Annotated in this window: 98 protein-coding genes, 1 other RNA gene and 1 pseudogene (2 of these 100 only partly in view); 32 read left to right on the forward strand and 68 right to left on the reverse strand. The window is 60.0% G+C overall.

Annotated elements, in window-relative coordinates; translation table 11 throughout:
- The 12 genes from AC6I7Z_RS14660 to AC6I7Z_RS14715 all read right to left on the reverse strand — a co-directional run.
- Window positions 1-1,519: the 5' portion of a glucose/quinate/shikimate family membrane-bound PQQ-dependent dehydrogenase gene (locus AC6I7Z_RS14660; protein ID WP_497814756.1), read on the reverse strand. It extends 914 nt beyond the left edge of the window; 1,519 of the gene's 2,433 nt are visible here — the first part of the coding sequence; the start codon lies at window positions 1,517-1,519; the stop codon falls past the left edge of the window.
- Between the two features lie 396 nt (window positions 1,520-1,915).
- On the reverse strand, window positions 1,916-3,406 hold the full coding sequence (der, locus tag AC6I7Z_RS14665; RefSeq protein ID WP_497814757.1) for a ribosome biogenesis GTPase Der: 1,491 nt from the start codon (window positions 3,404-3,406) through the stop codon (window positions 1,916-1,918).
- Window positions 3,407-3,570: 164 nt separating this feature from the next.
- Complete coding sequence (bamB, locus tag AC6I7Z_RS14670) at window positions 3,571-4,752, reverse strand: outer membrane protein assembly factor BamB (protein WP_497814758.1); 1,182 nt, start codon at window positions 4,750-4,752, stop codon at window positions 3,571-3,573.
- A gap of 19 nt (window positions 4,753-4,771) precedes the next feature.
- Entirely contained in the window at window positions 4,772-5,389 is a 618-nt protein-coding gene (locus AC6I7Z_RS14675; RefSeq protein ID WP_033753904.1) for a YfgM family protein, read from the reverse strand.
- A 39-nt stretch (window positions 5,390-5,428) separates the two neighbouring features.
- The gene (hisS, locus tag AC6I7Z_RS14680; RefSeq protein ID WP_497814759.1) at window positions 5,429-6,703 is read right to left on the reverse strand and encodes a histidine--tRNA ligase; all 1,275 of its coding nucleotides are present in this window, start codon (window positions 6,701-6,703) and stop codon (window positions 5,429-5,431) included.
- Between the two features lie 101 nt (window positions 6,704-6,804).
- Complete coding sequence (gene ispG, locus AC6I7Z_RS14685) at window positions 6,805-7,926, reverse strand: flavodoxin-dependent (E)-4-hydroxy-3-methylbut-2-enyl-diphosphate synthase (RefSeq protein ID WP_033753912.1); 1,122 nt, start codon at window positions 7,924-7,926, stop codon at window positions 6,805-6,807.
- 37 nt (window positions 7,927-7,963) lie between these two features.
- Window positions 7,964-8,968 carry a cytoskeleton protein RodZ gene (gene rodZ / locus AC6I7Z_RS14690; protein WP_497814760.1) on the reverse strand — a complete coding sequence of 335 codons (1,005 nt, stop codon included), beginning with the start codon at window positions 8,966-8,968 and terminating at the stop codon, window positions 7,964-7,966.
- Window positions 8,958-9,692, reverse strand: a complete 735-nt coding sequence (gene pilW, locus AC6I7Z_RS14695; RefSeq protein WP_497814761.1) for a type IV pilus biogenesis/stability protein PilW — start codon at window positions 9,690-9,692, stop codon at window positions 8,958-8,960. The genes rodZ and pilW overlap by 11 nt, the downstream gene beginning before the upstream one ends.
- A gap of 83 nt (window positions 9,693-9,775) precedes the next feature.
- Entirely contained in the window at window positions 9,776-10,945 is a 1,170-nt protein-coding gene (rlmN, locus tag AC6I7Z_RS14700; RefSeq protein ID WP_033753922.1) for a dual-specificity RNA methyltransferase RlmN, read from the reverse strand.
- A gap of 186 nt (window positions 10,946-11,131) precedes the next feature.
- On the reverse strand, window positions 11,132-11,563 hold the full coding sequence (ndk, locus tag AC6I7Z_RS14705) for a nucleoside-diphosphate kinase (protein ID WP_003848684.1): 432 nt from the start codon (window positions 11,561-11,563) through the stop codon (window positions 11,132-11,134).
- A gap of 170 nt (window positions 11,564-11,733) precedes the next feature.
- Window positions 11,734-14,052 carry a peptidoglycan glycosyltransferase PbpC gene (gene pbpC, locus AC6I7Z_RS14710; RefSeq protein WP_497814762.1) on the reverse strand — a complete coding sequence of 773 codons (2,319 nt, stop codon included), beginning with the start codon at window positions 14,050-14,052 and terminating at the stop codon, window positions 11,734-11,736.
- A gap of 3 nt (window positions 14,053-14,055) precedes the next feature.
- The gene (locus AC6I7Z_RS14715) at window positions 14,056-18,942 is read right to left on the reverse strand and encodes an alpha-2-macroglobulin family protein (RefSeq protein ID WP_497814763.1); all 4,887 of its coding nucleotides are present in this window, start codon (window positions 18,940-18,942) and stop codon (window positions 14,056-14,058) included.
- A gap of 141 nt (window positions 18,943-19,083) precedes the next feature.
- Between AC6I7Z_RS14715 and sseA the strand changes: the two genes are divergently transcribed.
- Window positions 19,084-19,923: a 3-mercaptopyruvate sulfurtransferase gene (sseA, locus tag AC6I7Z_RS14720; protein WP_497814764.1), complete on the forward strand. Its 840-nt coding sequence runs from the start codon at window positions 19,084-19,086 to the stop codon at window positions 19,921-19,923.
- Window positions 19,924-19,951: 28 nt separating this feature from the next.
- On the opposite strand, the gene sseB is transcribed toward sseA, so the two are convergent.
- The 5 genes from sseB to trmJ all read right to left on the reverse strand — a co-directional run bounded on the left by sseB (window position 19,952) and on the right by trmJ (window position 24,806).
- Window positions 19,952-20,716, reverse strand: a complete 765-nt coding sequence (gene sseB / locus AC6I7Z_RS14725) for an enhanced serine sensitivity protein SseB (RefSeq protein WP_497814765.1) — start codon at window positions 20,714-20,716, stop codon at window positions 19,952-19,954.
- A 48-nt stretch (window positions 20,717-20,764) separates the two neighbouring features.
- Window positions 20,765-22,051, reverse strand: coding sequence for an aminopeptidase PepB (gene pepB / locus AC6I7Z_RS14730; protein WP_497814766.1), 1,287 nt, complete (start codon window positions 22,049-22,051; stop codon window positions 20,765-20,767).
- Window positions 22,052-22,206: 155 nt separating this feature from the next.
- Complete coding sequence (locus tag AC6I7Z_RS14735) at window positions 22,207-23,373, reverse strand: IscS subfamily cysteine desulfurase (RefSeq protein ID WP_497814767.1); 1,167 nt, start codon at window positions 23,371-23,373, stop codon at window positions 22,207-22,209.
- Window positions 23,374-23,462: 89 nt separating this feature from the next.
- The gene (gene iscR / locus AC6I7Z_RS14740) at window positions 23,463-23,960 is read right to left on the reverse strand and encodes a Fe-S cluster assembly transcriptional regulator IscR (RefSeq protein WP_033753949.1); all 498 of its coding nucleotides are present in this window, start codon (window positions 23,958-23,960) and stop codon (window positions 23,463-23,465) included.
- A 108-nt stretch (window positions 23,961-24,068) separates the two neighbouring features.
- Entirely contained in the window at window positions 24,069-24,806 is a 738-nt protein-coding gene (gene trmJ / locus AC6I7Z_RS14745) for a tRNA (cytosine(32)/uridine(32)-2'-O)-methyltransferase TrmJ (RefSeq protein WP_497814768.1), read from the reverse strand.
- Between the two features lie 122 nt (window positions 24,807-24,928).
- Here trmJ and suhB point away from each other — a divergent pair, with 122 nt between their 5' ends.
- Window positions 24,929-25,732: an inositol-1-monophosphatase gene (gene suhB / locus AC6I7Z_RS14750; RefSeq protein WP_497814769.1), complete on the forward strand. Its 804-nt coding sequence runs from the start codon at window positions 24,929-24,931 to the stop codon at window positions 25,730-25,732.
- Window positions 25,733-25,963: 231 nt separating this feature from the next.
- On the opposite strand, the gene AC6I7Z_RS14755 is transcribed toward suhB, so the two are convergent.
- The 3 genes from AC6I7Z_RS14755 to AC6I7Z_RS14765 form a co-directional block, all read right to left on the reverse strand.
- Window positions 25,964-26,977: a hypothetical protein gene (locus AC6I7Z_RS14755; RefSeq protein WP_497814770.1), complete on the reverse strand. Its 1,014-nt coding sequence runs from the start codon at window positions 26,975-26,977 to the stop codon at window positions 25,964-25,966.
- A 213-nt stretch (window positions 26,978-27,190) separates the two neighbouring features.
- Window positions 27,191-28,174 (reverse strand): nickel/cobalt transporter, encoded by a 984-nt coding sequence (locus tag AC6I7Z_RS14760; RefSeq protein WP_497814771.1) that lies wholly within the window; start codon window positions 28,172-28,174, stop codon window positions 27,191-27,193.
- Window positions 28,165-28,764 carry a DUF1007 family protein gene (locus AC6I7Z_RS14765; RefSeq protein WP_497815456.1) on the reverse strand — a complete coding sequence of 200 codons (600 nt, stop codon included), beginning with the start codon at window positions 28,762-28,764 and terminating at the stop codon, window positions 28,165-28,167. Before AC6I7Z_RS14765 ends, AC6I7Z_RS14760 begins: the two co-directional genes overlap by 10 nt.
- 184 nt (window positions 28,765-28,948) lie before the next feature.
- Between AC6I7Z_RS14765 and csiE the strand changes: the two genes are divergently transcribed.
- Window positions 28,949-30,217, forward strand: coding sequence for a stationary phase inducible protein CsiE (gene csiE, locus AC6I7Z_RS14770; RefSeq protein WP_497814772.1), 1,269 nt, complete (start codon window positions 28,949-28,951; stop codon window positions 30,215-30,217).
- Here csiE and AC6I7Z_RS14775 read toward each other — a convergent pair.
- Window positions 30,214-31,353, reverse strand: a complete 1,140-nt coding sequence (locus AC6I7Z_RS14775) for a 3-phenylpropionate MFS transporter (RefSeq protein ID WP_497814773.1) — start codon at window positions 31,351-31,353, stop codon at window positions 30,214-30,216. The genes csiE and AC6I7Z_RS14775 overlap by 4 nt on opposite strands.
- A 116-nt stretch (window positions 31,354-31,469) precedes the next feature.
- Window positions 31,470-32,723, reverse strand: a complete 1,254-nt coding sequence (gene glyA, locus AC6I7Z_RS14780) for a serine hydroxymethyltransferase (RefSeq protein ID WP_033753967.1) — start codon at window positions 32,721-32,723, stop codon at window positions 31,470-31,472.
- 331 nt (window positions 32,724-33,054) lie between these two features.
- Here glyA and hmpA point away from each other — a divergent pair, with 331 nt between their 5' ends.
- On the forward strand, window positions 33,055-34,239 hold the full coding sequence (gene hmpA / locus AC6I7Z_RS14785; RefSeq protein ID WP_497814774.1) for an NO-inducible flavohemoprotein: 1,185 nt from the start codon (window positions 33,055-33,057) through the stop codon (window positions 34,237-34,239).
- A 56-nt stretch (window positions 34,240-34,295) separates the two neighbouring features.
- Here hmpA and glnB read toward each other — a convergent pair whose 3' ends face one another.
- From glnB to purL, 6 genes are all read right to left on the reverse strand, one after another.
- Window positions 34,296-34,634, reverse strand: coding sequence for a nitrogen regulatory protein P-II (glnB, locus tag AC6I7Z_RS14790; protein ID WP_033753971.1), 339 nt, complete (start codon window positions 34,632-34,634; stop codon window positions 34,296-34,298).
- A 148-nt stretch (window positions 34,635-34,782) separates the two neighbouring features.
- A complete protein-coding gene (glrR, locus tag AC6I7Z_RS14795) occupies window positions 34,783-36,117 on the reverse strand; it encodes a two-component system response regulator GlrR (protein WP_497814775.1) in 1,335 nt (444 codons plus the stop codon).
- Window positions 36,117-36,785: a two-component system QseEF-associated lipoprotein QseG gene (gene qseG / locus AC6I7Z_RS14800; RefSeq protein ID WP_497814776.1), complete on the reverse strand. Its 669-nt coding sequence runs from the start codon at window positions 36,783-36,785 to the stop codon at window positions 36,117-36,119. Before qseG ends, glrR begins: the two co-directional genes overlap by 1 nt.
- A 3-nt stretch (window positions 36,786-36,788) precedes the next feature.
- Window positions 36,789-38,216 carry a sensor histidine kinase gene (locus AC6I7Z_RS14805; RefSeq protein WP_497814777.1) on the reverse strand — a complete coding sequence of 476 codons (1,428 nt, stop codon included), beginning with the start codon at window positions 38,214-38,216 and terminating at the stop codon, window positions 36,789-36,791.
- Between the two features lie 304 nt (window positions 38,217-38,520).
- Window positions 38,521-38,745: a hypothetical protein gene (locus tag AC6I7Z_RS14810; RefSeq protein WP_497814778.1), complete on the reverse strand. Its 225-nt coding sequence runs from the start codon at window positions 38,743-38,745 to the stop codon at window positions 38,521-38,523.
- Between the two features lie 30 nt (window positions 38,746-38,775).
- Entirely contained in the window at window positions 38,776-42,666 is a 3,891-nt protein-coding gene (gene purL / locus AC6I7Z_RS14815) for a phosphoribosylformylglycinamidine synthase (protein ID WP_497814779.1), read from the reverse strand.
- A gap of 265 nt (window positions 42,667-42,931) precedes the next feature.
- Between purL and mltF the strand changes: the two genes are divergently transcribed.
- Window positions 42,932-44,389: a membrane-bound lytic murein transglycosylase MltF gene (gene mltF, locus AC6I7Z_RS14820; protein WP_497814780.1), complete on the forward strand. Its 1,458-nt coding sequence runs from the start codon at window positions 42,932-42,934 to the stop codon at window positions 44,387-44,389.
- Window positions 44,390-44,420: 31 nt separating this feature from the next.
- Here mltF and tadA read toward each other — a convergent pair whose 3' ends face one another.
- Window positions 44,421-44,918 (reverse strand): tRNA adenosine(34) deaminase TadA, encoded by a 498-nt coding sequence (tadA, locus tag AC6I7Z_RS14825; protein ID WP_084885909.1) that lies wholly within the window; start codon window positions 44,916-44,918, stop codon window positions 44,421-44,423.
- A 71-nt stretch (window positions 44,919-44,989) separates the two neighbouring features.
- A complete protein-coding gene (gene yfhb, locus AC6I7Z_RS14830; protein ID WP_033753991.1) occupies window positions 44,990-45,628 on the reverse strand; it encodes a phosphatidylglycerophosphatase C in 639 nt (212 codons plus the stop codon).
- Window positions 45,629-45,798: 170 nt separating this feature from the next.
- Between yfhb and AC6I7Z_RS14835 the strand changes: the two genes are divergently transcribed.
- On the forward strand, window positions 45,799-46,638 hold the full coding sequence (locus tag AC6I7Z_RS14835) for a MurR/RpiR family transcriptional regulator (protein ID WP_497814781.1): 840 nt from the start codon (window positions 45,799-45,801) through the stop codon (window positions 46,636-46,638).
- 50 nt (window positions 46,639-46,688) lie between these two features.
- Window positions 46,689-46,937, forward strand: coding sequence for a YfhL family 4Fe-4S dicluster ferredoxin (locus tag AC6I7Z_RS14840; RefSeq protein WP_497814782.1), 249 nt, complete (start codon window positions 46,689-46,691; stop codon window positions 46,935-46,937).
- Here the strand turns inward: AC6I7Z_RS14840 and acpS are convergent.
- The 11 genes from acpS to rpoE form a co-directional block, all read right to left on the reverse strand.
- Window positions 46,934-47,314 carry a holo-ACP synthase gene (gene acpS, locus AC6I7Z_RS14845; protein WP_033754000.1) on the reverse strand — a complete coding sequence of 127 codons (381 nt, stop codon included), beginning with the start codon at window positions 47,312-47,314 and terminating at the stop codon, window positions 46,934-46,936. The genes AC6I7Z_RS14840 and acpS overlap by 4 nt on opposite strands.
- Window positions 47,314-48,045 carry a pyridoxine 5'-phosphate synthase gene (gene pdxJ, locus AC6I7Z_RS14850; protein WP_497814783.1) on the reverse strand — a complete coding sequence of 244 codons (732 nt, stop codon included), beginning with the start codon at window positions 48,043-48,045 and terminating at the stop codon, window positions 47,314-47,316. The genes acpS and pdxJ overlap by 1 nt, the downstream gene beginning before the upstream one ends.
- A 68-nt stretch (window positions 48,046-48,113) precedes the next feature.
- Window positions 48,114-48,842 carry a DNA repair protein RecO gene (gene recO / locus AC6I7Z_RS14855; protein ID WP_497814784.1) on the reverse strand — a complete coding sequence of 243 codons (729 nt, stop codon included), beginning with the start codon at window positions 48,840-48,842 and terminating at the stop codon, window positions 48,114-48,116.
- A 4-nt stretch (window positions 48,843-48,846) separates the two neighbouring features.
- Window positions 48,847-49,752 (reverse strand): GTPase Era, encoded by a 906-nt coding sequence (era, locus tag AC6I7Z_RS14860; protein WP_033791871.1) that lies wholly within the window; start codon window positions 49,750-49,752, stop codon window positions 48,847-48,849.
- Between the two features lie 45 nt (window positions 49,753-49,797).
- Window positions 49,798-50,478, reverse strand: a complete 681-nt coding sequence (rnc, locus tag AC6I7Z_RS14865; protein ID WP_033754012.1) for a ribonuclease III — start codon at window positions 50,476-50,478, stop codon at window positions 49,798-49,800.
- 133 nt (window positions 50,479-50,611) lie between these two features.
- Window positions 50,612-51,586: a signal peptidase I gene (gene lepB, locus AC6I7Z_RS14870; RefSeq protein ID WP_497814785.1), complete on the reverse strand. Its 975-nt coding sequence runs from the start codon at window positions 51,584-51,586 to the stop codon at window positions 50,612-50,614.
- A gap of 9 nt (window positions 51,587-51,595) precedes the next feature.
- The gene (gene lepA / locus AC6I7Z_RS14875) at window positions 51,596-53,395 is read right to left on the reverse strand and encodes a translation elongation factor 4 (protein WP_497814786.1); all 1,800 of its coding nucleotides are present in this window, start codon (window positions 53,393-53,395) and stop codon (window positions 51,596-51,598) included.
- Between the two features lie 217 nt (window positions 53,396-53,612).
- On the reverse strand, window positions 53,613-54,077 hold the full coding sequence (gene rseC, locus AC6I7Z_RS14880) for a SoxR-reducing system protein RseC (RefSeq protein WP_497814787.1): 465 nt from the start codon (window positions 54,075-54,077) through the stop codon (window positions 53,613-53,615).
- The gene (rseB, locus tag AC6I7Z_RS14885) at window positions 54,074-55,030 is read right to left on the reverse strand and encodes a sigma-E factor regulatory protein RseB (RefSeq protein WP_497814788.1); all 957 of its coding nucleotides are present in this window, start codon (window positions 55,028-55,030) and stop codon (window positions 54,074-54,076) included. Before rseB ends, rseC begins: the two co-directional genes overlap by 4 nt.
- The gene (gene rseA / locus AC6I7Z_RS14890; protein WP_048786755.1) at window positions 55,030-55,683 is read right to left on the reverse strand and encodes an anti-sigma-E factor RseA; all 654 of its coding nucleotides are present in this window, start codon (window positions 55,681-55,683) and stop codon (window positions 55,030-55,032) included. Before rseA ends, rseB begins: the two co-directional genes overlap by 1 nt.
- 27 nt (window positions 55,684-55,710) lie before the next feature.
- On the reverse strand, window positions 55,711-56,289 hold the full coding sequence (gene rpoE / locus AC6I7Z_RS14895) for an RNA polymerase sigma factor RpoE (RefSeq protein WP_010617748.1): 579 nt from the start codon (window positions 56,287-56,289) through the stop codon (window positions 55,711-55,713).
- Between the two features lie 430 nt (window positions 56,290-56,719).
- On the opposite strand from rpoE, the gene nadB reads away from it, so the two are divergent.
- A complete protein-coding gene (nadB, locus tag AC6I7Z_RS14900; RefSeq protein ID WP_497814789.1) occupies window positions 56,720-58,342 on the forward strand; it encodes an L-aspartate oxidase in 1,623 nt (540 codons plus the stop codon).
- Here the strand turns inward: nadB and trmN are convergent.
- Window positions 58,327-59,076 carry a tRNA(1)(Val) (adenine(37)-N(6))-methyltransferase TrmN gene (gene trmN, locus AC6I7Z_RS14905; protein ID WP_497814790.1) on the reverse strand — a complete coding sequence of 250 codons (750 nt, stop codon included), beginning with the start codon at window positions 59,074-59,076 and terminating at the stop codon, window positions 58,327-58,329. The genes nadB and trmN overlap by 16 nt on opposite strands.
- Window positions 59,077-59,231: 155 nt before the next feature.
- Here trmN and srmB point away from each other — a divergent pair, with 155 nt between their 5' ends.
- A complete protein-coding gene (srmB, locus tag AC6I7Z_RS14910) occupies window positions 59,232-60,560 on the forward strand; it encodes an ATP-dependent RNA helicase SrmB (RefSeq protein WP_497814791.1) in 1,329 nt (442 codons plus the stop codon).
- A gap of 217 nt (window positions 60,561-60,777) precedes the next feature.
- On the opposite strand, the gene grcA is transcribed toward srmB, so the two are convergent.
- The gene (gene grcA, locus AC6I7Z_RS14915; RefSeq protein WP_497814792.1) at window positions 60,778-61,161 is read right to left on the reverse strand and encodes an autonomous glycyl radical cofactor GrcA; all 384 of its coding nucleotides are present in this window, start codon (window positions 61,159-61,161) and stop codon (window positions 60,778-60,780) included.
- 260 nt (window positions 61,162-61,421) lie between these two features.
- On the opposite strand from grcA, the gene ung reads away from it, so the two are divergent.
- Window positions 61,422-62,105, forward strand: a complete 684-nt coding sequence (gene ung / locus AC6I7Z_RS14920) for a uracil-DNA glycosylase (protein ID WP_096073642.1) — start codon at window positions 61,422-61,424, stop codon at window positions 62,103-62,105.
- A 55-nt stretch (window positions 62,106-62,160) separates the two neighbouring features.
- On the opposite strand, the gene grpE is transcribed toward ung, so the two are convergent.
- Window positions 62,161-62,742, reverse strand: coding sequence for a nucleotide exchange factor GrpE (gene grpE, locus AC6I7Z_RS14925; RefSeq protein ID WP_033754166.1), 582 nt, complete (start codon window positions 62,740-62,742; stop codon window positions 62,161-62,163).
- Between the two features lie 123 nt (window positions 62,743-62,865).
- On the opposite strand from grpE, the gene nadK reads away from it, so the two are divergent.
- From nadK to bamE, 3 genes are all read left to right on the forward strand, one after another.
- Complete coding sequence (gene nadK / locus AC6I7Z_RS14930) at window positions 62,866-63,744, forward strand: NAD(+) kinase (RefSeq protein WP_048786765.1); 879 nt, start codon at window positions 62,866-62,868, stop codon at window positions 63,742-63,744.
- An 83-nt stretch (window positions 63,745-63,827) separates the two neighbouring features.
- Window positions 63,828-65,489 carry a DNA repair protein RecN gene (recN, locus tag AC6I7Z_RS14935; protein ID WP_497814793.1) on the forward strand — a complete coding sequence of 554 codons (1,662 nt, stop codon included), beginning with the start codon at window positions 63,828-63,830 and terminating at the stop codon, window positions 65,487-65,489.
- Between the two features lie 196 nt (window positions 65,490-65,685).
- Window positions 65,686-66,033 (forward strand): outer membrane protein assembly factor BamE, encoded by a 348-nt coding sequence (gene bamE / locus AC6I7Z_RS14940; RefSeq protein ID WP_033754048.1) that lies wholly within the window; start codon window positions 65,686-65,688, stop codon window positions 66,031-66,033.
- A gap of 68 nt (window positions 66,034-66,101) precedes the next feature.
- Here bamE and AC6I7Z_RS14945 read toward each other — a convergent pair whose 3' ends face one another.
- Both AC6I7Z_RS14945 and AC6I7Z_RS14950 read right to left on the reverse strand, forming a co-directional pair.
- Entirely contained in the window at window positions 66,102-66,395 is a 294-nt protein-coding gene (locus AC6I7Z_RS14945; RefSeq protein WP_033754051.1) for an RnfH family protein, read from the reverse strand.
- On the reverse strand, window positions 66,388-66,822 hold the full coding sequence (locus AC6I7Z_RS14950; protein WP_033754055.1) for a type II toxin-antitoxin system RatA family toxin: 435 nt from the start codon (window positions 66,820-66,822) through the stop codon (window positions 66,388-66,390). Before AC6I7Z_RS14950 ends, AC6I7Z_RS14945 begins: the two co-directional genes overlap by 8 nt.
- 159 nt (window positions 66,823-66,981) lie before the next feature.
- On the opposite strand from AC6I7Z_RS14950, the gene smpB reads away from it, so the two are divergent.
- From smpB to AC6I7Z_RS14970, 4 genes are all read left to right on the forward strand, one after another.
- Window positions 66,982-67,464, forward strand: a complete 483-nt coding sequence (smpB, locus tag AC6I7Z_RS14955) for an SsrA-binding protein SmpB (protein ID WP_033754058.1) — start codon at window positions 66,982-66,984, stop codon at window positions 67,462-67,464.
- A gap of 44 nt (window positions 67,465-67,508) precedes the next feature.
- Window positions 67,509-67,872, forward strand: a transfer-messenger RNA (tmRNA) gene (ssrA, locus tag AC6I7Z_RS14960).
- Between the two features lie 330 nt (window positions 67,873-68,202).
- Window positions 68,203-68,763 (forward strand): serine acetyltransferase, encoded by a 561-nt coding sequence (locus AC6I7Z_RS14965; protein WP_497814794.1) that lies wholly within the window; start codon window positions 68,203-68,205, stop codon window positions 68,761-68,763.
- A gap of 250 nt (window positions 68,764-69,013) precedes the next feature.
- Window positions 69,014-70,054, forward strand: a complete 1,041-nt coding sequence (locus AC6I7Z_RS14970) for a LacI family DNA-binding transcriptional regulator (RefSeq protein ID WP_497814795.1) — start codon at window positions 69,014-69,016, stop codon at window positions 70,052-70,054.
- 25 nt (window positions 70,055-70,079) lie between these two features.
- Here the strand turns inward: AC6I7Z_RS14970 and AC6I7Z_RS14975 are convergent, their stop codons facing one another.
- From AC6I7Z_RS14975 to mgtA, 18 genes and pseudogenes are all read right to left on the reverse strand, one after another.
- Window positions 70,080-71,426, reverse strand: coding sequence for an MFS transporter (locus AC6I7Z_RS14975; RefSeq protein WP_497814796.1), 1,347 nt, complete (start codon window positions 71,424-71,426; stop codon window positions 70,080-70,082).
- A 36-nt stretch (window positions 71,427-71,462) separates the two neighbouring features.
- On the reverse strand, window positions 71,463-73,946 hold the full coding sequence (locus AC6I7Z_RS14980) for a hypothetical protein (protein ID WP_497814797.1): 2,484 nt from the start codon (window positions 73,944-73,946) through the stop codon (window positions 71,463-71,465).
- Between the two features lie 31 nt (window positions 73,947-73,977).
- Window positions 73,978-75,060, reverse strand: coding sequence for a beta-galactosidase BglB (gene bglB / locus AC6I7Z_RS14985; RefSeq protein ID WP_497814798.1), 1,083 nt, complete (start codon window positions 75,058-75,060; stop codon window positions 73,978-73,980).
- 201 nt (window positions 75,061-75,261) lie between these two features.
- Window positions 75,262-75,996, reverse strand: coding sequence for a hypothetical protein (locus AC6I7Z_RS14990; RefSeq protein ID WP_497814799.1), 735 nt, complete (start codon window positions 75,994-75,996; stop codon window positions 75,262-75,264).
- The gene (locus tag AC6I7Z_RS14995; RefSeq protein WP_497814800.1) at window positions 75,993-76,256 is read right to left on the reverse strand and encodes a hypothetical protein; all 264 of its coding nucleotides are present in this window, start codon (window positions 76,254-76,256) and stop codon (window positions 75,993-75,995) included. Before AC6I7Z_RS14995 ends, AC6I7Z_RS14990 begins: the two co-directional genes overlap by 4 nt.
- A 96-nt stretch (window positions 76,257-76,352) precedes the next feature.
- Window positions 76,353-76,907: a hypothetical protein gene (locus AC6I7Z_RS15000; protein ID WP_497814801.1), complete on the reverse strand. Its 555-nt coding sequence runs from the start codon at window positions 76,905-76,907 to the stop codon at window positions 76,353-76,355.
- Window positions 76,894-77,799, reverse strand: coding sequence for a DUF6862 domain-containing protein (locus AC6I7Z_RS15005; RefSeq protein WP_497814802.1), 906 nt, complete (start codon window positions 77,797-77,799; stop codon window positions 76,894-76,896). The genes AC6I7Z_RS15000 and AC6I7Z_RS15005 overlap by 14 nt, the downstream gene beginning before the upstream one ends.
- A gap of 91 nt (window positions 77,800-77,890) precedes the next feature.
- On the reverse strand, window positions 77,891-78,133 hold the full coding sequence (locus AC6I7Z_RS15010; protein WP_497814803.1) for a hypothetical protein: 243 nt from the start codon (window positions 78,131-78,133) through the stop codon (window positions 77,891-77,893).
- Window positions 78,134-78,282: 149 nt separating this feature from the next.
- Window positions 78,283-78,558, reverse strand: a complete 276-nt coding sequence (locus AC6I7Z_RS15015) for a hypothetical protein (RefSeq protein WP_497814804.1) — start codon at window positions 78,556-78,558, stop codon at window positions 78,283-78,285.
- A gap of 135 nt (window positions 78,559-78,693) precedes the next feature.
- Complete coding sequence (locus tag AC6I7Z_RS15020) at window positions 78,694-78,948, reverse strand: MafI family immunity protein (protein WP_497814805.1); 255 nt, start codon at window positions 78,946-78,948, stop codon at window positions 78,694-78,696.
- A gap of 14 nt (window positions 78,949-78,962) precedes the next feature.
- Entirely contained in the window at window positions 78,963-79,829 is an 867-nt protein-coding gene (locus AC6I7Z_RS15025) for an EndoU domain-containing protein (protein ID WP_497815457.1), read from the reverse strand.
- A 111-nt stretch (window positions 79,830-79,940) separates the two neighbouring features.
- Window positions 79,941-81,193, reverse strand: a pseudogene (locus tag AC6I7Z_RS15030) (VENN motif pre-toxin domain-containing protein); the annotation flags it as partial.
- A gap of 79 nt (window positions 81,194-81,272) precedes the next feature.
- The gene (locus AC6I7Z_RS15035) at window positions 81,273-81,569 is read right to left on the reverse strand and encodes a contact-dependent growth inhibition system immunity protein (protein ID WP_497814806.1); all 297 of its coding nucleotides are present in this window, start codon (window positions 81,567-81,569) and stop codon (window positions 81,273-81,275) included.
- Complete coding sequence (locus AC6I7Z_RS15040) at window positions 81,566-91,453, reverse strand: two-partner secretion domain-containing protein (RefSeq protein WP_497814807.1); 9,888 nt, start codon at window positions 91,451-91,453, stop codon at window positions 81,566-81,568. The genes AC6I7Z_RS15035 and AC6I7Z_RS15040 overlap by 4 nt, the downstream gene beginning before the upstream one ends.
- A 12-nt stretch (window positions 91,454-91,465) precedes the next feature.
- Window positions 91,466-91,993 carry a toxin-activating lysine-acyltransferase gene (locus AC6I7Z_RS15045; RefSeq protein WP_497814808.1) on the reverse strand — a complete coding sequence of 176 codons (528 nt, stop codon included), beginning with the start codon at window positions 91,991-91,993 and terminating at the stop codon, window positions 91,466-91,468.
- Window positions 91,994-91,995: 2 nt separating this feature from the next.
- Window positions 91,996-93,690, reverse strand: a complete 1,695-nt coding sequence (locus AC6I7Z_RS15050) for a ShlB/FhaC/HecB family hemolysin secretion/activation protein (protein ID WP_497814809.1) — start codon at window positions 93,688-93,690, stop codon at window positions 91,996-91,998.
- Window positions 93,691-93,961: 271 nt separating this feature from the next.
- Window positions 93,962-94,048, reverse strand: coding sequence for a magnesium transporter protection protein MgtU (gene mgtU, locus AC6I7Z_RS15055; protein ID WP_497815458.1), 87 nt, complete (start codon window positions 94,046-94,048; stop codon window positions 93,962-93,964).
- A 10-nt stretch (window positions 94,049-94,058) separates the two neighbouring features.
- The gene (gene mgtA, locus AC6I7Z_RS15060) at window positions 94,059-96,755 is read right to left on the reverse strand and encodes a magnesium-translocating P-type ATPase (protein ID WP_497814810.1); all 2,697 of its coding nucleotides are present in this window, start codon (window positions 96,753-96,755) and stop codon (window positions 94,059-94,061) included.
- 608 nt (window positions 96,756-97,363) lie between these two features.
- On the opposite strand from mgtA, the gene AC6I7Z_RS15065 reads away from it, so the two are divergent.
- From AC6I7Z_RS15065 to speG, 6 genes are all read left to right on the forward strand, one after another.
- On the forward strand, window positions 97,364-98,932 hold the full coding sequence (locus tag AC6I7Z_RS15065; protein ID WP_286871817.1) for an ABC transporter substrate-binding protein: 1,569 nt from the start codon (window positions 97,364-97,366) through the stop codon (window positions 98,930-98,932).
- Window positions 98,932-99,984 (forward strand): ABC transporter permease, encoded by a 1,053-nt coding sequence (locus AC6I7Z_RS15070; protein ID WP_497814811.1) that lies wholly within the window; start codon window positions 98,932-98,934, stop codon window positions 99,982-99,984. The genes AC6I7Z_RS15065 and AC6I7Z_RS15070 overlap by 1 nt, the downstream gene beginning before the upstream one ends.
- Window positions 99,981-100,838, forward strand: a complete 858-nt coding sequence (locus AC6I7Z_RS15075) for an ABC transporter permease (protein ID WP_048786819.1) — start codon at window positions 99,981-99,983, stop codon at window positions 100,836-100,838. Before AC6I7Z_RS15070 ends, AC6I7Z_RS15075 begins: the two co-directional genes overlap by 4 nt.
- Complete coding sequence (locus AC6I7Z_RS15080) at window positions 100,828-101,661, forward strand: ABC transporter ATP-binding protein (protein WP_497814812.1); 834 nt, start codon at window positions 100,828-100,830, stop codon at window positions 101,659-101,661. Before AC6I7Z_RS15075 ends, AC6I7Z_RS15080 begins: the two co-directional genes overlap by 11 nt.
- The gene (locus AC6I7Z_RS15085) at window positions 101,654-102,331 is read left to right on the forward strand and encodes an ABC transporter ATP-binding protein (protein WP_048786815.1); all 678 of its coding nucleotides are present in this window, start codon (window positions 101,654-101,656) and stop codon (window positions 102,329-102,331) included. Before AC6I7Z_RS15080 ends, AC6I7Z_RS15085 begins: the two co-directional genes overlap by 8 nt.
- A gap of 67 nt (window positions 102,332-102,398) precedes the next feature.
- Window positions 102,399-102,944 (forward strand): spermidine N1-acetyltransferase, encoded by a 546-nt coding sequence (gene speG, locus AC6I7Z_RS15090; RefSeq protein ID WP_497814813.1) that lies wholly within the window; start codon window positions 102,399-102,401, stop codon window positions 102,942-102,944.
- Window positions 102,945-102,950: 6 nt separating this feature from the next.
- Here the strand turns inward: speG and AC6I7Z_RS15095 are convergent, their stop codons facing one another.
- From AC6I7Z_RS15095 to AC6I7Z_RS15110, 4 genes are all read right to left on the reverse strand, one after another.
- Entirely contained in the window at window positions 102,951-103,370 is a 420-nt protein-coding gene (locus tag AC6I7Z_RS15095) for a hypothetical protein (protein ID WP_497814814.1), read from the reverse strand.
- A gap of 85 nt (window positions 103,371-103,455) precedes the next feature.
- The gene (gene mmuM, locus AC6I7Z_RS15100) at window positions 103,456-104,391 is read right to left on the reverse strand and encodes a homocysteine S-methyltransferase (RefSeq protein WP_497814815.1); all 936 of its coding nucleotides are present in this window, start codon (window positions 104,389-104,391) and stop codon (window positions 103,456-103,458) included.
- A complete protein-coding gene (gene mmuP, locus AC6I7Z_RS15105) occupies window positions 104,381-105,787 on the reverse strand; it encodes an S-methylmethionine permease (RefSeq protein ID WP_497814816.1) in 1,407 nt (468 codons plus the stop codon). Before mmuP ends, mmuM begins: the two co-directional genes overlap by 11 nt.
- Window positions 105,788-105,920: 133 nt before the next feature.
- Window positions 105,921-106,256, reverse strand: a complete 336-nt coding sequence (locus tag AC6I7Z_RS15110; protein WP_048786806.1) for a DUF2002 family protein — start codon at window positions 106,254-106,256, stop codon at window positions 105,921-105,923.
- A 152-nt stretch (window positions 106,257-106,408) separates the two neighbouring features.
- Here AC6I7Z_RS15110 and AC6I7Z_RS15115 point away from each other — a divergent pair, with 152 nt between their 5' ends.
- From AC6I7Z_RS15115 to AC6I7Z_RS15155, 9 genes are all read left to right on the forward strand, one after another.
- Window positions 106,409-106,726, forward strand: a complete 318-nt coding sequence (locus AC6I7Z_RS15115; protein WP_434126991.1) for a DUF883 family protein — start codon at window positions 106,409-106,411, stop codon at window positions 106,724-106,726.
- A 297-nt stretch (window positions 106,727-107,023) separates the two neighbouring features.
- Window positions 107,024-107,266: a redoxin NrdH gene (locus AC6I7Z_RS15120; protein ID WP_497814817.1), complete on the forward strand. Its 243-nt coding sequence runs from the start codon at window positions 107,024-107,026 to the stop codon at window positions 107,264-107,266.
- A 4-nt stretch (window positions 107,267-107,270) separates the two neighbouring features.
- Window positions 107,271-107,684, forward strand: a complete 414-nt coding sequence (gene nrdI, locus AC6I7Z_RS15125; protein WP_497814818.1) for a class Ib ribonucleoside-diphosphate reductase assembly flavoprotein NrdI — start codon at window positions 107,271-107,273, stop codon at window positions 107,682-107,684.
- Window positions 107,654-109,792, forward strand: coding sequence for a class 1b ribonucleoside-diphosphate reductase subunit alpha (gene nrdE / locus AC6I7Z_RS15130; RefSeq protein ID WP_497814819.1), 2,139 nt, complete (start codon window positions 107,654-107,656; stop codon window positions 109,790-109,792). Before nrdI ends, nrdE begins: the two co-directional genes overlap by 31 nt.
- Window positions 109,793-109,800: 8 nt before the next feature.
- The gene (nrdF, locus tag AC6I7Z_RS15135) at window positions 109,801-110,760 is read left to right on the forward strand and encodes a class 1b ribonucleoside-diphosphate reductase subunit beta (RefSeq protein WP_497814820.1); all 960 of its coding nucleotides are present in this window, start codon (window positions 109,801-109,803) and stop codon (window positions 110,758-110,760) included.
- Window positions 110,761-111,144: 384 nt separating this feature from the next.
- Complete coding sequence (proV, locus tag AC6I7Z_RS15140) at window positions 111,145-112,341, forward strand: glycine betaine/L-proline ABC transporter ATP-binding protein ProV (protein ID WP_497814821.1); 1,197 nt, start codon at window positions 111,145-111,147, stop codon at window positions 112,339-112,341.
- A complete protein-coding gene (gene proW / locus AC6I7Z_RS15145; protein ID WP_497814822.1) occupies window positions 112,338-113,489 on the forward strand; it encodes a glycine betaine/L-proline ABC transporter permease ProW in 1,152 nt (383 codons plus the stop codon). Before proV ends, proW begins: the two co-directional genes overlap by 4 nt.
- Before the next feature lie 60 nt (window positions 113,490-113,549).
- Window positions 113,550-114,548 carry a glycine betaine/L-proline ABC transporter substrate-binding protein ProX gene (gene proX / locus AC6I7Z_RS15150; RefSeq protein WP_497814823.1) on the forward strand — a complete coding sequence of 333 codons (999 nt, stop codon included), beginning with the start codon at window positions 113,550-113,552 and terminating at the stop codon, window positions 114,546-114,548.
- 156 nt (window positions 114,549-114,704) lie between these two features.
- Window positions 114,705-115,343, forward strand: the 5' portion of a protein-coding gene (locus tag AC6I7Z_RS15155; RefSeq protein ID WP_497814824.1) for an MFS transporter. Its footprint extends 549 nt past the window's final position; 639 of the gene's 1,188 nt are visible here — the first part of the coding sequence; the start codon lies at window positions 114,705-114,707; the stop codon falls past the right edge of the window.

Raw genomic sequence — 115,343 nt, forward strand, 5'->3', positions numbered from 1 at the left:
CGATCACCACCGCAGGTTTGGTGGTGCCGTCTTTCATTGGAAAATCGACCAGGCTCGGCTGCATCGGCAGATCGAAATCCCACAGATCGTTATGAACGGTCTGATAGACCCACTTCTCTTTGCCCGTGGTCGCATCCAGCGCCAGAACGGAGGCGCCATATTTATGGTCCAGTTCGGTGCGGTTCGCGCCCCACAGATCCACAGAGGAGCTGCCCATCGGGATGAATACCGTGTTCATTGCCGGATCGTATGACATCGGCGCCCACGAGTTCGGGGTGCTGCGTTTATAATTCTGGCCCGGCATCAGCACGGCGTTCGGATCGACATTGCCTGGGTCAAACGCCCAGCGCTGCTTGCCGGTGATCACATCGAAACCGCGCAGCACGCCGCCCGGCATATCCGTCTGGACGTTATCCGCAACGCGGCCGCCCACCACCACCGTGGTGCCTGCCAGCGTCGGCGCTGACGTCAGCTGATATTTCGGATCCTGCGCTTCGCCCAGACCCTCTTTCAGGTTGACCACGCCGTGGTCGCCGAAGTTTTCGCAGAACTCGCCATTGTCGGCGTTAATCGCGATCAGACGCGCATCGATGGTGTTCATCAGAATACGACGCTGGCAGGTATCGCCTGCCGCCAGGCTAACTGCCGGTACCGGCGTCGAGCCAGGCTTGCTCGGCTGAGTCAGCGGTTTGGTGGCGTCAAAGTAGGCCAGACCGCGGCAGCGCGGCCAGACTTCCGCTTTCGCGTTGATTTCGCGCTTCCAAATCTGCTTGCCGCTGTCCGCTTCCACCGCAATCACGTTGTTGTGCGGCGTACAGAGATAGAGCGTGTTGCCAATCTGCAGCGGCGTTTGCTGATCTTCCGCCCCGTTGCCGGTCGGGCTGATGGGCGTATCGCCGGTGTGGAAGGTCCAGGCGACTTTGAGATCTTTCACGTTATCGCGCGTGATCTGATCGATGGCGGCAAATCGGTCGCCGCCCGGCGTGCGGCCATAGTTATTCCAGTCCTGCTGCGGTTTGCTCTTATCGACCGGGATCAGCGGCAGCGCTTTGCCGGTGAAGGCCACGGTGGGATGCGGCTGGAACATCTGCACCAGCGTGCCGACCATGCCGACGGCAATAACGGCCGAAAGCACGTAAGAGACTTTCGCCAGCGACGATTTGCCTTCGCGCTTGCGCAGCGCAGGCCAGGTCAGAAATGCCAGCAGCATCAGACCCGACGGCACCATCAGGCGCGATACCAGCGGCCAGAATGACCAGCCTGCGTCCGCCAGCGCCCAGATCAGCGTGCCGACGAAGACCAGAATAAACAGCACAACGGCTGAGGACTTGCGGCGGAAGAACTGGATCGCCGACAGCAGGGTCACAATGCCCGCAATCAGGAAATACCAGCTGCCGCCCAGCGAGACCAGCTTGCCGCCGCCAATTGCAAAGAACAGGCCGATTGCCAGCAGCACCAGCCCCAGCAAAATCGACCAGATACCCAACCCTTTGCCGGATCGGGAGGATGTTTCAGCCATAAAACTTACTCTCCTGGAAAAATAAAGCCACCGCGCCTCAGCCTTCTGAAGCGTGACGACGTCTGATGCGTCGGATATCGCTTTATTTTAATTTGTAATGGTACGGACCTGTGTCCGGGATGCAGGCATTGTGAGCAAGGAGACACTGAGATGTGGTCGCTCCCGTCGCAATACGGGGCGTGATTGTACCACCTGGTACATTATGAGGTGAACATCTATAACGGGAAGTACACGTGACAATAGCATTTTTGCTACAAATTCAGCGCTAAGCGGCTCAATTTCCACGCGCTCTGCCGCAGTCCTGACGTTAAGCGCAAAAGTAACTAAATGTGTTAGCCGCGCGCCGCCTGGTTGCGGGCCCCGAAAACAACAAAGGGACCTTTCGGTCCCTTGGGTTTAACGCTTGTTCTTCTTCAGATGCGAAAGCAGACGCTTACGCTTGCGCTGCTGCGTCGGCGTCAGCAAATTGCGCTTGCCTGCAAAGGGGTTATCGCCCTCTTTAAACTGAATGCGGATCGGCGTGCCCATCACGTTAAGCGAACGACGGAAGTAGTTCATCAGATAGCGCTTGTAGGAGTCAGGCAAATCTTTCACCTGGTTGCCGTGGATCACCACGATCGGCGGGTTGTAACCGCCGGCATGCGCATACTTCAGCTTCACGCGGCGACCGCGCACCAGCGGCGGCTGATGATCTTCGGCGGCCATATTCATGATGCGCGTCAGCATAGAGGTGTTAACGCGTTTGGTCGAGCAGTCGTAGGCTTCGGTCACCGATTCAAACAGGTTGCCAACGCCGCTGCCGTGCAGCGCAGAGATAAAGTGGACGCGAGCAAAGTCGATAAAGCCGAGACGATAGTCCAGCGTCTCTTTGACCTCGTCCTTGATCTCCTGTGTCAGCCCATCCCACTTGTTCACCACGATCACCAGCGAACGACCACTGTTGAGGATAAAGCCGAGCAGCGACAGATCCTGATCGGAGATGCCTTCGCGCGCGTCGATCACCAGCAATACGACGTTGGCGTCTTCAATCGCCTGCAGGGTTTTAATGACCGAGAATTTTTCCACCGTATCGGTGATTTTGCCGCGCTTACGCACGCCCGCGGTATCAATCAGGATATATTCGCGGTCGTCGCGCTGCATCGGAATGTAGATGCTGTCGCGCGTGGTGCCCGGCATATCGTAAACCACAACGCGATCTTCGCCGAGGATACGGTTGGTCAGCGTGGATTTGCCGACGTTAGGACGGCCGACGATAGCCAGCTTAATCGGCAGGCCAGCCGGATCGAACGCCTCTTCTTCCTCTTCTTCCGGCGCTTCGCCGCTCTCTTTTGCCGCCAGCGCCGCCCAGTAGGCTTCGTTCTCGTCCTCTTCCGTTACTTCGCGCGGATCGACTTCGTCCATCCACGGCAGCAACGCGGTTTCCAGCAGGCTGGTGACGCCGCGACCGTGCGATGCCGCGATAGCGTGGATCTCACCCAGACCCAGCGAGTAGAAGTCGACAACCGCTGAATCGGGATCGAGGCCATCGGTTTTGTTCGCCACCAGGAACGTTGGCTTCTGGCGCGAACGAATATGGTTAGCGATCTGCTTGTCCGCCGGCATGACGCCCGCGCGCGCGTCCACCATGAACAGCACGACATCCGCCTCTTCAATCGCCAGCAGCGACTGTTCAGCCATACGCGTTTCGACGCCCTCTTCAGTGCCGTCGATACCGCCGGTATCAATAACAATAAATTCGCGCCCTTCCACTTCGGCGCGACCATATTTGCGATCGCGTGTCAGTCCAGGAAAATCCGCCACCAGCGCATCACGAGTGCGCGTTAAGCGGTTAAACAGCGTGGATTTCCCCACATTGGGACGCCCAACCAGCGCGACCACAGGTATCATAACAGTGCCTCAATAAAAAAATTAATCGCCCGAATGGCGTGATTATAACGGTTTTAACCGCCGGGTTCAGGCTGAAGGCGCTAAGAATATCATGCCTGACTAAAAACGAAACGGCTCCTGACGCGTCAGGAGCCGTGATACGGAAGGCAAATTCCGGTGGCGCGTTAACGCGTAATCGCGTAAACCTCGCCGCCTTTAGCCTGAATGATCAGCTTATCGCTGGCGACGACCGGCTCGGTCTGGAAGCCATCGCTGTCGACTTTCTGCTGCGCCACGAAACGACCGTCCGAGGTATTGAGCCAGTGCAGATAGCCTTCGCTGTCGCCTACCACCAGATAGCCGTTATAGAGCACCGGCGCCGTCAGGTTGCGGTGCAGCAGATCGCTCTGACGCCAGATGGCGACGCCGCCGTCGGCATTCAGCGCGATCACGCGGTCATCCTGATCCACCAGATAGATGCGGCCGGCATCGACGATCAAATCTTTCACGCCGCCGATTTCACGCTTCCACAGGATCTGGCCGGAGCGCAGATCGAGCGCGGTCAGGTTGCCGTTATACGCCAGCGCGTAAACCACGCCATTAACGATAACCGGCGTCGTATCGACGTCGTTCAGGCGATCGATTTCGGTCGCGCCGCTCGGCTGAGAAATACGCTGCTGCCAGATAAGCTGGCCTTGATTCATGATCACCGCGCTGACGCGGCCGTTATCGCCGCCGACAATCGCGCCGCCGAACGCGGTGGCTGGCGCAGATTCGCCGCGCAGCGACAGCGCAGGCATGTCGAGGTTAACGCTCCACTTCACTGCGCCGCTGGTTTGATCCAGGCCCTGCAGCATGCCGTTGCTGGTATGCACCAGCACCAGGCCGTCGCTCACCACCGGACGCGACAGCGCTTCGCCGGCGACTTTGGTCTGCCAGGCAATGCTGCCGTCGCTGCTGTTCAGGGCGAACAGCTGACCGCGCTCGCTGCCGATATAGAGGCGATCGCCCGCAGCGGTCACGCCGCCGGAGAGCAGAGCCGAGATGTTTTTCGAGAAGAAGCCGGTTTTCTCAGAGAGATCGACTTTCCATTTTTCTTTGCCGTTGGAGGCGTCCAGCGCTTTTACTACGCCAAAACGATCCGCCGCAAATACGGTATTGTCCTGCCATGCCGGATGCAGGTTAGAGTAGAAATCGCCAATGCCGTCACCGACCGACGTGCTCCACACTTCCTGGGGATTAAACTGGTTTTCCACCTTTGGCAGCGGGGCCATTTTCACTACATCTTCTTCGCCGCTGAACAGCGAACAACCGCTGAGCAAAGTGACTGAAATCAGTCCTGGCAGCAGGTATTTACGTAATTCCATGCGCTCTCTCTTGACTGGCTTAGCTTAAGTTATTCATCTTCATCTGCATCATTTGCTTCAGCGCCGGAGAAGCGTCTGATTCGACGCCTTTGCTCCACGCATCGCGCGCGCCCTGCTTGTCGCCTTTGCTCAGCAGCGCTTCGCCGCGGATATCCGCCACAATGGCTGTCCAGCCATCGCCCTTGACAGCGTCGAGGGTTTTAAGGGCGGCGTCCGCCTGATTCTGTTGCAGTTGAATGCGCGCCAGTCGCAGGTTGATGACCGCCTGCAGATTGGCATCTTTGGTATTCTTCAGACCGTTTTCCAGCAGGGAAGAGGCCTTATCCAGCTGGTTGGCGTCGACATACTGCTTCGCCGCGTCCATTGCCGCCAGCGCGCCGTAGGTATTGCTGTTTTCGCTAACGAATTTCGCTACCGCATCCAGCGTGGCCGGCTGATCGGCTTTCATCGCGGTCGTCACTTGCTGATACTGAGCCGAAAGCGCTTTCGACGAGCCCTCTTCGTGACTGGCCCAGTAGCGCCAGCCGCCGAGCGCGGCAATACCGATAATCACGCCGACCGCCAGCGCCTTGCCGTTACTGGCAAAAAAGCGACGTACCGCGTCAACCTGCTCGTTTTCGTTGCTATAAACTTCCACGCGATCCCTCTCCTTTCTCTGGTTGGTGCCGTGCCACGCTTACTTTAACAGCGTGCGCAATGCAGCAGCAGCCTCTGTCTGCGCCAGCGTTTGCTGATCGCCGCTGCGCAGATCTTTAATCACAACCTGACCGGCTTTGACTTCGTCTTCGCCGACCACCAGCGCGACGCGAGCGCCCCACTTGTCGGCGCGAGCAAACTGCTTCTTGAAGTTGCCGCCGCCAAAGTTGGTCATCAGCTTCAGTTCCGGCGCTTCGTCGCGCAGTTTTTCCGCCAGCTGCATCGCAGCGGACTGAACGCCCTGGCCCGAAGCGATAACATAGACATCAACAACGCGCGTCGGTTCAAATTCAGGATTCACCGCCTGAACCAGCAGCACCAGACGCTCCAGCCCCATGGCGAAACCGACTGCCGGCGTAGCGCGGCCGCCCAGCTGCTCGACCAGGCCGTCGTAACGGCCGCCGCCGCATACCGTGCCCTGCGCGCCGAGGCTTTCGGTCACCCATTCGAAAACGGTGCGGTTATAGTAGTCGAGGCCGCGCACCAGACGCTGATTGACGCGATAGGCGATGCCGGCGTCGTCCAGCAGAGCGCACAGGCCCTGGAAATGTTCGCGCGATTCGTCGTCGAGATGATCCATCAGCTGCGGCGCGTCGTTAAGCAGCGTCTGCACGTCGGGATTTTTGCTGTCGAGCACGCGCAGCGGGTTGGTGTACATGCGGCGCTTACTGTCTTCGTCCAGCGTCTCTTTATGCTGCTCGAGGAATGCCACCAGCGCTTCGCGATAGTTGGCGCGCGCCTCCAGCGAACCGATAGAGTTAAGCTCCAGGCGCACGTGATCGGCGATGCCCAGCGCTTTCCACCAGCGAGCGGTCAGCATAATCAGCTCTGCGTCTACGTCCGGCCCCTGCAGGCCGAACACCTCGGCGCCCATCTGGTGGAACTGACGATAGCGCCCTTTCTGCGGACGCTCGTAGCGGAACATCGGTCCCATATACCACAGACGCTGTTCCTGATTGTAGAGCAGGCCATGTTCGATGCCCGCGCGCACGCAGCCTGCGGTGCCTTCGGGACGCAGCGTCAGGCTTTCGCCGTTGCGGTCGTCAAAGGTGTACATCTCTTTTTCGACCACATCGGTTACTTCGCCGATGGCGCGTTTAAACAGCGGAGTCTGCTCGACGATCGGCATGCGAATTTCGCTATAGCCGTAGCTGGCCAGCACCTGCTTGAGCGTACCTTCAATGCGTTGCCAGATAGCCGTATCCGCCGGCAGGTAATCGTTCATGCCGCGGATAGCTTGAATATTCTTCGCCACGTTAAAATCTCTTAATGCAAAAAAACCTGTCCGGCATCATACCTTATGAGGATGAAACCGCACAGGTTCATTGAACAAAGTCGCGCTGGGCGCGCCGACGCTTAGTTTTCCAGCTGCTGAACGTTGATGCGACGATTTTCGTCCAGCATGGTCGCTTTGGCGCGGATGCGCGCTTCCAGCTGATCGATCATATCGTCGTTGTCGAGACGATCGCGCTGGCGCACGCCATCTTCGTAGAAGCCGCTTTTTTTGTTGCCGCCGGTGACGCCCAGCGTCGATACCGTCGCTTCGCCAGGACCGTTCACTACGCAGCCGATAATCGAGACGTCCATCGGCGTGATGATATCTTCCAGCCGCTGTTCAAGCGCGTTGACCGTGCCGATAACGTCGAACTCCTGACGCGAACAGGTCGGGCAGGCGATGAAGTTGATGCCGCGCGCGCGAATGCGCAGCGACTTCAGGATGTCGAAGCCGACCTTCACCTCTTCGATTGGATCCGCCGCCAGCGAAATACGCAGCGTATCGCCGATTCCCTCTGAGAGCAGCAGCCCCAGGCCGATGGCCGATTTCACCGCGCCGGCGCGCGCGCCGCCCGCCTCGGTAATGCCGAGGTGCAGCGGCTGGTCGATCTGCTTCGCCAGCAGGCGATAAGATTCGACGGCCAGGAAGACGTCCGACGCTTTTACGCTCACCTTGAACTGATCGAAGTTGAGACGATCGAGATGATCGACGTGGCGCATCGCCGACTCCAGCAGCGCCTGCGGCGTCGGCTCGCCGTACTTTTCCTGCAGATCTTTTTCCAGCGAACCGGCGTTCACGCCGATACGGATCGGAATATTGTGGTCACGCGCGCAGTCCACCACCTGGCGGATACGTTCGTTATTGCCGATGTTGCCTGGGTTGATACGCAGGCAGTCGACGCCGTATTCAGCGACTTTCAGCGCGATGCGGTAGTCAAAATGGATATCCGCCACCAGCGGCACGTTGACGCGCTGCTTGATCAGTTTGAACGCTTCGGCGGCATCCATGGTCGGCACCGAGACGCGGACGATATCGACGCCGACGCGCTCAAGCGCTTTGATCTGATTGACCGTCGCGTCTACGTCGGTTGTACGGGTATTGGTCATCGACTGGACGGCGATAGGCGCGCCGTCGCCGACAGGCACCTTGCCGACATAAATCCGGGTCGATTTACGACGGATAATGGGTGCTTCGTTATGCATATTCTTTCTCCACAATTGCCCCGGGCGCGATGCAGCGTTATTGCGCACCCAACGTCAGGCGAGCAACCTGGTTATTACGGATAAAACGACTTAAATCAACCGGCTGGTTCTGATATTGCACCTGCACCGCCGAGGGCGCGCCGATTTTCAGGCGATAGGGCGCAGTGCCGGAAAGGCTGAGTTTACCACCGCTGCGTTGCATTCCGCTGAAGAGTTTTTTACCGGTGGCGTCGCTCACTTCCAGCCAGCAGTCGGCGTTGAAGTTCATGACCACGGTATTAGGATCGGCGGCGGCTTCGCCAACGGCAGCGCCGCCGGTCGGCAGCTGACCGGCAGTGGCCGAGGGGCTGGCCGCATTATCGACCGGCGCCTGGCTCGGCGACACCACGGCGCTGTTGGCCGAAGTGGCGGCAGGCGCGGCGCTGTTAGCGGCGCTCTGCGCGGGCGCGGTGCTGGACGGCTGGCTGGCGGCAGGCGCCGCCGCGCTGGCGTCCGCGCTATTGGTTTCGTCCGGCGCGGCAGGCGCCGCCGTCTCGTCGCTGGCGCCGCCGTCGAGCGGAATAGACTGGCTCGCGTCGCCGCTGCTGCTGCCGTTTTGATCGGCCATCGAGACCAGATCCTCCTGCGACGCCTTATGGTTTTGCCACCACCAGGCGCCGGTCAGGCCCACCACCACGAAGAGCACCAGCCAGGTGAAGATCATCAGCCAGCCGTCGCGTTTTTTGCGGCGTTTGCCCAGCGAGAAGTGCTGCATCGGCTCGATTTTGGCCGCACGCACCGGGGTCTGCTTCGCCATCATCGGCAGCAGTTCCTCTTCAGGAATGTGCACCAGACGCGCATAGGAGCGAATGTATCCACGCAAAAAGGTCGACGCCAGATCGGCAGGCGCTTTGTCCTCTTCGATATCGCGTACGGTCGTAAGTTTCAGGCACAGGCGTTCAGCCACGTTTTGCTGAGTCAGCCCCATTTGCTCACGGGCCAGACGCAGGCGTTCGCCTGTGGAATGTACTGCAGAGTTGTCTTGAGTGGCTTCAGTATTCATTAGCTAAATAACGCTGGTACTGTATCGATTGTGGAAAACTTCGCGCCAACCGGTCGCCATAACGTGTAACGTCAGCAGCGTTTCCCTGTTGCGCGGCGAAACGTATCTGTAACTCTAAGCTGCGCGCCGTAGCAGGCAGATATTGCTGATAAAGCTCTATTAACAGTAGAGCACGCGCCGGAGAGAGGAGGCGTTGTTTTTCCGCCTCATCCAGCAGAGCGTCGCCTTTCGCGCGATCCGCCTCCAGCGCCCGACTCAGCGCCGCTCGCGCGGCCAGCGTCTCGTCTGCCTGAAGATAGCAATATCCCGACAGTTCCCACGCATCGATGCGCGCTTCATTATTTTCCGATGCGCTCATCGCCTGCTTAAACTGTTGATGCGCTTCGTCATACTGCCCTAAAGCGCAGAGAAACGCACCGTAATTGTTAGCGACAAAGCCATTTGACGGCGCCAGTCGCTGCGCCTGTTGGTAGCTGCGCGCCGCCTCATCGCGACGGCCCTGTTTCTCCGCCAGGCGCGCCAGCGCCAGGGCCATTCGATAGTCGCGGGGCGCGGCGGCCTGCGCACGCTGGAAGTTGCGGCGCGCGCTGGCGTAATCCTCCGCCGCCAGATAGTGCATTCCCAGCGCCAGACGCGTTTCCGCCGCGCCAGAATGCGGCGGCTGGCTGACACACCCGGTTACAACAATCAGGGCCAGCAGGCTACCCGGTAATCCTTTACCCATTTCGTTCTCCTGGTCGCAAGAGAGAGTGCGTAGCAGCAGCCTGCCACGCGTCACGACCCGGTCAAAACGATCTCTTCCCGGTTTCAGAGCGCCTTCACAGATATGGCTTCGCCCGCCATTTTTTTACGCATGGTGCGCTTGGTGCGGTCAATCACATCGCCCGCCAGCTGTCCGCAGGCCGCGTCGATATCGTCGCCGCGCGTTTTACGCACGATAGTGGTAAATCCGTATTCCATCAATACTTTAGCGAAGCGGTCAACGCGGCTGTTGGAGCTACGGCCGTAAGGCGCGCCCGGGAAGGGGTTCCAGGGGATCAGATTGATCTTGCTCGGCGTATCTTTCAACAGCGCGGCCAGTTCGTGCGCATCGTCGGTGCTGTCGTTCACATGGTCCAGCATCACGTATTCGATGGTCACGCGCCCCTGATTGGCGTTCGACTTCGCCAGATAGCGCTTCACCGCGCCGAGGAACATCTCGATATTGTACTTTTTGTTGATCGGCACGATATCGTCGCGCAGCTTGTCGTTCGGCGCATGCAGCGAAATCGCCAGCGCCACGTCGATCATATCGCCGAGCTTATCCAGCGCCGGCACCACGCCTGAGGTCGACAGGGTAACGCGACGCTTCGAGAGGCCAAAGCCGAAATCGTCCAGCATGATCTCCATCGCCGGCACGACATTGTTGAGATTCAGCAGCGGCTCGCCCATGCCCATCATCACCACGTTGGTGATAGGACGCTGGCCGGTCACCTTCGCGGCGCCGATGATTTTCGCCGCGCGCCATACCTGGCCGATAATCTCAGAGACGCGCAGGTTGCGGTTGAAGCCCTGCTGCGCCGTCGAGCAGAATTTGCACTCCAGCGCGCAGCCCACCTGCGAAGAGACGCAGAGCGTGGCGCGATCGTCTTCCGGGATATAGACGGTTTCCACCAGCTGATCGCCGACGCGTATCGCCCATTTAATGGTGCCGTCGCTGGAGCGCATCTCTTCCGCCACTTCCGGCGCGCGGATTTCCGCGATCTGGCTCAGCTTGCCGCGCAGCACCTTATTGATGTCGGTCATCTGCTCGAAATCGTCGCAGCAGTAGTGGTACATCCACTTCATCACCTGATCGGCGCGGAACGGCTTTTCGCCCATCGAGAGAAAAAGCTCGCGCATCTGCTGGCGGTTAAGATCGAGCAGGTTAATTTTTTCGCTTTTGGGGGCAACAGCAACGGGGGAAGCGGACGACGGCGTCACAATCAGTTCGGACATAATGTTCTCTGGCCTCGTTATTACACGTTATGGCTCTGGTTAAGGATAGAAAAAAAAGACGCCCTTGCTGAGACTAGCTCAACAAGGGCGCGATATTGTACAACATCTGCGGTGTGATGCCAGGGTAGAGGGCGACGCGTTAGCGAGAAATTTGTAAAGCGCGCGCTCCGGCTGGCCTCGACGCGATTAACGCGTGCGCGGGCAGATCTCGTTTTCGCCGAAGAAGTAGGCGATTTCACGCGCGGCAGACTCAGCGGAGTCAGAACCGTGGGTGGCGTTTTCGGTGAAGCTGTCGGCGTAGTCAGCGCGCAGCGTGCCAGCCAGCGCGTTCGCCGGGTTGGTCGCGCCCATCAGATCGCGGTGACGCTGAACGGCGTTTTCGCCTTCCAGCACAGATACCACAACCGGACCAGAAGTCATGAACTCTACCAGACCGTCGAAGAACGGCTTGCCCTGGTGCTCAGCGTAGAAACCTTCAGCCTGCTCTTTGCTCAGCTGCAGCATTTTAGCGCCAACGATTTTGAAGCCTGCGCTTTCAAAACGGTTGTAGATGGCGCCAATCACGTTTTTAGCAACGGCGTTTGGTTTAATGATGGAGAAGGTACGTTCGATTGCCATGTTGACCTCTGTCTTTAGCATCCTGAAGAAACCGGGAACCCGCTCCCGGTAAGAAAACGCGCCGATTATAGGGAGATCAACGGGCGTTGCCTATTAGCTATCGTATGATTTATTGAAAATTATTGATATTTGTCGATGCAGGCAGGCAAATAATGTGCATTGCGCCGCTTTTAGTCGCGGATAAAGGAAACGGCGGCCAGCTCTCCCGCCTCATCCATCACCACCAGCTGACAGGGGCCGGCATCGCGCAACGCCAGCTGTACGCGGCTGTTCGCTTCGCCCTGCTCTACCGGCTCGCCGTTTAAAAACCACCAGCGGCGCTCGCCCTGACCGCCCTGCACCGCCACCGGCGCGATCAGCACGGCTTTGCCGGGCAGCGGCTGCAGGTGCTGGCCGTTGATGACGCCGGTTATCACCATCGGCGCCGCATTGCCCTGACGCAGCGGCGGACAGGCGGCGTCGACCGGCGGCAAACGCTGTGCGCGCTGCTCGCCCCTGGGCAGCCAGGGCTCCAGCGGCAGCGGCCACAGCAGCCGTTCGCGGCTCTGCGCGCCGGGACAGTCCGCCGCCACCCGCCTTCCCTGCGCGTTTTGCCAGTAGCGCAGCCGCAGGCCGTTGACGCCTTCCTGCCCCGGCGCCAGCAGCGTCGGCGGCAGGGTCTGATTCAGCACCCAGCTCTGTCGGCGCTGGCGGCAGTTCTCATCTCCTGCGGGCAGCGGCTGGCCGCCGGGCCAGCAGATGCTCTGCGCGCTGACCGAGGCGGGACGCGGGTCGCGCGGCGTGCCGCTAATCGGCATATGGCCAGCCAGCAGGTTCGCCACCTGATGCATCACCGGCACCGCCGAGGCGAAGCCGACCTGCCCTGCGACCGGCGTGGCGTCCGGTCTGCCGACCCAGACGCCGATGAGATAGCGCGGCGTGACGCCGATGGTCCAGGCGTCGCGGTAGCCATAGCTGGTGCCGGTTTTCCACGCCAGCGGCACGATGTCGCTCGTCGCGCCGCTGGCGACAGGCTGCGCATCGCCTGCCAGCATGCGCCGCACGATCCAGGCCGCGCCCGGCGACAGCAGGCGACGCTGCCGCAGCGGCTGATCTGCGAGGTAGCGCAGCTGCGCGGCGTTGCCCTGGCGCGCGAAGGCGCTATAGGCCGCCACCAGCTCATCCAGCCGCGCGCCGGTTCCGCCTAACGCCAGCGACAGGTTAGGCTCCGCGCCTGCCGGGAAGCGCAAATTCAGGCCCACGTTGCGCAGCCGCGCCGTCACGCTTTTTGGGCCAAGCGCGTCCAGCAGCTGGACGGCCGGCAGATTGAGCGATCGCTTCAGCGCTTCGCTGGCGCTGACCGGTCCGTGAAAGCCGCTGTCAAAATTGCCGGGCCGGTAGTCGCCAAAGCGGCGCGGCACATCCTGCAGCAGCGATTCGCCATGGATCAGCCCGTCGTCCAGCGCCATGCCGTAGATAAATGGTTTCAGCACCGAGCCGGGCGATCGCACGCTGGCGACCATATCCACATGACCGAAGCGCCTGTCGTCGCGAAAATCCACCGAGCCGACGTAGCCGCGTACTTTCATATCGGTGTGATCCGCCACCAGGATCGCCAGCGAGGTGCGCGGCGGCAGCTGCGGCTTAAGGGCGGCGGCGAGATTTTCCAGCTCGCGCTGCAGCGAGAGATCCAGCGTCGAGACGATTTTAACGTCGGCCGAGAGCGACAGCAGACGGCGCGCCAGCAGCGGCGCGGTCTGCGGCATCTGAAGCGGCGGCAGCCAGACCGGCTCCTGCAGGATTTCGTCGACCTCTTGCTGCGGCCAGACGCGGTGTTGCGCCAGCCGCTGCAGCACCTTATTGCGCGCCGCCTCGGCGCGCTGCGGCCAGCGATCCGGGCGCAGGCGGCCGGGCGCCTGCGGCAGCACCGCCAGCAGCGCGGCTTCGCCTTTCGTCAGCTGCGAGGGCGGCTTGCCGAGCCAGATCCAGCTTGCCGCGCCCACGCCCTCGACCGTGCCGCCAAAAGGGGCGCGATTGAGATAGAGCGTCAGAATCTCGCGCTTCGACAGGTGCCACTCCAGCTGCAACGCCCGCCACGCCTGCACCGCCTTGCCGGAGAAGCTGCGCGGCTGCGGATCGATCAGGCGCGCCACCTGCATGGTCAGCGTGCTGCCGCCAGAAACGATGGCGCCTGCGCGCAGGTTCTGCCCCGCCGCGCGCAGGACAGCGATCGGATTGATGCCGGGATGGCGCCAGAACCAGCGATCTTCGTAGTTGAGCAGCGCCTCAAGGTAGGCGGGCGCGACTTCCTCTATCGTGACCGGATAGCGCCAGACGCCCTGCTTATCGGCGAAGCGCCAGAGCGGCGTGCCATCTTCCGCGACCACCACGCGCGCCGGCTGCACCTCGCGCAGCGGCAGCGGAAACAGCCGATCGAGTCCGAAAAGCGCCAGCGCGAAAAAAACAAGCGGCGGCCAGAGCCACCGCTTTTGTCCGCCTTTCAGCTTCATGCCTTAACGTACACTGATTTTCTCCGGCGTCGCGCCCACGGCGCGCCACTCCGGCACGTACATCGACTCGACCTGCGGCGGCGGCAGGCGATAGCTGCCCGGCGTCACCGCGCGCGCCAGATAGAGCAGCGTCTCGGTTTTATAGCCGCTCAGCGCCAGCGCCGCGACAAAGCGATCGTCGCGGAACTCAATATGGCGGATATCCGCCTGCTGCATATCCATCATGCTCTCCTTCAGGGCATCCGCGCCATCGCCGAGGCTGGCGCTGCTGTCGCTGAGGTTCTGGTTTTCCAGCTCCAGACCAGCAGGCAGCAGATCCACCACCAGCGCGTCGCTGACGCGCTTGCTGGAGGAGATCTTGAGCCGCACCACCAGCAGCTGGCCGCTGCTGAGGTTATCCAGATCCGCCGGTTTGCCGTCGAGCGTGAAGTATTCGCGCGTCACGTTGAGCACGTTGTGCATCGGCTTCGGCGCGTCAAGCGGATAGCCCGTGACGTTGAGCGCGCCGTAGAGCGGCACCTGGCCGCTGTTGATCAGCGTGACGCCATGCTGCAGATGGCTTTGGTTCATGCCCTGCGTCAGCGGGCCGCTGCCCTCCAGCGGCTGGGCGTCGCCCGCCAGCGTCGCCTGCCAGGCTTCGCCTTTATACTGCTGCAGCGTGCGCGCCGCCAGGAACAGGGCGTTATTTTCCTGAGTAGAGAACCAGGCCTGGCCATACGCCGCTTTTGCCAGCTCCTGCAGCAGCGCCGGCTGCATCTCAGGCAGCAGCTGGTTTTCCGCCAGCAGCGCCACCGTCAGCGCGCGATCGCGCAGCGCGCTGCCGTAATCGCCCAGCCAGCCGTCCACTTCGCGCGTCAGGCTGACGCCCTGCGCCAGCGCCAGCTGCGCGCGCTGCGGATCGCCCATCAGCTGCAGCGCCACGCCGAGCTGCACCAGCGCCAGTCCCGATTTGGCCTTGTCGCGCTTTTCATAGAGCGCGCGCAGCGCGCCGAGCGGCGCCTGCTGCTGACGCGCCAGCACCATGCCCGCATAGGCCTGCACGCTAAAGCGCATCGCCTCCTCGTTGCTGCTCCAGCGGGTTTCGATCTGCGCCGGATCCTGCAGATAGCGCAGCAGGCGCTCGTCGGCGCGCGCGATCGTCTCCGTCGGCACGCTATAGCCCGCCTCGCTGGCGCGCAGCAGGAAATCGGTGACGTAGGCGGTCAGCCAGAACTCCTCTTCACTCTCTTTGCTCCAGAGGCCAAAGCTGCCGTTGCCGCGCTGCATGCCCGCCAGGCGCGCGATGCCGGTATCGACGGCGGCGCGCCGCGCCTCGTCGCTGCTGGTTTTGATGCCCATCGCGGCGAGCTGCGCCTGACTGGTGAAAATCGACGGCCAGATGCCGCTGGCGGTCTGCTCAAGGCAGCCGTACGGATAGGCGTAAAGCGCGCTGATATAGTGGCCGATATTGAGCGGCGGCTGATTACTGAGCGAGAGCTGTCCGCTCAGCGTTTCAGGCTGCAGTCCGCTAAGGGCGGCGGCCTGAACCTGCCAGCTCTGCCCGGCCTGCATCACACCGTCAAAGCTCAGCGTTTGCGCCGGATAAGCCGGACGCACGCCAATTTTCCAGCTGCGCTGGCTGTCGGGCAGCGCTTCGCCCGCGATCGCCAGGCCGGAGACCCGCACCTGCACCGCGCCTTCGCCGAAACCGCCCTGCGCCTTCACCGGGATATGCAGCGTGGTGCGCGCTCCTTTCGCCAGCTGAACGCGGTGCGAGGCGCCGCCGCTCAGCGCGATCTGGCCCTGGGTCTGCACATCGACCTTCAGCGCCTGAGGCTGTTCCGTGAGATTAGTAAGATCGAGCGCCAGCATCGCCTGATCGCCGCTCGCCATAAAGCGCGGCGTCGCCAGCTCGCTGATCAGCGGCGCAGCCACCACCACTTTTCGATCCGTCGAACCGAAGCTGTCGGCGCTCCACGCCTGCGCCATCAGGCGCAGTTCGCCGTTGAACTGCGGGATCGGCAGCGCCAGCGTACCCTCGCCGTTTTTATCCAGCGTGACCGGCTGAAGCTGCTGCGCCACGATATTGACCTCGGTGAGCGGTTTTTTGCCGCCGCGCGACGACGCGTCATCGTCGCCGTCGCCGCCGAAACGCAGCGTCGCCAATCGCCCGCCGCCCTCGATAAGCTGACCGAAAACGTCATACTGATCGGCGTTGTAGCGCTTGCGGCCAAAGAACCCTTCCCAGGGATCGGGGGTTTTGTAGTCGTTGATATTCAGTACGCCGCTGTCCACCGCCGACAGCAGCAGCTGGATATTCTGCGGCAGCTCGCCGCCGACGCGGCTGGCTTTGACCTTGACCTTCAGCGTCTGCTCAGGGCGAATTTTCAGCGGCGCGTCCAGCGTCAGATCGAGGCGACGCGCGTCGGTCGCCATCGGCAGCGGCAGCAGACCGACGGCGCGCTTCGGCGTGGCGCCGCTCGCCTTATCGCCGTCGCGCACCACGATGGCGCTGAGGTAGAGGTCGTGGCGCTTCCAGCTGGCGTCAAGCGGCACATCGATAGTCGCGCCGCCCGCAGGCACGGCGATCGGCTGCCGCCACAGGGTGCCGCTGCTCGACTCCACCATCAGATAGCCTTTGCCCGCCGCTGGCGACTCCACCTGAACATGGGCGGTCTCGCCGGGCCGCAGCGCGGTTTTATCCAGTTTGAGCTTCACCTGATCGGGCCGCAGCGCGCCGGTGCCGTTGGTGTTGTCCTCCCACCAGTAGCCCGCGCGGAACTGCACGCTGGAGATAATCTTCTCGCCGGCCTGCACTTCGAGGCGATAGGCGCCCCACTCTACCGGGAAACTCACCTTTCGACTGCTGCCGGCGGCCAGCGAAATACGCTGCGCGTCCTCCTGCAGATCCTTCTCGTCGTGGCGCATCTGCCAGCCTTCGCTGTCGGAGAAACTCCAGTAGTAGTCGCGCCGCTCGTGGATCAGGCGCACCTCAAGATCCTTCGCCGCCAGCTTCTCCCCTTTGCTGTTGGCGTAGACGATATCGAAGTCGGCGATGCTGTTTTCCGGCACCGTCGGCTGCTGGGTGTAGCGATCGTAGCGGTAGTCATAGACCGATTCGCTGTTGAACAGCGGCCGGATGCCGGGCAGCGCGGGCGCAGGCCAGATCGCCTGCGTGACACGACGCGTGACCGGTCGGCCGCCCATCTCCAGCAGGCTCGCCTGTAGGATCAGGTTAAGCGGCGAGTGGATCTGCGCCCACTCGCTCTCTACCGTCAGCTGCAGTTTGCCCTCGTCGTCCAGCGTGTCGTCGATATCGTCCAGGTTGCGTTTGCTCTCCTGCTCCATCACGTCGCCAAACAGATAGCCCGGCAGCGCGGCGACCGCTTCGCGCGCCGGCCGCAGCATCAGCTGCGCCTGCAGTTCGTTGCCTGCTGCGGGCGCGCCGTAGAGGTAGCGGCCCTCGATACCGAAAACGACGTCGTCGTCAGGCGACAGCGGGCTGTCGCTGTTTTGCAACGTCAGCGCCATGCGCTCCGGCAGGAAATCTTCGACGTGAAAGCTCCAGCTGCGCGGCTGGCTGTCGCCGCTGTTCAGGCGCAGCCTCCAGTCGCCGGTCATCGCGGAGGAAGGCAGCGCAAAGCGCTGCTGATAGAAGCCGTTCTCCGGCTGCCAGAGAAAGGTTTGCGCCACTTCGCCGTCAGGCTTCACCACTTCCGCCTTCAGCGGCTGCGCGGGCAGCGGCTTGCCGTCGGCGTCGCGCAGCAGCGCGTTAACAATGACCGTCTCGCCGGGGCGATAGAGATCGCGCGGGCCGAAAACGAACAGCTGCTTGTCGTAGCCCTGAGGGCCGCCGACGGGAAACTCCGCCAGATCCAGCGCCGGCAGGTTGAGATCGATAAGCGAAGTCTCTTCTTTTTGCGTGGCGATTAACACCTTGCCTTTCGCCTGCGTCGGCAGACGCAGATAGCCGCTGTCGTCGCTGACGCCGCTGGCGAGCTGTTTTCCCTTTTCATCCAGCAGCTGCACGCTGACGCCAGCCAGCGGCGCGCCGCTCGCCAGACTCTGGGTAAAAAGCGCCATTTCGCCGGGGAAACGATGCAGCGACAGCCCGATATCGCTCAGGGTAAACAGCGTGGCGGGCAGCGTATAATTGTAGGAACCCGCCTGTTTCATCACCGCCAGATAGACGCCCGGCTGTTTCAGCGGCGCCACATCATTCAGCGGCAGCTGCAGTTTCTCTCGCGTATTGCGCGCCGGATTCAGGTCAAAGCGCCCGGTGTAGACGAGGTCGGCGTGATTAAGCAGTTCGCGCGACGACCAGTAAGAGAGATTGTTGCCGTAGTTCCACTGGGCGAGAAAATCGTTTATTGAGGCGGCTTTCACGCGGAAGAAATCGACGTCGACGCGCGCGACGTTGAGCGCCAGCACCGGCAGACCCTGGGTCAGACGCAGCGGCAGCAGCGAGCCGCGGCTGGCGAAACCGACCATCGGCTGAATATCGCGCGTGGTCAGCGACTGGCTAAAGGGCGTGGCTAAGGTGGTGCCGTTGGCGGCGCGCAGCCCGGCCTCTACGCTGACCGTCAGCTTGCGCGAGGGTTCCGGATGGCGAAAGCGCAGCGACTTGCCGTTCTGCGCCAGCTCCCAGCCGCCGTCGACCTTGCCGCTTTTGTCGTCGACCAGCTGCACGCGCGCGGCAATATCCTGTTTGTCGTCGAGCGGCGTATTAAAGGTCAGCACCAGCGCGGCCGCGCCGTCCAGCTGAAGCTCGGAGAAGTCGATAACCGAGAGCGCTTTTGCCGCCGGCTGCGTCGCGGCAGGCTCTGCGGCGGCCAGCATAAAGGTGCCGCCGCCCAGCAGCGCCGCGCACAGCGCGACGCCAGCGAGCAGACGCTTGATAACTCTTTCCATGGTAAATCCCTCGCCCGTCCCGGATGGGTTAATTTCGCCGCGCAATTTCACCGCAAACCCGCGATTTTAGCAATGCCGCCCTTGAGATAGCCTTCACATTCCCCGACACTGGGCTTTTCCTGATGATAAGAAGAGGTTGCAATGACAGCCATATTTGTCTCCGCTGACTGGTTAAATGAACACTACGCCGACGAGAACGTGCAGATGCTAGACGCCCGCATGCTGCCGCCGGGCCAGGAGGCCGTGCGCAATATCACGGCGGAGTATCTGGCGGGCCACCTGCCGGGCGCGCCTTTCTTCGATATTGAAGCGCTTTCCGACCACACCAGCCCTTATCCGCATATGATGCCGCGCGCCGAGCGTTTCGCCGTGGCGATGCGCGAACTGGGCGTTCACAGCGACAAACATCTGGTGGTCTACGACGAGGGCAACCTTTTCTCCGCGCCGCGCGCCTGGTGGATGCTGCGCGCGTTCGGCGTGGCGCAGGTGTCGATCCTGGCGGGCGGCCTGCAGGGCTGGAAAGCGGCGGGTCTGCCGCTGGCGACCGGCCAGGTCGCGCTGCCGGAAGGAGAGTTCGAGGCGACATTCGATGAGGCGCAGGTCCGGCGCCTGACCGATGTGCTGCTGATCAGCCATGAGGGCGGCGCGCAGATCGTCGACGCGCGCGCGGCGAACCGCTTTAACGCCGAAGTCGATGAGCCGCGTCCGGGCCTGCATCGCGGCCATATTCCCCGCAGCCTGAACGTTCCCTGGAACGATCTGGTGGCGAACGGCGCCCTGAAGCCGGAAGCGGAGCTGCGCGCGGTTTTTGCCAGAGCGGGCGTGAAGCTGGATGAGCCGGTGGTGGCGAGCTGCGGCTCAGGCGTGACCGCCGTGGTGGTGATCCTGGCGCTGACCGTGCTGGGCGCGCGCGATGTCACGCTCTATGACGGCTCCTGGGGCGAATGGGGCAGCCGGGACGATCTGCCGATCGAGAAGTAATCAGGGCGCGGCATCGCGCCGCACCCGATTAGATAATGCGCGGGCTGCCTTTGAAGTCGCGCAGAAAACTGCCCCAGCGACGCTCGTAAAATGGCGTAATGTGGGCGGTGAAAAAGTGGCTGATGCCCTTCTCGTCCGCCACGACTTCGCAGATATCGATCGGCGCGTCGTCCGGCAGCGTATCGGTCGCCACGCTGCCCGCCGCCTGAATAATCGCTTCAATATCGCTTTCCGCCTCGATGCCGATCAGCAGATTGGGCTGCTGGTCCGCGCTTTCACGAATGCTGGCGATAAAGGCGCGGCGCACCTGTTTGTATTTGCTGAATAGCTGCGTCAGCGAGTCGATCATCTGCGCGGGCGGCGTCTCCACCTCCGACAGCAGCAGCGCGTGGCCGCCTTCCAGCACGGTTTGCTGGCTTAGCGCGTTGCCCTCTTCGCCCAGCAGATGGGCGATCTCCGCCGGAGAAAACTCTTTGCCGGTAGGCAGTTTGGGATTCAGGAACAGCGTTTCGCCGCGCGTCATCTCAAACAGCGTGCGCACCGGCAGGCGCAGATAAGCCTGTTCGCCCGCGATCGCTTCGCTCATCGCCTGCTGCGAGGTAAAAAATGGAATGACGCTGCGGCCATCCTCTTTTTCCCAGTGTTGCAGATCGACCGGCGTATCCGCCGCGAACTGCGTCTCGGTGCTTTCGCCCGGCACCCAGACGTCGGCAGCCAGCAACAGCTGAAAAAACTCCGGACGGTGCGCCGGCTCGGTTGCCGCCAGCTTCAGCACCTCTTCAAGACGGTTCATGTTTTGCCTTTCTCACTAAGGCGACGGTCAACGCCGTCGCCGGATCCTTTACTTGAGCAGCAGATTCGCCAGGGTACGCACGCCAATGCCGGTTGCCCCTGCCGACCACTGATCCACCGCGCCTTTGCGGTAGGTCGCCGAACAGTCGATGTGCAGCCAGCCCTCCTGATAGCGGGTGACGAAGTGCGACAGAAACGCCGCGGCGCTGCTTGCGCCCGCCGAATGCGCCGCGCTGGCGATATTATTGAGGTCGGCAAAATTCGACGGCAGGTGGTTGCGGTGGAACTCGGCCAGCGGCAGGCGCCAGAACGGCTCGTTCTCGCTGGTGGCGCTGCCCATCAGCGACTGCGCCAGCACGTCGTCAAAGGTGAAGAGCGCGTGATAGTCGTTGCCCAGCGCGGTTTTCGCCGCGCCGGTCAGCGTCGCGGCGTCAATCAGCAGCGTCGGCTGCTGTTCGCTGGCGTCGATCAGGCCGTCAGCCAGCACCAGGCGCCCTTCCGCATCGGTGTTCATTACTTCGACCGATTTGCCGTTGCGGTAGCGGATGATGTCGCCGAGACGGAAAGCGTTGCCGCTGACCATATTGTCGGCGCAGCAGAGGAACAGCTTGACGCGCTGCTTCAGGCCGCGCGAAATCGCCAGCGCCAGCGCGCCGGTCAGGGTCGCCGCGCCGCCCATATCGGACTTCATCGAGTCCATAAAGGCGCTCTGCTTCAGGCTGTAGCCGCCGGTATCGAAGGTGATGCCTTTGCCGACCAGGCAGGCGTACACCGGCGCGCTGTCATCGCCGCTCGGGTTGTAGTCCAGCGCCAGCAGTACCGGCGGACGGCTGGAGCCGCGTCCAACGGTATGCAGGCCGAGATAGCCCTGCGTGCGCAGATCGTCGCCGCGCGTAACGCGATAGCTGACCGCCTCGCCGCCGACTTCCCTGATGAGATCGATAGCGCCGTGCGCCAGATCTTCCGGACCCAGCTCTTCCGCCGGCAGGTTAATGGTGTCGCGCACCCAGTCGATAATGCGCAGACGGCGGGAAAACTCCGCCTGATCCTGTTCGTTCAGGGTCGGCCAGACGACGTTGCGTTCCCCTTTCGGGCTGCGATAGCCCTGCCAGAACGCCCAGCACGGCTCCAGATCCCAGCCTTCGCCGCTCAGCGCGACGTGGCGGATGCCCTGCCCGTCGATCTTGCGCGCCGCGCGCTGAATGGTAGTGAGCTGATCCGCGCCGTGCAGGTGAATGGTCATGCCGCCGTCGTTGCTGGTCAGAATCGCTTTTTCGCCCCAGCGCGCATCAGCGGGCTGGTGGCTCAGCGTAATGTTCATCGGTTGTGTTGTCATCGCGAAACTCCATATGCGTTATAAGTATTATCCAGCCAGAAGCGCAGGCTTTAGCCGTTAAACGTCAGACCTGATAACAGATATTGCCGGGTGACGCCAGCGGATCCAACTGGAGGCGCTCTGTTTCCGGATTTCCCCGGAACAGAGCGCAATTGTTAACGTGAGGCGGACACCGGCGCGCGCAGGCGAGAGACCACCTTTTGCACCAGCGCGATGGCGTAGTCGATCTCTTCTTCGGTGGTGAAGCGGCCGAGCGAAAAGCGCAGCGAACTGTGCGCCAGCGCCTCATCAAGGCCGATGGCGCGCAGCACGTAGGAGGGTTCCATGCTGGCGGAGGTGCAGGCCGAACCCGACGAGAGCGCCAGGTCTTTCAGCGCCATAATCAGCGACTCGCCGTCGACGCCAGCAAAGCTGATATTGAGAATATTGGGCGCGCTCTGCGCCAGATCGCCGTTAAGCTGCACGCCGTCCAGCGCGCTCAGCCCCTGCCACAGTCGCGCGCGCAGCGCCGCCAGGCGTGCCATCTCGCTTTCGCGCGCCTCGCGCGCGAGGTGGAAAGCTTCGCCCATGCCGACGATTTGATGCACCGGCAGCGTGCCGGAGCGCATGCCGCGCTCGTGTCCGCCGCCGTGCATCTGCGCGTCGATAGTGACTTTGGGTTTGCGACGCACATAAAGCGCGCCGATGCCTTTCGGGCCGTAGAGTTTATGGGCGGAGAACGACATCAGATCGACCTTAAGCTCGCTCAGGTCAATCGGCAGCTTGCCCACGCTCTGGGTGGCGTCGACATGGAAAAGAATATCGCGCGCGCGGCACAGTTCGCCGATGGCGGCGATATCCTGAATCACGCCGATTTCGTTATTCACATGCATCAGCGACACCAGCACGGTGTCGTCGCGCAGCGCGGCGCGCACGGCGTCCGGCGTGATAATGCCGTTGGCGGGCGGCGTCAGATAAGTCACCGTAAAGCCTTCGCTTTCCAGCTGTTTGCAGCTGTCGAGCACCGCTTTGTGTTCGGTCTGGCTGGTGATGATATGTTGGCCGCGCGCGCGCTGGGCATGCGCGGCGCCTTTCAGGGCGAGGTTGTCCGATTCGGTCGCGCCGGAGGTGAAAATGATTTCACGCGGGTCAGCGTTGACCAGCTCGGCCACCTGATTACGCGCCACGTCGACCGCCTCTTCCGCCTGCCAGCCGAAACGGTGCGAGCGCGAAGCCGGATTACCAAAGGTGCCGTCCAGCGTCAGGAACTGCATCATTTTGCTGGCCACACGCGGATCGGCCGGCGTGGTCGCGGCGTAATCCAGGTAAATCGGTAATTTCATTGCGCTAAAGCTCCGTATCAAAAATCATACGTCTTTATAGCAGATTCGGCCCCCACCGCGTTAGCAGTAAGGGCCGCACAGAAAGGGGATCAGGAGGCGCGCAGATTGACGTTAATTTCCTGAACGCGGTTGTTCTGGAAACGACGATTGTCTTGTGAATTCTGACGGTCCGCCACGTCAAGGATTTCCTGATTGTTCACCAGCTCGGCCAGCGTAATGTTGTTCAGGAAATCGCTGATGCGCACGCTAAGATCGCGCCACAGCACGTGGGTCAGGCAGCGTTCGCCGCCCTGGCAGCCCTCTTTGCCCTGACACTTGGTGGCGTCGACGGACTCATCCACGGCGGTAATGACTTCGCCTACCGCAATCGCGCTGGATTCTTTGCCCAGCAGATAACCGCCGCCTGGACCACGCACGCTGGCGACCAGGCCATGTTTACGCAGACGCGAGAACAACTGCTCCAGATAGGAGAGCGAAATGCCCTGACGCTCGGAAATATCAGCCAGCGGAACCGGCCCCTGATGGGAATGCAGGGCAACGTCCAGCATCGCGGTAACGGCATAACGTCCTTTGGATGTCAGTCTCATAGCGTACTACCTCAATAGCGTCCGGTTATCGGAGGATTAGCAAAAGATAGCCGAAGTCTGACATTCCCGAGTATTTTGGTCAACTATTTAACCGAGTAATTTACTCAACTACTCTTTTTCGCCTTTGCGCTTCTCAAACGAGGCCAGCATGCCGCGCAGAATATTCAGCTCGTCGCGCTCTGGACGGGCGCGCGTGTAGAGGCGGCGCAGCTTACTCATTACCTGTCCCGGATTGCCTTCGCGGATAAAGCCGCTGGTCAGCATCATCTGTTCCATGTGCTGATAGAAGCGTTCCAGATCGTCCACCAGCGGGTACAGCGATTCGGCGTATACCGGCGCGGGCTGCGCCTTTTCCTGCGCCGCCAGCCACGCCATACGCACCTCGTAGGCGATGATCTGCACCGCCATCGCCAGGTTGAGCGAGCTGTATTCCGGGTTCGCCTGAATGGCGACATGGTAGTGGCATTTCTGCAGCTCTTCGTTGGTCAGCCCGACGCGTTCGCGCCCGAAGACCAGCGCCACCGGCGCCTGCTGTCCCTCTTCCACGCTTTTTACGCCGCATTCGCGCGCGTCGAGCATCGGCCAGGGCAGCGAGCGCGAGCGGGCGCTGGTGCCGACCACCAGGCTACAGCCGGCGATGGCCTCGTCGAGCGTATCGACAATCTGCGCGTCGCCAATTACGTCGCTGGCGCCCGCCGCCAGCGAGATCGCCTGCGAGTCAGGCTTGACCAGCGGATTGACCAGATAGAGATTGCTTAAGCCCATGGTTTTCATCGCGCGGGCCACGGAGCCCATATTGCCGGTGTGAGAGGTTTCCACCAGTACGATTCGAATATTTTGCAGCATTAGGTTGGCGTCAGTGAGGAAATGATGGGCAGCATGCTAACATAAGTCGAGACATTTAAAGAATGCGCTGCTATACTCCGCGCCGTTTTTCCTCGTTCTTTAACATCCAGTGAGAGATACCGATGCATCCGATGCTCAACATCGCCGTGCGCGCTGCGCGCAAGGCCGGCAACCTGATTGCCAAGAATTATGAAACCCCGGACGCGGTCGAAGCGAGCCAGAAAGGCAGCAACGACTTTGTTACCAATGTTGACCGTGATGCAGAACGACTGATTATCGAAGTGATTCGCAAATCCTACCCGCAGCACTCCATCATTACTGAAGAGAGTGGCGAACTGGCGGGCGACGATCAGGACATTCAATGGGTTATCGATCCGCTGGATGGCACTACCAACTTTATCAAACGCCTGCCGCACTTCTCTGTTTCTATCGCCGTACGCATTAAAGGCCGTACCGAAGTGGCGGTGGTTTACGATCCGATGCGCAACGAACTCTTCACCGCCGTACGCGGTCAGGGCGCGCAGCTTAACGGTTACCGTCTGCGCGGCAGCACCGCTCGCGATCTCGACGGCACGATTCTCGCCACTGGCTTCCCGTTCAAAACCAAGCAGCACGCCCCGGCCTTTATGAATGTGGTCACGAAGCTGTTTACCCAGTGCGCCGACTTCCGCCGCACCGGCTCCGCTGCGCTGGACCTGGCCTACGTTGCCACCGGCCGCGTGGATGGCTATTTTGAAATCGGCCTGAAGCCGTGGGATTTCGCTGCCGGCGAACTGCTGGTGCGCGAAGCGGGCGGTCTGGTCACCGACTTTACCGGCGGCCACGGTTATATGCACTCAGGCAACATCGTGGCGGGCAATCCGCGCGTGGTGAAATCGCTGCTCTCCAGCATGCGTGACGAGCTGAGCGAAGCGCTGAAGCGCTGATATGAAAAAGGCGGCTGTTAGCCGCCTTTTTCTCAGGTAGATTTCGTGCCTACGGGGTTGGCATAAACCGATCGCAAAGTCGCTTGAGTCATCCCTGACCGCTCGGCCCGCGCCGTCCATGGCGCGGGACGCTTTGCTCTTCGTTTTATGCCAACCCCGTTTCAGAATCGGTGCGTATTTGCATAAAAAAGGCGGCTTTTCAGCCGCCTTTTTATTAACTCAATCTTAATCTTAACGACGTTCGTGGCTCAGCACCTGACGCGGCTGAGTGCGACGACCGATGCGTCCCATCACGCCAGCCAGCACCGCTTCAATCAGCAGCATAAAGAAGGCGTACCAGCTCGCTTTCGCGGTTGCCGCAGCAGCCTGCTCAGCCGCCTCGCGCGCTTTCTGTTCTGCCTCCTGTTTCAGCTGCTGATACTGCTGCATCGCTTTCTGATAGCTCTGTTCAGTCTGGCTAACGATCTGCTCAACTTCCTGATCGCTCTTGCCGGTACGCGCCTTAATGATATTTTTCAGGGCGTCGCGGTCAGCCGCCTGCAGGGTATCGGCGTGACGATTCATTACGCCGCGGATCCAGTTAGTAATATCGGTATCGGCGTTCTGCGGATTTTGCGCAGTATTTTTCGCCTGATTTTCGGCGTTATTCGCTTCGCTATTCGCATCCTGCTGTAAATTTTCCGGCTGCAATTCCGGCTTGCCGGTCTGGCGCAGCGTAGTGGTCAATTCATTCTGCAAATCATCAAGGTTGATATTATTTTCCTGCAGCTTCTGTTTGGCAAAGTCGGTCACTGCCGGCGCCGCTGCGGAAATACCGCTGCCTGCCGCCTGGAAGCCTGCGCCAATAATATTAAATGCGCCGCCAATCAGGCTGCTGGCAAGAGAAACGGCCAGCCAGATAGTAAATAATGTGCTCAGGCCAAACATCAGCAGACCATGCAGCGCGCCTTCACGCTGCGCCAGACGGCCAGCCAGATAGCTACCCACCGCCATGGCGATCAACATGCTCAGACCGGTCCAGATCAGGGCGCCGGTGCCAAGATGCTGCAGCGGATTTTGCTCCTGCTGCGGATCGACGGTAGTGGCGCCAATCGCAGTTCCAAGCAGCGTCAGTAAAATATGCACAATCAGCGCGCCAATTACGCCCGCGAATACGGCGCTCCATGAAATACGCTTTAACGGTAATCCCGCGTGCGTTTCAGTAATGGTTTCTGTTGTGCCATTATTAATCCGGGTTTCGTGCATGGTGGTTCTCCTCGCAACAGACAACGTTAAATAATCAATATTAATAAAGGGACAATACATGTGGTTGTTGTTATTTAGCGTAGACGAGAAAACTATTTTCACCAGAGTAAGCGGCAATATATTGCGATTAACGCAGCGTGATTAATTGAGATAAGCAAAGCGGAATAAAGCAAGGACGCAAGATACTATTTTTTGCGTCCCCTTTTACGGTTGTTAGCCGAACGGACGCAGACCGCCGCCGACGCCGGGCGCAGCGCTTTGCCACAGCGCCAGCCCCGCCGCGATCAGCAGCGCGCTGCCGATCAGCGCCAGCAAAGGCATCGCCAGCGCCGCCGTCGAGGCCGTACGGCTTTCGCTGCCCAGCCGCTGCGCCAGCGTCCGAGCGCGCTGCACCAGCAGGCCGATGGCGGAAATGGTTAACGCGGTGCCCAGCGCCATCACCACGGCCGACAGCACGCCCCAGAGATAAACGCCGATAACGCGCGAAAAGAGCAGCATCATGATCGCGCCGGAACAGGGACGCAGCCCCATCGACGCCACCAGCAGCAGCTGGGTTTTCACGCTGACCGCCTCAGCGACCTGCTGCGCATCCGGCAGATGCGCATGACCGCAGCCGCAGTGCGCGTGGTGCTGATGAGCGGCGCGCAGCGCGCGGATCCTTATCGGCGAGCGCGGGCGTAGCTGACGAAACAGCGTCTTCAGTGCCCGCACGCCGATCCAGATCCCCAACCCGATCACCAGCAGATAGCTGCCCTTCTCCAGCCAGTAGCTGCTGAGATGCAGCTGGCGCGATGAGGTTTGCAACACTACCAGCATCAGCGTCACCAGAACAATGGCTACGCTGCCCTGCAGCAGCGACGCCAGCAGCGTCAGCCTGAGGGTGATATTGAGGCGCGCCGGATGAGTAGCGAGAAAGGTGGTGATGACCACTTTGCCATGGCCGGGCCCCAGCGCATGCAGCACGCCGTAGGCCAGGCTGAACAGCACCAGCAGGCCGCCAGCCTGCCCGGGCGCGGTTTTTACCTGTTGCAGCAGCTGGGTCATCTGCTGATGCAACCCTTTCTGCCAGATGGCGCTTTGCAGCAGAATTTGCGGCCAGTATTGCCAGAGTGACAGCGCGCCCGCCGCCAGCGCAAGGGCCAGCAGCCACAGCGGCCAGACGCGACGCGCGCGGCGTTGAGAAAGCATCAATGACATGTCAGCGTTACCTTTTGCGCAAACTGACGCCCCAGGTCCATCTGCTCAGGCGGCGCGTCGGCTTTATCGAGCGACAGCGCGTACTGCTGCAGTGAGCTGTCGGGTTTCGGCGTCTGCAGCGCCACCTGACAGCGGCCCTGCAGCGCGGCGGGCAGGCTAAGCGCGCGGGCGTCGCTATAGGTCATATCGACGAAATAGGTGGGATCGAACGTCAGGATGTCGAAACGCTGTCCGGCCAGCTGCGGCGGCTCTGCCAGCGGCAGCACAAACTCCAGCACCGCTTTATTGCCGCTGCGCGACAGCGCGTAGGACTTTGGCAGGTTAAAGAATTTCACGCGCTGGCCATTGTGCCACACCTCGGAAAAGTAGTGCTGCCCCAGCACGTTCGCCATCACCTCCGCCGCCAGCTTTTTCCAGCTCTCACTGCCGGGCTTTGCATCGCCAGCATCGTAAAGCAGATCGGCCGAGGTAATCTCGTCCATGGTCCAGCGCATTTTCAGGCCGGTCAGCGCATCGCCGTCGGCGAGCAGTTCGGTTTGCATGTCGATAAAGCTGTGCGGATGCGCATAGCTGCCGGCGCTCAGCGCCATCAGTAAGGTAAAAAGCGCGCTTCTTGTGAGGTTAAAAAAGGACATACCAGGTTAAACGCTCCGGTGAATGACAAAAAAATTGTGACCCGTGCTGAAGCATTGCACAAAAAACCAGCCGAAAGCCGCGGCCTTATTCGCCATTGGCTATTCTTAGCGCAATACCGGACCGCTGGAATCTAGACTGATGAGTTCTGCTCCCTCTTCGGCACCACTCTTCACCCGTTCACAGCGTCGTTGTCATCTGCTGCTGCTACTGTATCTGCCCACTCCCGCGCTTACGCTCGAAAAACTCTGTCAGCTGAACGGGGTCGAGGCCGCTGTCGCCCGACAGGATATCGAAGATGTCAGGGATGAGATACAGCGTTATCACCAGCTGGAACTGCATCATATGGTGGACGGCAGCTTTCGCATTCACGGCACCGAGCTGGATCGGCGACTTTGCCTGCTGCACTGGCTGCGGCGCGGGCTGCGTTTGTCGGAAAACTTCGTGCGCGATCACTTCGCCGCGCCGCTGCGCCAGCGGCTGAAAGCGATGAAAATAGAAAAAGCGCTCTATGATGAAACCAATCTGCAGGCGCTGATCCAGCACTGCAGCCTGAAGCTCTGCCGCGACTTTAGCGCGCGCGATCGTCTGTTTCTGCAAATCTTTATGAAATATGGCCTGATGCAGCGTCAGCCCGCGCTGTTTAACGAGCGTCAGCTCGCCTGGCTGCAGCAAAAGTATGAGCGCGAGGCGGCGATGGACGTCATTCTGCACTGGCAAAAGCGCTGCCACCTCGCGCCGCATATCAGCGAAGCGGAATTCTGGACGCTGCTGTTTAGCCTGATCCACGCGCCCACGCCTGACGCGCTCGACCATCCCTGCAGCCAGCGGCTGATGCAGGCCACCAGGCAACTGGTGGCCGCCTTTGAGCAGCTGGCCGAACTGCGCTTCGAGGAGCCCGAGGAACTGACGGAGCAGCTTTATACCCATCTGGCGCAGGCGCTGGATCGCGCTCATTTCGGCATCGGTATCGATAACAGCGTGGCGCTGGACGTCACTAAGCTCTATCCGCGCCTGCTGCGCACCACGCAGCAGGCGCTGAGCGAATTCGAAACCGCCTACGATTTGCGCTTTAGCCAGGAGGAAGTGAGCCTGATTGCGGTGATCTTCGGCGCCTGGCTGATGCAGGAGAACGCGCTACAGGAAAAGCAGGTGCTGCTGCTGACGGGCGATAACGCCCGGCTTGAGCAGCAGATTGAGCAGCAGATCCGCGAAATCTCGCTGCTGCCGATCAATATCAAATATCAGGAGATGAGCGACTTTCAGCGCGAGGGCGCGCCGCGCGAGATTGCGCTGGTGATCTCGCCTTACGCCACTTCGCTGCCGCTCTATTCGCCGCCGCTGATCCACGCCGAGCTGCCGCTGAGCGAACATCAGCAGCAGCGTATCCGGGCGCTGCTGGAGGCTTAAACCGCGCGCGGCCGCAAGAAGAGTGCCGGCAGCGCCACCAGCGCCATTACCCAGAAGAGATGGCCCTGCAGATGCGCGAACAGCACGCCGCAAATCATGGTCATGACCGCGATGCCGCCGCCCATCGCCAGCGCTGAATAGATCGACTGCAGCCGAATCACGTCCGGGCCGCGGCGCGCGGCGATAAAGCGCATCGCCGCCAGATGGCAGACGGTAAAGCTGCCGCAGTGCAGGATCTGCCCCACAATCAGCCAGGGCAGCTCAACGGTCGCGCCCAGCAGCGTCCAGCGCGCCAGCGCGCAAAGGCCGGAGAGCAGCAGCAGATCGCGCGCGCGCCAGCGGCGAAACAGGCGATTGCTCAGGGCGAAAACCACAATCTCCGCCACCACGCCGAGCGACCACAGATAGCCCACCACCGAAGCGGAATAGCCGCTCTGCTGCCACCAGATGGCGCTAAAGCCGTAATAGGCGGCGTGCGCGCCCTGCATCAGCGTGACGCACAGCATAAAGCGCCACACGCTGTTCTCGCGCAGCAGATCGCGCCACGCCTGCCAGCCGCCGCCTGCCGCGCTGTGCCGCTCTTCGCCCTGCGGTCGGGTATGCGGCGGCAACAGCATGCCGCCCAGCATCGCCAGCACGCCGACGGAGAGCAGCGCCAGGATCGCCTGCGACGACCAGTGGTTCACCAGCAGCCCGGTCAGCGCGGAGCTGATCACGAACGCCAGCGATCCCCACAGCCGCACCGGCCCATATTTCAGTCCGATCTGCTGCGTCCAGGTGGCGGCCAGCGCATCGCTGAGCGGCACCAGCGGCGAGAAAAAGAGGTTAAAGCCCACCATAACAAAGAGCAGCCACAGCCACTGCTGCCCTATCCAGTAGCCGGCGGCGAACAGGCAGGTCATCAGCGCCAGCAGCCGCAGCGCGGTAATCAGCTGCGCCGGATGTTTGACCTGTGAAGCGATCAGCAGGCTGCCCATGAAGCGCGCCACCATGCCGCAGCCCAACAGCAGGCCGATTTTTTCCGCGTCGAGGCCGGTCTCTTTTAACCAGACGCCCCAGAAAGGCAGATAGATGCCGTAGCAAAAAAAGTAAGTGAAATAGCCAAGACCGAGCCATTTCGCCGAGCCGATAGTCATTCTGCCTCCCGCAGCAAAGCGTCCATGATAGGTAAGTGCGCGCGATTTTAGCCTAAAAACGGCAATAAAAAAGGATGGCCGAAGCCATCCTCAATCACCATCGCGCAGGCGTATGCTTACGCGTAAACCGGCAGACGCGAGCAGACTTCCAGCACTTTCTGTTTGGTGCGTTCGATAGTCGCTTCGTCGTTAACGTTATCCAGCACGTCAGCAATCCAGCCGGCCAGCTCGCGGACTTCCGCCTCTTTAAAACCGCGACGGGTCACGGCAGGCGTACCGATACGCACGCCGGAGGTGACGAACGGGCTTTTCGGATCGTTCGGCACGCTGTTTTTGTTAACGGTGATGTTGGCGCGGCCCAGGGCGGCGTCCGCCTCTTTGCCGGTCATGTTCTTGCTCACCAGATCGATCAGGAACAGGTGGTTATGGGTGCCGCCGGAGACGATGTCGTAGCCGCGCGCAATCAGCACTTCCACCATCGCTTTGGCGTTTTTCGCGACCTGCTGCTGGTATGCTTTGAATTCCGGCTCCATCGCCTCTTTAAACGCCACCGCTTTACCGGCGATAACGTGCATCAGCGGACCGCCCTGCCCGCCAGGGAAGACGGCGGAGTTAAGTTTCTTATAGAGGTCTTCGTCGCCGCCTTTCGCCAGGATCAGGCCGCCGCGCGGACCCGCCAGGGTTTTATGGGTGGTCGAGGTGACGATATGCGCATGCGGCACCGGGTTCGGATAGACGTCAGCGGCGATCAGGCCAGCCACGTGCGCCATATCAACAAACAGGTAAGCGCCGACGCTGTCAGCGATTTCACGCATTTTTGCCCAGTCGCAGACGCCGGAATAGGCGGAGAAGCCGCCGACGATCATTTTCGGCTGATGAGTTTTCGCCAGCTCCGCCAGCTCGTTGTAGTCAATTTTGCCGCTCTCATCGATGCCGTAAGGCACGACGTTGTAGAGTTTGCCGGAAAGGTTGACCGGCGAACCGTGAGTCAGGTGGCCGCCGTGCGCCAGGTTCATGCCCAGAATGGTGTCGCCCGGCTGCAGCAGCGCGGTATAGACAGCGAAGTTAGCCTGAGAGCCGGAATGCGGCTGCACGTTGGCGAAGTCGGCGCCAAACAGCGCTTTAGCGCGATCGATCGCCAGCTGCTCAACGATGTCGACATATTCACAACCGCCGTAGTAGCGTTTTCCCGGATACCCTTCCGCGTATTTATTGGTGAGCTGCGAACCTTGCGCCTGCATTACACGTGGGCTGGTGTAATTTTCAGAAGCAATCAGTTCAATGTGCTCTTCCTGACGCACTTTCTCTTGCTCCATCGCCTGCCACAACTCGGCATCATAATCGGCAATGTTCATTTCACGCTTTAACATCCGCATCTCCTGACTCAGCTAACTTTTTAACGGCGGTTTAGGCTCCCTTAGGGAGCAAAGGCCAACAGTGTAAACCGTTTTGCCAGGTGACGGTAGCGCCAATTCCGCTTTACACGCAAACGATTGGCTCGGCGCTGGCAAAGGTTTTTTACGCTTTTCCGGGCGGCATCGTCTTCACGATTTTTCATCAGGTTGTGACGTAGATTTTTTCAATTTGTACCCAAACCTTGCCAGCATAATAGCCCAATTTCGCAGCGGGTTATTTACAACCCTAAGGGCGCGAGCATAACATGCATTTAAAATGCAACTTTACGCAGCCTGAGGTATACCCATGCTTGACGCACAAACTATTGCTACCGTGAAATCCACGCTTCCCGCCGTCGCCGCCATAGGGCCGAAGCTTACCGCCCACTTCTACGACCGCATGCTGTCGCAGCACCCCGAACTCAAAAACGTCTTCAATATGAATAACCAGCGCAACGGCAACCAGCGCGAAGCGCTGTTTAACGCCATCTGCGCCTATGGCGCGAATCTCGATGACCTGACAGCGCTGCTGCCCGCCGTTGAAAAAATCGCTCAGAAGCACGCCAGCCTGGCGATCAAGCCGGAACAGTACGCGATTGTCGGCGAGAACCTGCTGGCAACGATCAAAGAGCTGCTAAATCCAGACGATGAGGTGCTGGCGGCGTGGGGCCGCGCTTATGGCGTGCTGGCCAATGTCTTTATCCAGCGTGAAGAGGCGATTTATCAGGAAACCGAGCAGCAGGAAGGCGGCTGGCGCGGCACCCGCCCCTTCCGCATTGCCGCTATCGACGCGCAAAGTTCCGTTATCAAGAGCTTTACTCTGGTGCCGACAGACGGCGGCGCAGTAGCGGCGTTTAAACCTGGCCAGTATCTCACCGTGCATCTGCATCCCGCCGAATTTGCGTATCAGCAGAACCGCCAGTATTCGCTGACCCACGCCAGCAATGGCAAAAGCTACCGCATTGCGGTGAAACGCGACGCGCAGGGCAGCGTCTCCGGCTGGCTGCATGAAAAAGCGCAGGTCGGTGATGTGCTGGATCTGACCGCGCCGCACGGCGACGTATTTATGGAAGCAGGCACGGAGACGCCGGTGGCGCTGATCTCAGCAGGCGTCGGCGTAACGCCGATGCTGGCGATGCTGCATGCGCTGGCCGAACAGCAGCATGCCGCGCCGGTGACCTGGCTGCATGCAGCGGAAAACGGCGCCCAGCACGCTTTTGCGGATGAAGTGGCCGAGACGGGCGCCCGCCTGCGCGACTTTGAGAAATGCGTCTGGTATCGCGTGCCGGAGGCGGCCGACGCCGGCCGTTTCGATGCCGAGGGCGTGATGGATTTGGCTGCCGAATCCGTGCGACTGCAGGATGCGCGCACGCAGTTCTGGCTGTGCGGTCCGATCGGCTTTATGCAGTTTATCGCCGATCAGCTGCGCGACGCGGGCGTCGACGCCTCACGCATCCACTATGAAGTATTCGGCCCGCATAAGGGGCTGTAACAGAAAGTGAGTAAAAGGCCGCTTATAAAGCGGCCTTTTATCTGTTAAAGCCGGCATTAAATCGCCTCTTCGTCCTCTTCGCCGGTACGAATACGCACCACGCGCGACACGTCGAAAACAAAAATCTTACCGTCGCCGATTTTACCGGTCTGCGCGGTTTTCATAATGGTTTCCACGCAGGTGTCGACGATATCGTCGCCGACCACCATTTCGATTTTCACCTTCGGCAGAAAATCGACCATATATTCCGCGCCGCGATAGAGCTCGGTGTGGCCTTTCTGACGACCAAAGCCTTTCACTTCAGAGACCGTCATCCCGGTGATGCCGACTTCGGCTAAGGCTTCGCGTACATCGTCGAGTTTGAATGGTTTGATAATCGCATCAATCTTTTTCATGTCAGACCCTTTTATCGCTCCCTCCGTGGCCGGATGGGGTGCTGTAAGTATAGACCCGCAGCCGCAGGCTACAGGCGCGTTGCCCGTAACGCACCCCGGCCGCCGGGGCATTCATCAACGCTCTCAGGCGCTTCATCGCGCCAGAAAGCTACTCTTTAAAATCGCTGGCGTCCAGTTCATGTCGGGACAGCAGCTTATAAAACTCGGTGCGATTGCGCCCGGCCAGCCGGGCGGCATTGGTGACATTGCCTTTGGTCATCTGCAACAGCTTACGCAGATAGTTCAGCTCAAACTGGTTTCGCGCCTCGACAAAGGTCGGCAATACGCTGTTTTCGCCGCTCAGCGCCTGCTCGACCAGCGCATCGCTGATCACCGGCGACGAGGTAAGCGCCACGCACTGCTCGATGACATTTACCAGCTGGCGCACGTTGCCCGGCCAGCTCGCCGTCATCAGCCGCTTCATCGCATCCACAGAAAAGCTGCGCACAAAGGGTTTATGCCGATCCGCCGCCTGACGCAGCAGATGACCGGCGAGCAGCGGAATATCTTCGGTGCGCTCGTGCAGCGCCGGCAGCTTAAGATTGACCACGTTGAGGCGGTAAAAGAGATCCTCGCGGAACTCTTTCTTCTCCATAGCCTTCGGCAGGTCGCGATGAGTGGCGGAGATAATGCGCACGTTAATGTCGATATCGTGATTGCTGCCGAGCGGACGGATTTTGCGCTCCTGCAGCACGCGCAGCAGCTTCACCTGCAGCGACGGCGGCATATCGCCGATTTCGTCCAGAAACAGCGTGCCCCCTTCCGCCGCCTGAAACAGCCCTTCGCGCGCGCTTACCGCGCCGGTAAAGGCGCCGCGCGCGTGACCGAACAGCTCCGATTCCAGCAGCTGCTCCGGCAGCGCGCCGCAGTTAATGGCGACAAAAGGTTTGCCCGCGCGCGGGCTGGCGGCGTGGATCGCCTGCGCCAGCACCTCTTTGCCGCTGCCGCTCTGGCCGTTGATCAAGACGCTAACGTCGGACTGCGCCACCATGTGCGCCTGCTCCAGCAGACGCAGCATAATCGGGCTGCGGGTGACGATCGCTTCGCGCCAGCGGTCGCCGCTGGCCGGCGCGCGCTGCGCCAGTGCGTCGTCGATCGCTTTATAGAGCGCGTCGCGATCTACCGGCTTGGTCAGGAAGCTGAATACCCCCTGCTGCGTGGCGGAGACGGCGTCGGGGATCGAGCCGTGCGCGGTGAGAATAATCACCGGCAGGCTGGGGTTACGCTTCTGGATTTCGCCGAACAGCGCCAGCCCGTCCATCTCATCCATACGCAAATCGCTGATGACGAGATCGATCTGCTCTTTCTGCAGCAGGCGTAGCGCTTCCGGCCCGCTGGCGGCGGTTGTGACCTGGTAACCCTCGCTGCTGAGGCGCATCCCCAGCAGCTTTAACAGGCTGGGATCGTCATCCACCAACAGCAGACGTGCGGATTGTCTGGCCATCAGGGCTCCTCATGTGGCGAGGTTTCCGGCGCATGGCCGCTTTCGGTGACGTCCGGCGCTTTACGCGAAGAGAGCTGACGTTCAATATCCGTCAGGCGCTCCAGCTTATGCTGGGTGTCGTTGAGGGTCTGGCGCATCTGCGTCTGCTGCTGACGCAGCGCGTCGAGCTGCGCATCGCTGCTCTGCTGCAAATGCGCGAAGCGCGAGCGCGTTTCGCTGAGATCGAGCTGCGCGACCTGATTGCCGCGCCACAGCTGAATCAGCGGACGCACCGCGCCGGGAAAGCGGCTGCTGTACGCATCCAGCGCGTCGACGTAATCGCGGCGCTCCAGCGGCGTGACGTTGCCGTTCGCCATCAGGATGCCGTTTTTAAAGGCGCGCGCCCAGCCTTCCACCGGCCAGCGATGCGCTTCGGCGCGCGCCTCTGCGGGTGAGAGGCGCTCGGCGCAGTCGATGGCGCGCAGCCAGTAGAGCGGATTCCCCGTTGCCGTCGCGCTTTCGTTGCGCCAGATGCTGGCGCAGTCGGTCGCCAGATAATCGGGAAGCCTGACATCCGGCTCGGCGACGACGGCGTCGCGATGCGCGGATGAAGCGGCCGGGGAGGCGCTGCAGCCGCTGAGCGAAAAGCTCAGCAGCGCAGTAAAAAGTGAGGCGAAGACGATATTCATCTGTCAGTGATTCCCGGCTGTGTGATTCAGTTCGATACGAAAACAAACGTCGGCATCTTTGCTGTCGATCAGCAGCAGATCCCCCTGCATGCGGCGCAGACAGTCTTTGGCGATGCTCAGTCCCAGCCCGCTGCCTTTAACCGGCCCTTTGCGCTGCAGACTCCCCTGGAAAAAGGGCTCGAATATCATTTCCCGTTCTTTAGCGGGAATCGGCGTGCCGCTGTTCGCGACTTCTATCCACACCTTGTTGCCGTGCAGCTCGCTGCGCAGCCAGATGCTACCGGATTCGACGCCATAGTTCACGGCGTTAGAGTATAAGTTGTCGATAACGCGCATCAGCAGCACAGGCTCCGCCAGACAGCTTTTCACCTGAAGATCGCACTGCACATGCATCTGCTTCGCGCGCGCCGGCAGCGCATGGGCGCTGACCACCATATCCACCAGCTCGCCGATATCCACCGTCTCCAGCGTCGTTGGCCCCTCCACCAGCTTGCGGTTGTAGTCAAGCAGTTGCTCAATCAGGCGCTGCAGGTGGCGGCTGCTGGCATCCAGGATCGCCACGACCTCTTTCTGGTCGCCGTTCAGCGCGCCCACCACCTCGTCCGCCAGCAGCTCCGTTCCCTCGCGCAGGCTGGCGAGCGGCGTCTTCAGCTCGTGGGAGAGATGGCGCAGGAATTCATGGCGCTGCGTTTCCAGCCATGCCAGCCGCTCGCTGAGCCAGACGATGCGCTGTCCCAAAGAGCGCAGCTCGCGCGGGCCGCGAAACGCCACGGTCGCGCCCAGCTCGCGTCCTTCGCCGAGCCGGTTGATCATGCGTTCGACGCTTTTCACCGGCCCGATAATCATGCGGGTGAACAGCAGCACCAGCGCCAGGCTGACGATAAACAGGATAAGCGCCTGCCAGCCGAAAAACTGGCCGCGATCGGCGATTTCGCGCTGCAGCTGCAGCCCGCGCGCGAATACCACTTCGCGCGTCTCCTGCACCAGCTGCGCGTTAACGGCGGAAAAGCGCTCCAGCGCCTGCGAGGCGGCGGCGACCGGGTTGCCGTTATCGCAATGGAGTTCGGCGAGCTGCGGCAGCATCGCGCGCAGCGTCTGAAACGCCGCCAGTGCAGGCAGGCTGGAGGCGTGAGAGTCGAGGATTTGGCTATAGCGCGCGCGCTGAGTCTCATAGAGGCGCGCCAGGGTGGCGTCGCCCAGCACGCAATATTGCCGGTAGCTGCGCTCCAGCTCCAGCGCGGTGCGCGCCATCGCTTCGCTGCGCCGCACGTCGGTGAAGGTATTGCGGTTGGTATCGGCGGCCTGATCGCTTAACGCCGATAAACTTTCCCAGGCCTGCCAGGCCAGCACCAGCAGCGGCAGCAGCACCAGCAAAAATGCCATCAGCACCAGCTGGCGCAACGATCGGGGAAATAAACGCCATCTTCTCACGCGGTCGCTTCCTGTTATAAACGCTGGGAGAATGCTAGCGAAGTCCGGCGGTGGAAGATAGAGCGGAAATGAAAACGGCAGGCCTTTCGGCCTGCCGTGAGAGCGACGCCGCAGCATCGCCTGAAAATAAGGTGGAGCCTAACTCAACGTTGCGCCCGATGCTTGATAACGTTGCAGAGCAAACGATTATCGGTTGGTGGACGGCAGGCTCCGTTTGGTGCGTCATTCAGTTTTTATGAGCTCTGCCGCCGTAGCGGGGCAATCATAAACAGGAGAATGAGCCACGTAGTAATATTAGCAAACTTCATGCCAGAAAAGAAATAACTTTCTTTTTCAGAGAGTTGCCAGACTGATGCTCGCTACCTGTCGCCTGAGGCACCGCCGCGCACGCCCTTCTGTCGCTAAAAACCAACACATCTATGCGCGGAATATTAATCGCTGATTTATCATCAGGATAAATGTCTCCTTTTAGAGACAGCAGAGAGGAGTAACTGTCGCCATTTGCCAACAGAAGTAAAAAAGGAGACATCGCTGTCTCCTTTTATTCTGTCGCGCGGGGTTAGCCCAGCTGTTTACGCGCGTTGCGGAAGATGCGCATCCATGGGCTATCTTCGCCCCACTCCGCCGGATGCCATGAGTTGCTTACCGTACGGAAAACGCGCTCCGGGTGCGGCATCATGATGGTCACGCGGCCGCTTTCATTGGTCACCGCCGTAATGCCGTTAGGCGAGCCGTTCGGGTTAGCCGGGTAGGTTTCGGTCACCTTGCCGTAGTTATCGACAAAGCGCAGCGCAACCAGTCCTTTGGACTCCAGCGCCGCCAGATGCGCACCGTCGCGTACTTCCACAAAGCCTTCGCCGTGAGAAACCGCAATCGGCATATGCGAACCAGCCATACCGTCCAGCAGTAGCGACGGGCTGGCGGCCACTTCCACCAGGCTGAAGCGCGCTTCGAAACGCTCCGACTGGTTGCGCACGAAGCGCGGCCAGAGTTCGCTGCCTGGGATCAGCTCGCGCAGGTTCGACATCATCTGACAGCCGTTGCACACGCCCAGCGCCAGCGTCTGCGGACGATGGAAGAAGTTCTCGAACGTATCGCGCACGCGGTTGTTGAACAGAATCGATTTTGCCCAGCCTTCGCCTGCGCCCAGCACGTCGCCGTAAGAGAAACCGCCGCACGCCACCAGCGCCTGGAACTCATCCAGACCGCGACGTCCCGCCAGCAGATCGCTCATATGCACGTCAACCGCCGTAAAGCCTGCGCGATGGAACGCCGCCGCCATTTCGACGTGGGAGTTGACGCCCTGCTCGCGCAGCACCGCGACGCGCGGACGCGCGCCGGTGGCGATCATCGGCGCGGCGACATCCTCTTCCGGATTGAACGTCAGATGGACGTTGAGGCCAGGATCGTTGTCATCCTTACGCGCTTCATGCTCCTGATCGGCGCAGATCGGGTTATCGCGCAGGCGCTGCATCTGCCAGCTGGTTTCGCCCCACCAGGTACGCAGCGTGGTGCGGCTTTCACTGAAGATCGCGCTGTCGCCGGAGCGAATCACAAAGCGGTCACCGCGCTGCGCGCTGCCGATAACATGACTGCACGCTGCGAGGCCCTGTTCCGCCAGCACCTTTTCCACCGCCGCGCGATCTTCGGCCTTGATCTGAATCACCGCGCCCAGCTCTTCGGTAAAGAGCGCGGCCAGCGCGTCGCTGCCCAGCGCGGCGATATCGACCTCGACGCCGCAGTGGCCGGTAAAGGCCATTTCCGCCAGCGTGACCAGCAGGCCGCCGTCTGAACGGTCGTGGTAAGCCAGCAGCTTCTGCTGCGCCACCAGCGTCTGAATCGCGTTAAAGAAGCCTGCCAGCTGCTGCGCATCGCGCACGTCGGCCGGCTTGTCGCCCAGCTGACGATAGACCTGCGAGAGCGCGGTGGCGCCCAGCGTGTTCGCGCCGTTGCCGAGATCGATCAGCAGCAGCAGGTTTTCGCCGTCCGCCTGCAGCTCAGGCGTGACGGTGCGGCGCACATCTTCCACGCGGGCGAAGGCGGTGATCACCAGCGACAGCGGCGACGTCATTTCGCGCTGTTCAATGCCTTCCTGCCAGCGGGTTTTCATCGACATCGAGTCTTTGCCGACCGGAATGGTGATGCCGAGCGCAGGACAGAGGGCTTCGCCTACCGCCTTGACCGCTTCGTAGAGGCCGGCATCTTCGCCAGGATGGCCTGCCGCCGCCATCCAGTTAGCGGAGAGCTTCACGCGCTTGAGATCGCCGATCTGCGTCGCCGCCAGGTTGGTCAGCGCTTCGCCCACGGCCAGACGGCCGGAGGCGGCGAAATCGAGCAGCGCAACCGGCGCGCGCTCGCCCAGCGCGAAGGCCTCGCCGTGATAGCTGTCGAGGCTGGCGGTGGTGACCGCGCAGTTCGCCACCGGAATCTGCCACGGACCGACCATCTGGTCGCGCGCCACCATGCCGGTGACGGTGCGGTCGCCGATGGTGACGAGGAAGGTTTTCTCCGCCACGGTCGGCAGATGCAGCACGCGGTTAACCGCGTCGCTAAGAGTAATACCGTCGCGCAGCAGCGGCTCACCTTTGGCCTGCTGCGTGACCACGTCGCGCGTCATCTTCGGCGTTTTGCCCAGCAGCACGTCCAGCGGCATATCGATCGGCGTGTTGTCGAAGTGGCTGTCGCTCAGGCTCAGGTGCTGCTCTTCGGTCGCTTCGCCGATCACCGCGTAAGGCGCGCGCTCGCGCTGGCAGAGCGCGTCGAACTGCGCCAGCTTCTCCGGCGCCACCGCCAGTACGTAACGCTCCTGCGACTCGTTGCACCACACTTCCAGCGGGCTCATGCCCGGCTCATCGTTCAGGATGTCGCGCAGGTTGAAACGGCCGCCGCGGCCGCCGTCGCTCACCAGCTCCGGCATGGCGTTGGAGAGACCGCCCGCGCCCACGTCGTGGATAAACAGAATCGGGTTCTCTTCGCCCATCTGCCAGCAGCGGTCGATCACCTCCTGACAGCGGCGCTCCATTTCCGGGTTGTCACGCTGTACGGAAGCGAAATCGAGATCGGCGTCGGACTGGCCTGACGCCATGGACGAGGCCGCGCCGCCGCCCAGGCCGATATTCATCGCCGGGCCGCCCAGCACGATCAGTTTCGCGCCCAGGGTAATTTCGCCTTTCTGCACGTGATCGGCGCGGATGTTGCCGATGCCGCCCGCCAGCATGATTGGCTTGTGGTAGCCGCGCAGCTCGACGCCGTTATGGCTGTTGACCCGCTCTTCATAGGTGCGGAAATAGCCGTTCAGCGCCGGACGTCCGAATTCGTTATTGAACGCCGCGCCGCCCAGCGGGCCTTCTGTCATGATGTCCAGCGCGCTGACGATGCGATCCGGCTTGCCGAAATTCTCTTCCCAGGGCTGCTCAAAGCCGGGAATGCGCAGGTTCGATACCGAGAAACCGACCAGGCCAGCTTTCGGCTTCGCGCCGCGTCCGGTGGCGCCTTCGTCGCGGATCTCGCCGCCGGAGCCGGTTGCGGCGCCGGGCCACGGCGAGATCGCCGTAGGATGGTTATGGGTTTCTACCTTCATCAGGATATGCGCCGCCTCCTGATGGTACTCATACTCGCCTTTTTGCGCGTCGGCGTAAAAGCGTCCCACTTCCGAGCCTTCCATGACCGCCGCGTTGTCTTTATAGGCTGACAGCACGTGGTCCGGCGTGGTCTCAAAGGTGTTTTTAATCATTTTGAACAGCGATTTCGGCTGTTTTTCGCCGTCGATAATCCAGTCGGCGTTGAAAATTTTATGACGGCAGTGCTCGGAGTTGGCCTGCGCGAACATATAGAGTTCGATGTCGTTCGGGTTGCGCCCCAGGCGCTGGAAAGCCGTCAGCAGATAGTCGATCTCGTCGTCCGCCAGCGCCAGCCCCAGCGTGCGGTTCGCCTCTTCCAGCGCCTGACGGCCGTTATTCAGCACGTCGACGCTTTTCAACGGCTGCGGCTCGTGATGCGCGAACAGCGCTTCCGCCTGCGACAGGTCGCTGAAAACCGTCTCCATCATGCGATCGTGCAGCAGCGCCTGAAGCGTCTGCCACTGCGCATCGGTGAGCTGCGGCGCCTGCACATAGAAGGCCAGACCGCGCTCCAGGCGGCGCACCTGCGGCAGATCGCAGTTGTGCGCGATATCGGTCGCTTTGGAAGACCAGGGCGAAATGGTGCCGGGACGCGGCGTCACCAGCAGCAGGCGGCCTTGCGGCGCATGTTCGGCGAGAGAAGGACCGTATTTCAGCAGGCGCTGCAGGCGCGCTTTTTCATCAGCGTTCAGCGGTGCGCTGACATCGGCAAAATGGACGTACTCGGCGTAAATGTCACTCACCGGCAGGTGAGCGTCCTGAAAGCGGGTCAGCAGTTTGTTTACACGAAATGCCGACAGGGCGGGCGAACCACGCAGAATTTCCATCATTTAATCTCTCGTCAGAGCGCCGTGCGACGCTTCAAGGGGCACAACAGCAGAAAACGGGCGGTATTATAGAGAAACACCCCGCTCGACGAAACCGTTTGCGCATAATTTCTCTGCCTGCGGAATTGCCTGAATTATGCACAAAACCTGCTTTATAAGTTGCTCTACGCTGCCGAGTTGCGCAAAATGCCCCTCGCTCTGGGAGTTCAAAAAAGATCAATACTGCCTTTAAAAGACAGAGGCCTTAGAGCCAGCGAGAGACAACTATTTGAAACGCCTAAAATTAAACTATCTGCTGATCGGTCTCGTCACCCTGCTGCTGGCGATGGCGTTATGGCCATCGATCCCGTGGTACGGTAACGGACAGGATGCGATTTCGCAGATAAAATCACGGGGAGTGCTGCGTATCAGTACCATCAATTCCCCGCTGACTTACTACACCATCAATAAAGCCCCGGCCGGCATGGATTACGAGCTGGCGAAGCGCTTTGCCGACTATTTGGGCGTTAAGCTCAAGGTCACGGTGCGCCCAAACCTCAGCGATCTGTTTGACGATCTCGACGACGGCAAGGCGGACCTGCTGGCAGCGGGCCTGATTTACAACGATGAAAGGCTGGCGCGCTATAAAACCGGGCCGAGCTACTACTCGGTCTCCCAGCAGCTGGTCTATCGCGTCGATAAGCCGCGCCCGAAGAATCTCGGCGATCTCAAAGGCGAGCTCAGGGTCGCTTCCGGCTCCGCCTATCTGTCGTCGCTGAAAACGGCGCGCGATAAGCAGTTTCCCGATCTCAACTGGGTGATCTCGACCGATCAGGGGCCGAAATCGCTGCTGGAGGCGGTCGCTGACGGCAAGCTCGATTACACCATCGGCGATTCCGTCACCATCGCCCTGCTGCAGCGCGTCCACCCGCAGCTGGCGGTGGCGTTCGACGTCACGGATGAAGAGCCGGTCACCTGGTATGTGCCGCACAGCGACGACAGCAGCCTGAACGCCGCGATGCTCGACTTCTTTAACTCAATGGGTGAAGAAGGCGTAATGGCGCGCCTGGAAGAGAAGTATCTCGGCCACGTCGGCACCTTCGACTATGTCGATACCCGCACCTTCCTGCGCGCCATCGACGTGACGCTGCCGGAGATCAAACCGCTGTTTGAGAAGTATGCGGCCAGTATCGACTGGCGGCTGCTGGCGGCGATCTCCTATCAGGAGTCGCACTGGAATCCGCTGGCGACCTCTCCGACCGGCGTGCGCGGCATGATGATGCTGACGCGCAACACCGCCGACAGCCTGAACGTCGAGGATCGCACCGACACCGAGCAGAGCATTCGCGGCGGCAGCCTCTATCTACAGCGCATGATGGAAAAGGTGCCCGCCACTATTCCTGAAGATGAGCGCATCTGGTTCGCGCTGGCGGCCTACAACATGGGCTACGCCCATATGCTGGATGCGCGCAAGCTCACGGCGAAACAGGGCGGCAATCCCGACAGCTGGGCCGACGTCAAGCTGCGGCTTCCGATGCTGAGCCAGAAACGCTACTATGCGCAGACGACCTACGGCTACGCGCGCGGACACGAAGCCTATAACTACGTCGAGAACATCCGTAAGTATCAACTGAGCCTGGTGGGATATTTGCAGGAGCAGGAGAAACGCCTGGCCCAGCAGGCGGCGCAAGAGGCGGAGCTGGGCAGAGGCTATCCGGCGGTGGCGCCGGAAATCGCCATGAATTAGGCAGCGTATGAAGCGCGGCGTCGACGCCGCGTTAGTCCGTTCCGCGCTGCGCCTGACGCAGCGCTTTTTTTTGCTCGCGCCGCATGCGGAAAAAGTCGCTCAGCATCGCCGCGCACTCCTCCGCCAGCACACCGCTCTGCAGCACCACCTGATGATTCATGCCGGGATGACCGAGCACGTCCATCAGCGAACCCGCCGCGCCGGTTTTCTCATCGCTGGCGCCATAGACCAGTCGCGCGATGCGGCTATGCACCATCGCGCCGGCGCACATCACGCAGGGCTCCAGCGTCACGTAGAGCGTGGTATCCAGCAGGCGATAGTTCTCCAGCACCTTGCCGCCCTGACGCAGCGCCATCATTTCGGCGTGCGCGGTCGGGTCGTGCTGGCCGATGGGCCGGTTCCACCCTTCACCGATAACGCGATCGCCCTGCACCAGCACCGCGCCGACCGGCACTTCGCCCTGTTCCCAGGCGATGCGCGCCAGCCGCAGCGCATGGCGCATCCAGTATTCGTCTTGAGATTGATTCACGCAGGCTCACTCCCGGCAGCAGCAAAGCGGCGCATTATAGCGATCCCGCGCGCAGAATCGAAGATGCAACCCTACTCCAGCTGCTGAAGTTCGCCGCGCGGCGTGACGCGCCAGCGGTGCTGGCAGAAAAAGAGCAGCGGGTTATCCTGCTTGCTGTCGCTGTAGCCGCTATAGAGCTGCAGCGGCGTGCCGATCTGCTCTTCGAGCTGAACCACTTTCTCATGGCCGAGGCAGCGCATGGCCAGCACGCGCCCGCCGAAGCCCCGCCGCATCTGGCTGGCGATCAGTTTGACGCGCGGCAAGAACGCCGAGTCGAAGTAGACCTGCTCCACCAGCGGCTGCGGCGAGCCGGTAATCAGCCAGACGTCGGCATCGTCGCTGCCCAGATAGTCGGTCAGGCGCTGCTGCACCACCGGAAAGGCGGTCACCCGCTGGCGAAACCACTGCGCAAAGGCCGCTTCGCGCCGCAGCAGCGTGCGCTCCGAGCGGCCAAAGGTGATCGACCAGAGCAGCAGGCTCATCGGCCAGCGCGCCGCGCGTCCTTTAATAAGCAGCCCCAGCCCGACCACCGGCAGCAGCGGCACCACCAGCAGCAAATTGAGCGGCTGACGCCAGAGCAAATAGCGCATAAAGGTGCCGAACATATCCTGCTGATGCAATGTGCCGTCCAGATCGAAAAACACCACGCGACGTTGTGTACCCTTGGTCAAAAAACGCTCCTTTCTGTTTTGTTCGCCCTGTGTTTCCTTATTGTAGCCATCAACCGCGGCAGCGGCGAAGAGGGCTATTTTTAATTCCCGTAGCTACAATGCCAGATGAATAGTTTATTCTTCAGCAGAGACAACCATCTTACGGCAGGCTACTTAAACGAGGACCAGGCATGAGCTCATTGCTGCGCATTCGTCAGCTCTATCCGCGTCTGGCGCTAAACGAGCGTCGGCTTGCGGACTTTCTGTTGTCACAGCCGGATCGGGCGCGCCATCTCAGCTCGCAGAAGCTGGCTGAAGAGTCGGGCGTTAGCCAGTCGAGCGTGGTGAAATTCGCGCAGAAGCTGGGCTACAAGGGCTTTCCGGCGCTTAAGCTGGCGCTGAGCGAGTCGCTGGCGGATCGCGACGCCATTACCGTGCATAACCACATTCTCAGCGACGACTCGCTGAAAACCGTGGGTGAGAAGCTGCTTACCGAGAAGCTCTCCGCGATTCGCGCCACGCTCGATATCAACAGCGAAGAGAAGCTGAACGCGACGCTGCACTTGCTGAAAAACGCCCAGCGCATCGTGCTGGTAGGCATCGGCGCCTCGGGACTGGTGGCGAAAGACTTTTCCTGGAAACTGATGAAGATCGGCATCAATGCGGTGGCGGAGCAGGATATGCACGCGCTGCTGGCCAGCGTGCAGGCGATGCGTCCCGGCGACGTGCTGCTGGCGATCTCCTATACCGGCGAGCGTAAAGAGATCAACCTGGCGGCGCAGGAAGCCGCGCAGATCGGCGCGTACGTGCTGGCCTTTACCGGCTTTACGCCCAACAGCCTGCAGCAGACCGCGACCCACTGTCTCTATACCGTAGCGGAAGAACAGAGCACGCGCAGCGCCGCCATCTCCTCGACCACGGCGCAGCTGGCGCTGACCGACCTGCTGTTTATGGCGCTGGTGCAGAACGATCCAGAGCGCGCCGCCAGCCATATCCGTCACAGCGAAGCGCTGGTGAAAAAGCTGAACTAGGCGGCGAACGCGAGTATAATGGCGCCGTTTTTAGCTGATCAGGTGAAATCATGGCGCTGCTGATTACCGCCAAATGCATTAATTGCGATATGTGCGAACCCGAATGCCCTAACCAGGCGATTAGCCTCGGCGCGGAGATCTACCAGATCGACGCCAGCCGCTGCACCGAGTGCGTCGGGCACTACGATGCGCCGACCTGCCAGAGCGTCTGCCCTATCGATAACACGATTGTTATCGATCCACAGCACATCGAATCGCGCGATGCGCTGTGGGAAAAGTTCGTGGTGCTACACCACTAATTTTCGATAATCACCGTTGCGCAGGCGTAGTGACGCTCATCCGCCAGCGTGACGTGGACCTGTCTGACGCCCAGCTTTTCCGCCACTTCGCTGGCGTGGTTGAAAAAGCGCAGTCCAGGCTTGCCCAGCTCATCGTTGTAAACTTCAAACTGATTGAACGCCAGCCCGCCGCGAATGCCGGTGCCGAAGGCCTTGGCCGCCGCTTCCTTGACGGCGAAGCGCTTAGCCAGAAAGCGCACCGGCTGCTGATGCCGCTGATATTGCTGCCACTCGGCTTCGCTCAGCACGCGCCGCGCCAGGCGGTCGCCGGAGCGCTCAATCACGCCGGCGATACGCTCGATTTCGACGATGTCGGTGCCCAGTCCGAGAATAGCCATCAGCGACGCGCTTCCCGCATCAGCAGCTTCATCTCTTTTACCGCGTCGGCCAGGCCGCTGAAGAGCGCGCGGCCGATAATGGCGTGGCCGATATTCAGCTCGTGCATCTCCGGCAGCGCGGCGATCGGCTGGACGTTATGGTAGGTCAGGCCGTGGCCGGCGTTGACCTTGAGGCCCAGGCTGGCGGCAAAGGTGGCGGCGTGACGGATGCGCGCCAGCTCAACCTCGCGCGGCAATCCTTCCGGCGCCTCGGCGTAGGCGCCGGTATGAATTTCGATATAGGGCGCGCCGCTGGCGACCGCCGCCTCAATCTGGCGATGGTCGGGGTCGATAAACAGCGAAACCTGGATGCCCGCGTCGCTCAGCTGCTTTACCGCGGCGTTGATTTTTTCCTGCTGGCCCGCCACGTCGAGGCCGCCTTCGGTGGTGACCTCTTCGCGCTTCTCCGGCACCAGACAAACGAAGTGCGGCTGGATATCGCAGGCGATGCCCACCATCTCGTCGGTAACCGCCATCTCCAGGTTCATGCGCGTCTGAATGGTGTCGCGCAGAATACGCACGTCGCGATCGGTGATATGGCGGCGATCTTCGCGCAGATGCACGGTGATGCCTTCCGCGCCCGCCTGCTCGGCGACGAAAGCCGCCTGCACCGGATCGGGATAGTGGGTGCCGCGCGCGTTGCGTACCGTGGCGATATGATCGATGTTGACCCCTAACAGCAACTCAGCCATGACAATCCTCAGCTTAACTATGTCGAAAAATCAGAGTGTACCGCGACGCGCGGCGCAGGCACAGCGCTCTACGAGCTGGCGGCATCGGGCCGCTTTTTCGGCACGAACTGGCGAAACAGCTCGGTGCTCTTTAAGGGTTTGCCGCCCAGGTAGGGTTTTAGCGCGATGCGGGTAAAGCGCTTGGCGGCGCGCAGCGTATCGGCATCGGGAAAATCGCGTTCCCACAGCGCGCGCAGCTGACGGCCGGTAAAGCTGCGCTGTCCGGCGACCAGACTGGCGATAAAGCCCTTCTCTTCACGATAGCTGTAGGTCATGTTGTCGGCGACCGGCTCGCCGCTGCCGGCGCAGTGCAGAAAGTCGACGCCGTAGCCGAGATGGCCGAGCAGCGCCAGCTCGAAACGACGCAGCGCCGGCTCAGGCGAGCTGTTGGCCGCCGCCAGCGTCTGCAGACAGTTCAGGTAGTCGAAGAAGAGTTCTGAGAAGGGAAATTCCTGCTCCAGCACGCGCGACACCAGCTCGTTGACGTAGAGGCCGCAGTAGAGCGTAATGCCGCTGAGCGGCAGCGCCAGCGACACCGCTTCGGCTTTGGTCAGGGTTTTGACCTCGCCGCGCCCGGTCCAGCGCACCAGCAGCGGCGTGAAGGGCTGCAGCGTGCCTTTCAGCTGCGAGCGGCGCGCGCGCGCGCCTTTCGCCAGCACCCTGACTCGCCCGTGGCTTTCGCTGAAGAGATCGAGCAGCAGGCTGGTTTCGCTGTAGGGGCGACTATGCAGCACAAAGGCGCGTTGCCAGCCTTCCATAGGGTCAGAGGTCGTCTACGTAGCCCAGGCTGCGCAGCGCACGTTCGTCGTCGGCCCAGCCCGATTTCACTTTGACCCAGAGTTCGAGATGCACTTTGGCTTCAAACATCTCTTCCATATCTTTACGCGCTTCAATGCCGATGGTTTTGATTTTGGCGCCTTTGTTGCCGATCACCATCTTCTTCTGCCCTTCGCGCTCGACGAGGATCAGGCCGTTGATATCGTAGCCGCCGCGATCGTTCGCCACGAACTGCTCGATTTCCACCGTTACGGAGTACGGCAGCTCGGCGCCGAGGAAGCGCATCAGCTTCTCGCGGATGATCTCCGACGCCATAAAGCGCTGCGAGCGGTCGGTGATGTAATCTTCCGGGAAGTGGTGGTCCGCCTGCGGCAGGCGCTTGCGCACGATCGCCGCAATCGTATCGACGTTTTTTCCGCTTTCGGCGGAGATCGGCACGATGTCGAGGAAGTTCATCTGCTGGCTGAGGAACTGCAGATGCGGCAGCAGGATGCTTTTATCCTGAATGTTGTCCACTTTGTTGATGGCCAGCACTACCGGCACTTTGTTGTCGCGCAGCTTGTTGAGCACCATCTCGTCGTCCGGCGTCCAGCGCGTGCCTTCGACCACGAAGATCACCAGCTCGACGTCGCCGATAGAGCTGCTGGCCGCGCGGTTCATCAGGCGGTTAATGGCGCGCTTCTCTTCCATGTGCAGCCCTGGCGTATCCACATAGATGGCCTGGTATTCGCCTTCGGTGTGGATGCCCATAATGCGGTGACGCGTGGTTTGCGGCTTACGCGAGGTGATCGACACCTTCTGACCCAGCAGCTGGTTCAGTAAGGTGGATTTGCCGACGTTGGGTCGGCCGACAATCGCGACAAAGCCGCAATAGGTATTCTGTTCGCTCATTCGAGTCCTGACTTTTTCAGCGCCTGTTCAGGCGCCGGGATGTTGCTATTCGAGACCAAGCTTAATTAGCGCCTGTTCGGCAGCAGCCTGTTCTGCTTTACGGCGGCTGGAGCCTACGCCCACCACCGGTTCAGCCATGCCACTCACCTGACAGTGAATGGTGAATTCCTGATCGTGGGCTTCGCCACGCACCTGCACCACCAGATAGGACGGCAGCGGCAGATGACGCCCCTGCAGATACTCCTGCAGGCGGGTTTTCGGATCTTTTTGTTTATCGCCCGGGCTAATCTGCTCGAGGCGCGACTGATACCAGTCAAGGATCAGCTTTTCCACCGTCTGGATATTGCTGTCGAGGAAGATGCCGCCGATCAGCGCCTCTACCGTATCCGCAAGGATGGATTCACGGCGAAATCCGCCGCTTTTCAGTTCGCCCGGCCCCAGACGCAAACATTCGCCGAGGTCAAACTCTCGCGCCATCTCCGCCAGCGTGTTGCCACGCACCAGCGTCGCGCGCATGCGGCTCATATCGCCCTCGTCGACGCGAGGAAAGCGATGATAGAGCGCATTGGCGATCACATAGCTGAGAATGGAATCGCCAAGAAATTCGAGACGCTCGTTGTGCTTACTGCTGGCGCTGCGGTGCGTTAGCGCCTGTTGCAAGAGTTCCGGATGAGTAAAAGTGTAGCCCAGTTTGCGCTGAAGCTTATTAATGAGGATGGGGTTCATGCGATTCCAGTTCTTTTGTGCGTCTGTGACTCTGCATACGAAACAGGGCTGGCTTTCCAACGCATTCTGTTTAGTGTGCAGTGGCCCCCCGCAGGAGGCCAACCGTTTTGCCCCTTTATCCGGGCCAGATGACTCAGTGAATGCCGCCGATACGACTCAGGCGTACGCCCGTCGGCCACTGACCTTCCTGCTTATCGAAGCTCATCCAGATGGCGACCGCTTTGCCGACCAGATTGCGTTCCGGGACAAAGCCCCAGTAGCGGCTGTCGGCGCTGTTGTCGCGGTTATCGCCCATCATGAAATATTGCCCCTGCGGCACGATCCAGGTCGCCTGCGGCTGGCCCGGCTGCTGATAATACATGCTCGCCTGACTCTGCGCTTCGTTTACCAGCAAAATATCGTGCGTGACGTTGCCCAGCGTCTCTTTACGTGTGCCGAGACGCAGTCCGCCGCGCATGGTTTCGCCCTGCGGCACCTGATAGAACCCGTTGCCCGCTTCATTGCCGTCAAAACCGCTGAAGGTCTGAATAAAGTTGCTCGGCTCGATATTGGTGTAGGTGATCGGCAGCGCGCTGGCGCAGCGCTGACCGGCGGCGCAGTTCGGGCTGACGGTCAGGGTTTTGCTGTAGGGATCGAACACCACTTTGTCGCCCGGCAGGCCGATCACGCGCTTGATGTAGTCCAGGCTCGGATCTTTCGGGTATTTAAATACCGCGATATCGCCGCGCTGCGGATGACCGGTCGGGATCAGCGTCGTCTGGGTGATAGGATCTTTGATGCCGTAGGCAAATTTCTCCACCAGAATAAAATCGCCGATCAGCAGCGTTGGCATCATGGAGCCGGACGGAATCTGGAATGGCTCATAGATAAACGAGCGCACCACGAACACCACCAGCAGCACCGGGAAGACCGACGCGGCAGTCTCTACCCAGCCAGGCTGCCCGTTGACTTTCGCCAGCGTTTTCTCGTCGAGGGTATGACCGGCCGCAGCCTGCGCTTCCGCTCGTTTAGCCCGGCGCGCCGGCGCCCATTTAACGCGATCGATACACCAGATAATGCCGGTAATCAGCGTCGCGAGCGCCAGAACCAGGGCGAACATATTAGCCATTGGGGATCCTTATTTGCTGTCCTTGCCGACATGCAGAATAGCGAGGAAGGCTTCCTGCGGCAGCTCAACGTTGCCGACCTGCTTCATGCGCTTCTTGCCATCTTTCTGCTTCTGCAACAGTTTCTTCTTACGGCTGACGTCGCCGCCGTAGCATTTGGCCAGCACGTTTTTACGCAGCTGCTTGACGGTTGAGCGAGCGATGATGTGGGTGCCGATCGCCGCCTGAATCGCAATGTCGAACTGCTGACGCGGGATAAGATCTTTCATCTTCTCAACCAGCTCGCGGCCGCGATACTGCGAATTGTCGCGGTGGGTAATCAGCGCCAGCGCATCGACGCGCTCGGCGTTGATCAGCACGTCGACGCGCACCATGTCGGAAGCCTGGAAACGCTTAAAGTTGTAATCCAGCGAGGCGTAACCGCGCGAGGTCGACTTCAGACGGTCAAAGAAGTCGAGCACCACTTCCGCCATCGGAATCTCATAGGTCAGCGCGACCTGGTTGCCGTGGTAGACCATGTTGGTCTGCACGCCGCGCTTCTCGATGCAGAGCGTAATGACGTTGCCCAGATACTCCTGCGGCAGCAGCATATGACACTCGGCGATCGGCTCGCGCAGCTCTTCGATATTGTTCAGCGGCGGCAGCTTAGAGGGGCTGTCGACGTAGATGATTTCGCCGCCGGTGGTCTCGACTTCGTACACTACGGTCGGCGCGGTGGTGATCAGATCGAGATCGTATTCGCGCTCCAGGCGCTCCTGGATGATCTCCATATGCAGCAGACCCAGGAAGCCGCAGCGGAAGCCGAAGCCGAGCGCGGTAGAACTTTCCGGCTCATAAAACAGCGAGGCGTCGTTCAGGCTCAGCTTGCCGAGCGCGTCGCGGAAGGCTTCGTAGTCGTCGGAGCTGACCGGGAACAGGCCGGCATAGACCTGCGGCTTCACTTTTTTGAAGCCTGGCAGCGCTTTATCCGCCGGATTGCGCGACAGCGTCAGGGTATCGCCCACCGGCGCGCCAAGAATATCTTTGATGGCGCAGACCAGCCAGCCCACTTCGCCGCAGTTCAGCTGCGTGCGGTCCACCTGCTTCGGCGTGAAGATGCCGAGGCGATCGGCGTTGTACACCTGGCCGGTGCTCATCACTTTGACTTTGTCGCCTTTGCGCAGCGTGCCGTTTTTCACGCGGATCAGCGAGACCACGCCAAGGTAGTTATCGAACCAGGAGTCGATAATCAGCGCCTGCAGCGGACCTTCCGGATCGCCTTCCGGCGGCGGAATATCGCGCACCAGACGCTCCAGCACCTCCGGCACGCCGACGCCGGTTTTCGCCGAGCAGCGCACCGCATCGGTGGCGTCGATGCCGACGATATCTTCAATCTCCTGCGCCGCGCGTTCCGGATCGGCGGCAGGCAGATCGATTTTATTCAGAACCGGCACAACTTCCAGATCCATCTCAATCGCGGTATAGCAGTTCGCCAGGGTCTGCGCTTCTACGCCCTGTCCTGCGTCCACCACCAGCAGCGCGCCTTCGCAGGCCGCCAGCGAGCGCGACACTTCATAGGAGAAGTCGACGTGCCCTGGGGTGTCGATGAAATTGAGCTGGTAAGTTTCGCCGTTGAGCGCTTTGTAATCGAGCGTCACGCTCTGCGCTTTGATAGTAATGCCGCGCTCGCGCTCCAGGTCCATCGAGTCGAGAACCTGCGCCGCCATCTCGCGATCGGTCAGGCCGCCACAGATTTGAATCAGGCGGTCAGAGAGCGTCGATTTACCATGGTCAATGTGCGCGATGATGGAGAAGTTTCTTATGTGCTTCATTTATATGAATATCTTCACGTAGAAAAACAGTTGAGAACCTGAGCACAGACACATTCAGGAAGATCGCTCTTTACCTACAATCCTGTCAGCCTCATTAATGACGACGCATATTACACTGTTAAGGCCGCGCATAAAAGAATGGAACGTTGCGGAATCACAACACTTTTTGGCGAGAAACAGGCGCTAAAAGGCCGCGATATACGCGGCCTGCAGAGGATTAGGCTTCGCTTTCCACCCGCAGGGCGTCAGGCGGCAGCGCCACGTTCAGAATGACGGGCTGAAAAGCAGCGCGATCGCCGACTTTCAGCGACACGCCTTTAGCGACGATAAAGCCGCCGATGCCGCCGAGCAGCGCGCCGCAGGCCGCCGCCAGATCGCTGTGAAACAGCGCCTGGAACAGACCCGCCAGCAGAAACAGCCCAAACAGCGGCGTCATATAGACCAGCAGCGCCGAACCGAGCAGGCTGCTCTCTTTGATGCCAAGCTCGATGCGCTGACCGGGCTGAAGCGGCGTGGCGCTGGCGATTTCCATCACGTGAGCGTCTTTCGGCCCCAGTTTGTTCAGCATGTGGCTGCCGCAGCCTTTACGCGCCGAGCAGCTGTTGCAGGAGGTTTTCGCCTCTGTATGCAGCGTGGCGATGCCGTCACGCCATGCCACCACCGTGGCCCACTCTCTCATCATCGTTGCGACCCCAAATCGATACTGTCCGCTATGCGTTTTGCCGTGGCAGGAGGCAGTTCGCCCACCACGGTGATTTCGCTATTATTGCGCACTTCGGTCTGCACCGTACGACGTCCTGTGCGCAATGTCTGGGTGACGCTGCTTTTGTCGGCCGGAGTCAGATTGATGGCGAAGCTGAACAGGCCGTCGCTGTACAGACGCGATTCAACGGTTTTATTCATCGCCGGAATATCGCGTCGGCTCTGGGACACCAGCTTCATGCCCGCGGGCACCCAGGCTGGCTGCCAGCTGAGCGTCACCTTCTCCCCTTCCGGCACCGAAAGCGACGGCGGCAGATTGGCCTTTTGCAGCCCCTGCATAAGATTGCGCACGCCTTCGTCGACCGCGAAGCTAATCACGCGGAACTGCTCCAGCGTTTCGCCGTCGCGATCCAGCAGATCGATGCGCAGCGGCAGCTTAGTGTCCACATCGAGCCACACCACATAGCTGTAGCGCGTGCCGTCGCGCGAGACGATGCGAATCACCTCGCACAGCTGATCGGCGATGCGCGAACGCCCTACCGGGATAAAATCCCACGCGCTGGCGAGCTGGGCGAAATCAGCGAAGATAGGCGACGGCAAGGCGTCGATAATGTTTTGACCGGGCAGAGAGAAAGGATCGAGGCCGGGTTCGAAATAGCTGATATCGCCGCCGCGCTGGATGACCTCGCGGCGCGGGCCGTCCATCTGCAGCAGCTGCGCATAGACGCGATTATCGATCACCGCGTGACGATAACGCAGCGACTCGATGCCGATGCGCGAGACGTTGATATAAGCGAATTCGTAGTTGAGGTTCTGGCTTGCCTGCTCCATCTGCTGTAACAACGCCCCGGACGCAGATGTCTGCGCCGGGGCGGTAGATGACCAAAGCAGGCTGCCTGCCAGCAGGCTAACGGCGCACCAAAGCTGCTTCATTACTGCTGTTGCGTACCTAAGGACTGGTTGCCGGGAACGTTCGCCTGCGCCTGCTGCGGCGCGTTGGTTTCGAACTGCAGACGATCGGAATGCAGACGGCGCTGCAGCTCGTAATCCTGCAGCATCGCGTTAACGCGACGGCGCTGCTCCTGAACCTGCTGGCTGGAGCCGCTGGTGTCGAAGGCGTCAGACGGCACGCCCAGGCTGACCGGCGACGCCTTGCCCATCATCGGCAGCGTGTTGAACACCGGCGAATCAGACGGTTCTGCCGTGGTGCCGCTCGGCTGGTTATAGTGCTGTACGCCCACAATAACCGCCAGCGATACGCACGCCGCTACGCCAACCTGAGTCAGCTGCGCTGCCCAGGGACGCATTTTGCGCCAGAAAGGCATCTTCGCAACGCTGGCCGGTTCGGGCTGAGATTCGACAATCAGCGGCGTAACTTTACGAGCCGGCTCTTGTTCAAGGGCCGCCGCAACGCGCGCGGAGATATCGAAGTGCAGCACATCGCCTACATCGCCGCGCATGGTGTCGCGGATAAGATGATAGCTAGTCCAGCGCTGTTGCAGCTCTGCATCCTGAGATAGTGCTGACAGCAGCGCGTTATCGAGCGCCTCGCCATCCATCAAAGCGGAAAGTTGTTCTTTCTGCATGCCTAAGTACCCTTCCAGTAGCCGTTATCACTGACGTTGGATAAGCGGTTGAACTTTATTATCAATGGCCTCTCGCGCACGGAAGATACGTGAACGCACCGTACCGACCGGGCAATCCATGATGGCGGCGATCTCTTCGTAGCTCAGTCCGTCCAGCTCCCTGAGCGTGATTGCCATACGCAGATCTTCAGGGAGTGCCTCAATGGTGCGAAAGACGATTTGTTTCAGTTCATCTGACAACATTAAGTTCTCAGGGTTCGAAATTTCTTTTAACGCGCCAGCACTTTCGAAATTTTCCGCATCGATCGCATCCACATCGCTGGATGGCGGGCGACGCCCCTGAGCAACCAGATAATTTTTTGCGGTATTGACCGCGATACGATAAAGCCAGGTGTAGAACGCGCTGTCGCCGCGAAAGGATTCCAGCGCGCGATACGCTTTGATAAAGGACTCCTGCACGACATCAGGCACGTCCCCCGACGGGACGTAGCGGGAAACCAGGCTCGCCACTTTATGCTGGTAGCGAATAACCAGGAGGTTAAATGACTTCTGATCTCCCTTCTGCACCCGCTCTACGAGTACCTGATCCGTTAACTGCTCGCTCATCCGAGGTAATGTCTCCCCAAATACTTTTAAATGCGTAAAGGAACTGCCAGCACATCTTCATGGTTCTGAGCAAGCATGCGCTTAGAGTAGTGGTGCGGCAAAAAGTTCACTTAACGCGCTGATGATGACTCTTCCGGAGGCGCTGTCATTTGTTTTTCATTCTCAAGACAGTGTAATCCAGACTGCGGCTATCAACGCAGAATCGCAGGCAGAGTACCCTATGACAGAGGCTTTTTCATCTTTAAATCCTGGCTTCACCCCAGGTTTTATATAAAAAACGGGTTTTCGCCAGGCTTTTGGCTAATTTGCCAATTTCACTGCTTTCTGCCGGTTAATTGATCTAAACGGGCAGCCTCCGCGTTTAAAATACTTCACAACCCGGCGTGAAACGCCTATTCTCAAGCCACCCTTGTTTAGTAAATTAAACACTATGGCACACTCATTCTCTCCAGATTACCAGTGCGATGTTTTGATTATCGGCAGCGGCGCGGCGGGTTTATCGCTGGCGCTGCGGCTGGCGGCGCATTACGAGGTGCTGGTGCTGAGCAAAGCGCAGGTCAGCGAAGGCTCGACCTTTTATGCCCAGGGCGGCATCGCCGCAGTGTTTGATGAGAGCGACAGCGTCGAGTCGCATGTGGAAGATACGCTGATCGCCGGCGCCGGCCTGTGCGAACGCGAGGCGGTCTCGTTCGTCGCCAGCAATGCGCGCCACTGCGTGCAGTGGCTGATCGACAACGGCGTCGCCTTCGATCGCGATCCGCAGGCGGCGGGCGATATGCCCTATCATCTGACGCGCGAAGGCGGCCACAGTCATCGGCGCATCCTTCACAGCGCCGACGCCACCGGGCGCGCCGTCGAAACCACGCTGGTGAGCCAGGCGCTGAGTCATCCTCGCATCCAGATTCTTGAACGCAGCAACGCGGTCGATCTGATCCTGTCGGACAAGCTGGGCCTGCCCGGCCCGCGCCGCGCCGTCGGCGCCTGGATCTGGAACCGCAACCGCGAACGGGTAGAAACCTGCAGCGCCCGCGCGGTGGTGCTGGCGACCGGCGGCGCGGCGAAGGTCTATCAGTACACCACCAATCCCGACATCGCGTCCGGCGATGGCATCGCCATGGCATGGCGCGCCGGCTGCCGCGTCGCCAATCTTGAATTCAACCAGTTCCATCCTACGTCGCTGTTTCATCCTGACGCGCGCAGCTTTCTGCTGACCGAAGCGCTGCGCGGCGAAGGCGCCTGGCTGCTGCGGCCCGACGGCAGCCGTTTTATGCCCGACTTTGACCCACGCGCCGAGCTGGCGCCGCGCGATATCGTGGCGCGCGCCATCGATCATGAGATGAAACGGCTCGGCGTCGACTGCGTCTATCTGGATATCAGCCACCAGCCGCCGGAATTCATCCGCGCCCATTTCCCGACGATTTATGAAAAACTGCTGACCTTCGGCCTCGACCTGACGCGGGATCGCATCCCCATCGTGCCCGCCGCGCACTACACCTGCGGCGGCGTGATGGTAGACGCGCGCGGACGCACGGACGTCGACGGACTCTACGCGATCGGCGAAGTAAGCTATACCGGGCTGCACGGCGCAAACCGCATGGCCTCCAACTCTCTGCTGGAGTGTCTGGTCTACGGCTGGTCGGCTGCCGAGGATTTGATTCAGACGCTGCCGCAAAAAGCCGCGCCCGGCAGCCTGCCGCCCTGGGATGAAAGCCGCGTAGACGATGCGGACGAGCGCGTGGTGATCCAGCATAACTGGCACGAGCTGCGGCTATTTATGTGGGATTACATGGGGATTGTCCGCACCACGCGCAGGCTGGAGCGCGCGCTGCGTCGCATTAATCTGCTGCAGCAGGAGATCGACGAGTACTACGCGCATTTTCGTCTCTCCAGCGATCTGCTGGAGCTGCGCAACCTGACGCAGGTGGCCGAACTGATGGTGCGCTGCGCGCTAGCGCGCAAAGAGAGCCGCGGGCTCCATTTTACCCGCGACTATCCCGATATGCTGCCCGACGCGAAGCCGACGATCCTGACGCCATCTTACATAAAGAGGTAGAAATCGCGGGTCAGGCTGCGCCAGGCTTCCGAATAGTGCGTATCCTGATTGCGGATCGCCATACGCTCCAGCAGCGTTTCGCCCGCGCTGGGGGAAAAACCGAGCAGCACGCGATGCGGCGGTCGATGCGCATATTCCGCCACGTCGATGCGAAAGCGCAGATGCCAGCCTGACGCTTGCGCCAGCGTAATCATGGTTTGTCCTACCGTTTCCGGCAGCACGACGCAGAAGAAGCCTTCTTCGTCGATTAAATGCGCCGCGTAACGCAGCAGGCTGGCGTGATCCAGCGTCGCCGTCGAGCGGGCCGCGTCGCGCGCCGGCGTGGCGCAGGCGACATCAGGCGGATAATAGGGCGGATTGCTGACAATCAGCGAATAGCGCTGCTGGCAGCCGTCGGCGAAAGCGGCGATATCCTGCTGATGGACGCGAATACGCGCCGCCCACGGCGACTGCGCCGCATTCTCCTGCGCCTGCTGCGCGGCGGCAACATCCAGCTCAACCGCGTCGATAAGCACCGCATCGGAGGTTCGCTGCGCCAGCATCAGAGCGATAAGCCCACTGCCGCTGCCGATATCGAGCACACGGCGCGCGTTGGCAACCGGCGCCCAGGCACCCAGCAGAATGGCATCGGTGCCGACTTTCATGGCGCAACGGTCGTGCGCCACGAAAAACTGTTTGAAGGTGAAACCGTTTCTTTTTAACACCGGCCGCACATGCGGCTTTTCCTGCGTCATACTCTGCAACCATTACCCTTTTTCCTGCCGTGCGGCAGCGCTTCAGTGTAACGTGACGGCGTGAGGAATACACGTAATGGGCTGGCCGGCGCGGATTAACAGATGAAGATTGCGTGCGATCTGTCTATAATCAGCGCCCCAAACTGAGGTAGACCATGACAGTAACCACATTCTCCGAACTCGAACTCGACGAAAGCCTGCTGGAAGCCCTGCAGGATAAAGGCTTCACGCGCCCCACCGCCATTCAGGCCGAGGCGATCCCGCCCGCGCTGGAGGGCCGCGACGTTCTGGGTTCGGCGCCTACCGGCACCGGGAAAACCGCCGCGTACCTGTTGCCGGTACTGCAGCACCTGCTCGATTTTCCGCGCAAGAAATCGGGGCCGCCGCGCATCCTGATCCTGACTCCAACGCGGGAACTGGCGATGCAGGTCGCCGATCACGCGCGCGAGCTGGCGAAACATACCCATCTCGATATCGCGACCATCACCGGCGGCGTGGCCTATATGAACCACGCGGAAGTGTTCAGCGAGAACCAGGATGTGGTCGTGGCGACCACCGGACGTCTGCTTCAGTATATTAAAGAAGAGAACTTCGACTGCCGCGCCGTCGAGACGCTGATCCTTGACGAAGCGGACCGCATGCTGGATCTGGGCTTCGCGCAGGATATCGAAACCATTGCGGGCGAAACCCGCTGGCGTAAGCAGACCATGCTCTTCTCCGCGACGCTGGAAGGTGACGCGATTAAAGATTTTGCCGAGCGTCTGCTTAACGATCCGGTTGAAGTCGAAGCCGATCCCAGCCGTCGCGAGCGTAAAAAGATCCAGCAGTGGTACTATCGCGCCGACGATCTGGAGCATAAAACCAAACTGCTGATCCACCTGCTGAAGCAGCCGGACGCTACGCGCTCCATCGTCTTCGTACGCAAGCGCGAGCGTCTGCACGAGCTGGTGCAGTGGCTGCACGATGCAGGGATCCGCTGCTGCTATCTGGAAGGCGAAATGGTGCAGGCTAAACGCACCGAGGCGATCAAACGCATTACCGACGGCCGCGTCAACGTGCTGGTGGCGACCGACGTCGCCGCGCGCGGCATCGATATCGAAGATGTCAGCCACGTCATTAACTATGATATGCCGCGCACCGCCGATACCTATCTGCACCGCATCGGCCGTACCGCGCGCGCCGGCCGTAAAGGCACCGCGTTGTCGCTGGTGGAAGCGCACGATCATCTGCTGCTGGGCAAAATCAGCCGTTATCTGAACGAGCCGCTGAAGCCGCGCGTGGTCGACGAGCTGCGTCCGGTGACGCGCGCGCCGAGCGCCAAAACCACCGGCAAACCGTCGAAAAAGGCGCTGGCGAAGCGTAAAGAGAAAAAAGAGAGCGAAGCGGAAAAACCGCGCGTGAAGAAGCGTCATCGCGACGCCAAAAACGTGGGCAAGCGCCGCAAGCCAAGCGCTGCCGCGCCAGCCAGCGGCGATGCGGAATAAATCAGCATCGTTATAAAAAAATCGCCTCAATTGAGGCGATTTTTTTTAGTTAAGCAGGCAAAACGGTGATTACGCTTTGCGGATAAAGATTAATAGCCAAAGCTCCAGATCATTATCGCGCTTCCCGCGGTAAAAAAGTTAAATATCATCTATTTTCAATAACCTGCCATTAACAATGCATTGGGCGCTTTTTCTGCACGCGCCCAAAGTTGCCAGATTACAGGCTTTCGGTAAATGTACGGGTAATCACGTCACGCTGCTGTTCCGGCGTCAGCGCGTTGAAGCGCACCGCGTAGCCTGAAACGCGAATCGTCAGCTGAGGATATTTCTCCGGATGCTTCACCGCATCTTCCAGCGTTTCACGGCGCAGCACGTTAACGTTCAGGTGCTGGCCGCCTTCGATGCGTACCTGCGGTTTCATCTCCATCGGCACTTCGCGATATGCGAATTCGCCCAGCTCGCTCACGGCGACAACCTGATCTTCTTCGTAACCCGCTTTCGCGCACAGGCAACGTGCTTCTGCTTTTTCGTCGTCGATCAGCCAGAAAGAGTGCATTAAATCGGGATTATTGGTTTGAGTAATTTGAATGCCAGTGATCATAATCAGTTCTCCAGAACATGGCGCTATCCTGCTCAGCGCGGTGAGTAAATCAAATTATCGCCCTGATATAACACTCGCTTCTTACAGAGGTTTTGACCTCGGTCAATTTTCACAGCCACGCTTTTCACTGCTAATGTCAATTAATTGATTCAGATAAATTTTTAGCTAAAAAAAATTTTGTAAACTTCAAATATTTTTTACCTTCAACCTGGTGCGGCGAACCGTTAAGCTAACGGCATCGATCTAAAAGGGAGCAGACCATGACGGATAAATTGACCTGGCACGACGTGCTGGCCGAAGAGAAAGAGAAGCCCTACTTTACCGAAACCCTGAAACTGGTGGCGAACGAACGGGCGGCTGGCGTGACGGTTTATCCGCCGCAGAAAGACGTTTTCAATGCGTTTCGCCTCACCGAACTGGGCGACGTCAAGGTGGTGATTCTGGGCCAGGATCCCTATCACGGGCCGAATCAGGCCCACGGGCTGGCCTTCTCGGTGCTGCCCGGCGTCCCGGTGCCCCCCTCATTGCAAAATATGTATAAAGAGCTGGAGCAGGAGTTTCCCGACTTTAAGCGTCCGCAGCACGGCTTTCTCGAAAGCTGGGCGAAACAGGGCGTGATGCTGCTGAATACGGTGTTGACCGTGGAAGCGGGCAAGGCGCATTCCCATGCGCGTTTCGGCTGGGAAACCTTTACCGATAACGTGATTGCCGCAATTAATGAACATCGCGAGGGCGTGGTGTTTTTACTCTGGGGCTCGCACGCGCAGAAGAAAGGCAGCATTATCGATCGGCAGCGTCATCACGTTTTACAGGCGCCGCATCCTTCGCCGCTTTCCGCCCATCGCGGCTTTTTTGGCTGCGGCCATTTCGCGCAGGCCAACGATCTGCTGACGCAGGCGGGCGAGCAACCCATCGACTGGATGCCGCAGCTGCCCGCCAGCTGAGCCGCCAATAAAAACGGCCGCATCACTGTGCGGCCGTCTGACGTGCGTTGACTGCTTAGCTCTTCGCTTTCGCGACCGCCACCATCGCCGGACGCAGCAGGCGACCGTTCAGGGTATAGCCGCGCTGCATCACCATCATCACATGGTTAGGCGCCACGTCGTCTGACTCCATCATCGACATCGCCTGATGAATTTCCGGGTTGAACGGCACGTTGGTATCGCCGACCACTTCAACGCCGAATTTGCGCACCGCGCCCAGCAGCGATTTCAGGGTCAGTTCGATCCCTTCAATCATCGACGCCAGCTCCGGGTTCTCTTTGTCTGCGACTTCCAGCGCGCGCTCAAGGCTGTCGATAACCGGCAGCAGCTCGTTCGCGAATTTTTCCAGCGCGAATTTGTGCGCTTTCTCAACGTCAATTTCGGTGCGACGGCGGATGTTTTCTACTTCCGCCTGCGCGCGCAGCTGAGCGTCGCGTACGCCGGTCTGCAACTGCGCCAGTTCAGCTTCCAGCTGCGCAATACGCTCATCACGCGGATCCACCTCTACTGCCGTCTCCGCTTCCTGAGGTTGCTGCTGATCCTGTTGAATTTCGTCTGAGACTTGCTCGTTTGGGGTGTTCTGTTCTTTACTACTCATGAATTTCTCCGCGTTTTGCACATTCATCTCGCCAGTCCGCTTATTATGGGGATCGGTTTGACGGTTTCAAGGGAACCCATCACATTGCCTTGCCGTTTTGGCTTATGAGGAAAGACCCACCAAATGAACAAACACTTTAACTGCATTGGTATTGTAGGCCATCCGCGTCACCCTACCGCTCTCACCACGCATGAGATGCTGTGGCGCTGGCTGACGTCCAAAGGTTATCAAGTGATTATTGAGAAGCAGATCGCGCAGGAGCTCAACCTTCAGGATGCCCAGACCGGCACGCTGGCGGAGATTGGACAGCAGGCGGACCTCGCCGTGGTGGTCGGCGGCGACGGCAATATGCTCGGCGCGGCGCGCGTGCTGGCGCGCTACGACATTAAAGTGATCGGCATTAACCGCGGCAATCTCGGCTTTCTCACCGACCTCGATCCCGACAATGCGCAACAGCAGCTGGACGAGGTGCTGCAGGGGAATTATTTCGTCGAAAGCCGCTTTCTGCTCGAGGCGCGCGTCTGTAAAGATGCGTGCTCGCCGCGGCTCGGCCTGGCGATCAACGAGGTAGTGCTGCACCCCGGCAAAGTGGCGCATATGATCGAGTTCGAGGTCTATATTGACGAGGTGTTCGCCTTCTCCCAGCGTTCTGACGGCCTGATTATCTCAACGCCGACCGGCTCAACCGCCTATTCGCTGTCGGCAGGCGGCCCGATTTTAACCCCTTCCCTCGACGCCATCGCGCTGGTGCCGATGTTCCCGCATACCCTGTCAGCGCGGCCGCTGGTGATCAACAGCAGCAGCACCATCCGGCTGCGCTTTTCGTCGCGCCGCAGCGATCTCGAAATCAGCTGCGACAGCCAGATCGCTCTGCCGATTCAGGAGGGCGAGGATGTGCTGATCCGCCGCAGCGAGAACCACCTCAACCTGATACACCCTAAAAACTACAGCTATTTCAATACGCTAAGCTCAAAACTAGGCTGGTCGAAAAAATTGTTCTAATTTTAGCGCGCCCTCTTTACTGGATAAAAAACCAGTTTATACTGTACGAAAAACCATATCTGTTTTTCCATACAGGTGATTCTATGCTGGCACAGCTGACCATCAGTAATTTCGCTATCGTTCGTGAGCTCGACATTGATTTCCAACGCGGTATGACGGCGATTACCGGTGAAACCGGCGCGGGTAAGTCTATTGCCATCGACGCCCTCGGTCTGTGCCTGGGCGGTCGCGCCGAAGCGGACATGGTGCGTCAGGGCGCCGCGCGCGCCGACCTCTGCGCCCGCTTTAACCTCAAGTCGTCGCCCTCTGCGCAGCGCTGGCTGGAGGAGAATCAGCTGGATGACGGCAACGAGTGTCTGCTGCGCCGCGCCATCAGCGCCGACGGCCGCTCGCGCGGCTTTATCAATGGTACTGCGGTGCCGCTGTCGCAGCTGCGCGATCTTGGCCAGCTGCTGATTCAGATCCACGGCCAGCACGCGCACCAGCTGCTGCTTAAACCCGACCATCAGAAACACCTGCTTGACGCCTACGCCGGCCATGACGATCTGCTGCGCCAGATGCGCAGCGACTATCAGGCCTGGCATCAGAGCTGCCGCAATCTGGCGCAGCATCAGCAGCTGTCGCAAGAGCGCGAGGCGCGCCGCGAGCTGCTGCAGTATCAGCTGAAAGAACTCAACGATTTCGCGCCGCAGGCGAACGAGTACGAGCAGATCGACGAGGAGTACAAGCGCCTCGCCAACAGCGGTCAGCTGCTCTCTACCAGCCAGCAGGCGCTGCAGCTGCTCGCCGACGGCGACGACAGCAATCTCAACAGCCTGCTCTACACCGCGCGCCAGATGGTGACCGAGGTGGTAACGCTGGACGACAAGCTGAGCGGCGTGCTCAATATGCTGGAAGAAGCGGCGATTCAGCTCAGCGAGGCGAGCGACGAGCTGCGCCACTACGTTGACCGACTCGATCTCGATCCCAACCGCCTGTATGAGCTGGAGCAGCGCATCTCGCGCTATATTGCGCTGGCGCGCAAGCACCACGTCGCGCCGGAGGGTCTGGCGGAGCTGCATCAGCAGCTGCTGACGGAGGCGGAGCTGCTTTCGCAGCAGGAGAGCGATCAGGAGAGCCTGCAAGAGTTAGTAAGCGAACACTATCAGGCCGCACTGCGCAGCGCCGAGCGTCTGCATCAGCAACGTCAGCAATATGGCGCCGAACTTGAGCAGCTGATTACCCAAAGCATGCACCAGCTTTCTATGCCGCACGGCCGTTTTACTATTGCGCTGGCGTTCAATCCTGACCATCTCACGGCGGACGGCGCGACGCGTATCGACTTCCAGGTGACCACCAACCCAGGCCAGCCTCTGCAGCCGCTGGGTAAAGTGGCGTCCGGCGGCGAGTTGTCGCGCATTGCGCTGGCAATCCAGGTGATTACCGCGAAGAAGATGGAAACCCCGGCGATGATCTTCGACGAAGTGGACGTCGGCATCAGCGGCCCGACCGCCGCCGTCGTCGGACGCCTGCTGCGCCAGCTGGGCGAATCGACCCAGGTGATGTGCGTTACCCACCTGCCGCAGGTGGCGGGCTGCGGCCATCAGCACTTCTTTGTCAGCAAAGAGACCGACGGCGCCATGACCGAAACCCATATGCAGGCGCTGGACAAACGCGCGCGCCTGCAGGAGCTGGCGCGTCTGCTGGGCGGCAGCGAGGTCACGCGGAATACCCTTGCTAACGCGAAAGAACTTTTAGCGGCGTAATGGCGGCACTTTCTTCCCGCTGCGTGGTCATATGCTTGCTCTGTCGATGTAGAGGTTTCCAATAGCGAAAAGGTTTATTATCATCGGCTACTTATGTCGCCTGAATAATAAAGCCTGCCGCAGGCAGAGTTCAGAATTTGATGGCAAAAAAACAGCCTGACAAAAAGGCGTTTGGCCCCAGAAAAGGAATGTAGAGATGCGCTGTAAAACGCTGACTGCCGCGGCAGTGGTAATGTTGATGATGACCGCCGGATGCTCCACCCTTGAGCGCGTGGTTTACCGCCCAGATATCAACCAGGGCAACTACCTGGTCGCCAATGATGTGGCGAAAATCCACAACGGCATGACGCAGCAGCAGGTCGCCTATACGCTCGGTACGCCGATGATGCGCGATCCCTTCGGCAGCAACGTCTGGTATTACGTGTTCCGTCAGGAGCCAGGCCATGAAAACGTGAAGCAGCAGACGCTGACCCTGACCTTCGACAGCAACGGCATCTTGACCAATATCGACAACAAGCCGAACCTGACTGCATCGAAGGACTGATCGAACACGCAACAAAAAAGGCGCCGCTGGCGCCTTTTGCTTTTCTGGCTGGTCTACGCAGACTGGCGCTATTTTTTGCCGCCGGCTGAACGCTCAGCGCGCTGACGCCGCAGCTCTTTGGGATCGGCGATCAGCGGACGATAGATCTCTACCCTGTCGCCTTCCTGCAGCGTATCGCCCAGCTTGACCGGGCGGCTAAAGACGCCCACTTTGTTTTGGCTGAGGTCGATATCGCGGCGCAGCTCAAGCAGGCCGGATGCGACAATCGCCTGCTCGACGGTGCTTCCCTCTTCCAGCGTGACGACGCGCTGATACTGTTTCTCCGGCAGCGCGTAAACCACCTCAACGGAAATCTCAGGCACTGTAGACCTCTTTGGCGCGCTGAGTGAAAGCCTGCACCATGCTGTTGGCCAGCTCTTTAAAGATGCGGCCGAACGCCATCTCCACCAGCATGTTGGTGAATTCAAAATCGAGGCTCAGCTCAACCTTGCAGGCATCATCGCCCAGCGAGATAAACTGCCATCCGCCGGTAAGCTTGCGGAACGGTCCGTCGACCAGCTGCATATGGATGCGCTGATTGTCGGTAAGCGTGTTGCGCGTGGTGAAGGTCTTACTGATGCCCGCTTTTGAGACGTCTACCGAGGCCGTCATCTGATTTTCAGAGGATTCCAGCACGCGACTGCCGGTACAGCCCGGCAAAAACTGTGGATAGGCATCCACATCGTTGACCAGTTGGTACATTTGCTCAGCGCTGAAGGGCACCAGCGCTGAACGACTAATCTGAGCCATAATGGTTCCTGTTCATCACAAAACCGCTGAATTGTAGCATTTCCAGCGATCAAACAAAAATTCCCCGCATTGAGAGGTGTGCTAGAATATCCCGTTTCCCGGTGCCCCGCTGGACAAGGGGTGCGATGGCCGCCTAAGTGATGTAAAATACGCCGCACTATGACAAAGAAAAAAGTACATAAACCCGGTTCTGCCACTATTGCCCTTAACAAACGCGCCCGTCATGAATACTTCATTGAAGAGGAATTCGAAGCGGGATTGTCGCTACAAGGATGGGAAGTCAAATCGCTCCGTGCGGGTAAAGCCAACATCAGCGACAGCTACATTCTGCTGCGCGATGGCGAAGCTTATCTGTTCGGCTCAACCTTCCAGCCGCTGGCCGTCGCCTCAACGCACGTGGTCTGCGATCCGACGCGCAACCGTAAGCTGCTGCTTAATCAGCGCGAACTCGACTCGCTCTATGGCCGCGTTAACCGCGAAGGCTATACCGTGGTCGCGCTGTCGCTTTACTGGAAGAACGCCTGGTGCAAGCTGAAGATCGGCGTGGCGCGCGGTAAGAAAGAGCATGACAAGCGCGACGATATCAAAGAGCGCGAGTGGAAACTCGATAAAGCGCGCATCATGAAAAATCGCAACCGCTAATCGCTGGATAGTTTTAAAGTTTTTTGCTAGAGTAGTTGGTTCCTGGGGCTGATTCTGGATTCGACGGGATTTGCGAAACCCAAGGTGCATGCCGAGGTGCGGTAGGCCTCGCTAAAAAACCGCAAAAAAATAGTCGCAAACGACGAAAACTACGCTTTAGCAGCTTAATAACCTGCTAAGAGCCCTCTCTCCCTAGCCTCCGCTCTTAGGACGGGGATCAAGAGAGGTCAAACCCAAAAGAGATCGCGTGGATGCCTTGCCTGGGGTTGAAGCGTTAAATCTAATCAGGCTAGTCTGTCAGTGGCGTGTCTGTCCGCAGCTGCCAGGCGAATGTAAAGACTGACTAAGCATGTAGTACTGAGGATGTAGGAATTTCGGACGCGGGTTCAACTCCCGCCAGCTCCACCAAAATTCTTCAAAGATGGTTCCAGAGCCATCCGTAGAAGTCCTGGAAGCCCGCACGGCACAAGCCCTGCGGGCTTTTTTGTCTCTGTAGCTCCTCAAGTATGACTTTTAACCGCCTCTAAGTTTGGTTTTCAATCACTTCCCAGGTGCATTTTTATCGCCATTCAGAATGAAGCAGCCCCTCATGGAGTGAACTCCAGTTTCTTATCCATCACGTTTCCACGATGCCAAACAATACCTTGTTAAACGTCGTCTTCAGGCAAGCGGCTAACGTATAATGCTCAAAACCCTTACGCTCTTAACAAAATAATAAGACTTCAGAATGGAATGCTGATGAACACGCAAAACGACAAAAACCTTCTGCTATTAAAGGAATGTTTGCAGAAAGAAGTGATGATGAACGCTAAGCCTTTTTCCTGGCACAGCGTCATTCACAAAGCCATCAAATGCCCCAGGCGACGCTACTATTTCTGGTGGCGCATCGCCTCCTACTGGTATCAGAACAAAACAGGCTTTTTGAAGCAGGCCGCGCTGCGAATCAACCGGAAGCTGACGTTGAAATATGGTACAGAGATCGAGTTAGGTGCGAGGATATTACCCGGACTTGTAATTACTCATCATCAAGGGATCGTTATTAACGGCTCTGCCGTTATTGGGCATTCATTCCGTATCAGGCAGAACACCACGATTGGCATAACAGGCAGTAATCCTTCTAAACTGCCGATCTCAATCAAGATAGGCAATAACGTTAGCATTGGGGCTAATAGCTGTATTATCGCCGACCAGATTGTTATTGGCGATAACGTGGTGATTGGGGCCATGTCATTTATAAATAAAGATCTGCCCGATAATAGTAATGTGATAACGGAGAAAAAAAATGAAGATCACTATTAGAGATAGCTTATCCACATAAATTGCGTTTTTGAAAAGCGTCATCCTGCTTAACAGACGACAGGGTTAACGCCGGGTCGCTCTTAAAAGCAGCTGCGGCAACCCTTTGCGCAGGTCAGATTAGGTGAAACGCTATGCGGAAGTCCGAAATTGCCTGTTTATGCTGTTTTACTCACAGTAACTATTTCACCACGCTGTATAAAAAGGTCCTGGGGTTACGCCAGCTTAAGCGCGGCGGCAGAAAGGATGAAAGATGAGTAAATCTGGTAATCAGGCAGAGCGAAATACGGGATATCGCCGCGTGCGGCTGGAGGATATCGCTACCCGCTGTCGCACCTCGCTCAGTACAGTGTCGCGGGCGCTAGCGGGGGAAAAAGGGGTCAGCCACGAACTACGCACCCGCATCCAGGAAGTGGCGCGGGCTATGCGGTATTCGCCAGCTCAGGAGCTTGGCGGCGCGCGTATTATTCTGGCCATTTCGCAGGTGGCGATGCTGGATTATAACCGCTATCAGTTTAGCTGGTACGTTCTGCAAGGGCTGAAGGAGCGGGCAAAGGTGCTGGGCATTGATCTCACCACCCATCCGCTCAACGATAGCGATAGCGGCGCGCTGCAGACATTGCTGGAAGAGCCGGACGTAGGAGGCGTGCTGGCGCTGACGGTGGATGACAGCGGCTTTCTGAACAAGATGGTGAACCTGAAAAAACCGGCCGTGTTAGTGAATACCGACGATCCGCTGATGCGACTTTCCAGCGTGCTGCCCTGTAACCGTTCGGCCACGCGCATGGCCTGTGAATATTTACTGGAGCACGGCCATCGCGACATTCTCTTTTTAACTCACCCCGGCAGGCGAACGATTGAACAGCGTGAGGACGGCTGGCGTGAAGCAATGCGCTCTCGCCAGCTTGTGTGCGACGATTCACGAATCCTGACGGTTACAGACTGGCTACCAGAGCTGGCGGAGCAGGCAGTGGTTGCGCGTTTCCGCAACCATCCACGCGAATGCACGGCGATACTGTGCGCCAATGATTCGCTGGCGCTCGGCGCGATTAAGGGGGTACAGGCCATAGGACTGCGCGTGCCGGAAGATATTTCCGTGGTCGGCATGAATAACCTGCCGCAGGCAGAGTTTGCCACCCCGCCGTTAACCACGGTTCACCTTCCTGTACAGGAGATCGGCACGCTGGCACTGGAGCTATTGCAGGATATGATTGAGGGAAATGTGGAGACTCCAAGGCGTGTTGAGCTGGCGTGTGCCATCGTAGAACGTCAATCGGTGGCCCGCATCGCATGATACGGGCCACCAGCAGAGGGAGCGGTCAGTCGAATCTGGCCCGTTCCATTTTCGGCACCAACAGCAAATACATCAGCGCCCATGCCAGCAGGTAAGCGACAGAGCTGATGGCGAACAGCGCCCAATAGTTACCTGAGGCATCAAGTACGGCACCAATCACTGTAGAAAAGATCACGCTGCCGATCATTCCGAAGGTGCTGCCAATCCCCACCACCGAACCGACAGCCGCGGTCGGGAACAGATCGGATACCGAGGTCAAAATGTTGGCGGACCATCCCTGATGTGCCGCCGCAGCCAACCCGACCAGCGCGACAGCGACCCACAGATTTTCGACCTGAGTGGCGGCGAAAATTGGCAGTACCAGGCAGGCGCAGATCAGCATGGTGATTTTACGCGCGCGGGCGGTGCTAAAGCCTTTACTCATCAGCTTACCGGGTAACCAGCCTGCGCCCAGACTGCCGACGATGGCAAAGAGATAAATGAAGATCAGCGGCAGCCCCAGGCCTTCCATGTTGATACCGCGTGACTCATTGAGCCATTTTGGCAGCCAGAAGAGGAAGAACCACCAGATGGGGTCGGTCAGCATTTTGCCTAATGCCACGGCCCACAGTTGGCGATAGCCCAGCAGGCGCGTCCATTTAATGGCGGATACACTGACGGCTTCCTCTTTATCCTGAGCAATCCAGGCCTGCTCTTCTGCGCTGGCTTTCGCTTTCACCGGGCCAAAGGCAATAAACCATGGGATCAGCCAAAGGAAGCCGACCGCGCCGAGAATTAAAAACGCGCCGTGCCAGCCGTAATGTAGCGCGATAAGGGGGATCAGCGCCGGCGAAATAACGACGCCGATATTGACCGCGACGCCAAGAATGCCGGTGGCCAGCGTACGTTCTTTTTTAGGATGCCACTCGGCAATAACCTTCATCGCAGCCGGGAAGTTTGCGGATTCACCCAGCCCCAGCAGGACACGTACCAGTGCAAAACCCGCGACAGAACCGACGACCGCATGTGCCATCGCCGCAGCGCTCCAGACCACCATCGCTATCGCATAGCTGATTCTGGTCCCCAGTTTGTCAATAATGCGACCGCATACCAGCGTGCCGATGCCGTACGCTACGGTAAACGCATTGACCAGCCAGCTGTACTCCATCTGCGTCCAGCCGATATCTTTTTGCAGCATCGGCGCAAGCAGGCCGAGAATCTGACGGTCCATATAGTTAACCGTCGTCGCAAACACCAGCATAGAACAGACTATCCAGCGATAGTTGCTTTTCGGTTTAGCTACCGCGCGCGCGGGATTGTGCAGAGCATTCGGATTAACATCACCAGAAGTCTGCCCTAAAGGCGCAGACTGTTTGTCGATTTGCGTATCCATGATTATTTTCCTTACCTGGTCCCTGCCGGGCGTTAATTACAGAGGAAGCTCACGGCTGCTGCCCACCACGCTCCATTGCTGAGGGTCAAGCGTGCGGTTTTCGGCGCTTACTCGTCCATCGGTCAGGAAGCGCACCCTTCCGTACAGCGGATCAATTACGTCGATAGTGCCGTCGTCGTGATGCGTCATGGTCAGGTCGCTAAAACGCGCGCTGAAGGCATTAAGGGAGCGCTCATCCCGATCGCTGATGCGAACCAGCCAACAGGTTTGTAGCCCGTTCAGGCGGATTTCGCAGCCGCGAGTCGGGCCTGAATCCACCGTTTCGAACGCCTGATTACCCACCAGCAGCGCCATGCCCTTCCCGCTGCGTACGACCGCGCGCTCGCCGCGTATAGCCACTTCATCGAACTGGCTTTGCGGCAGCCAGGCGTGAGTAAAGGGAGGTTGATCGGCATGCAGATCGAAAGTCAGCACTGCCAGGCCGCGATACTGCTGAACGCGAGGCAGCGTGCCGCATCCACCCCAGTAGGAGGGGCGACCGAAACCTCCGTGCAGAGTCTCGCCAGGATGGTTGATCCAGATTTGCGCTTCGGGTTGATCGCCAAGGCGTAAATGGAAAGGCGTCTCCTGATAGCCCCACTCCCCCCATCGGTAGCCCGCTATCGACCCCATGGCCGCATGGCGGTTTTTGTAGTGATAGAGTCTGGCAATTCGATTAGCGCCCTGGGCAAAACACCACTCGATGGCGCTCTCTTTTTGCCAGGCGGCAACGTCCGCCAGCTCTGGCGGGAGGGTGAGCAGGCCATCACGCAGCAGCAAGGCTAACTGCGGCAGCGCATGGAAACGACAGCCGTAGTTGCCTTTGCCCCAGAGCAGGCGTGAAATAGCCGCCAGCTCCAGAGAACGGCCAGCGCGAAGGGTATGTTCGTAAGAGCGTCCCTGCGAGGCGGTCAGAAATCCCTGGTGAGCAGAACGGGCTATCTGCGTCAGCAAACGCCCTATTGCCGCGATGGCCCGCTGGCTTATCTGCGCATCGCCCGACAGCGCAGCCAGCGCGGTAAGGCCTTTTAGATCGATGGGGAAATAGGGCGCGGAGTTCCATTCGGCCATTTCGCACTGTTCGAAATGATCAAGCCAACTGAGGACGCGCGCTTTCCCTGCCGCCGCCTGCTCGCGTCCGGAGCGCCCGGAGCGGGTGAAAATTGCATCCGGGAAGAGATTGCCCGCCAGCAGCGCCGCGGTGTGGAACAGCAGAGCGTGGTTCTCAGAGAAGTACCACTGTACATCGTTACCAGGTTCGTCCATCCAGTAACGGAAGCGCAGAATAGCCTCATCAATACGCTCGCGAACAGCCGGATCGATCTTGTCGCCCCACACCGTACGGCACCACAGCAGCGGAACAAGCGTAAAGTCCGCGCAATCATGGCAGTCGAGCACCGACGGCAGAACGCCATCCAGCATCTGCTGGGTCTGCTCATCGTTAAGGCCGCAGGCCAGGCGCGCCAGCGCTTTGACGCTGCTGTATTCTCCCTCACGAGCGACCGCGTTCAGCGCTTCAGCAATGCGTGCCTCCTGCGTTTGCGGGATCGCCGTCTGGCGGTCGGCGTGACAAATTTCGACGCCCAGCGTGCGGCCGATCTGGAACCCTTCACGCCGCAGCGTAATATGGAAATTACGGAAATCTGCCGGAATAGCCTCGCTTTCCGCAATGGCGATCAGCGATTCGCCGGCGGCCAGCCGACTGTCCAGCGCAACCGGCTCATCGAGCGAGATAAAATCGCCCAGAACATCAACGTGCAGCTCATAGTCCGTCGACGCTGGCTGAGGAAATACCAGACGAATGGTGCCGCGGTTATAGACCGGGTGCTCAAAGGACACGCCATCAAGTAGCTGTTCCATCTCTTTGATCTGCGCATCGGCTAGCGGCGTCTCCAGCGCAATGTGCAGCGGCTCGCCAACAAGGTAGTCAAGCTGGAAAAAGAAGCGAATATCGCGTTCGGCTAAGTCATCAAACCACAGCTCCAGCTCATTTTTACCCGCCTGCAGCGTCAGGCTGAATTCACGCTGGTTCTCCAGGTTGCGCTGATAGTCAGCCATCCACAGCACTTCCTCGCCGTTCAGCTTCAGCAGCGCGCCACCGCAGGTGGCAAGCCGAAACCGATACTCACCCGCCAGTGGGCAATCGATTAACGTTCTGGCCCAGGCACCAACGCGAGTTGGCCGGAACCAGAAGCCAGACAAATCCACTCTGTCGGAGCCAAAAGGGAACCACCAGCGAGAATAGCTTGCCCTCGCGAACGGCTGCGGCTTTTGCTCGGCAAAGTGCTGGCGAAAATCGTCTCGGCACGGGTAGGTGTGAGGAATAAAGTTTTTATGTTTGCTTAAAAAGAAAAAGGGATCCATTTCGCCTGCCATCGGCGAATCCACCGTGTCATAGCGTAAGCTGGTTATATCGGATAGCTGCCAATAGCGCACGGCATGACCTGCCGTTAAATTAAAATTACTATATTCAATAGCCATTACTTTTTTCTCCAAAGAGAAGGATCGTATTTTATTTTTTATTAGTCAGACGCAGACCTTCGCTCAGACATAATATCGCCAGAGCCTGGCCATAACCGGTGGGTTGTAAGGGAATATCTTTATAAAACTGCAGCGTTCGCCCCATTCGCGTGCCATAAGAAACATTGTGCACCGCGCCTTCGGCATCAATATTATCCTGAACAATCGCCAGCGCCTTCACTCCCGCCTGCTGCCATCGTTCATCGCCAATGCCAAGACGCGCGCCTTTTAATAAGCCATAGCCAAAACCGGCTGTGGCAGAAATTTCAATATAAGAGTCCGGGTGGTCAAGCAGGGTGTGCCATCCGCCGTTATCCGCCTGTAAATCAATCAGCGTATTAACCTGCTTTTTCAGGCACTCGATAAGGTATTCGCGCACCCCCGCGCCCACATCGGCAAGCTCCAGCAACTCGAGTATGCCAACGGTGATCCAGGCATTGCCGCGCGCCCAGCGGGCTTTGGCAAAGTTGCTATTCTCGACAAAACTCCAGCCGTGGTACCACAAGCCGGTTTGCGGATCGTTGAGATAGCGCGCATGCAGCAGGAACTGACGAACGGCCTCATCGACCAGATTCTGGCGGCCGGATACCGTTCCGTAGTGCGCCAGAAACAGCACCACCATAAACAGCGTATCGTCCCAGATTTCCATTTCGTTAATGCCGTCGGAAACCACATGCTGAAAACCTTGTTCCGGCGTACGCGGGAGTTCAGTCATCACGCGATTTGCCCAGTTATCGAGCACCTGCTGGTAGTAAGGCTGCCGGTGATGGGACCAGAAAAGCGACAGGGGAAGCATCGGCGCGGTTGTGTTGACATTCAGGTCAGGCAATCCTTTTTCGATATTTCCCTGAAACCAGTTATCAATAATTTGATATAACTCATCGGACTTATTGTTTTCCCACAAACGTACCAGCCCAAATAACCCAACGCCCTGCGGCCATTCCCAGCTGGAGAAAGAAATATAATCGCCTGCGCTACCGTCAAGATTGGGCTCATTAAATCGCCCATTATCTTTTAGCTCAGTAAATCCGCGTAAAAGCAAATCCATATTCTTATTCAGTGAACGCTTTTCCATTCTTATTCCCAATCATATGAAGAGATAATTTGGCAAAAGGAATTAAATCATCTCGCATTTCACATGCGCAATACGAAAAAAATTTGCGTTGATATTCTGTGAGCTTTGCCGATATTTTTTTGGCCTGAGAAACCATCTTATTTAGCAAAGAAAGGGGGGGGTTTTTGATAAAACAAGGGTTTATTGAAACGTTATTTCATTTTAGGTGGGAGTACTACACAAATTTTTTGCGCAGTTATCGGAACGGAGCTTTGGCCGCCGCATCCGCTGTACTGTCTCTCGCCACGCCGACAACGCGCTTATCGTCTGGCGCTGCTCTTCCGTCAGGTCCTTGCGGTCCACGCCCGGATACATCTGCTGCGCGATATACTCGCCCATCGCCGCGCCCGAGGCGCCCGCCAGCGCGCTGTTGCCCGCCGCGTAAGCCGTTACCGCGCCTGCCACCGCGTGCGCCATCAGGTTCGCCTCGACGTTCACTACTTCTTTGCCGTTCGCATCCTTCGTGGTGGTCATGTCCTGGATGACCTCCGCCAGGTAAGGCGCCGCCGCCGTCGCCGCCTCGATACCCTGCTGGATGGCGCTGCCCGTGCCCCACTGCTGCTGCGCCGCCTTATAGCTGTCCGTCGCCGTCAGCTTCTCGTTATACCTTGCCCACTCTTTAGTCGACGCGCCTTCTCCCGGCTCTGTTATGCCTTTCGCCGCCAGCTCCGCCTTACCGGCGTTCGTGGCCCGTATCTGCCCCTCCGTCCGGGCGATATCCGTCGCCTGGCTGCCAATTTCCTCTATCAGCTGCACCTCTTGCAGCCGGTTCTGCTCCTTCTCCTTGTCGAATATCGGCGACAGCGTCTGGTTGGCGTGCGCCACGTCCCGGCTCAGCCCGCTCACGTCCTGCGTATGCTTCTCCCTGTCGCGGATAACTATCGCGCCCTCGCTCACCGCCCCGTCCAGCTGCTGTGGATCTTGTCGCGCGAGGCGTTGACGTTTGCAGAGCCAGTCATCAAGCTGGTGAGATGCGCCCTGTAATCGTTACCCAACAAATCGCCGCTGTTAAACAGCGTTTTCAGTGCTTCGTAAGTTTCAACCGAACTGCTGGCCGTTTTGACAATCCCGTCAACGGCATCATACAGCCCCGCCGGAACCCCGGCTATCATACCTGCTGCAAAGCCCCGTCCTGCCCCGGGTCGATCGCTGTCCATTTGGCCTGGACACAGGCTCTACAGGCTATTGTCTGACATACAGCGATTTCTTTATTTTTCTGAGCCTGTTGTTTTGTGCTCAGACAGTTATCTCAACTACAAATCATCTTCAGACACAACATCAGAAGCTCCGCAGGCTTTAAACAATTTCTTTAAAGCTCCCGACATAAACGTTGAGTCCAAAGTAGTTACTTCAATTAAAAAATGGCTATTGTTTAACGGAACATCGAATAAAGTAGCATCCCACCAAAACCACTCTCGCTCCTCCGGCTCCAACCAAGATAACCATGATGATAAAGTCCACTGATCATCATGAGATGCTTCGGTAAGCTTTTCTTCATAAGTCAGAGCCTCCCAGTTTTGAAGTTGCTTTTCCCTATCGGCTTTCGTTAACTCTGGTGAAAAACCTTTGACAAATTGAAATGGAAGCATACTTATCCACTTTTCAAGAGAAGGCCATTCTTGCGTTGAATAATTATTTACTATAATCATAACCTCTTTCGCCAGAGCCAAAACTAAAGATGCATCATTACATGATACTACGAACCTGGCGATTCCGATTCCCGATGCCTTAGCCATAGCCTGGGGAGATTTTTTTAACCTCTCCCTTTCCAACAAAATTTGCCGTAATCTTTCATTATTTGCGTGCATCTTTTCCCGTCCCCAGAATGATTTTATCTTGCAATTCTTTCAGCTTTTCAGGCCTTATTCCATACTGATCTTTAGCTCTCGTTGGATCAGCAATAACAGGCTTTCCTTTGTTCTCAGGTAATCGAGCAACACTCTCTTTTACGGCAGTTTTTCTCAATTCATCCAAAACAGAGTTTGGCACTTCAAAAGTTTTGATCGTTGCATTATCCATATTCTGAATGCTGCGCTTTTCAAAAAACTCCAAAGCTCTGGCTTTATCACCAAAGTTTAAATACAGCGTAGTGTTGCCAGTGATAGTAACCTGCCCATTGTCACCAATTAAAAGGCGAGTGTTTGGTGCACCTTCCACACGATAAACCGTCACCGTACTTGGGCCTTTCATTCCATACACTGCACCACCAATTGCCGCAGCGGTATGTATTCCAGCCATTGTGTAGTAAAGAACTTTAGCCGCATCCGGGCTGATGTTATGCGTGGTCGCGAGCAGTTGTATATTGGCATTACGCTGCGCTATTGCATCCGCCGTCGCGTACATCCACATCAAATCGTCTACCTTGCTCGCCCCGTCCTTATACACGCTGCGCATTTTGCTAATATAATCACCGTCGAGCATCTCGTCATAGCTCTTCGCCATTCCTGCTAAATCCTGGCGCAACCCCCTACACTGCTCTGAAGACAAATTCTGACAGGCCGCATCTATTGCAATATCAAACGCCTTATCTTTAGCGTCAAGGTCATTGATGAGTTTCTCGGCCTGCTGTTTCTTTTCACCTTCCAGATACGGCAGTGACCATTTCGCATCCTGCCGCTTTTTCTCATCCGGAGCATTAAGTGCATTATTCTCTACCGCATTCCTCCCCGCCTGCGCACCCGCCTTGCTGTTGCCCGCCACGTCGTCTGCTAAATGACGCTATCGGTTTCTTGATGCTGCTGTGCGGCTTAAAACTACACTATTTAGCACAGCACCTATAAATGAAAAAATATCACGAGCGTTTATCATTTTTTAATAAAGGTAAAAGATAATAAAAAAACCAAAAAATAAAGCTAGCGGGAACAGCTCCAAACAACGCGCCTTTTAAACTTCGCCATAGCTTATCAAAACTAAAGACACCTTCAGATAAATAATTTAACCCTTCAAAAAAGAAGAAGAAAGCTGCGACTATAAGACCCATGACTACTAATAACAGTAAAAAAATTTTAACTAGCACTATGAGGCTTTTTATCATTTACCGACATCCTTTTTTTTCTCTAAATAACTTGGTACCAAACCTGATGCTATAGAATCTCCAATATTCCCCGCAACTGATAGTAAAGGATGCTGGGATACAGGTTTCGTAATCGTCCACACGCCAGACGGTAACCATTCATATTGTTTCTATACAGGATTTAATATTTTATCCATCGGAACCTTGATGATATTACCAGCCGCATAGCCAACTGACGCCCCTGTTTTACTTAGTAGTGCCGCCATAAAAAGATCATCGCCACTGATCTTAGCTTGGTAATAAATCCCTGCTGCATTCCAAGTCATTGTGGGGTTGTAGCCTTTACCTGCCGTAATTGCACCAATTAGACCGGTACCAATCATGTCTGATAATATTACTTCGTCTGTAGTTATATACTGGATACCAACACCAGTGGAAATTTCCACGCCTACCGCAATAAGCTTCTCTTTAGTATTATTAACGGCAGGTGCTGACCGAGCCGGAGCAACTCATTATCCCACTGGCCGCCGAAGGATAATAAAAAAATAAAAACCCCGCCGGCTAAAGGCGGGGCTTTCTATTTATTTTATCAACTGTTTCAAATATTTAAATGGAGCCTCATTTAGATCCAAGTTCATTTCCTTAATAAGCTCGGATATCTTTTCATATTCTTCTGAAGTTATCGCAACATCATATTCACTTATATGATCACATAATATTTCAAAGGCAAGGGGCTCTTCATTATATTGGATATAATCTAAAGCCCCTTCGATCAAAGCTGGTTCTAACCGATCTTCAAGATTTTTCCCTAACTGGGTAATTCTGTTACCGAACATTTATATATTCCTTACTATTTTTTTATCGGTTTGGACTGTGCCGGGATAGGTTTGCTATCAGGAAATGCTGTTATTACCTTTCCAATAGCTGGTTGATATACAACACGAAGCCTTACACCATCTCTAACTTCATAGGCAACCCATTTTGCTGGATCTCCTTTGCTAGTATATAACCCACCAGTACCTGTCTGGGCATACCATTGAGTACTCGGTGAAGTAGCAATATCCCCTATTTCATGAACTATCTTTTCTGCCGTCCAATTCGACGGAAATGTTGTTTTACCGGGATTACCTGGAAATATATGGCCACCACTAGTAGAACTATCTCCATATAATATATGCTTTTTCGCTTCAGGAGAAAGAATATCTGTATAGTCTTTACCATCCGCTACAGTACCAACCGTATCTTTATAGGGAAGTGAATTTCCATCATATGCGCCCTCCTTATGCTCGGCATTAGCAACTGTTTTATCTAGGTTTTGACTAAATTCACCTTCGCCAGGCTTCCAGGCTGATGAAGGTATGGCAGGTATAGCCTTTTCGCCTTTAGATGCGACTTTTGCAACTATCTTTTCTGTCAGTGCTGTCCCCGTTTTTACAACTCCAACTCCGCCAGCCAGCAATCCTGCTATATCCGTAACCAGCTTGCCGCCTTCAACGCCCGCGTTAAACGAGCCGCTGGCCCCGGCTTTCTGGTACTCCACTTCCATCCGGTTAATACGGTCAATATAAGACTGCTTCACCGCATCCGGAACGTTACCCAACACATCGCCGCTGTTAAACAGCGTTTTCAGTGCTTCGTAAGTTTCAACCGGACTGCTGGCCGTTTTGACAATCCCGTCAACGGCATCGTACAGCCCCGCCGGAACCCCGGCTATCATACCCGCCGCAAAGCTACCATCCTGCCCAAGGTCAATCGCCGTCCATTTGGCCTGCGTCTGCGCTTTACAGGCCACGGTATGACATTCTGCCAGTTCCGTTGCTTTCTGAGCCTTCTGCGCATTACTCAGATAATTATTCTCAACCGCATTCCTTCCCGCCTGCGCCCCGGCCACCGCGCCTGCCGTGCCGTCTCCGGCCACGCCGCCCGCCAGCCCGGCCGCCAGCGTCCCCAGCGCGCTTATCGTCTGCTTCTCGGTTTCCGTCAGGTCACCAACAGCTTTCCCCGGATAGAGTTGCTTCATCACCAGCTGCGCCATCAGTTCGCCGCTGACACCGCCCGCCGCGCCTGCCAGCGCTGAGTTGCCGGACGCATACGACGTGACCGCACCAAGCACCGCGTGGGCCATCGCTTTTGCTTCCGGGTTGCCTTCCGTCAGCTTATGTATCTGCTCCGCCAGGTAAGGCGCCGCAGCGCCACTCACAGCCTGACCAATATTTCCGCCCGCCAGCCCCTGCACCGCCGCCGTCGCCGCCTGCATGCCTTTTTGCAGCGCGCTTCCTGTGCCGAACGGCGCCATCGCCGTGTTGTACGCCTCCTCCGCTATCTGGTCGGCGGTTGGGTTCAGATTGCCTTTCCCGGCCAGCGCCTCTTTTGCTGCCTGAAGCGCAGCCGGGTCACGCTTCGCCTTCTCGCCCGCTATCTGCCCTTCCGTCCGGGCGATATCCGCCGCCTGGTTGCCAATCTCACCAATCAGCTGCGCCTCCTGCAGCCGGTTCTGCTCACGCTCCTTGTCGAATATCGGCGACAGCGTCTGGTTGGCGTGCGCCACGTCCCGGCTCAGCCCGCTCACGTCCTGCGTCTGCTTCTCCCGGTCGCGGATAACTATCGCGCCCTCGCTTACCGCCGCCTTCGTCACCGAGCTGTCGCTGCCGCTGTGGTTCGCTCCTACCAGCAGCCCGTTCGCCATGTTTCCGGCAAACTGACCGGCGATGCTGCCGCCGGTGCTGATGCCCGCGCTCTGGTGCTCCACCTTATAGTCCGCGTGGTTCTCGATGTCGCTGAACCCAAGCGTCCCCGTCTCCAGCCGGTTTTTATCCGCCGCCGCGGTCGAGCCGATTACCACCCCGTCCAGCTGCGTGTGCGCCCCGACGCTCACGTCAAAGCCGCCCCTGCCCGCGAAGATGCCGGTCTGCTCCTCACGCTCTGCCAGGTGCTGTGCATCCTGTCGCGCGAGGCGTTGACGCTGGCCGAGCCGGTCATCGAGCCGAAGGTAAAGCTGCCTCCCGCGCTGGCGCTCTGCTGCTTCGAGTCGTAGCGGTCGCTGTCCTGCTCGCTCACCAGCGTCAGGTTGCGCCCCACCTCAGTGCAAGCTGATCATCCAACTGATAGCTAAGGAATAACTGAATGATAAGGAAAGCCCCGGCTCTGAAGCCGGGTTTATTTAGTTCGTTTTCTTAACTATATGTTGCAACCATTCTTCTGATGAGGGCCACTCATTAGGGTAATAATAACCGCAATCAATTTTGTTCAGCAGTATGTCTTGTAATTCATGATCTGATAAAGAAAGAGTTATTAGCTCATCTATTTCAAATTTCAACTGCAACCGTTCCTCCACCGTTTCAGTAGCTCTATAAGCGGCTAAGGTTTCATCTGCATTACCAAATAGCACCTCAAAATCTTGGTTGAAATAGCACCTTAATAAATATGACAGCGAAGGGAATTTCTCATTAACGTTCATGGTGTTGGGTATCCAGTAATGATTTTGTATCCGCCAGGCATTGAAGGATCTCTACCAATGATTATCCTTGCGTTTGTAGCAGATACAGCGCCTGTCGAGCCGCGAGTAACACTGATACCAATAGCTGCAGAAGATTGATAATCAAGCTCTAAGTAGCCTTTTTGGCTGCCAGATAAGTACTTCTGGATTTTCGCTTGATTATTATCAATAGCTTTACTTACGACAGATTCTGCCGTAGCTCTATCAGTAAATGTCGATGCTGTTTTTGTATTACCTGTAGACACTCTATCAAATAGCTCCGCTTCAGTTTTTCCTACATGTCGCTCTATTAAATGGCCGCCTGCTTTTTCATGGGCAGCCAATCCGCCACCAGGAACAATCGTACTATGTTGTCCGGTTGCCAGTACTTTATTAGCCCCTGCATTACTACCTTTGCCAATACCCGCCGCTATTCCCGCTGCACTGGTTCCAACCGCCTGTGCCAGCGAGTTTATCGCAAGCTGCTTCGCTTCAGGTGAATCATCGGACATCAATGCGTTATGAATCGCCGCATTTCTGTCTGCTTCAAGCTGAATAGTTGTCACCTGTAGGATTGAAAGCTCGTTCTGATCTGCCTCGCTTAGTCCTCCATTAACTCGCGCTTTTTCCAGTAGCTCACTGGTGCGGTTAGCGTATTCGGCCTGTAATCTACTGACTTCGTTTGCCTTGTCAACGCAGTCCTTAGCTCCTCTACACTCCACAACTCGCTTCTGTTGTGCGGCAGAAATCTGCCTGTATTTTTCAGTGACGGAGGCCTCACAAGCCTTATCGCCCCGACACTGTATCATTTCCTGAACACGGGACTGATTCTGCTTAACGTTTAATGCATTATTCTCAATCGCATTCCTCCCCGCCTGCGCTCCCGCCACCGCACCTGCCGTGCTGTCACCCGTCACGCCGCCCGCCAGTCCCGCCGCCAGCGTGCCCAGCGCGCTTATCGTCTGGCGCTGCTCTTCCGTCAGGTCCTTGCGGTCCACGCCCGGATACATCTGCTGCGCGATATACTCGCCCATCGCCGCGCCCGAGGCGCCTGCCAGCGCGCTGTTGCCCGCCGCGTAAGCCGTTACCGCGCCTACCACCGCGTGCGCCATCAGGTTCGCCTCGACGTTCACCACCTCTTTGCCGTTCGCATCCTTCGTGGTGGTCATGTTGTGGATGACCTCCGCCAGGTAAGGTGCCGCCGCTCCGCTGGCCGCCTGCGCCAGGTTGCCGCCCGCCAGACCCTGCACTGCCGCCGTCGCCGCCTGAATGCCCTGCTGGATGGCGCTGCCCGTGCCCCACTGCTGCTGCGCCGCCTTATAGCTGTCCGTCGCCGTCAGCTTCTCGTTGTACTTCGCCCAGTCGTCCTGCGACGCGCCTGCTCCCGGCTCTGTTATGCCGTTCTTCGCCAGCTCCGCCTTACCGGCGTTCGTGGCCCGTATCTGCCCCTCCGTCCGCGCGATATCCGCCGCCTGGCTGCCAATCTCACCAATCAGCTGCGCCTCCTGCAGCCGGTTCTGCTCACGCTCCTTGTCGAATATCGGCGAGAGCGTCTGGTTGGCGTGCTCCACGTCCCGGCTCAGCCCGCTCACGTCCTGCGTCTGCTTCTCCCGATCGCGGATAACTATCGCGCCCTCGCTCACCGCCGCCTTCGTCACCGAGCTGTCGCTGCCGCTGTGGTTCGCTCCCACCAGCAGCCCGTTCGCCATATTTCCGGCAAACTGACCCGCGATGCTGCCGCCCGTGCTGATGCCCGCGCTCTGGTGCTCCACCTTATAGTCCGCGTGGTTCTCAATATCGCTGAACCCGAGCGTGCCCGTCTCCAGCCGGTTTTTATCCGCCGCCGCCGTCGAGCCGATTACCGCCCCGTCCAGCTGCGTGTGCGCCCCGACGCTCACGTCAAAGCCGCCTTTGCCCGCGAAGATGCCGGTCTGCTCCTCCACGCTCTGCCAGGTGCTGTGCATCTTGTCCCGGCTCGCGTTGACGCTGGCCGAGCCGGTCATCGAGCCGAAGGTAAAGCTGCCGCCCGCGCTGGCGCTCTGCTGCTTCGAGTCGTAGCGGTCGCTGTCCTGCTCGCTCGCCAGCGTCAGGTTGCGGCCCACCTCCGCCTTCACCTTCTCGCCGCTCACCTGCGCGCCCTGAAGAGTGGTGTCGCGCCCGCTCACCATCGTTACCTGGCTGCCCGCGCTTACCTGAGTTTCGGTGTGGGTGACGCCGCTGCCCTGCTCGCTGCCTTTGCCCTTGTTGACGCTGGCGGAGACGCTGATGCCCATGCCGCCCTGGCCCGCGCCGATGCCCACGCCCAGGCTGCCGCCGTGGCTCTCGTTTTTGCCCTCCAGCGAGGAGGTATTAGCGGCCGACAGCAGGTTCAGGTCGCGGTTGGCCGACAGCAGCACATCCTTGCCGGCCTGCAGCTGGCTGCCCTGCACCGTCAGGTCGCCGTCGGCGCCTTTCACGCCGCTGCCGCGCGCCACCACGCTCAGGTTGTCCCCCGCCGTCAGGCTGCTGCCCTGGGCGGTGCGCTGCTCGCTCTGCTGGGTGGAGGTGGAGGACTGGCTGCCGTAAGAGAGGCTGACCCCGATGGCGTTGTTGTTCTCCGGGCTGTTGCCCTGAGCCGCCGCCAGCCGCGCGGCCTGCGTCGCCTGCACGCCGCTGAGCGCGGCTTTGGTGCCCTGCAGCGCCGCCAGCCGTCCGCTGTCGGCGGACTTCGCCTCCTGCACCGTCTGCGCCGCCGTATTGAGCGCGCTGCCCACCGTGCCGGAGAGCGCCAGCGTCAGGCCGGAGGTTTTCTGCTCCACCTTGTGCGTCTGGCTGCTCTGGTTCTGCGCCGCGGTGATGCTGACGTCGCGCCCGTCCAGCGTCAGGTTTTTGCCGGCGATAAGCTCGGAGCCGTTCACGTCCAGACGGTTGCCCGCCTCCAGCGTCACGTTGCCGTTCACGCTGCCGACGGTGCTGCCCTGGTTCGTCACATCCTGCGCCATGTCGGTGGTTTTCAGGCTCTGCGTGCCGTAACTGAAGCCGATGCCGCCGGTGCCCGACAGCCCGCTCTTTTTCTCCTGCGCCAGATGCTGTTCGCTGTTGCGCTCCGTCGCGCCCACCACGCTGAGGTCGTTGCCCGCCTGCAGCGCGACGTCGCGCGTGCCCGCGATCTGGCTGCCCTGCACGCGCAGGTCGTTGCCTGCCGCAACCGTGACGCTGTCGCCGCTCAGCGCGCTGCCCTGCGCCGTCTGGCGCGCAATCTGGTCACGCGTGGTGGTGGTGCTCTTCGACAGCCAGCCGCTGCTGCCGGTCACCTTATGCCGCTCGTCCAGATCCTGGGTGTTCTCACCATTCGTCAGCGTAACATCCTGTCCGGCAGTCAGCGCCAGCGCGAGGTCAGCCGACAGGGTGGCGGCGCGCGCCTTAAGATCGTTGCCTGCCAGCAGCGAGACGTCGCCTTTGCCCACCACTTCGCTGCCGACCTCCTGCGTATTGCCCTGCTTCAGGCTGTTGTCACCGTCCCAGACGATATCGTCGCGGCTCGCGGTGGTAACGGTATTAAGGCTGAGGTCGCGGCCCGCATGAAGCACCGTCTGGCTCGACTCGCCGCTGTTGACCACCTGCGCCGCCGTCAGATTGATATCGCGCCCCGCCTGCAGGATCAGCCTGCCGTCGTCGCCCTGCACGTACATGCCCGCCACGCTGTCGACGGTGGTGCGCGCAAAGCTGTTGTCGCCGCTGCGGCTCTCAACGCTGCGCGTGGTGCTGATGGCGTTGATATCCCGTCCGGCGCTGGCCAGCAGCGAGTCGGTGCCCTGGATCACGCCGCCGATGTTATTGATATCGGTGCGGGCAGCGAGATCGACGCTGGCGCCCTTGATGGTGCCCGCCAGGTTAGTGATGTTGTCGGCGCTCAGCTTCACCACTTCGCGTCCGGCCAGCGTGCCGCTGTTGAACAGGCCGCCGCCCAGGTTCAGGTTGAGGTTGCGGCCCGCAATCAGCGCGCCGCTGCCGTCGACATCGCCTGGCTGAACGCGCGCGTAAACCTGCGGTACCAGCACCGTCTGGGTGGAACCATCCGGCAGCCTGACCTGCGCGTTCACCAGCCAGACGATATCTTTGGTCAGCAGCGCCATCTGCTGCGGCGTCAGCGCCACGCCGAGCGTCAGGTGGTATTCCTGACTGAAGTCGATGGCGTTGTTCATCAGCGCCTTGTACTGCTCTTCGTCGTTACTGTAGCCGTCCAGATAACGCTGACCCGTCAGATTAATCACCTGTTCCCGGATCAGACGCTGCTCGTAGTAGCCGTCGCCCAGCCGCTTCAGGACGTTGTCGCTGTTCTGCGTCAGCCTCTCCTGCATATAGTCGCTGCTCAGCCACTGCTTCTCCTGGGTAAAGCGCGGATCGGTCTCCACCAGGTATTTACCGCCGGGCGACGGATTGGTTTTGAACAGGCTGTTGTCCGGCAGGCGCGTATCCGGCCCGACGATGCGCACCACGCTCGCCGCTTCGCCCTGCTGCGGCGCGACGCCGCTGGCGACTTCAAAGCGCTGCCCCGGCTTCAGGGCAGCGGCGGCGATAGCGGGCAGCGCGCCGGTATCGACCGCCTGCCAGTCAGGCGCAAGCGCGCTGCCCGCCACGGCGGCGCTGACGCTGCCGGTATGGCCGATTGCCGCGTCGGTGCCCTGCGCGCTCTGCGGCGCCAGCGATAAGGGCGTGCCGCTAATGTCGCCGTGATCGACCAGCTGGCTCGGCTTCAGCGCAATCGTCTCAATCACCTCCGGCGGCGTATAGGCTGAGCTTTTTTTACCCTGGCTGTCGCCGCCTTTATGGCGGATGCGGTAGTAGCTGGTAACTTTACCTTCGTCGGTGGTGATGCGCTGGCCCGCCACCTCGACATTATCAAGCTCGCCCGCGTTCATCGTCAGCGTATTGCCCGCTACGATTTGGCTCTTATCGTTGAACACCTTATCGGCGTTCACCGTCATATTGCCGCCCGCGATGATCTTCGCCGGATCGCTTTCGGCGATCTGCGTCTCCTGCACCGTGCGGATGTAGTCATACTGGGTAAAACGGTCGTGGTTGCTGCCGGTTTTGCCCGGCGTGTTGAGGTTTAGCAGCGAGTCGGCGGAGTTGCGATCGACAAACACGCCCTCTTCGCCCGCTTTCCAGCGTACGGTGTCCCCCGACTGCTGATACTCGGTGATCGCCTCTGTGGAAACGGTCGCCAGCTCGGTGCTGAAATGGTCGTTGACGTTATTGATCTGCCCGGCGTCGATCTGCATATCGCCCGCCGACTCGATGGTGGCGCTGTGGTTGTTGAGGGTGTCGGCCCTGCCGATCGCCAGCCCGCTGGCGTCCAGCTGCCCGCCCAGCGCCATATCCCCCGCGCTGTAGATCAGGCCGTGATCGCGGTTGTTCAGCGTCTGAACGCCGATATCGACCCGCTCACGTCCCGCCAGCGTGGCGGCGGTGCCGTTTTCCGCCAGGTTATTGAAGGTGCCGGCCTGCACGCCGATCGTATCGCCGTAAATCCGGCCGCTGCCGATATTGGTTAAGGTGCCGGCTTTAAGCAGCGTCTGCTTGCCGTCGATCAGGCCGTAGTTGGTGAGCTGCCCGTTGAGGGTCAGCCAGTCCTGCCCGGCATTGATCTCGCCGCTGGCGGCGTTCAGCAGATTGCTGGCGCGCAGATCCAGCTTGCCGCCCGCCAGCAGCTTGCCGCTGTTAACGACGTCGCCCGGCGTGGTGAAGTTGAAGCTGCCGTTGGCGATCATCTCGCCGCTGTTGTTCAGGCTCTGCTGGCTGACCAGCGTGATATCGCCGCGCGAGAGGATCTGGCCGTCGCCGCCGATGCGATCGGCGCGGATCGTCAGCGATCGCCCCGCCTTGACGCCGCCCGCGCTGTTGGTCAGCGTCAGGCCGTTGCCCTGCAGCAAAAGATCCTCTCCTGCAGAGAGCTCGCCCTGACTGTTATCGACGCTGCCCTGGCTGTTGATGGTCAGCTGCCGGTCGGCCAGCAGCGTGCCGCGCTGGTTGGCGATGCTGTCGCTGTTGACGTTGAGGTTTGCCGCTTCGATGCCCTGCTGCGCGCCCTGGGTATCCTGGTTATTGAGCTGCAGCGCGTTGAGCACGGCGGTCGCGCCGCTGCGGATAAGACCGGCGGCGTTATCAATAACGCCCTGCGCGCTCGACAGCAGCAGATCGCCGACGCTCTGGATCTGCCCGCCGCGGTTATCCAGATGCGCGGTGGTGAGGCTGGCCGCCTGCTCGCTCACCACGCGCCCGCCGTTGCGGTTATCCAGCTCGCCGCTTTGCAGGCTGAGATCGCCTTTCGCGCCCAGCGTGCCGCCCTGATTGTCGATATCGCCGCCTTGCAGGCTGAGATCGCCCAGGCTGTAGAGGGTGCCGTTCTGGTTGTCGACGCCCTGGCCGTGGCTGTCGATGAGCACGCTACCGCCCTGCAGCAGACCTGCCTGGTTATTCAGCGCCGATGCGGTATCGAGACGCAGCGCGTTTAGCATCGATGCGGTGTTGAGGCGCAGCGCGTTCTGCGGCGATGCGATATCGAGGCGAAGCTGATCCTGCGCCACCAGCGTGCCAGCTGCATTATTCAGGCTGCCCGCCGCCAGCTGCAAGGCTTTTCCGCTCAGGGCCAGCCCCTGCGCGTTCTCCATCCGCCCGGCGCGGATCAGCATCTCGCCCTGACTGGTCAGCCCGCCTTTCTCGCCGCTGTTCTGGTTAAGCAGCGCATCTACGCCGATATCGAGACGATCGCCGCTCTGGATAAGGCCGCCGTCGCTGTTGTCGAGCGTGCCGCCGCGCAGCGTCAGCGCCTGCTGCGCCGCCAGCTGCCCGCCGCGGTTATCCAGCATCTCGACGCTCAGGCTGCCTGTGTCGCCGCTCGCCAGCACGCCCTGGCCGTTAAGCAGCTCGGCGGCCGTGACGCGCAGCGCCTTGCCCGCGCCGATCGTGCCGCCCTGGTTATCAAGCCGCTGCGCCGCCTCCAGCGTTAGCGCCTGGCCCGCCTTGATGGCGCCGCTCTGGTTGCTGATGCTCGCCGCAGCGGCGGAAAGCACCGCCTGCGAGGCGAGCGTGCCGCGCTGGTTATCCAGCTGCGCGCCGTCTAACTGGAGATCGCCCTGGCTGGCGATAAAGCCCTGCTGGTTGTCGATCGCCCTGGCGTTAAGCGTAAGCGCGCCCAGGCTGCTGATGCCGCCCTTGCTGCCGCTGTCGCGGTTGCTCAGCGCATAGCCGTGCGTGTCGATACGGGCGTCGCCGCCCGACTGCAACAGGCCCGCATCATTGGTTAGCGCGCCGTCGCTCTCAATCCGCAGCTGCTGTTTGCCCACCAGCGTGCCGCCGCTGTTATTCAGCGCCTGCGTGGTTAGCCGGGTAGCGCCGCCGCCCGCCAGCATCCCCTGGCGGTTATCCAGATCGCCGCTGCGCAGCGTCAGCGCGCCGGCACTCAGGATGCCGCCGCTGTCGCCGCTCATCTGATTGCTCAGGCGCGCGCCGTGCGTGTCGAGCAGCAGATCGCCGCCCGCCTGCAGCAGCCCGCCGTCGTTGTTGAGCGCGCCGCTGTCGCTGCGCAGCGCGCCTGACGCGGCGATGACGCCGCGCTGGTTATCCAGCGCGCGCTCTCCTAGCCCCAGCTGCAGGTTATCGCCCAGCAGCGTGCCCGCCTGGTTGTCCAGACCGGCGGCGCTGAGGGTCAGATCGCCCTCTGCCTCAATACGGCCCGCCTGATTCGCCAGCGCCTGCTGCGTGGCGAGGCTGGCGGCGCCGGTTGCCGCCGACGCGCGGCCCTGCCGGTTGTCCAGCCGATCGGCGTTCAGCCTGAGGTCGCGGCTCGCCGCCAGTTCGCCCTGGCGGTTGTCGACCGCGCCGCTGACCTGCGCCGTCAGGCTGCCCTGCTGCGCGGCGACGATGGCGCCAGAGCGGTTATCCAGCGCCGCGGCCTTGAGGTCGATATTGCCGTTGCCCGCCAGCTGGCCGCCCTGGTTATTCAGGGCGCCGCGCGTATGCAGCCGCATCTCGCCGCTGCCGCTCTGCACCAGCTGGCCCTGCTGATTCGACAGGCTGTCGACATCGGCGTCGATCTGCTGCGCGGAGGTCGTTCCCTTATCGAGGTTGAACTCGCCGCCGCGCAGGCTGAGCTGGCCGTTGGAAAGCAGCTTGCCGCCTTCGCCCTGCAGACTACGCGCGTCGATGGCCAGCGCGCCGCTGCCGGCATGGGCGATCTCGCCGGACTGGTTATCGAGCGTATCGGCGTTCAGGGTCAGGCTGCCGCTGCTGCTGGCAATGCGTCCGCCGCGGTTATTCAGGCTGCCCGGCAGCGCGATAGCGAGGTCGTCGCCGCCGGTTTGCGTAATCTGACCCTGCTGGCTGGAGAGATCGTGCGCCTGCAGATCGAGCTTGCTGGCGGTCAGCGTGCCGCCGTCGTTATCCAGCATTTTGCCGGTGCGGGCAGCGAGCTGCTGCTGCGCCACGAGCGTGCCGCCGCGCGTCGCGATGTCGCCGTCGCGCGCTTCGAGGGTGATGTTTTTCCCCTGCGTGCGGCTGCCGCTGAGATCCAGGCGCTGGCCGCGCGCGGTCAGGCTGCCGCCCGCCAGGTTCTCGCCCTGCGCGCTCAGCGCGCCATCGGCGGCGAGCGTCAGATCGCCTGACTCGCCGAGCCTGCCGTCATCCTGTACGCCTGCGGCAAGGATGCCCGACGTCGCGCTGTTGAGACGAGCCGCCTGTAGCGTAACGTTATTGCGCGCGGCGACGGAGCCGCTGTTTTGCAGCTCTGCCGCGCTGGCGACCGTGGCGCTGCCGCCGGCGAAGATCGCGCCGCTGTTGCTCAGGCCTTCCCTGGCGGCGACCTGCAGCTCGCCGCTGCTGCGTATGCTGCCGCTGTTTTCGATGCGACCGTCGGCGGTGAGGGTTACCGCGCCGGCCTGCGCGCCGATATTGCCCGCGTTGCGCACGCCGACGCCCGCTTCGGTGCCGATCAGGCGGATTTTCCCGGCATACATGCCGCCGAGGCTGGAGACGTCCAGCGCCACCTGCGGACGCGAAGCGGCATCGTCGCCCTGTTTCGTGACCTGCTGATGCGCCGCATCCACCTGGTTGCGTCCGGTGGTGACGTTCAGATCCTTAGCCCAGACGCTGGCGTTAATTTTCACCGAACGGGCGATAATGTCGGTGTAGTCCTGGCGCGAGCTGTCCATCCCCGCGCCTTCGACCGCCACCTCGCCGCGCTCGACGTTAAAACCGGTGAGGTTGCCGTTATTCATCTGCGCCTGGCCGGTGGTCAGCGTGGCGCGGTTGGCGTTGATAAATCCGCAGCCGTTACAGGTGATGCCGGACGGGTTGGCGATCACTACCTGCGCTTTTTGTCCCGCCACTTCGACAAAGCCGTTCAGGCGGCTGGGATCGCGCGAGTTAACCTCGTTGAGGATCACTTTGGCCTCGCCGCGGGCGAGCCAGGGGTTGCCGCTCACCATGCCGCCCAGCTCGGTCTGGACGTTTTTGTGGGAGTTGTTGAGGATGGCGCCCTGCTGCCCGACGTCGAACTGGCTGTAGCTGTTGCGCGACACGCCGCCGGCGGAAGGGGTCTGAATATTGATCTGCGGCGTGCCGTTGGCGCTGTTGATAATGGTCGGCTGCTGACCGCCCGGCGCCTGAGGATCGGCGACGATGGCGGCGCTGGCGGGCTGGATGACGCCCATCGCCAGCCAGAGGCTAAAGCTCAGCGCGCCAACCCGGCCGATGAGTCGGCTGAGCGTGCGGCCCTGGCCCGATGCGCGTGCGCCGCCTGCGCGGCCTGAACCGGCAATATCGGCCACCACCATCAGCATGCCGCGCGCTTTGTTGAAAATAATGCGGTAGAGGTTTCTGTTCATCTAATGTCCCTATCAGATTTGCGGTAACGCCACGGCGAGCGGATGCTGCTGCCGCCACTTTTTTGCCGACTCGCGGCTGACGCTGGCGCCATGAAAATTCAACACGCGCTTGCCGCGCTGCTCGCCGCGATGGTCTAACGCCCGCCAGCAGGCGTGAGGAAAGAGGTCGCGGCGCACCAGACGGCTCATCGCCGCGGTATGGCCAAACGGCGCGATCCAGTCGCAGCACCACATGCGCTCGCCGCTGTTCCAGTCTTCAGGCGGGAAATGGATCGCAGGCAGCGTGAGATAGCGCGCTTCGGCCTCTTCATTCAGCCAGGCCCAGCTAAAGAAAAAAACCGGTTCGCCCGCTTCGGCGACCAGCACGTACTGCTGCCTTTTAACGATCGGCAGCAGCAGCGTCGGCAGCGCGTGCAGCGGCGCGTCGCGATGCAGCGGCGAGTGCATCCAGAGCCAGACCGCGGCGCCCAGCACTTCCGCTTCGCTCTCCTGGCCGCCGAGGATCAGCGGCGATTTAATTTCATAGTTTCCCGCGCGCATGCTCAGTAGCTCCAGTTGAGGTTGAAGCCGAGCGTGACGTTGCTGGTGCGCAGGCCGTCCGGTTTAGAGAGCGGCGTGCCGATAAACAGGTCATAGCCGGTGTTAAAGGCCTGCCCGCGCAGCCCTGCCACCCCGCCCGCCAGGTGCTGGCCGGTGAGCAGTTCGCTGCCTGCGCCGCCTACCTCGCCATAGTCCACGCCGAGATAAAGCTCCTGCGCGGGCAACGGCGTGCTCCAGGCGATGTCGTTGCGCAGATACCAGCCGCGGCTGGCGTTGAGCGTGCGCTCGCCGTCGAAGCCGCGCACCGTCCAGCGGTTGCCGATAGAGAACTGCTCCTGCGGCGTGAGCGGCGTGCTGCTCATCTGGCGCAGATACTGCATGTTGTAACGAAAATGCCGATCGCCGATGTGGAACGGCAGGTTGAACTGCGCGTTAAGCTGCACGATTTTGCTCAGCGCCGTCGCCTCGCCGAAATACTCCTCCGGCGCAGGCTGGGCGCCGAACCAGCGCGTGCCGCGCTGATAGCTGACGCCCGCGTCCAGCGTCGCCTGGCGGATGTAGTGACGATGCTGCAGGCCGATACGCCAGGCGGCGGTCTGTCGCCGCTGCACCTGCACCTCGGTGTCGTTGATATAGTTGCGGGTTTCGCGCGTCAGCACGTCATAGGTCAGCGACGTTTTCTGCGAGCCGCTGCGGTGCAGCACCCGGCTGAGCTGCAGATCGAGGCTTTTGCTTTTTCCGCTGTAGCGGTAGTCCTGATTCGTGCCGGCGACCGTCTGGTGATAGTCGTAGTCGCTGCCCGTTGCGGAAAACATCCAGTAGCCGAACGGCACCGAGTAGTGGCCGGTGAAGTTTTTGCTGCCCTTGCCGCCCTGGCCTTGCAGATCGTGCGTGGCAGAGAGGTAAAAGAGGTCGCTCAGGGCGAAAGGGTTGTCGAGCGACAGCGTGACGCCGCCCAGGTAGCGGCCGGTGCTGCGGGTGCCGGAGTCGTCCAGCGACAGGCCGACGCGCCACATTTTTTGCTGCTTCCAGCTCACCTGAATATCGCTTTCGCCCGGCTGTTCGCCGGGCACCACCGACATCTCGGCCTGCACGGTCGGCAGCCGCTGCAGGTTTTCCAGCCCCTGCTCGATATCGCGTAAATCAAGCAGGTTGCCGGCGTGCGCGGGAAAAGCGCTATAGAGCCAGAGATGGCGATCGCTCTCCGGCGTCAGCTTCGCCTCACGCACGTAGCCGGGCAGGATCACCAGCCGCAGCGTCCCGCTGTTGAGATCCTGCGAAGGCGCCAGCACGCGCGTGGTGACGTAGCCGTGATCCACCAGCCGGTTTTGCAGGGCGCTCATCAGCAGGTTAATGCCCTGCGCGCCCAGGCATTTTCCCTGCGCCTGGCTGGCGATGCGGCGCAGCGGCAGCCAGTGCGGCAGCGCCTGCTGCCCCTGCAGCTCGACGCGCGCGATGGGAAAACAGGGCTTTTCAACGGGAAAGTTGATGCGTCCGAAGCTGGAAGCGGGCGGCGAAAGCCGCACGTCGGGCGCCTTCGGTTCGATTTGTTGCTCCAGCGCCTGCTGGCGCTGTTGCTGCTGGCGGATCTGTTCGCTGGCGTCAGGAAACGCGTCGGCGGCAGCGGCCTGCGCGGTTAAAAAAACGCCAGCCAGCAGAGAGAAAGAGAGCGGAATAGATTTATGCCGAAGATACATCAGACAGTCCCTGTCGCGTAAAGCAATCGTAAATTATGTTAATTTAAGTAAAATTTACTGCGTATTATCCATAAATTCAGGTTAGCGACAACTCTCATCTGATGAATATTCAGTCGGATTGTTTAATGGATTTTACAATTTTGTATAGACAGGGAAGCGCTGGATGGCGGTGCTGATAAAAAAAAGCAGGCGGGAAAATTGAGGCCGATAATATCTGAGTTTTAACCCTGGCGGCAGGATAAGGGCGGCGAGTCACCTCGCCGCCCGCCAGTTAGCGCACTATCACCGTCAGCAGAATCAGCGCGATGGCGATAAGCGCGACGCCGATAAATGCCCGGTCGAGCCTTCTTTTTTTCATGTTCGCTCTCCTAGAACCACTGGCCGAAGCGGCGGATATAGATCCGCTTCATGCCCTGCGCCACCAGGCAATAGCCGAACAGCGTTGCCGCCAGCCAGGGGAAATAGGCGAGCGGCAGCGGCACCAGACCGACCATCGCGCCGAGCGGCGAGAAGGGAATGGCGATGCCGAGCGCCATAATGGCGAAGGTGGTCAGCAGCACCGGCAGCGCCGCGCGGCTCTGAATAAAGGGGATCTTCTGCGTGCGCAGCATATGCACCACCAGCGTCTGCGACAGCAGGCCTTCAACGAACCAGCCGGACTGAAACAGCGACTGCGCGCCCGCGTGATTCGCGCCGAAGACGTACCACATCAGCGCGAAGGTGGTGATATCGAACAGCGACGAGGTCGGCCCCATCCACAGCATAAAGCGGCGGATATTGCCGGCATCCCATTTGCGCGGCTTGCGCAGGAACTCCGGGTCCATTTTGTCCCAGGGCAGCGCCAGCTGGGAGATGTCATACATCAGGTTCTGCAGCAGCAGATGAATCGACAGCATCGGCAGAAACGGAATAAAGGCGCTGGCGATCAACACGGAAAAGACGTTGCCGTAGTTGGAGCTGGCGGTCATGTTCAGATACTTAATGATATTGCCGAAGGTTTCGCGCCCTTTCAGCACGCCCGCTTCCAGCACGCGCAGATCTTTCTCCAGCAGAATAATGTCGGAGGACTCTTTGGCGATATCCGCCGCGCTGTCGACCGAAATTCCCACGTCGGCGTCGCGCAGCGCCGGGGCGTCGTTGATGCCATCGCCGAGGAAGCCGACCGTATGGCCGTTCTGCTGGAACAGCCGCACCAGCCGCGCTTTCTGCGGCGGCGTCAGCCTGGCGAACAGGCTGCTGCGCTCGGCGGCCTGCGCCAGCTCGCTGTCGCTCATCGCCTCGATCTCATCGCCGGTCAGCATGCCGCTGGCGTCCAGCCCCACATCACGACAGATGCGCGCGGTGATTGTCGGGTTATCGCCGGTCAGCACCTTCACCGCCACGCCGCTGGCGCGCAGCGCCTTAATCGCTTCGCCTGCGCTCGCCTTCGGCGGATCGAGGAAAGTCAGCATCCCTTCCAGCGTCAGCTCGCGCTCCTCCGCCTGCGTCAGCGGCAGCGCGATATCCCCTTTGCGCGTCGCCACCAGCAGCACGCGGAAGCCCTGCTGGTTATAGGTTTCGGCCAGCTTTTGCAGCGCCGCCCGCCGCGCCGCGCAGAGCGGCACGCATTCGCCATTGACGCGTACGCGGGTTGATACGGCGAGCATCTCCTCAACGGCGCCTTTGCACACCAGCAGCGAGTCGCCCTGCTGCAGATCGGCCATCAGCACCGACAGTCGACGCCGCGCAAAATCGAAAGGCAGCTCATCCTGTTTGTGATAGCGGCTGCGCTGCGCCTCGCTGATGCGTCGCGCGCCCGCGCGCACCACCGCCCGATCCATCGGGTTTTTGCCGCCCGTCTGGCTGCTGCTGTTCAGCCAGCCGAGCAGCAGCACGCCTTCATCCTCTTCGCCGTCGCAGTTGAGGACGTGCGACAGCTGGATCTCATCCTGCGTCAGCGTGCCGGTTTTATCGGTGCAGAGCAGATCCATCGCGCCGAGGTTCTGGATGGCGTTAAGGCGTTTAACGATCACTTTGCGGCGCGCCATCGCCATTGCGCCTTTCGCCAGGTTCGAGCTGACGATCATCGGCAGCATCTCCGGCGTCAGCCCCACGGCGACGGCCAGCGCGAACAGCGCGGCGTCGGTCCAGTCGCCTTTGCTGAAGCCGTTAATTAACAACACCACCGGCACCATAATCAGCATAAAGCGGATCAGCAGCATGCTGACGCTGTTGACGCCGCGGTCAAACGCGGTCTGAGCGCGGCTGCCGACCAGCGACTTCGCCAGCGAGCCGAAGTAAGTCTGACTGCCGGTCGCCACCACCACGGCGCAGGCGCTGCCGCCTGAGACGCTGGCGCCCATCAGGCAGATGTTGTCCTGTTCCAGCAGGCTTTTGCCCGCCGACCGACCGCTGCTGCTTTTCGCCGCCACCTCGGCGCTGAGATCGACCTTCTCGACCGGCAGCGACTCGCCCGTCAGCACCGCCTGACTCACGCAGAGATCGCGCGAGCGGATCAGACGCACGTCGGCAGGCACCAGATCCCCGGCGCTGAGCAGTACGATATCGCCAGGCACCAGCTCGCGCATGGCGATCTCCTGCGGCGCGCCGTCGCGCATCGCGGTGGCCGTGGTGCGCACCAGCGACTTCAGCGCCTGGGCGGCGCGGTTGGTGCGAAACTCCTGCCAGAAACGCAGCAGCGCGCTCAGCGTCACCATGGTGCAGATGATGATTACGCCGGTAAGATCGCCCTCGTCCCCAGCGCGCAGCGGCAGCCAGTAGTCGGTGAAAAAGCTTACCGCCGCCAGCGCCAGCAGCACGTAGATAAAGGGGTTGTGAAAGGCCATCAGCAGCTGCAGCAGCGCAGGTGGCGCTTTCTCCTGCGCCACCTCGTTAGGGCCGAACTGCGCCAGACGGCGTTCCGCTTCCTGCTGGCTCAGCCCGTCTGCCTGGCTGTGCAAGTGGGCCAGCGTCGCCTCGACCGTGCGCTCGGCTTCCTGCTCGATTAAATAATGTTTTGCGCCGCTTTGCGCGGCGCGGCGGCTATTTTTCGCCAGCGTCTGGCTATCAAGTTTTAATTCAGACATGGTGATTTCTCCCTGTAACAGGCAAAGCAATCCCGGCACGCGAAGTCAGGCGTGCGTAATCAAAGAAAATATTTAAGGGGGGTGCGTAGCGTGACGGGCGAATAAGCCGCAGGCGCGAACCGCTCGCCGCAATTATCTCTCGACGCGGTGAGAAGGCGCAGGCGCAGGGCGCAGCCGGTCAGCTACGCGAGCGAGGTGGAGGAAAAAGCGCGTGAGTGAAAAACAGCATAACAATCGCCCTGCAATAAATAGCGTTTTCAGGGAGCAATCGTTATTAAAAGAGGATCGCTGCCCGCCGGATGGCAAGCAGCATGGAAATTCAGCTTGCCAGTGTCAGTAACCAAATCGAATGACTGTCCAAGTGAATTCTCCAGTAGAAAGTTGCCGCTATTATAAGCGCGGCGAAAAAAGGATAAAGAATAAATTAAGGCTAAATAGGCTTCGTTGAGGTTCTGTTTCTCTATACTGACTTAACACCGCTTTGCGTCTCTTATAACCAGAGCGCTACTCTTATAACCTTTCTGCATAAGGTTAGCCAATAATAGACTATTCTTCCTTTAAGCCCTCTCGTACACTCGCGTGACTACTTTATAAGGCAAGGAATTACCATGAAAAAAACCGCTGCTTCCCTGTTGGCGCTTTCGCTGACCGCCGCCTTTGCCGCGCAGGCCGCCACGCCCAAAGATACCCTGGTTATCGCTCAGTCTATCGATGACGCCGACAGCTTCGATCCCGCCAAAGGGTTTGAACTCACCAGCGTGCAGGCCTTTACCAATCTTTATCAGCGCCTGGTCCAGTCCGATCCGCAAAACCCGACGGATCTGAAACCGACGCTCGCCAGCAGCTGGCAGCCGGGCAGCGATAACCGCAGCCTGACCTTCGAACTGCGCAAAGACGCTAAATTCTCCAGCGGCAATCCGCTGCGCCCGGAAGATGTTATCTTCTCGCTGGGCCGGGTGGTGAAGCTCAACCTCGATCCCTCTTTTATTCTGACGCAGCTCGGCTGGACCAAAGAGAACGTCGATACTTTCCTGAAGAAAGTCGACGACAACCACGTGCAGATCAGCTGGACCGCCAACGTTAGCCCGACCTACGTGCTGAGCCTGCTCTCCGCGCCGGTCTCCTCTATCGTCGATGAAAAAACCGTCATGGCGAACGCGAAGAACGGCGATCTGGGCAACGGCTGGCTGGCGACAAACTCCGCGGGCAGCGGCCCCTATCAGATCCGCAAAGTGGTGCTGCATCAGGTGGTACTGCTGAGCGCCAACCCGACCTCGCCGGCCGGCGCGCCGAAGCTGAAAAACGTGCTGATTAAAAACGTGCCGGAACCGGCGGCGCGCCGTCTGCTGCTGGAGCAGGGCGATGCGGATATCGCGCGTAACCTCGGCGCCGATCAGATCGCCGCGCTGAAAGGCAAGGCGGGCGTGAAGACGGAAGCGTACCCGATGGCGTCGCTCTACTACATTCAGTTCAACGTCGGCGGCAACGAGACTCTGAAGAACCCGGCGCTGTGGGAAGCGGCGCGCTACCTGTTCGACTATAAGGGCATCGCCAACGACCTGCTGAAAGGCCAGTTCGACGTGCATCAGACCTTCCTGCCGAAAGGCTTCCTCGGCGCGGTCAACGATACCCCTTACAGCTACGATCCTGAAAAGGCGAAGGCGATTCTGCAGAAAGCGGGCCTGACCAACGTCAGCTTCGATCTCTCCACCAGCAACCAGCCGCCCTACCTCGATATCGCCCAGGCGCTGCAGGGCAGCTTCGCCAAAGGCGGCGTGAAGATCAACGTCCAGCCGGGCCTGAGCTCGGAAGTTTCCACCAGCGTGAAGGCGCATAAGTATCAGGCGACGCTGAACGCCTGGGGCGCGGACTACTTCGACCCCAACACCAACGCCGCCTCATTCGCCTATAACCCGGAAGATGGCAGCAAAACCATCGCATACCGCTCCGACTGGCATATTCCCGAGCTGAACAAGCAGGTGCTGGCGGCGACCGCGGAGAGCGATCCGCAGAAACGCGTGGCGCTCTACAAAGCGATGCAGGAATCGGTGCTGAAAAACTCGCCGTACGTGATCGGCCTGCAGGCGCGCAACCTGGTCGCGCTGCGCGATAACCTGAAAGGCTACGTGCAGGGCATCAACCCTGACATGGTCTACTACTCGCAGGTCAGCAAATAATGGCGCAGTCAGCCTCGGAGGCCGGGTTCGCCCGGCAGCTCTGGCCGCGCCTGTCGCGGCTGGCCGCCAGCCTGCTGTCGCTGCTGGTGACGCTGCTTGGGCTGCTGGCCTTTACCTTTATGCTGTCGCACCTCTCGCCGGTGGATCCGGTGCAGCAGATCGCCGGCGATCACGCCAGCGAAGCGACCTATACGCAGGTGCGCCACGAGCTGGGGCTGGATCAGCCGGTGCTGGTGCAGTTCTGGCGCTACCTCGAACATCTGGCGCGCGGCGATCTCGGTCTTTCCCATCTGACGAATCAGCCGGTGGCGAACGATCTGATGCAGACCTTTCCCGCGACGATTGAGCTGGCGACCTGCTCGATGATTTTCGCCGCCCTGTTCGGCGTCAGCCTGGCGCTGCTCGCCGCCTGGAAGCCAGGCAGCGTGATCGACAACGTGGCGCGCTTCGTCTCCCTGCTCGGCTACTCGGTGCCGGTGTTCTGGCTCGGCCTGCTCGGGCTGCTGCTGTTTTACGCCGTGCTGCACTGGTCGGCAGGGCCGGGGCGGCTCGACGATCTCTACGTCTATACGCTGGAGCCGAAAACCGGCTTCGTGCTGATCGACAGCTGGCTCTCCGGCGATCGCGAGATGTTCCGCAACGCCATCGCCCACCTCTGGCTGCCGGTGGTGATCCTCGGCCTGCTGGCGATGGCGGGCATTACCCGTCTGCTGCGCGCCGCGCTGCTGGAAGAGAGCAGCAAAGAGTATGTGACGCTGGCGCGCGCCAAAGGCGCCGGTCGCGGCCGCATTCTGCTGCGCCATATTTTTCCCAACGTGCTGGGCACGCTGGTGACGGTGATCGCCCTCTCCTACGCCACGCTGCTGGAGGGCTCGGTGCTGACCGAGACCGTCTTCGCCTGGCCGGGCGTCGGACGCTACATGACCAACGCGCTCTTCTCGGCCGACGTACCGGCCATCCTCGGCTCTACGCTGCTGATCGGCGCCTGCTTCATACTGCTGAACGCCCTGGCGGACGCCCTAACCTGGTTAACCGATCCGAGAACCCGATGACGCAACAACTCTCTGAACTCGAAACCGTGCGGCCGCGCCGCCGTCGCCGTCGCGTCACCTCGCTGACCATCGGCCTGACGCTGGTGGCGGTGCTGGTGCTGACCGCCCTGCTTGCGCCGCTGCTGGCGCCGTTCGATCCTAATATGCAGACCATATCGGCGCGCCTGCTGCCGCCGTCGGCGCAGCACTGGTTCGGCACTGACGGCTTCGGCCGCGATCTGCTGTCGCGCGTGATCTACGGCGCGCGCCCGACGCTATTGCTGGTGTCGCTGATCCTGGTGCTGACCATCCCGGTCGGCCTGCTGGTCGGCATTACCGCCGGTTACGTTGGCGGCTGGACGGAGCGCGTGCTGATGCGCATTACCGATATCTTTCTTTCGCTGCCGAATCTGGTGATCGCGCTGGCGCTGGTGGCGATGCTCGGCCCTGGCCTGATGAACGGCGCGCTGGCGCTGGCGCTCACCAGCTGGCCGCCCTTCGCCCGCCAGGCGCGCGCCGAAACCCTGGCGCTGCGCCGCAGCGACTATCTGGCCGCCGCGCGGATGCAGGGCATCACCGGCCTGCGCCTGATGTTCGGCCATATTCTGCCGCTCTGTCTGCCCACCGCCGTGGTGCGCGCCGCGCTCAGCCTCGGCGGCATTATTCTCTCCGCCGCCGGCCTCGGCTTCCTCGGCATGGGCGTGCAGCCGCCGACCGCCGAATGGGGTTCGATGGTGGCGGAAGGCAGCAAAGTGATCTTCGACCAGTGGTGGGTCGCCGCCGCCCCCGGCGCGGCGATTCTGTTCGCCAGCCTGGCCTTTAACCTGACAGGCGACGGCCTGCGCGACCGACTGGATACCCGCCATGCCAAATGATCTGTTACTTAACGCCGAATCGCTGAGCATCCGCAGCGACGACGCGCTGCTGGTGGACGACATCAGCTTCCGCATCGGCCGCGAGCGCGTGGCGCTGGTGGGCGAGTCGGGCTCCGGCAAGTCGCTGACCGCGCGCTCGCTGATGGGGCTGCTCTCCCCTGCGCTGCATCTGCACGCGCAGAAACTGGAGGTAGCCGGTCACGACGCGCTGCGCCTGAGCGAAAAAGCCTGGAGCGCGCTGCGCGGCGATACGGTGGCGATGGTGATGCAGGACCCGAAATATGCGCTTAACCCGACGCGCACCATCGGCTGGCAGGTCGAGGAGCCGCTGCTGCTGCACCGCCGCCTGAGCCGCAGCGAGCGCAAAGAGAAAGTGTGCGAGATGCTCGACGCCGTGGGCCTGCCGCAGCCGCGTCAGCTGATGCAGCGCTATCCGCACCAGCTCTCCGGCGGCATGGGCCAGCGCGTGATGCTGGCGATCGCGCTGATTACCGATCCCGCCTTTTTGATCGCCGACGAGCCGACCTCGGCGCTCGATCACGCCATGCGCGATCAGGTGCTGGCGCTGATCCGTCGCCTGGTCGAGGCGCGCAATATGGGTCTGCTGCTGATCAGCCACGATCTGCAGCAGGTCTCTGAACACTGCGAGCGCGTGATGGTGATGTACAAAGGCCGCGTGCTCGATACGCTGCCCGCCGCCGATCTGCCGCGCGCCACCCACCCCTATACGCGCACGCTCTGGTCGTGCCGTCCGAGCAAAGCGACCCACGGCCAGCCGCTGCCGGTGCTGGATCGCGCCGCGCTGGAGGCGAATCATGATTAATCTTCAGCGGCTGAGCGTCGCGCACAAGCAGGGCTATGAGCTGCGCACCGTGGTGCACGAGGTCGATTTGCAGGTCAACGCCGGCGAGTGCTTCGGCCTGGTGGGCCCTTCCGGCTGCGGCAAGTCGTCGCTACTGTGGGTGATGGCCGGGCTGAATCCGCACTGGCAGGGAAAAATGGCGCTGGCGGGCAGCGACGTCGCGCCGGGCAAGCCCTTTACCGGCCAGCTGCGCCGCGACGTGCAGATGGTGTTTCAGGATCCCTACGCCTCGCTGCATCCGCGCCACCGCCTGCGCCGCACCCTGGCGGAGCCGCTGAAGCTGCTGCGCCGCGACAGCATCGACGACCGCATCGATCAGGGCTTTCGCCATGTCGGGCTCGATCCGGCGCTGGCGGAGCGCTATCCGCACCAGCTTTCCGGCGGCCAGCGCCAGCGCGTGGCGATCGTGCGCGCGCTGCTGCTGGAGCCGAAGATCCTGCTGCTGGATGAGCCGACCTCGGCGCTCGATATGTCGGTACAGGCGGAGATCCTTAACCTGCTGAACGATCTCAAGCGCGACGACGGTTTGACGATGGTGCTGGTCAGCCACGATCCCGACGTGATCGACCATATGTGCGATCGCGCCGCGCGCATGGCGCAGGGGCGCATCGTCGAGCAGATCGGCGCATAAAGCTTCGCGCGAGCTGGCGCGCCTTGTGCGCTATACTCGCGCGAAATCTGTCTGCAAAGAGGTGACCATGACGGTTAAGCTACGCCCGCTGGAGCGGGAAGATCTGCACTTCGTTCATCAGCTGGATAACAACGCCAGCGTCATGCGCTACTGGTTCGAGGAGCCCTACGAGGCCTTTGTCGAACTCTCCGATCTCTATAACAAGCATATTCACGATCAGAGCGAACGCCGCTTCGTCGTGGAGCACGACGGCCTGAAAGCCGGACTGGTGGAGCTGGTGGAGATCAACCACGTGCATCGCCGCGCCGAGTTTCAGATCATTATCGATCCGGCGCATCAGGGCAAAGGGCTGGCGAGCCAGGCGGCAAAGCTGGCGATGGAGTACGGTTTTTCAGTGCTGAATCTCTACAAGCTCTATCTGATCGTCGATCAGGAGAATGAGAAGGCGATTCACATCTACAGCAAGCTGGGATTTGAGACGGAAGGGGTGCTGAAGCACGAGTTCTTTATCAACGGCGAGTATCGCAATACCATCCGCATGTGCATTTTTCAGCATCAGTTTCTGGAAAGGTTCCGCTCAGGCGGCGCGATGGTGAAACCCACCGCGCAGTAGTCGCCGCTAGCCGCGCGCGCCGACCGGATTCAGGAAGGGCCGCGGATGTTCCGGCTGGAGGTTGTACATTCCGCCGTTAAAGGGATCGACCAGCAGCCAGCCGGGAAAACCGCCCAGCGGAATATTGCCCAGCAGATACCAGAGATTCGCTTTGCCTTCGATCGGCAGCGTCACCGGCACGTAGCCCGGACTCTCCAGCATCACCTGATAGTGCTTCTTGCCGAAATAGCGGCCGGTCGACTTCGCCAGCTCGACGGTTTGCGGCGTATAGCCCTCCGCCACCGAACGTCCATCCTCATCCTGTACGGTAAAGCGCGCGCCCTGCGGCAGCGAGTCGATGCGCACCGCCTGGGTCGACGAGCCGACAATCGAGGCGCAGCCGCTAAGCAGCAGCGCGGCGGCAAGGATAAGAAGTGGCTGTTTCATGAAGGGATCCGCTTAAGAGTCAGAAAGGGCAGTGTAAACCGCCCTTGCGTGGTTAATCGCCCTATCATCGCCTGTTTTCTGCGCTTTATTGCGGTTGACAGCCGTGCGCAATCGCCGCGATATCCTGCGGCGTGGTGCGGCAGCAGCCGCCGATCAGCCGTGCGCCGGCGGCGCGCCACTCGGGCAGCCTGTCGCGCAGCGTGCAGCCCGACGGCGCGGAGTGCCAGCTTTTGCTGACGGCGTCATACTGCTCGCCGGAGTTGGGATAGACCACCAGCGGCTTGCTGGTCAGCGTCTGCAGCTGCTGGAGCGCCGGCGTCGCCTGCTCCAGCGCGACGCAGTTGATGCCCAGCGCGACAATCTGCGGCTGCGCCTGCAGGAAAGCCGCCACCTCGCGCAGCGGCGTGCCGTCGCTGATGTGCGTCGCGTCGCGCAGCGTAAAGGAGAACCAGGCCTGCGCCTCGGGAAACTCCGCCAGCAGCGCGGTCAGCGCCCGCGCTTCGGCAAACGAGGGCAGCGTTTCGCACGCCAGCAGATCGGCGCCCGCCGCCAGCAGCGCCTGCACGCGCGGACGATGAAACGCCTTCATCTCGTCCTCCGGCAGCGCATAGTCGCCGCGATATTCCGCGCCGTTGGCGAGAAAGGCGCCGTACGGCCCGACCGAGCCCGCCACCAGCAGCGCGGCCTGACAGCCGCTTGCGGCGCGGTAGTCGTCGCGCGCGCGCCGCGCCAGCTCAACGCTGCGGGCGATTAACTGCAGCGACTGCGCCTCGTCCAGCCCGCGCGCGGCGAAGCCCTGCGGCGTCGCCTGATAGCTGGCGGTGATGGCGACGCGCGCCCCGGCGGCGAAATAGTCGTAGTGCACCTGATAGATCAGCTCAGGGTTTTCCATCAGCACCTTCGCGGACCAGAGGGCGTCCGCCAGGTTGCAGCCGCGCGCCTCAAGTTCGGTCGCCAGCGCGCCGTCAAGAATCAGCATGTCGCTTTCAGCCAGCGCCTGCGCCACGGAATTATGCGGCATCTTTGGCCTCCTCAGCCTGGGATTTTCTATGGGTGACAGCGTAAACCGCATAGCAGAGCAGCACAAAGGGAATGCCGCACCAGAGCGCAATGCGCTGCGAAGGATCGAACGCCAGCCCGACGCACGCCAGCAGACAGAGGGCGAAGCCCAGTATCGGCGTCAGCGGATAGAACGGCGCGCGGTAGAGCAGCTCGCCCAGCGCCCTGCCCTGCGCCAGATGACGGCGGCGGAACATATAGTGCGACGCGCAGATGCTGAGCCAGACGGCGACCACCGCAAAGCCGGAGATGGCCGACAGCGCGACGAACACCGTGTCCGGCGCGATCACGCTGGAGAGCAGTGCCAGTACGCCGCCCAGCATGCTGACGGTGATCGCCAGCTGCGGCACGCCGCGTTTATTGACGCGGGCAAAGCAGCGCGGCAGCGTCTTTTCATTCGCCAGCGACCAGAGCATGCGTCCCGAGGCGTAGAGCCCGGAGTTCGCCGCTGAAAGGATCGCCGTGAGGATCACGAAGTTAACCATATCGGCCGCGTAAGGAATGCCGATCTTCTCGAACACCACCACGAAGGGGCTTTTGACGATGCCCGCCTGATCCATCGGGATCAGCGCCGCCAGCACCAGCACCGTGCCGACAAAGAAGATGATCAGCCGCGCCACCGTAGTGCGGATCGCCAGCGGCAGCACCTTCTGCGGATTTTCGGTTTCGCCTGCGGCGATGCCGATCAGCTCGGTGCCGGAGAAGGCGAAGTTAACCGCCACCATGGTCATGATAATTGGCAGAATACCGTGCGGCAGCCAGCCGTGCTGGGTGAGATTGCCCAGTCCCGGCGCGGCGCTGCCGTCTTTCAGCGGGATAAAGCCGAACATCGCCGCCGCGCCCAGCACGATAAAGGCGATGATGGTGACCACCTTGATCAGCGAGAACCAGAACTCCCCTTCGGCGAAGAAGCGCGTGGAGATGATATTCAGTAAGTAGATGGCGACGCAGAACAGCAGACACCAGATCCATATCGGCACCTGGGGAAACCAGTACTGCATGCAGAAGCCCGCGGCGGTAAAGCTGGAGCCGAGCGCCACCGTCCAGGTGAGCCAGTAAAGCCAGGCGACGGTGTAGCCGGTAGCTGGGCTGAGGTAGCGCGCTGCGTAGACGTGAAAGGCGCCGGTTTCCGGCATCGCCACCGACAGCTCGCCGAGACAGACCATCACCAGCCAGACCACCAGCGCGCCGATCAGGTAGGCGAGCAGCGTGCCCGCCGCGCCGGTGGTGGAAATGATATAGCCGGTATTAAAAAACAGCCCGGTGCCGATAACGCCGCCCAGCGATAGCATCACCAGATGGCGCGTTTTCATCGTGCGCTTGAATTGTTCCCGTGAAGGGGTTTCCTGCTCGCTCATCTTTTCATCCATATGGACGTCTAAACATCTATATGGCAGGTTTATACGCGTCGCCGCCGGGAATTGCAACGTGATAAAAGATAAGGTTTTGCTAAAAAAACGCCGTGCCCCGCGCTGACGGGGCTGGCCGTGGTCAGCCGAAGACGCTCTGCAGGTAGCGCTCCAGCGCAACGCGCGAACTGAATCCGTGGGGAATGCCGTAGTGCTCCTGCGACTCGCCCGCCAGATAGAGCGGAAACCGCGTGTAGTGATCGCAGGTCTTCATCTCTGACGCCGGTTCGGCGAACGGCTGACTCTTCTCTTTTAGCGTGGGGTGGATCACCAGCGCCGTGCGTCCCATACGGGCTTCGCGGTTAACATAGACATAGCTGTCGCCACGGCGATAGCCGTAAGCTTTGGGCGTGACCTCGTCTACTTCAAATCCCGCCTTCTCCAGAACGCGCGCTACCTCATCGGGTCGTAAATACATGCTCTCTCCTCTCTTCTTTCAAGCCTCGCAACCTTACAACAGCACGCCGCCGTGCGGCTTTCGGAATTTCCCTAAACCCCGGATGTGCCGATGCGTTTATCTGCGCATCGTCTACACTCAGTATTACGTTTAAAATCAAAGGGAGCGAAAAAATGTTTAATCGAACCACTAAAAACGATGACATTGATGTTAACCAGGATGTGAACGATCTCGCGGATTCGCTGGAAGCGCTGCTGAAATCCTACGGCAGCGAAGCGAAAGATGAGGTGGACTCTGCGCGCAGCCAGGCGCAGGCGCTGCTGAAGCAGACGCGCGCGAAACTGAACGGCGGTCATAATCGCGTTTCGCAGGCGGCACGCGACGCAGGCTATCAGGTCGATGCCTACGTGCACGACAAACCCTGGCACGGCGTCGGCATCGGCGCCGCGGTTGGTCTGGTATTAGGCGCGCTGCTGGTCGGCCGCCGCTAATCTCGTCAGAATCCTCAAGGCCTCGCGCAAGCGGGGCTTTTTTTTGCCTTTTTTCAGCCTCGACGTCTTTACAAAATTCTTTCCGCTGCCCCGATCCCCATGCCGCCTGACGTTAGCCGTTTTTTGCCGATCTTTTGCCGAAAACCCTATATATAGCGTGCTTGAATTTTTACAACGCTATATCTAGTATTCCTTCTATCAACCAGACACAAGATGCGAGCCGCGACGTTGTCCTGAAATAAGAGCATCGTCTGCGGTTTACCCCACCTGGCCCATGACTTAATGGAAATACGAATCATGCGCATTATTATTTACACTAAAGATAACTGTGTCCAGTGCAACGCGACTAAGAACGCGATGGATCGTCGCGGCCTCGCCTATCAGCTGATTAATCTCGACGCGCAGCCTGAAGCCGCCGACAAACTGAAAGCGCTCGGCTATCGCCAGGTGCCGGTGGTGATGGCGGACAGCGACCACTGGAGCGGCTTCCGTCCAGACAAGATCGCCGCTCTGCGCCAGCCTGTGGCGGCAGGAGAGTAGCGCCATGTTTCCACTGGTCTACTTCTCCAGCCAGTCGGAAAACACCCATCGGTTTATTACCCGTCTGGGTCTGCCGGCGCGGCGCATTCCGCTCGATCTGGCCGCGCGCCTGCAGCAGCGCCAGCCCTATATTCTGGTGGTGCCCAGCTATGGCGGCGGCGGCAGCCGCGGCGCGGTGCCCAGACAGGTTATTCACTTTCTTAATGATGAATCGAACCGGCGCGGCATTCGCGGCGTGATCGCCGCGGGCAACCGCAATTTCGGCGAGGCTTACTGCCTGGCGGGCGACATCATCGCGCAAAAATGCCAGGTTCCCGTGCTCTACCGCTTGGAGCTGATGGGAACGCCGGACGACATCGCCACGGTTAAAGCGGGAGTAACCCAATTTTGGCAACAACAGACACCCTCAATGGCGTAACGCTCGACTATCATGCGCTGAACGCCATGCTGAACCTCTACGATGCCGATGGCCGCATCCAGTTCGGCAAAGATCGCGAGGCGACGCGCCAGTTCTTTCTGCAGCACGTCGCGCCGAACACCCTCGCTTTCAGCAGCGCGGCGGAGCGCCTGCGCTATCTGGTCGAAGAAGGTTATTACGAAGCGGCGGTGCTGAATCAGTACGACTTCGACTTTCTGTGCCGTTTTCATGACGAGGCGGCGGCCTGGGGCTTTGAATTTAAAACCTTTCTCGGCGCGTGGAAGTTCTACACCAGCTATACGCTGAAGAGCTTCGACGGCAAACGCTATCTGGAGACCTTCGAACAGCGCGCCTGCATGGTGGCGCTGACGCTGGCGCAGGGCAGCGAGACGCTGGCGCGATCGCTGCTGGAAGAGATGCTGAGCGGCCGCTTTCAGCCTGCGACGCCGACCTTCCTGAACTGCGGCAAACAGCAGCGCGGCGAGCTGGTCTCCTGCTTCCTGCTGCGCATCGAAGACAATATGGAGTCGATCGGCCGCGCGGTGAATTCCGCGCTGCAGCTCTCCAAGCGCGGCGGCGGCGTGGCGTTTCTGCTCTCTAACCTGCGCGAAAACGGCGCGCCGATCAAACGCATCGAGAACCAGTCGTCGGGCGTGATTCCGGTGATGAAGATGCTGGAGGACGCCTTCTCCTACGCCAATCAGCTTGGCGCGCGTCAGGGCGCGGGCGCGGTGTGGCTCAACGCGCATCATCCCGACATCCTGCGCTTTCTCGATACCAAACGGGAAAACGCCGACGAGAAGATCCGCATCAAGACGCTGTCGCTCGGCGTGGTGATCCCCGATATCACCTTTCAGCTGGCGAAAGAGAACCGCCAGATGGCGCTCTTTTCCCCCTACGACGTCGAGCGCATTTACGGCCAGGCGTTCGGCGATATCAGCATCAGCGAGAAGTATGAGGAGATGGTGGCGGACGACCGCATCCGTAAGCGCTGGATCCAGCCGCGCGACTTCTTCCAGACGCTGGCGGAGATCCAGTTCGAGTCCGGCTATCCCTACATCATGTATGAGGACAGCGTGAACCGCAGCAACCCGATCGCCGGCCGCATCAATATGAGCAACCTCTGCTCGGAGATTTTGCAGGTCAACAGCGCCAGCGAGTTCAACGAGGACCTCAGCTACCGCCGCGTCGGCAAGGATATCTCCTGCAACCTCGGCTCGCTGAATATCGCGCACGCCATGGATTCGGGCGATCTGGCCAATACCGTGGCGGTGGCGGTGCGCGCGCTGACGGCGGTCTCCGATATGAGCCATATCGGCTCGGTGCCGTCGGTGGCCGAAGGCAACCAGCGCTCGCACGCCATCGGTCTGGGCCAGATGAACCTGCACGGCTATCTGGCGCGGGAGGGGATCGCCTACGGGTCGCCGGAGGCGCTCGATTTTACCAATCTCTATTTCTACTGCGTCACCTGGCACGCGCTGCGCACCTCGAATCAGCTGGCGCGCGAGCGCGGGCAGCGCTTCGACGGCTTCGAGCGCTCGGCCTACGCCAGCGGCGCTTACTTCGACAAGTATGTCGAGCGCGACTGGCTGCCGCGCACCGAGCGGGTAGCGCGCCTGTTCGCCGAGGCGGGAATTGCCCTGCCGACGCGCGCCGACTGGCAGGCGCTGCGCGAAGCGGTGATGGCGCACGGGTTATATAACCAGAACCTGCAGGCGATTCCGCCGACCGGCTCTATCTCCTATATCAACCACGCCACCTCGAGCATCCACCCGATCGTGTCGCGCATTGAGATCCGCAAAGAGGGCAAAACCGGACGCGTTTATTATCCCGCGCCCTTCCTTACCAACGAGAACCTCGACCTCTATCAGGATGCGTACCAGATCGGGCCGGAAGCGATTATCGACACCTATGCCGAAGCGACGCAGCATGTCGATCAGGGCCTGTCGCTGACGCTCTTCTTCCGCGACGACGTCACCACCCGCGACATCAACAAAGCGCAGATTTATGCCTGGAAGAAAGGCATCAAAACGCTTTACTACATTCGACTGCGCCAGATGGCGCTACAGGGCACGGAGGTGCAGGGCTGCGTTTCCTGCGCCCTGTGATGAAAACTATGCGACTACAACAGATTCAGGCGATTAACTGGAACCGTCTTCAGGACGAGAAAGATCTTGAGGTGTGGAACCGTCTCACCAGCAACTTCTGGCTGCCGGAAAAGGTGCCGCTGTCGAACGATCTACCCGCCTGGCAGACGCTGGACAGCCAGCAGCAGCAGCTCACGATTCGGGTCTTTACCGGGCTGACGCTGCTCGACACCATTCAAAACGTGATCGGCGCGCCGGGCCTGATGCCGGACGCGCTGACGCCGCACGAAGAGGCGGTGCTCTCCAATATCAGCTTTATGGAGGCGGTGCACGCGCGCTCCTACAGCTCGATCTTCTCCACGCTCTGCAACACCAGCGACGTCGACGCCGCCTATCAGTGGAGCGAGGAGAACGAGGCGCTGCAGAACAAGGCGCGCATTATTCTGCAGCACTACCGCGCCGAGGATCCGCTGAAGAAAAAGATCGCCAGCGTGTTTCTCGAGTCATTTCTCTTTTACTCCGGCTTCTGGCTGCCGATGTACTGGTCAAGCCGCGGCAAGCTGACCAATACCGCCGATCTCATTCGGCTGATCATCCGCGACGAAGCGGTGCACGGCTACTACATCGGCTATAAGTATCAGCAGGCGCTGGAGAAGGTTGATGACGCGCGCAAAGAGGCGCTGCAGCAGTTCGCCTACGATCTGCTGCTGGCGCTGTATGACAACGAGGTCGCCTATACCGAAGCGCTCTACGCCGACGTTGGCTGGGCGGAAGAGGTGAAGACCTTTCTGCACTACAACGCCAATAAGGCGCTGATGAACCTGGGCTATGAGGCGCTGTTTCCGGCGGAACTCACCGCGGTGAATCCGGCGATTCTCGCCGCCCTTTCGCCCAACGCCGATGAAAATCACGATTTCTTCTCCGGCTCCGGCTCCTCCTATGTGATGGGCAAAGCGGTAGAAACCGAAGACGAAGACTGGGACTTTTAATCGCCCTGCGTCGGGCCCGTCGCGGCCCGACACTATTATTTTTTCCGCACCGCTGGCTGCCGGTTATTTCGCAAAAACGCCTTTTTTATTTCGCCCTCCATTCCCTTTAAAAAGAGTTTAATTGCCTCTTTTCAGCATGTTCTTTTCTGACAATTTTGCCGCTGACGGCGTCAAATCGCCATAAATCGGCATCGCGCCGGCAAAAAATTATTTTGCCCTCATCCCTTGTGAGCACTGGAAATTCTGCCGCCCGCGCCGTTTCTTTCGCAATGAATATCGCCATTCAGGGTTGTCAGATAGTGTCAGTATGTTACGGTATGACCCGCGTAAATTTGACCAGGAAAGCTGAACTTCAAAATAATTTAACCAGGATTTCATCACTGCATGGCAATTAAACTTGAAGTAAAAAATCTTTATAAAATATTTGGGGACAATCCCGACCGCGCGTTTAAATATATTGAAAAAGGGGAAAGCAAAGAGACAATACTGGCGAAGACCGGTTTGTCGCTGGGCGTCAAAAACGCCAGTCTGGCCATTGAAGAAGGCGAGATATTCGTCATCATGGGACTTTCCGGCTCTGGAAAATCAACCATGGTTCGCCTTCTCAATCGTCTGATTGAGCCCACACGGGGCCAGGTAATTATTGACGGCGTCGATATCGCCAGAATATCTGACAGCGAACTGCGCGAGGTGCGCAGAAATAAGATCAGCATGGTCTTTCAGTCATTTGCGCTGATGCCGCATATGAACGTGCTAAATAATACCGCTTTCGGCATGGAATTAGCCGGCGTGCCGCTGGCGGAACGTCAGGAAAAAGCGCTGGACGCGCTGCGTCAGGTCGGGCTGGAAAATTACGCCCACGCTTATCCCGACGAACTTTCCGGCGGTATGCGTCAGCGCGTGGGATTAGCGCGTGCGCTGGCGATCAATCCCGATATTTTGCTGATGGACGAAGCATTTTCCGCGCTCGATCCGCTGATCCGCACCGAAATGCAGGACGAGCTGGTTAAGCTGCAGGCGAAACATCAGCGCACCATTATTTTTATTTCCCACGATCTCGACGAAGCGATGCGCATCGGCGACCGCATCGCCATTATGCAGGGCGGCGAAGTGGTGCAGGTCGGCACGCCGGACGAAATTCTGAATAACCCGGCCAACGACTATGTGCGCACCTTCTTCCGCGGCGTCGATATCAGCCACGTCTTCAGCGCGAAAGATATCGCCCGCCGCAGCGCAGGCTCGCTGATCCGCAAAGCGCCCGGCTTCGGCCCGCGCTCCGCTATCAAGCTGCTGCAGGATGAGGATCGCGAATTCGGCTATGTGCTGGAGAAGCAGAAGTTTATCGGCGTGGTTTCGACCGACTCGCTGAAAGCGGCGCTGGCGGCGGGCGAAGGGCTGGATAGCGCCCTGCTCGACGCGCCGGCCGCCGTTCCCTCCGATACCTCGCTGAACGATCTGCTCGGCCACGTCGCGCACGCGCCCTGCGCCGTGCCGGTGGTGGGCGAAGAGAATCAGTACGTCGGCATCATTTCCAAAGGCATGTTGTTACGCGCTTTAGATCGTGAGGGAGCTTCGTCATGAGTGAACAGAACAGTAATCCATGGGATAGCGCGAGCGCCGCGCCCCAGACAGACGCCGCGCAGGCGAGCAGCGATCCCTGGTCCGGCGCGGGGGATGCCGCCGCGCCGCACGCCGCGCCAGCCAGTCAGGGCGCTGACGCCTGGGGCACGCCCGACGGCGGCGCCGCCCATGACGCCGCCGCCAGCGGCAGCGACTGGCTGAGCAGCGCCCCGGCGCCGCAGCCGGAGCATTTTAATCTGCTCGATCCCTTTCATAAAACGCTGATCCCGCTCGATCGCTGGGTAACCGAAGGCATCGACTGGGTGGTAAATCACTTCCGTCCGCTGTTTCAGGGCGTGCGTGTGCCGGTGGACTATATCCTGAGCGCTTTTCAGCAGCTGCTGCAGAGCCTGCCTGCGCCGGTAGCGATTGTGGTGTTCGCCCTGATCGCCTGGCAGATCGCCAGCCCGGCGATGGGCGTCGCGACGCTGATCTCGCTGGTGCTGATCGGCGCCATCGGCGCCTGGTCGCAGGCGATGGTGACGCTGGCGCTGGTGCTGACCGCGCTGCTGTTCTGCATCGTCATCGGGCTGCCGCTCGGCATCTGGCTGGCGCGCAGCGAGCGCGCGAGCCGTATCATCCGGCCGCTGCTGGACGCGATGCAGACCACGCCGGCGTTTGTTTATCTGGTGCCGATCGTCATGCTGTTCGGCATCGGCAACGTGCCCGGCGTGGTGGTGACCATTATTTTCGCCCTGCCGCCGATGGTGCGCCTGACGATCCTCGGCATCAAGCAGGTGCCTGCCGATCTGATCGAGGCCAGCGAGTCCTTCGGCGCCAGCCCGCGTCAGATGCTGTTTAAAGTGCAGCTGCCGCTGGCGATGCCGACCATTATGGCAGGCGTCAACCAGACGCTGATGCTGGCGCTGTCGATGGTGGTGATCGCCTCGATGATCGCCGTCGGCGGGCTCGGCCAGATGGTGCTGCGCGGCATCGGCCGTCTCGATATGGGTCTGGCCACCGTGGGCGGCGTCGGCATCGTGATCCTCGCCATTATCCTTGACCGTCTTACTCAGTCCGTAGGTCGCGACGGCCGCAGCCGCGGCAGCCGCCACTGGAGCCATACCGGCCCGGTCGGCCTGCTGACGCGCCCTTTCCGCAAATCCTGATTTTTTTCGGGCGGCCCGTCGCGGCTGCCCGCCTCGCAACGCCGACAATAAGGAATAACTATGCGCAAGACCGCACCTCTCCTCGCCGCCGTGCTGACCACGTTCGCCTTTTCCCAGGCTTCCGCCGCCGATCTGCCGGGTAAAGGCATCACCGTTAAGCCCGCGCAGAGCACTATCGCCGAAGAGGGCTTCCAGACGCTGCTGGTGAGCCGCGCGCTGGAAAAGCTGGGCTATACCGTCGAAAAGCCGAGCGAAATTGACTACAACGTCGCCTATACCTCTATCGCCGCCGGCGACCTCACCTTTGTCGCCACCAACTGGCAGCCGCTGCATGACGATATGTACAACGCCGCAGGCGGCGACAAGAAGTTTTACCGCGCAGGCACCTACGTCTCTGGCGCGGCGCAGGGTTATCTGATCGACAAGAAGACCGCCGAGCAGTATCACATCACCAATATCGCGCAGCTGAAAGATCCGAAAATCGCGCAGCTGTTCGACAGCAACGGCGACGGCAAAGCGGATATGACCGGCTGTACGCCTGGCTGGGGCTGCGAAGCGGTCATCAATCATCAGAACGCCGCGTTCGGCCTGAGCGACACCGTGACGGCCAATATGGGCAACTACTCGGCGATGGTCGCCGATACCCTGGCGCGCTTTAAGCAGGGCAAGCCGATCCTCTACTATACCTGGACGCCCTACTGGCTGAGCGACGTGCTGAAGCCGGGCCGCGATGTGGTGTGGCTGCAGGTGCCGTTCTCCTCGCTGCCGGGCGCGCAGAGCAAGGTCGACACCAAACTGCCGAACGGCGCCAACTACGGCTTCCCGGTCAATACTATGCATATCGTGGCTAACAAAGCCTGGGCGGAGAAGAACCCGGCGGCGGCGACGCTGTTTGCCGAGATGAAGCTGCCGATTACCGATATCAATGCGGAAAATGCGGCGATGCATGCCGGTCAGGCGTCTGAAGCGGATATTAACCGCCACGTTGACGGCTGGATCAACGCCCACCAGCAGCAGTTCGATCGCTGGATTCAGGACGCGCTCGCGGCCGCCAGATAAATCACGACTCACTCCAGGGGCAGTATGCGCTGCCCCTCTGCCCTCTCTCTTTTCCGCTGAACCGACTGGTACGTCCTGTCAAATTACACATCAGTGAAATAGTTTTTTGGGTTACTATTACCCGATTATGATTATTACTCGCTGCGCTCCTGATAAATGAATGCTCATCGCCATACGCTGACGCCTGCGCTGGTGTTGCTGATGTCTGTCGCCACAGGTCTTTCCGTGGCCAGCAACTACTATGTGCAGCCGCTGCTCAATACCGTCGCCCAGAACTTCAACCTCTCCGTCAGCATGGCGGGTTTTATCGTTACCACGGCGCAGCTTGGCTACGCCTGCGGTCTGCTGCTGCTGGTGCCGCTTGGCGATATGCTTGAGCGTCGCGCCCTGATCGTCGGCATGAGCCTGCTGGCGGCGGGCGGCATGGTGATGACCGCCACCTCCTCCTCTTTTACGCTGCTGCTGCTGGGCACGGTGCTGACCGGCCTGTTCTCGGTGGTGGCGCAGATCCTGGTGCCGCTCGCCGCGACGCTGGCGCCGCCGGAGAAGCGCGGCAAAATCGTCGGCACGGTCATGAGCGGTCTGCTGCTCGGCATTCTGCTGGCGCGTACCGCCGCGGGCGCGCTGGCGCAGCTGGGCGGCTGGCGCACCGTTTACTGGACCGCCAGCGTCCTGATGGCGCTGATGGCGCTGGCGCTGTGGCGCTTTCTGCCGCAGGTTAAGCCCACGGTGTCGCTGAACTATCCGCAGCTGCTGAAATCGATTTTCCAGCTCTACCGGGCAAATCGCGTGATT

This window comes from Pantoea sp. X-Soil-MYKO-1289, assembly GCF_059730625.1.

What these genes read in the sequence shown, in the direction of transcription:
- glyA (WP_033753967.1), bottom strand. Translation starts at nt 32,723, where the DNA reads ATGTTAAAGCGTGAAATGAACATTGCCGATTATGATGCCGAGTTGTGG.
- lepB (WP_497814785.1), bottom strand. Translation starts at nt 51,586, where the DNA reads ATGGCTAATATGTTCGCCCTGGTTCTGGCGCTCGCGACGCTGATTACC.
- AC6I7Z_RS15120 (WP_497814817.1), top strand. Translation starts at nt 107,024, where the DNA reads ATGCGCATTATTATTTACACTAAAGATAACTGTGTCCAGTGCAACGCG.
- trmN (WP_497814790.1), bottom strand. Translation starts at nt 59,076, where the DNA reads ATGACGCAGGAAAAGCCGCATGTGCGGCCGGTGTTAAAAAGAAACGGT.
- acpS (WP_033754000.1), bottom strand. Translation starts at nt 47,314, where the DNA reads ATGGCTATTCTCGGACTGGGCACCGACATCGTCGAAATCGAGCGTATC.
- AC6I7Z_RS15040 (WP_497814807.1), bottom strand. Translation starts at nt 91,453, where the DNA reads ATGAACAGAAACCTCTACCGCATTATTTTCAACAAAGCGCGCGGCATG.
- AC6I7Z_RS15110 (WP_048786806.1), bottom strand. Translation starts at nt 106,256, where the DNA reads ATGTATTTACGACCCGATGAGGTAGCGCGCGTTCTGGAGAAGGCGGGA.
- AC6I7Z_RS15115 (WP_434126991.1), top strand. Translation starts at nt 106,409, where the DNA reads ATGTTTAATCGAACCACTAAAAACGATGACATTGATGTTAACCAGGAT.
- rodZ (WP_497814760.1), bottom strand. Translation starts at nt 8,968, where the DNA reads ATGAATACTGAAGCCACTCAAGACAACTCTGCAGTACATTCCACAGGC.
- AC6I7Z_RS15080 (WP_497814812.1), top strand. Translation starts at nt 100,828, where the DNA reads ATGCCAAATGATCTGTTACTTAACGCCGAATCGCTGAGCATCCGCAGC.
- AC6I7Z_RS14735 (WP_497814767.1), bottom strand. Translation starts at nt 23,373, where the DNA reads ATGAAATTACCGATTTACCTGGATTACGCCGCGACCACGCCGGCCGAT.
- AC6I7Z_RS15065 (WP_286871817.1), top strand. Translation starts at nt 97,364, where the DNA reads ATGAAAAAAACCGCTGCTTCCCTGTTGGCGCTTTCGCTGACCGCCGCC.
- AC6I7Z_RS15045 (WP_497814808.1), bottom strand. Translation starts at nt 91,993, where the DNA reads ATGCGCGCGGGAAACTATGAAATTAAATCGCCGCTGATCCTCGGCGGC.
- rpoE (WP_010617748.1), bottom strand. Translation starts at nt 56,289, where the DNA reads ATGAGCGAGCAGTTAACGGATCAGGTACTCGTAGAGCGGGTGCAGAAG.
- glnB (WP_033753971.1), bottom strand. Translation starts at nt 34,634, where the DNA reads ATGAAAAAGATTGATGCGATTATCAAACCATTCAAACTCGACGATGTA.
- AC6I7Z_RS14765 (WP_497815456.1), bottom strand. Translation starts at nt 28,764, where the DNA reads ATGGCGCTGAGCGCCGGCAGCTATGCGCATCCGCACAGCTTTATCGAC.
- pbpC (WP_497814762.1), bottom strand. Translation starts at nt 14,052, where the DNA reads ATGAAGCTGAAAGGCGGACAAAAGCGGTGGCTCTGGCCGCCGCTTGTT.
- purL (WP_497814779.1), bottom strand. Translation starts at nt 42,666, where the DNA reads ATGATGGAAATTCTGCGTGGTTCGCCCGCCCTGTCGGCATTTCGTGTA.
- AC6I7Z_RS14835 (WP_497814781.1), top strand. Translation starts at nt 45,799, where the DNA reads ATGAGCTCATTGCTGCGCATTCGTCAGCTCTATCCGCGTCTGGCGCTA.
- AC6I7Z_RS14840 (WP_497814782.1), top strand. Translation starts at nt 46,689, where the DNA reads ATGGCGCTGCTGATTACCGCCAAATGCATTAATTGCGATATGTGCGAA.
- lepA (WP_497814786.1), bottom strand. Translation starts at nt 53,395, where the DNA reads ATGAAGCACATAAGAAACTTCTCCATCATCGCGCACATTGACCATGGT.
- AC6I7Z_RS15085 (WP_048786815.1), top strand. Translation starts at nt 101,654, where the DNA reads ATGATTAATCTTCAGCGGCTGAGCGTCGCGCACAAGCAGGGCTATGAG.
- recN (WP_497814793.1), top strand. Translation starts at nt 63,828, where the DNA reads ATGCTGGCACAGCTGACCATCAGTAATTTCGCTATCGTTCGTGAGCTC.
- sseA (WP_497814764.1), top strand. Translation starts at nt 19,084, where the DNA reads ATGACAGCCATATTTGTCTCCGCTGACTGGTTAAATGAACACTACGCC.
- mgtA (WP_497814810.1), bottom strand. Translation starts at nt 96,755, where the DNA reads ATGTCTGAATTAAAACTTGATAGCCAGACGCTGGCGAAAAATAGCCGC.
- pdxJ (WP_497814783.1), bottom strand. Translation starts at nt 48,045, where the DNA reads ATGGCTGAGTTGCTGTTAGGGGTCAACATCGATCATATCGCCACGGTA.
- csiE (WP_497814772.1), top strand. Translation starts at nt 28,949, where the DNA reads ATGAGTTCTGCTCCCTCTTCGGCACCACTCTTCACCCGTTCACAGCGT.
- rlmN (WP_033753922.1), bottom strand. Translation starts at nt 10,945, where the DNA reads ATGTCCGAACTGATTGTGACGCCGTCGTCCGCTTCCCCCGTTGCTGTT.
- mmuM (WP_497814815.1), bottom strand. Translation starts at nt 104,391, where the DNA reads ATGCCGCATAATTCCGTGGCGCAGGCGCTGGCTGAAAGCGACATGCTG.
- smpB (WP_033754058.1), top strand. Translation starts at nt 66,982, where the DNA reads ATGACAAAGAAAAAAGTACATAAACCCGGTTCTGCCACTATTGCCCTT.
- era (WP_033791871.1), bottom strand. Translation starts at nt 49,752, where the DNA reads ATGAGCGAACAGAATACCTATTGCGGCTTTGTCGCGATTGTCGGCCGA.
- nrdI (WP_497814818.1), top strand. Translation starts at nt 107,271, where the DNA reads ATGTTTCCACTGGTCTACTTCTCCAGCCAGTCGGAAAACACCCATCGG.
- AC6I7Z_RS14965 (WP_497814794.1), top strand. Translation starts at nt 68,203, where the DNA reads ATGAACACGCAAAACGACAAAAACCTTCTGCTATTAAAGGAATGTTTG.
- rseB (WP_497814788.1), bottom strand. Translation starts at nt 55,030, where the DNA reads ATGAAGCAGCTTTGGTGCGCCGTTAGCCTGCTGGCAGGCAGCCTGCTT.
- rseC (WP_497814787.1), bottom strand. Translation starts at nt 54,077, where the DNA reads ATGATGAGAGAGTGGGCCACGGTGGTGGCATGGCGTGACGGCATCGCC.
- grpE (WP_033754166.1), bottom strand. Translation starts at nt 62,742, where the DNA reads ATGAGTAGTAAAGAACAGAACACCCCAAACGAGCAAGTCTCAGACGAA.
- AC6I7Z_RS15020 (WP_497814805.1), bottom strand. Translation starts at nt 78,948, where the DNA reads ATGTTCGGTAACAGAATTACCCAGTTAGGGAAAAATCTTGAAGATCGG.
- qseG (WP_497814776.1), bottom strand. Translation starts at nt 36,785, where the DNA reads ATGAATATCGTCTTCGCCTCACTTTTTACTGCGCTGCTGAGCTTTTCG.
- rseA (WP_048786755.1), bottom strand. Translation starts at nt 55,683, where the DNA reads ATGCAGAAAGAACAACTTTCCGCTTTGATGGATGGCGAGGCGCTCGAT.
- AC6I7Z_RS14970 (WP_497814795.1), top strand. Translation starts at nt 69,014, where the DNA reads ATGAGTAAATCTGGTAATCAGGCAGAGCGAAATACGGGATATCGCCGC.
- der (WP_497814757.1), bottom strand. Translation starts at nt 3,406, where the DNA reads ATGATACCTGTGGTCGCGCTGGTTGGGCGTCCCAATGTGGGGAAATCC.
- AC6I7Z_RS15000 (WP_497814801.1), bottom strand. Translation starts at nt 76,907, where the DNA reads ATGCACGCAAATAATGAAAGATTACGGCAAATTTTGTTGGAAAGGGAG.
- mgtU (WP_497815458.1), bottom strand. Translation starts at nt 94,048, where the DNA reads ATGAAAAAAAGAAGGCTCGACCGGGCATTTATCGGCGTCGCGCTTATC.
- AC6I7Z_RS14810 (WP_497814778.1), bottom strand. Translation starts at nt 38,745, where the DNA reads ATGTCTCCTTTTTTACTTCTGTTGGCAAATGGCGACAGTTACTCCTCT.
- glrR (WP_497814775.1), bottom strand. Translation starts at nt 36,117, where the DNA reads ATGGCCAGACAATCCGCACGTCTGCTGTTGGTGGATGACGATCCCAGC.
- pepB (WP_497814766.1), bottom strand. Translation starts at nt 22,051, where the DNA reads ATGACAACACAACCGATGAACATTACGCTGAGCCACCAGCCCGCTGAT.
- AC6I7Z_RS14975 (WP_497814796.1), bottom strand. Translation starts at nt 71,426, where the DNA reads ATGGATACGCAAATCGACAAACAGTCTGCGCCTTTAGGGCAGACTTCT.
- iscR (WP_033753949.1), bottom strand. Translation starts at nt 23,960, where the DNA reads ATGAGACTGACATCCAAAGGACGTTATGCCGTTACCGCGATGCTGGAC.
- ndk (WP_003848684.1), bottom strand. Translation starts at nt 11,563, where the DNA reads ATGGCAATCGAACGTACCTTCTCCATCATTAAACCAAACGCCGTTGCT.
- AC6I7Z_RS15010 (WP_497814803.1), bottom strand. Translation starts at nt 78,133, where the DNA reads ATGATAAAAAGCCTCATAGTGCTAGTTAAAATTTTTTTACTGTTATTA.
- AC6I7Z_RS14760 (WP_497814771.1), bottom strand. Translation starts at nt 28,174, where the DNA reads ATGTCATTGATGCTTTCTCAACGCCGCGCGCGTCGCGTCTGGCCGCTG.
- recO (WP_497814784.1), bottom strand. Translation starts at nt 48,842, where the DNA reads ATGGAAGGCTGGCAACGCGCCTTTGTGCTGCATAGTCGCCCCTACAGC.
- speG (WP_497814813.1), top strand. Translation starts at nt 102,399, where the DNA reads ATGACGGTTAAGCTACGCCCGCTGGAGCGGGAAGATCTGCACTTCGTT.
- rnc (WP_033754012.1), bottom strand. Translation starts at nt 50,478, where the DNA reads ATGAACCCCATCCTCATTAATAAGCTTCAGCGCAAACTGGGCTACACT.
- ispG (WP_033753912.1), bottom strand. Translation starts at nt 7,926, where the DNA reads ATGCATAACGAAGCACCCATTATCCGTCGTAAATCGACCCGGATTTAT.
- AC6I7Z_RS15050 (WP_497814809.1), bottom strand. Translation starts at nt 93,690, where the DNA reads ATGTATCTTCGGCATAAATCTATTCCGCTCTCTTTCTCTCTGCTGGCT.
- AC6I7Z_RS14950 (WP_033754055.1), bottom strand. Translation starts at nt 66,822, where the DNA reads ATGGCTCAGATTAGTCGTTCAGCGCTGGTGCCCTTCAGCGCTGAGCAA.
- proX (WP_497814823.1), top strand. Translation starts at nt 113,550, where the DNA reads ATGCGCAAGACCGCACCTCTCCTCGCCGCCGTGCTGACCACGTTCGCC.
- AC6I7Z_RS14980 (WP_497814797.1), bottom strand. Translation starts at nt 73,946, where the DNA reads ATGGCTATTGAATATAGTAATTTTAATTTAACGGCAGGTCATGCCGTG.
- bamE (WP_033754048.1), top strand. Translation starts at nt 65,686, where the DNA reads ATGCGCTGTAAAACGCTGACTGCCGCGGCAGTGGTAATGTTGATGATG.
- grcA (WP_497814792.1), bottom strand. Translation starts at nt 61,161, where the DNA reads ATGATCACTGGCATTCAAATTACTCAAACCAATAATCCCGATTTAATG.
- suhB (WP_497814769.1), top strand. Translation starts at nt 24,929, where the DNA reads ATGCATCCGATGCTCAACATCGCCGTGCGCGCTGCGCGCAAGGCCGGC.
- proW (WP_497814822.1), top strand. Translation starts at nt 112,338, where the DNA reads ATGAGTGAACAGAACAGTAATCCATGGGATAGCGCGAGCGCCGCGCCC.
- AC6I7Z_RS15025 (WP_497815457.1), bottom strand. Translation starts at nt 79,829, where the DNA reads ATGATAGCCGGGGTTCCGGCGGGGCTGTACGATGCCGTTGACGGGATT.
- bglB (WP_497814798.1), bottom strand. Translation starts at nt 75,060, where the DNA reads ATGGAAAAGCGTTCACTGAATAAGAATATGGATTTGCTTTTACGCGGA.
- ung (WP_096073642.1), top strand. Translation starts at nt 61,422, where the DNA reads ATGACGGATAAATTGACCTGGCACGACGTGCTGGCCGAAGAGAAAGAG.
- srmB (WP_497814791.1), top strand. Translation starts at nt 59,232, where the DNA reads ATGACAGTAACCACATTCTCCGAACTCGAACTCGACGAAAGCCTGCTG.
- hmpA (WP_497814774.1), top strand. Translation starts at nt 33,055, where the DNA reads ATGCTTGACGCACAAACTATTGCTACCGTGAAATCCACGCTTCCCGCC.
- mmuP (WP_497814816.1), bottom strand. Translation starts at nt 105,787, where the DNA reads ATGAGCGAGCAGGAAACCCCTTCACGGGAACAATTCAAGCGCACGATG.
- AC6I7Z_RS14775 (WP_497814773.1), bottom strand. Translation starts at nt 31,353, where the DNA reads ATGACTATCGGCTCGGCGAAATGGCTCGGTCTTGGCTATTTCACTTAC.
- bamB (WP_497814758.1), bottom strand. Translation starts at nt 4,752, where the DNA reads ATGGAATTACGTAAATACCTGCTGCCAGGACTGATTTCAGTCACTTTG.
- trmJ (WP_497814768.1), bottom strand. Translation starts at nt 24,806, where the DNA reads ATGCTGCAAAATATTCGAATCGTACTGGTGGAAACCTCTCACACCGGC.
- sseB (WP_497814765.1), bottom strand. Translation starts at nt 20,716, where the DNA reads ATGAACCGTCTTGAAGAGGTGCTGAAGCTGGCGGCAACCGAGCCGGCG.
- AC6I7Z_RS15075 (WP_048786819.1), top strand. Translation starts at nt 99,981, where the DNA reads ATGACGCAACAACTCTCTGAACTCGAAACCGTGCGGCCGCGCCGCCGT.
- proV (WP_497814821.1), top strand. Translation starts at nt 111,145, where the DNA reads ATGGCAATTAAACTTGAAGTAAAAAATCTTTATAAAATATTTGGGGAC.
- AC6I7Z_RS15095 (WP_497814814.1), bottom strand. Translation starts at nt 103,370, where the DNA reads ATGAAACAGCCACTTCTTATCCTTGCCGCCGCGCTGCTGCTTAGCGGC.
- AC6I7Z_RS15070 (WP_497814811.1), top strand. Translation starts at nt 98,932, where the DNA reads ATGGCGCAGTCAGCCTCGGAGGCCGGGTTCGCCCGGCAGCTCTGGCCG.
- nrdF (WP_497814820.1), top strand. Translation starts at nt 109,801, where the DNA reads ATGCGACTACAACAGATTCAGGCGATTAACTGGAACCGTCTTCAGGAC.
- AC6I7Z_RS14715 (WP_497814763.1), bottom strand. Translation starts at nt 18,942, where the DNA reads ATGGAAAGAGTTATCAAGCGTCTGCTCGCTGGCGTCGCGCTGTGCGCG.
- nadK (WP_048786765.1), top strand. Translation starts at nt 62,866, where the DNA reads ATGAACAAACACTTTAACTGCATTGGTATTGTAGGCCATCCGCGTCAC.
- AC6I7Z_RS14755 (WP_497814770.1), bottom strand. Translation starts at nt 26,977, where the DNA reads ATGCACGAAACCCGGATTAATAATGGCACAACAGAAACCATTACTGAA.
- AC6I7Z_RS14995 (WP_497814800.1), bottom strand. Translation starts at nt 76,256, where the DNA reads ATGGACAGCGATCGACCCGGGGCAGGACGGGGCTTTGCAGCAGGTATG.
- AC6I7Z_RS15035 (WP_497814806.1), bottom strand. Translation starts at nt 81,569, where the DNA reads ATGAACGTTAATGAGAAATTCCCTTCGCTGTCATATTTATTAAGGTGC.
- nadB (WP_497814789.1), top strand. Translation starts at nt 56,720, where the DNA reads ATGGCACACTCATTCTCTCCAGATTACCAGTGCGATGTTTTGATTATC.
- pilW (WP_497814761.1), bottom strand. Translation starts at nt 9,692, where the DNA reads ATGGGTAAAGGATTACCGGGTAGCCTGCTGGCCCTGATTGTTGTAACC.